This window comes from Actinobacillus capsulatus DSM 19761, assembly GCF_000374285.1.
Lineage (GTDB): Bacteria > Pseudomonadota > Gammaproteobacteria > Enterobacterales > Pasteurellaceae > Actinobacillus > Actinobacillus capsulatus.
Genome location: NZ_KB893934.1, coordinates 1 through 115,343, shown reverse-complemented (window position 1 = coordinate 115,343; position 115,343 = coordinate 1). Strand labels below are relative to the sequence as shown.

The window sequence follows — 115,343 nt, the reverse complement described above, 5'->3', positions numbered from 1 at the left end:
AATAAGCCTTTAAACGGGTCTATATCCACCTCTAATTGGTGGCGGAAGCTGGAAGTGGAAAGCAATACGCCGGCAGCAAATGCCCCCATCGCCGCTGAAAGCCCGCTTACTTCCATTAATAGCGCTGAGCCAAGCACCACGAAAAGTGCTACGGCGGTCATCATTTCTCGGATTTTGGTACGTGCCAGCATTTTAAAGAATGGATTTAGCACCTTGGTGCCGATGATAAATAAGAAAACCATTGCAAACACGGCAATCGCAATTTTTTGCCAAATCGGCGTACTTGCGCTTTCTACTGAATGAATTGGCGAGAGAAAAGCGACAACCGCCAATAACGGTACAATCAACATATCTTCGAATAACAAAATCGATACCATCTTTCGGCCTCGTTCGGAAGTCATCTCACCTCGTTCGCTTAACACTTGCATCACAATCGCCGTGGAGGTCAACACGAAACCTGCCGCACTGACAAATGCCACTTGCCATGAATAACCGAATGCCATCACCAAACCTGTAAGAGCAATCGCCGCACCAACCACTTGAAAACTGCCTAAGCCAAAAATATATTTGCGTAAGCCCCATAAATGCGCCGGTTGCATTTCCAATCCGACTAAAAATAGGAACATTACCACGCCGAGTTCAGCAACGTGCAAAATCGTATACGGGTCGGTAAATAAGCCCAAACCGAACGGACCAATCGCAAGTCCCCCCGCTAAATAGCCTAATACCGAACCTAAACCGATACGCTTAAAAATCGGCACGGCAATAATTGCCGCCCCCAATAAAGCTACCACACTTGTTAATTGACTTGCGCCTTCTGCTGCCATAAAACCTCCAAACTCAGAGAAAAAAAACAAGAATAAAAATAACATAAAATATATAAATGTTTGATAAGAATTGAAAAGTTAAAAAAATTCTAATTTTCAAACTGCTAATAAAGTCATAAAACAAGCGGTCGAATTTGACAAAACTTTTGCAAGTTTTTATCGAAATTCGACCGCTTGTTCTTGGAAGCTTATCGGCGACTACGCCGCTAAATACTCACGTAAAGCGGCGATTGATTGCTGAGCATCAGCTACGCCCAGATCATACATTTGCTGTAATTTGTTAGGATCTTTTTCCAAACGGCTTAACGGAATGGTTTGTGACGGGCGAATCACAAAAATTTGTTGCTTTTGATTAAGCTGAATAATGCGCTCCACCGTTTGATTGTAATCTTGATAACGCTGTTGCCAACGCTCAATTAAGTGGGGGTAACCGCGATAAATCCACTTAAACAATGCCATTAAGCTAGGCTTTTTGCGATATTCCAACGGGCGAGTTAAAACCAGTACAATTTTATCATAGCCTAAATCAAGGCATTTCTGTAACGGAATGCTATCGGCGATCCCGCCGTCTAAATATTTTTTTCCGTTAATTTCAACAAATTGAGACACAAACGGCATCGCTGAAGTAGCACGAAACAACTCCATTTCCTTAAACACGTCTTGCACCTTAAAATATTCCGGTTCACCGGTTTCCACATTGGTTAGCGTAACCCAAAAGTCCATTTGCGATTGGGCAAAAGTAGCTTGATCGAACGGATCATGAATAGTGGGCAATTCATAGAAAGCGAAATCACGATTAATTAGATTACCGGTAGTAAGCCAGCTTTTCAGGCTTAAAAAGCGCTTATCATTCATATATTTTTTATTGTAGCGTAACACTCGCCCACGTTGTTTAGACGACAGATTCACTCCGAATAATGCCCCTGCGGATACGGTAACTGCTCCATCAAATTCAAGTTGTTCATCCAAAAATACATCTAATACGCCGGCAGTGAACATCCCTCGCATCGCACCGCCTTCCAGCACTAATCCTACTTTCATCTGCTTCTCCTCATTCAGACCACTATTATAGGCAAAGATTCCACTCTATCTTGGCGCACCAAACGAAGTAAAATTCCACAAACATCTTATAGATTTAAGTTATTTACTTAATTTTTTCGGATTTGTGAAAATGATCACAGTATTTTTTTCTGAGATTTTGTATGCTTCGCCCAACTACTTTAACCGTAGCTCATCATAATACTTTTATACCAGAGGGTAACTTTATGAAAAAAACCGTATTAAGCACCTTAGTATTAGCGATTGCATTAGGCGCAAGTATTAGCACCGCACAAGCTGAAACACGTATCGGTGTGACCATCTACAAATATGACGATAACTTTATGGCGTTAATGCGTAAAGAAATCGACAAAGAAGCAAACCAATTAAAAGATGTGAAGTTATTAATGAATGACTCGCAAAACACTCAATCCATTCAAAACGACCAAGTAGACGTATTACTGTCTAAAGGCGTAAAAGCGTTAGCGATCAACTTGGTTGACCCTTCAGCGTCAAAAACCATTATTGATAAAGCAAAAAGCGAAGATTTACCAATTGTATTCTTCAATAAAGACCCGGGTGCAAAAGCCGTAGCAAGCTATGATAAAGCTTACTATGTAGGTACTGATCCGAAAGAATCCGGTTTAATCCAAGGTGACTTAATTGCAAAACAATGGAAAGCGAATCCGGCATTAGATTTAAATAAAGACGGTAAAGTGCAATATGCGCTATTAAAAGGCGAACCGGGTCACCCTGATGCGGAAGCACGTACTAAATACGTAGTAGAAGGCTTAGCAGCACAAGGTATCCAAAGCGAACAAATCTTTATGGATGCGGCATTGTGGGATGCAGCACAAGCAAAAGATAAAGTGGACGCTTGGTTATCCAGCGGTAAGGCGAAAGATATTGAAGTGATTATCTCTAATAACGACGGTATGGCGTTAGGCGCATTAGAAGCGACTAAAGCGCACGGTCGTAAATTACCGATCTTTGGTGTGGACGCATTACCTGAAGCATTACAATTGATCAAAAAAGGCGAATTAGCCGGTACGGTACTTAATGATGCTGCCGGTCAAGGCAAAGCGGTTGTGCAATTAGCGGCAAATCTTGCGGAAGGTAAAGCCGCGGGTGAAGGCACCAGCTGGAAAATTGAGGAACGTGTTGTACGTATTCCTTATGTTGGCGTAGATAAAGATAATCTAGATAAATTTTTAAAATAAGTGAAGTTGTTTAGGCACGGGTGGATCACTCGTGCCTATTTTTTAGGGAGTGAGATATGACAAGTGAAGTACTGCTCACAATGACAAATGTTAGTAAATCTTTTCCCGGCGTAAAAGCGTTGGATAAAGCTAACTTAACCGTAAAATCCCATAGCGTACACGCCTTAATGGGCGAAAACGGCGCAGGTAAATCCACCCTGCTCAAATGCTTATTCGGGATTTATGCCAAGGATGAAGGTGAAATTCTATTTTTAGGCAAACCGGTGAATTTTAAAACCTCAAAAGAAGCGCTTGAAAACGGAATTTCGATGGTTCACCAAGAACTGAATCTAGTAAAACAAGTAAGCGTCATGGATAACCTTTGGCTTGGGCGTTATCCGCTAAAAGGGCCGTTTGTCGATCACGATAAAATGTATCGTGATACCAAAGCAATTTTTGATGAATTGGATATTAATGTCGATCCGCGCGATAAAGTAGCGAAATTGTCCGTATCGCAAATGCAGATGATTGAAATCGCTAAGGCCTTCTCGTACAACGCTAAAATTGTGATTATGGATGAGCCGACTTCTTCGCTTTCTGAAAAAGAAGTCGAACATTTATTTAAAATCATTCAGAAATTAAAAGATCGTGGCTGCGGCATTATTTATATTTCGCACAAAATGGATGAAATCTTCAAAATTTGTGACGAAATTACTATCTTGCGTGACGGTAAATGGGTAAACACCGTTGCGATTAAAGATACCTCAATGGAACAAATCGTTTCAATGATGGTAGGTCGTGAACTGACTCAACGTTTCCCGGAAAAAACTAATACACCGAAAGAAACCGTACTCGTGGTAGAACATTTAACCGCCAAAAATCAGCCGTCCATTCAAGATGTTAGCTTTGAATTGCGTAAAGGCGAAGTGTTGGGTATTGCCGGTTTGGTCGGTGCAAAACGTACCGATATTGTCGAAACGATTTTCGGTGTACGTGAAAAATCCGGCGGCAGCATCACTTTAAACGGCAAAGCGGTAAACAATCGTAATGCGTTTGAAGCAATCAATAACGGTTTTGCGCTGGTTACCGAAGAACGCCGTTCAACCGGTATTTATGCAAATTTAAGTATCGAATTTAACTCATTGATTTCAAATATGAAATCTTACTTAAGTAAATTAGGTTTACTCAGCAATAAAAAAATGAAAAGCGATACCCAATGGGTGATTAATGCGATGAATGTTAAAACACCGTCCCATCAAACAAGCATCGGCTCACTTTCCGGCGGTAACCAACAAAAAGTGATTATCGGTCGTTGGTTGTTAACCCAACCAGAAATTTTAATGTTGGACGAACCGACCCGAGGCATTGATATCGGTGCGAAATTTGAGATTTACCAATTGATTCTCAATTTAGCCAATAAAGATAAGGGAATCATTATGATTTCGTCCGAAATGCCGGAGCTATTAGGGGTAACCGACCGAATTTTAGTCATGAGTAACGGGAAAGTTGCAGGCATTGTTGAAACCGCCAAAACCTCTCAAGAAGAAATCTTGCAGCTCGCTGCAAAATATTTATAAAAGCAAGGAGTGATGTATGTCCGCTTTAAAACAGAATCGCACCATGGATTTTTTTAAACAAAATGCGATTTATTTTGTGTTATTAATTTTGTTAATTGTCATTATCGTACAAGACCCAAGTTTCTTAAGTTTACGTAACTTCAGTAATATTTTATCGCAATCTTCCGTGCGTTTAATTATTGCATTAGGGGTTGCCGGTTTAATTGTGACGCAAGGTACCGACTTATCCGCCGGTCGTCAGGTGGGATTGGCAGCGGTAATTACCGCAACCTTAATGCAATCAATGGAAAATATGAACCGAGTGTTCCCCGATTTAGCTGAAATTCCGATTCCGGTTGTGATTATTGCAGTATGTGCTGTCGGTGCGGTTATTGGCTTATTAAACGGCTTTGTTATTGCTTATCTCAACGTAACGCCGTTTATTGCTACCATGGGTACGATGATCATCGTTTACGGTATCAACTCCCTCTATTACGATGCGGTAGGCGGCTCACCGATTGCCGGCTTTAGCGACAGCTTCTCAACCTTTACTCAAGGTTTCTTCCGTTTCGGTGATTTTAAACTCTCTTACATCACGATTTATGCGGTAATCGCTACGTTAATTATGTGGACACTTTGGAATAAAACCCGTTTCGGTAAAAACATTTTTGCAATCGGTGGTAACCCAGAAGCAGCACGTGTTTCAGGGGTAAACGTACCGCTTAACTTAATGGGTATTTATATGTTATCCGGTGTGTTTTATGCGTTTGGAGGTATGTTAGAAGCAGGCCGTATCGGCTCGGCAACCAATAACCTCGGTTTTATGTATGAAATGGATGCGATTGCGGCTTGTGTAGTGGGCGGTGTTTCATTTGCCGGCGGTGTCGGTACGATTATTGGTGTGGTGACCGGGGTAATTATCTTTACCGTGATCAACTACGGTTTAACCTATATCGGTGTAAACCCGTACTGGCAATACATTATTAAAGGCGGCATTATCGTGCTTGCAGTGGCGATTGACTCGCTCAAATACGCGAAGAGAAAATAAAGATTGTCCTTGTCCAAAAGCGGTGCTTTTTGCAAATCGTACCGCTTTTTTCATGCCTAAAGCGGTTAAGCAATGGATACAACAAGCGGTCTATTTTCATCCCAAACTTGCAAAGTTCAGGTGAAAATAGACCGCTTATCAACATATAACGCATTACTCTAAGGTAATTGCGTCTTTGATTTTTTTCAGTGCCGCATTTTCTAATTGGCGTACACGTTCGGCTGAAATACCGTATTTATCTGCCAGATCTTGTAAAGTGGCTTTATCTTCATCCAACCAACGGGTTTTAATAATATCTTGGCTACGTTCATCTAACGTCGCCAGTGCATAAGCCAACTGGGCGGTCGCTTCGCCCGTATGTTCTTCATCTTCCAGTTCATCAGCAAAATTTGAGCTATTGTCTTCAATATACATTGAAGGCGCATAAGCCTCGTCATCATCTTCACCAGTTGACAAATCAAAACCTAAGTCTTGACCGGCCATACGAGACTCCATTTCTCGTACCTCTTCAACCGATACCCCTAAATCCTCCGCCACTTTTTTGATTTCTTCTTCATTAAACCAAGCGAGACGGTTTTTGTTTTTACGCAGATTAAAGAATAACTTACGTTGCGCTTTGGTGGTTGCCACTTTCACAATACGCCAGTTTTTCAATACGTATTCATGAATTTCCGCTTTTACCCAATGCACCGCAAAAGAGACTAAGCGCACACCGACATTCGGGTCAAAACGTTTTACCGCTTTCATCAAGCCAATATTCCCCTCCTGAATTAAATCGGCAAGCGGCAGTCCGTAACCCAAATAACCGCGCGCAATATGAATCACGAAGCGCATATGCGAAAGAATCAGTTGTTTTGCCGCTTCTAAATCTTCGTCATAATAATAACGTTCAGCCAGCTCTTTTTCTTGTTCGGCACTGAGAATAGGATATTGATTTGCCATACGAATATAGCTATCGAGATTCCCTTGCGGAACAGGCATACCACCTTGCACTAAAGCAGGGTGCATCGCCTCACTCGGCTCATTCTCTAGCACTTCTACTTCATCCGGCTCAATAATTTCTGCATCTTCTATCTCGTGTTCGTCAAATTTTCTCATCTTATTTCTCATTGGCTATTCATGACCCGTATATTATAACAGCGTTAGAATGATCCGGTGCGAATTTCTTACGAAAGCATTGGACGACAATAAAAAAGCAGAGTTCCCGACTGAAAAATCCGCTTTTGAGTATATGAATTTATTTAAGCTTTAATGGTTTTTTCTTCGTGTTTCGCTAACACTAAATAACCCACTGCAGAAAACACAGAAAGCGCTGCAATCACTACATAAGACCAGAACCAACCGAAGTTATCCGCTATAATCAGCATAATCCAGTTTGCGCGCATATTACCGATTAGATAGGCAGTGTTCGGATAGTAATTGGCAATCATACTTTGCGATGCCGGCGCTAACGCCCCCTGCACCACGCCGCATAACACCAATAACACCAATAACACCAATAACACCAATAACACCAATAACACCAATAACACCAATAACACCAATAACACCGCAAGCGTAATAAAATCGGAGTTTATTTGTAAAATAGAAAAGTGAAATACTTGAACTACTCCGCAAATTAATTTACCAAGCGGTCGAATTTGCAAAACTTTTTGCAAAATCAACCGCTTTCCATTAGAATTGCAAGACTTTTGGGGCTGATTCTGGATTCGACGGGATTAGCGAAGTCCAAGGTGCACGTCGAGGTGCGGTAGGCCTCGTAAACAAACCGCAAAAAAATAGTCGCAAACGACGAACAATACGCTTTAGCAGCTTAATAACCTGCTCATAGCCTTATCGCCTCAGCTTCCGCTCGTAAGACGAGGGCAACGATAAGTCACCCAAAACGAGATCGTGTGGACGCCGCCGTTTGAGGATCGAAACACTAAATTGAATCAAACTAGCTTATTTCTTGCGTGTCTGTCCGCTGGAGATAAGTGAAACTAAAGACCAGACTAAACGTGTAGTGCTGAAGATGGAGTAATTTCGGACGGGGGTTCAAATCCCCCCAGCTCCACCAAATCATGGTTCTATGAGAACCTGCCGAATACGAAAGAGCCTTGAAATTCAACGTTTCAAGGCTTTTTTATTGCCCTATACGTGCCTATGCGATACTATGGAAACCTAAGATTTTAGGAGTATATTTAGGAGTACGCCTGAAATACTCCTAAAAACCATACTCCTAAAACATAAAAAGGGCTTGATATGGCAAGGGAAACAACGCCACTGAACGACACTCAGATTAGAAAAGCGAAATCTGAAGATAGTCCGCTTAGAGACGGTAAAGGGCTACTATTATTCATCACTGCAAAATCTAAGTTGTGGCGGTTTAGGTATGAACGCCCGATTACTAAAAAGCGAAATGATTTAAGCCTTGGGGCTTATCCTGAAATTAGCCTAGCAAGAGCAAGGGAAATCCGTGAAGAATATCGTGCTTTACTGGCTCAAGGCATAGATCCAGCCGAACACCGCCAACAACAAGAACAGGCAAAGCTAAACGAGCAGAATAACACCTATGAAAATGTTGCGTGGGCGTGGTTCGAATACCGCAAGACCAAGAAAAATTTTTCCGTTGATTATCAGAAAGACGTAGAAAGCCTAATCAGAAGAAATCTTTTGCCTCATTTTGGTCATTTGCCAATCACGGAAATTACAGCACCAATGGCATTAAAGGCATTCAAACCGTATCAAGACGCCGGCACACTAGAAAAACTTAAACGCACTATTCAAAAGCATAACGAAATTATGACCTATGCTTTACACCGTGAAATGATTAGCTTTAATCCTACGGCAAACATTTCAAAAGAGTTTGATAGTCCAACGGTTGAACACTTTAAGACGATCAAGCCCGAAGACTTAGGGGAATTTCTTTACACCTTGAATAACGCCCAAATTCATTTACAGACCCGTTATTTAATTTTGTGGCAATTGCTCACAATGACCCGTCCAAATGAATCCGCTAGTGCTGAATGGTCGGAAATTGATTTAGAGCGTAAGCTATGGATTATCCCCGCTGAAAAAATGAAACGTGGCACAGAACATAAAGTAACGCTATCACGCCAAGCATTAGCCCTACTGCGTGAAATCAAAAAACTAAGTGGCGGTAAGTCCTATTTGTTCCTAAACACGAAAAACCCACAAAAGCATATTAATGCCCAAACCGCCAACGCGGCTATTAAGCGAATGGGCTTTGAAGGGAAGTTAGTGGCTCACGGTATGCGGTCGATTGCTTCCACCTACCTAAATGAGCAGGGCTATGACAGCGATTTAATCGAGGTGGCACTATCGCACCTCAACAATGACCGTATTAAAACAGCTTACGATAGGGGAGAGCGGTTAGAACAACGCTTTAAATTGCTTCAAGCGTGGGCGGATTTTGTTGATGAATGTTCGCAAGGGGCGATTCCACAATATCATTTGAAAATGGTTGCTTAAGAAATAAAAATCAGTCCCTTTTTATGGACTCGCAAAAATCAGGCTGTTCTCAATGCTAAAGCGTTGTCGATAGATGATAGTAAGCTGATAGCCCAATGTAAAAGGTACTCCGGAGGGGGTACCCTTTCCACGGGGTTGGGGGCTCGCGGTTTTCGGCAGATTTTACGATTTTTAGGCATCATCATCATTTAAAAATATTTTCATTGAGCAATAAGCTACTATGATCTAGGAACAAGCCGGCACAAGGCTTTTACCTCATTTTATAAGAAACCTTCCATTCAGCACAAAGGCTTAAAAGATGACGATTGATGTCGAATTAGGTACAAGCCTCATAAATTAGGGCAGCATGGGGGAAATCCCCACGCCGCACACTAAAACAGCTAAACATTAATAACGAAACAAACGAACAGGAATTAAAACCGTTTACCGGCTGAATTATCCGATAGCGGAATCTCGCTATCACCTAATTATTCGCACAAAGGGCAAGACTTCCCCCCGACGAAGGAAGTTAAAAACAGTAGCTGGATAATCTGTTATTTTATCCACCCATCTGATACAATACAGACCAACCGAAGCCGATTTAATCGGTAATCAATTTGAGCAACTAGGAACGGACTAATTACCCGAGCCGAAAAGAAACTACCCCTATTAGTTTCCTGTTGCTCACTCTCTTAATAGGGCAACGTGTGGGGGCGTTTTATGGTTGATATTTACAAAGAATTACAGTCACTAAAAGATGAATTTAACGAAAAATATGTATCTGTTTTTGATTTAATTACACACTTGCAAAATACAAATGAAAATCTAAGCAAAGAAGATGTTATTGATTGGATATTTATAAAATTAAGAAAATTCAATAATTTTCAAGAGTTTTTTTCCTATGATGATTTTAATTGGGTAAATGAAGCTAATAATTTTGTTTTGGAAAATGGCATTCCAGTATATAAAAAAAGAGATGATGGCGTGGTTTGTATTTACGATACAAGTACGCCAAATTTATTTTTTGAATTTTTAATTTACGCAAAGAATACAAAAAGGAGTTTATCCGCTCTTGAATTTGATATGGATGAGTGGGGATTTAAAAAAGCACGAGCCAAAGATTTACTCTTAAATAGACAAATGATTGAAAAAGAAATAGGGGAAAAAATTGGATGTGTTAAAGATGATGGTATATTTGAAAGACTTAATGCTATTCAATTGCAAACTAAGCTTAAACGCGCAGAAGATAAAATAAAAATTCTTGAAGAACAAATCGTTAAACTGCAAGCGGAAGAACAAAACGCAAATAAAGGGGTTTTACATATCAACCAAAATGAGCCGAAAGATAATCAAAACTACTCACCAATCGAAAGAGAAACGCATTTACAAATCATTGCGACACTTAGCTTTGAACTTTCTAAAACCGCTCAAAAATATAAGCGTGGCAATGATAAGATAAACTTTTCTGCAATAGCCAAAATGTTGGAAGAACACTCCGATAGTTTTGAGAATAGAAGAACGGCTGAGGCATACCGAAAGCGTATTGTAGAAGCGGTAAATAGTTTTAACGGGGCGGACTAACCGCCCTTTATTTTTGTCTAAAATCCACCAAATTTAACCGCTTACCAATTCTTAAGGCATAACTTACCAAATTTTTGACAACTTAAAAAACAAGATAAGGCGTTGAAATACAAAGGATTATGCTTGTTTCCCAAATTAACTTACCAAGTTTTTTTGGTAACTTCCCAAATAAAAAAAATCACTTTCATAAAATCCACCTCGTACCGCCAAGACTTACAACGGTTTACGGCAAGTTATTCAACTTTACGAGGAGGATTCTCAATGACTTACCAAGACACAAACATTTCTGAACGCATTATCCGCAAGCCGGAGTACCTATCACGCTTAGGCGTAAGCAAATCTACCCTGACAGACTGGGAAAACCCTAAATCAAAACGTTATCGCCCTGACTGCCCGAAGAAAATCAAATTAGGAGCTAATTCAGTCGGCTATCTCGAAAGCGAAGTAAATGCATTTATTAAGGCGTTAGCAAATAACCGAATTGAAGCGGCATAGGAGGAATATTCAATGGAACTCAAAACCATCAAACATATTCAAGCCGTAAGCGGATTTAGTCGTGCTTTTATCTACAAGCAAATTCAAGCGGGCAAACTTTCCCCGCCTATCAAGATAGGGCGTGCTTCACGTTGGAAATCATCGGACGTAGAACAATGGCTTAATGATTTAATCAACAACGAAAGAGGGCTTAGCACGTTATCGGCAAACAGTACCAAGGCTATTGATAAGTTAGCCGGTAATCAAGTGTAAGGAGCTAACTTATGAACGCTAATATTACACGCAAAGAAAAACTAGGAAGCTATTTATTAACAAGCCGTAACGGTTTTTCTGAACTGGACGGAATGAGGGAATTAGGCATCACCAGCGGTCGAAACGAGCTCAACGAGCTAGAAGCTATTACACAGACTGAATTTATTCGTATTCAAGAACATAACCAAAACGGAGGTACGCATTTTCGCTATTTCTTAGCAGATAAGACACAGGCGGAGAGATTAATCACTTTCCTAAATGGAAAAGCAGTAAGTCGTAACGCAGCGATTCCCTATCCGCCAACGGTGGCGGAATCTGTACTTAATCAGTTAGCAGCACCAACACAGGCGCAATTACAGCACAAAGTACGTAAACCGGTGAAAGGAGTGTAACAGGAGTGATTCAGTATGAAGTGTGAAATAGCCAAGATGAATACGGTATTAATTCAGCACGCATTTGATTACTACGCTGCCGGCAATAAGAACGTATTCACGTTTAAGAGCCTGTACAACGACGAAGAACCCTACCCGCTTGAGGAGCTTATTACTTGCCTTGCTACGCATATTCAGATTTTAGAAGCGGAGCAACAAATACGACAAACCGAGAGCCGGCAGACTTCAATATGGCTATATGCGAAAAGAATTAAGCAATTGGAACTGATTAGAAAGGGAAAAGTGAGATGAAAGGATTAAATGAGCAATTACCGATTGAAGCGGTATTTCCTAAAGTGTTTCGTAAAGAAACCGTTGCAATGACAAACACTCTCAAAGTAGCGGAATACTTCGGAAAGCAGCATAAAAACATTTTGCAACGTCTTGAAAATTTAGAGTGTTCAGAAGAATTTAACCAGCTGAATTTTAAGCCCGTTAAGTACACCGACCAAAAGGGAGAAAGCCGGAAGATGTTCTTAATGACCCAAGACGGCTTTACGCTTTTAGTCATGGGATTTACCGGCAAAAAAGCAATGCAATTTAAAGAGATGTATATCGCCGAATTTAACCGAATGAAAAAGCAACTTGATAGCAAAGACCGCCTAAGAGATACGCAACACTTACTTAATGAAGCGATTGATTTCAAGCAGCAGACTTCTGAAAAAGAAGATCCGCACGCGTACAGCCGCGAAAATACCCTCGTTTATTGTGTAGCGTTGGGCATGAGTAAAAAGAAATGGTTATCACAGAATAGTTATCCGGCAGATGCTGAAATCCGCCAATTTCTCACGCCGGAACAACTTGATTTAATCCATTTACTTGTTACTGAAAACGCCACAATGATTAAGTTAGGTTTGGAGTACACAGTACGTAAAAGTCATTTACAAGCAAGTGCATTACATTACTGGCGCAAACTGGCAGTAGGGAAGAATCAAAATGTTAGCGGTTAAGTTCGGAGGTTAGCGCAATGGGATACGGTCATCAAATCCGGCAAAGGTTCGCTATTGAGTACGCCCACAAGGGCAATGCAACACACGCCTTAAAAGCCGTATTAGGTACAGAACGAGCCGAGCGAATGAAAGCGGTAACGCTACGAGCAAGAGCAAGCGAACTGCTAAATAACTATCGCACCATGGAACTAATCGAGCAAGAAAAGCAAGCAATGGCGGAACGAGGGGAACGGTTGCCAAGATTTAGAAAGCGAACTTATCGCACGGATTTAATGAGTGAATACAGCAAGCGGACACCATCACAACCGACAGTCGTTCTACAAGAAATCAGAGGTTTTAAAACAATATTGAAACAGTTATCACGAGCAACAAAACGAGGACGGAAACGGTAACAAAACGGTAACGATATGGAATAGATGCGGAACACTTTTTCAAAAGTTCCACTAGTAAAAGTTGACTTTATTAGCAAATAAAAACGCCCTCAAAGCGACACTAAGAGGGCGAAAACAAAAATTTAAAAAAGGTATTTAACCGATGAATATTTTACAGTACATCACAACAAATAGCGACACAATCGACAATAATCCGCAAGGTTATTTGGATATGGTTCATTCCGTGCTATCAGCGGAATTTGCAAAAAATGAAGAAAATTTGACCGCTTGTAAAAAGAATTACTTTACAAGTTTAGCGAATAAGGTTTATGCTATTCTCGCTTTCGCAAAATCGGAAGCCGAGCGTCGAAACTCGAATAATAAAACTTTGGCGAACACTAGCACGCCTTTAATTCGTGCTTTTTTTGTTCGTAGCACACGCACACCTAAAGAAAGTGCGTTCCTGAAAACTGAGGAGCGTTCAATTCTTCAATATGAATTAGGTATGTCCAAATTTGGACACTCCCTATTTTTCTCAATGGTAGCGTGTAATGGGAAAGGTTCGCCCTTTGCTGTGTTCCAAAGTTCGCAGTTTTCGACCCCGTTACACGCTATCGCCAGAATCGTCGAAAATTCAGCGGTAGTCTTCAATAATTTAACTTTGGAGCTATCAGCCATGATCTATCTATTCAAAGCCGTAAGCCGTTTAGACTTACGCAACACGTCAAAACCGATTTCATCATTCCCTTGCTATACCGTGCGTATTAAAGCCAATAGCTTAGAACAAGCTAAAGCTAAGGTCTGCCCTTTCTTTGCCGTTAAGGAGGTGGTTTATGCGTAACACAAATAAATTGATAACAGATATTCATGAGCAAACCGATAAAATCGATATGCTACTTGTCTATGCGAGCAGTTTATCAAGTGCGATTAGCATTGATCATTCTGAGTGCCTAAGCGTAGATGAGGAAAGCGAATTTACTTATAGCAGCGATATTGCCGACGGCTTACTTGCGCTTAATGATTACCTTATTGGGCAGATTAAACAGGCAAACCGCCAACGTGATCAACAGATTTATGAATTAATCAAAGCTCACGAAGCACAGACCGAAGCATTGAATGCTTACAAATTGGCGGAATGTGAACGAAAAGCGGTGGAGGTAGCAAAAGATGAATAATCTAGAAACCCTCCATTCAATCAAGCAGCCGTTAGATATGGCGAAGATATTCCTTGAGATTGCTTTAACCGGCAATGGCGCGGTACGACGTGAAAACGGCACGCTGATGAGCAGAGATGAAATACTGGCGGAAGCCTTCCAATACTTAGATGAAGCGCACACTTACTTACAGGAAGTGATCGAAGAGGTGGAGTATGAACAAAATCCGCTTTTATGATGACCAGTTAGCAAAAACGAACGCCTTCAACGATTGGATTATTCTCGCCGGTCAAGACGCACACAAAGCCTATTACCGATGGAATAGTACGATGAGCCGCTCAGAAGCCGGCAAGGGAGAAAGATGGGCGTTAATTCGTGATAGCTTCAAACTAGGCAATGATATGATTCCGTGCTTGTTGGATAGCAAAGATTTAAGTCAATTAGACCGCTTGTTACTGGCGCCGGCAGCACAGCGATTCATTAAAATATTCCAAGTGGGGGAACTCCCCACTTTGGCGAAAGATAAAGACGATTTTCGCACCCGAGTATTGATGAATCTCGCAGAACATTGCCCGAATCTTACCGCCGTAGAATGGCTAGATGAAGGCTTTAATACGGAAAACCTAACCAGCGAATATCAGCGCATTAAGAACGGACAGCACGCTACCGCAGAGCTTTTAGAGCAACGCACACTTAACCCCGAAGATGATACAGCCCCACGTGTAGAAATGCGTAAGCGTGGTGGATTAAAAGGCTTGTACTACATAACTACTCGTATTGTGGACGGTGAGAAAGTCGAAAGCGAAAAATGGTTATCCGATTTTGTCGAGGTCATCGGGCTAGGCAAAGGAGAAAGTGAACATTTCATTATTTTGCAAAAAGAGAAGCAAGAACGACCGCTTGTTATGCCGCTAAAAGATATTGGCGAGCGTGACGGCTGGCAGTATTTGAAACGTAATGATGTGACGGTAACTACTAAGCAAGCATTGCGGGCAGAATTAGCCGATTATTTTCAATTTAAAAGCCGAACCGCCAAGCAGTATTACATTACCGATAAAACCGGCTGGAATGAAGATTTAACCGCTTTTACCTTGCCAAATGGGGAAACCCTAGGACAACCGCAAACCCCGACTATTTTCCGCAATTTAACGCAGAATATCGAAGGGTATAGAGTAAGCGGAACAACAGCGGACTGGGTGGAGAATATTGGGCGTTATTGCGTAGGTAATCCGTCTATGATGTTATCGGTTGGCGTGGCATTAAGTGCGCCATTGCTGAAACCCTTAGAAGCGGACGGCTACGGGGTACACCTCTACGAAGATTCAACATTCGGTAAAACAACCGCTTTAAATATTGCCGCTTCAATTTACGGACACCCAAGAGAAACCCGTACAGCGTGGAATGCGACACCGTTAGCCTTACAGAACGAAGCCTTTAGCCGTAACGGGCTATTTATGCCGTTAGATGAAATCAGCGAAGCCAGTCCGAAAGCCGTCGCACAGACCGCTTACAGCTTGTTTAACGGACAAGGTAAGTTACAAGGTGCGAAAGAAGGTGGGAATCGCAAGTCGATTAAATGGCTAGTAGCGAATCTCTCTACCGGTGAGGAAGGTTTAGAAAGCTATCTCAAGCAACAAGGAATAAAGGTCAATGCCGGTCAATTAGTCCGCTTACTTAATATCCCGATGAAACGAGCGACAGAGTTTCACGGCTTGGCGGACGGTAAAACGCACGCTGATGCGCTCAATGCGAACGTCATGCGCTATTTTGGTGCGGTGGGCGTAGATTGGCTCACTTATCTAGTCCAAGCGGAAAAAAGCGCATTGAGAGCGTTATACGACAAAGTAAAACAATCTCGATTAAAGAGCTTGCCGGATAATTCAGAACCTCAAATTAAGCGGGTGATGGCGGATAGATTCGCCCTCATTGAAACCGCCCTATTATTGGCTAAGGATATCTTACAATGGACGGAACAGGATATATCAAACGCTATCACGGCTAACTTCAATGAATGGGTAAATGCTTATGGCTGGCACTCGAAAAAGCATACCCAAATCATTGAGCAGGTGAACGGTTGGCTATTGGTAAATGCTGATACTCGTTTTGAAGAGTTTCCACCGGACGGCACACAGAAGCCTATCAGCAATAAAGCCGGTTATCGACTGGTAGAAGATGACCGTTATTTTGTCTTCAAAAGCGTATTTGAAGATGAAGCCTTACAAGGGCAAACGAAAGAGGTTGCTTTACCCGTGCTTTTAAAAGCGGGAATTCTTCACAAGGGAGAAGGCAACGGCTACGCATATCTTCAACGAATGCCGCGCAAGATCAACCCAAAGAGAACACGGGCGTATCTTGTCGAGATTCTCAACGAAGACAGCGAAGTATAGCCATGCTATAAAACTACATTCAGACCGCCACTATTGGCGGTTTTTTGTTATCTTTTGTTATGCTTCGTGCTTATAAAATGTACTTTTTATACAGCCTGTATAAATTTATTCTCTCCTTTCTATTAGGAAGCATATTTTTAATAGTCCAATAGTCCCAAATACCCTTTTTAAGGTATGAAACCATTATATATCAATAAGTTAGATGTAAAATTATTGGACTATCATGGGACTAAAATCGCCATTTTGGGACTAAAATACCCCCTTTTGGGACTAAGTGCTTAAGCTAAAAAAATGAAAACACTCAAAAGTATTTAGTCCCAAAACCACCTAAAATAGTCCCAAACGGGAAAAAATAGTCCCAAAAATTTTATTTAACTTATTGAATGTAAAGAGAAAAGTTAGTTTTGGGACTAATTGGACTATTGGACTACGAATTTTTCCTTATATAATAGAGAGGGTGGAAGGTGTGAAAATCTTATACAGTAGTTTTTGGGGTGAAAATTAATTTTATCTTGCTATATCGAACAGCGAGCAACAGAAACCGCCCCTTGAGCTCAATTTTTACAATCGCAAAATTAAACGAGTTTAGGGAACAATACGCGCGCGCGTACTGCTGACAAAATTCTTATATTTCGTATGAATTGACCAATAAAAGAACCTTATACCCAACACCGCCAACATTTAACCAGCCCAATACGTTCTGCGGGTGGGTGTAAGCCGTTGGCTGATACGTAAGGAACTCCTACTGTATGGGGGAAATCCCCACACAGTACACCGACACAGGCAAACATTAATAAGTTGTGGTCATATAACCACAACTAAGCCGTTGCGATGAATCCTAGCTAAAGAACACTAAGAACCTTATCCGAATATAGATAGGGCTTTTTATTACCGGCGAATTATGGCTATTACGACCACGGTTCGTAGTCGTGTACATAAGTACACCACAGCAACAACCCTAGAGAGGTATGCCCACTTTTGGACGCACTCTAAATTTGAGGCTCCCCCCTAATGCTTTTACCGAAACAGTCAAACATTAACCAAAACAGTAAAAGTAGATTCTGCCTCTAGCGGATTGTGTTCATATACTCCTAATAATTGCCTATAAAACAGGATAATTTATAGATGACTTTTGATTTTAGGAGTAGATTTAGGAGTATGATTTAAAAATCAAATGGTAAGAATCTAGTATTTACAATGGTTCAACGTGTACAATTCAGATGACCCCAGCCCACCAAATTTATATACTTTTAATAGGTTATTTGAAATGAAATTCCACCAAAAACTAAATAGAACTGCCAAAACTGCAGTGGCTATTGCACTTAGTAGTTTTGGTGTATTAGATATGTCTTCATTAGATAATGTCACTCAATCTATTGAAAATATAAGACTATTATCCTCTCAAAAAACTAATATTGATTTTGTCTTCTTAAACGTTAAAGAATTATCGAAAGAGATCGAAAATATTAGCCAAGCAATTAATGCTAATTTAGATAAAGTTAATACAAAAGAATTTAATCATTTAGTATTAATCAATCAGGTTATCAATTTTGCATTTTATATGTTGAAAAATGAATATAAGATGCAAATCCTCTCTAACGCTGAATATAAATTAAGTTTTAGATCTTTTTCTAACGCTAAAAATAACTTTGAGAATTCTTTAAAAGAAAATATTAACGGTGTTGATATTGTAACCATAAAAGATATTTCTTTATCTGATATTCAAGTAAATGAATTAATGCAGGCTCTCGCTATAAATAGAGAGAGCTAGAATGTCAGCAATTGTATCTATTCATCCAAACTTACTACGTCTTCCTTATCTTGATAAAATAGTCATCGGTTTAGCTTTATATCATGATACGGGAAAAGACACGCTGGTGGATTTCTGTATTTTAGATATTCTTACTCCCGATGCCCACAAAACAGTAAATACTAGGTTAGCAACATATATTGATATGGCTGAAGATTTTCATTCTCTATCTCAACATGAACTAGATCAATTAACTGCTTATAATGCAAATAACATTGAAATGACTAAAACTATCAAATTAACTCTTCCATAAACAAAGGCACGATATTTTTTCGTGCCTTTGTTTTATATTTTTCTTATACAGATATCTGAGTGTCCTGTGCTATCCGTATGAAATAAAGTGTTACAACTTACTCAAATCCACTAACGCATCACGGGTGATGTCGCTGATTTTTTGGTTGCTGGTAAGGGTCATTGCGACGTGCATTTCTTTCTTGAAGATATCTAACATATTTTCCACACCGGCTTTGCCTGCCACACCGAGAGCGTAAACAAACGCACGTCCTAACATAGTAGCGTCCGCACCTAATGCGAGCATACGTACAATGTCTAAGCCGTTACGAATGCCTGAATCGGCAAGAATTTTAATATCACCTTTCACCGCATCCGCAATCGAAGGTAAGGCTCTTGCGCTGGATAATGCACCGTCTAGCTGACGACCGCCGTGATTTGAAACCACAATACCGTCCGCACCGAAACGTACCGCATCTTTCGCATCTTCCGGATCTAAAATGCCTTTGATCACCATTGGACCGTCCCAGAAATCACGAATCCATTCCAAATCTTTCCACGAAATTGACGGGTCAAAGTTCTCGCCTAACCACACTACGTAATCATCTAAACCCACCGCTTTACCGGTATAAGCCGAAACGTTACCAAGCGTATGCGGTTTACCTTTAATACCGACATCCCATGCCCAGAACGGGTGAGTCACCGCTTGTAATGTACGGCGAATTTCTTTGTAATCACCGCTCATACCCGAATGGCGATCACGATAACGTGCACCCGGCGTCGGCATATCCACGGTAAAGACTAAGGTTGAACAACCAGCCGCTTTGGCACGTTCTAACACGTGTTTCATAAAACCACGGTCTTTTAACACATAAAGTTGGAACCACATTGGGCGTTTAATTGCGGCGGTCACTTCTTCAATCGGGCAAATTGATACGGTCGAAAGCGTGAACGGAATACCTTTATTTTCCGCGGCCTGTGCCGCCTGTACTTCACCACGGCGGGCATACATACCACAAGCGCCTACCGGTGCAAGCACCGCTGGCATTGCAAGCTTTTCACCAAATAATTCAATTTCGGTATCAAGCTTCGACATATCTTTTAACACACGTTGACGTAATGCGAGATCGGCGAGATCAGTCACATTGCGCTCTAGAGTACGCTCTGCAAATGATCCGCCGTCCGCATAATGAAACATAAACGGGGGAACACGGCGACGTGCGGCTTCACGATAGTCATTGGCTGATGAAATAATCATTTTTACCTCTTTATTCTAAATATTATGGAGCTAATTAAAATACGAATAATTAATATTTAGATTCTAGATCAAAAATGTTAGTGAAGATATAACATAATGTGAATTTTTTGTGAAAATGCGTCAGAGATCACACAAATTTTCGAAATATGCTGGAAAGTAGGTAAAACAGAGGGGGAAACAAGCGGTCAATTTTGGCGATTTTTTTGCAAATTGCAAAAGTCACACTAAAAACGACCGCTTATCCGTTAGTTGAGGGTAAGTTTCAGACTTGAGGCAAAGCGTACTTTAAGCTGTGTATAAAGTTCTGGCTCATTGCGTAACGCTTTATTGAAAGAAGGCATCATTTGTTCAAGTTTAGTCTGCCATTCAGGCAACTCATCAACAAAGCAGCGACAAATCACATCTAGCATCGCTTTTACTGAAGTGGATGCACCCGGGGACGCACCAAGCAGCACCGCAAGCGAACCGTCTTGAGCGTGAATCACTTCCGTACCGAAGCGCATATCGTTTTGGCGAATCACCTGCACACACTGACCAGCAACTAACAAATCCCAATCTTCACTTTTCGCATTCGGCATAAACTCACGTAATTCCGCCATGCGCTGTTCTTTGGTTAACATTGCTTGTTTCACCAAATAATTGGCTAGCGGTAAATTTTTAACGCCAGCAATTATCACCGAGCTAAAATTCGCCGGACGAATAGAGGTAATTAAGTCGAAATGGCTGCCTTGTTTTAAAAATTTAGTCGTAAAACCGGCAAAAGGCCCGAACAATAATGTTTGCTTACCATTGATAAAACGGCTATCTAAGTGAGGCACGGACATTGGCGGCGCCCCCACTTTTGCTTTGCCATACACTTTAGCCTGATGTTGGGCAATCACTTGCGGATTGTTACACACCATAAATAAACCACTAACCGGAAAACCGCCGATACTTTTCGCCTCGGCAATACCGGATTTCTGTAACAAATGCAAACTACCGCCACCACAGCCGATAAACACAAATTTACTACGATGTTTACGTAGCTGATTGGAAGCATCAATCACGGAAATTTCCCACTCGTTATTCGGTAAGCGGATTAAATCCGAGACTTGATGATTTAAGTTTAGCTCCGCACCTTGCTCAGTTAAATAAGCGAATAGTTTACGAGTTAACGCACCGAAATTGACATCGGTTCCTCCCGCCATATAACTGGCGGCAACCGGCTGATTAGCAGGGCGATCCGCCATCATCAACGGCATCCATTGTGTCAGTTGTTCCGGCGCTTGGCTAAATTGCATATCGGCAAAAAAATGATGTTGAGTTAATGCTTGATAGCGTTTTTTCAGAAACACGACATCGGCTTCGCCCTGCACGAAACTGATATGTGGAATCGGCTGAATAAACGCCTGCGGTTGCCCGATTTTTCCCGCTTCAACCAAGTAACTCCAAAGCTGTAACGACAACTGGAAATCTTCGAAAATTTTCAATGCACGTTTGGTTTCAATTTCACCGTTCGCTTGCTGTGCGGTGTAATTCAGCTCACATAATGCCGCATGACCGGTGCCTGCATTGTGCCATTCGTTTGAGCTTTCTAAACCTACTGCCGATAATTTTTCAAAGACACTAATGGTCTTGTGAGGTGAAAGTTCTTTTAACAACGTACCTAAGGTTCCGCTCATAATCCCAGCCCCGATTAAGGTGACATCCGAAAATGAGGAAACAGCAAAAGGCGAGTTACTCATAACATTCCCTATTAAATTATTGTTAAATTTTTGTGAAATTATACCGTAAAATAGGTGTCAAAAATGTGAATAAGATCACATTTTTATAAACTCTATGTAGAAATGAGGCAAAATAAAAGCGGTTTCTTTCGTGCAAAGTTTTGCAAAAAAATGACCGCCTATAAAGGGTTCATGCGTTATAGATCGTCAATCAAGCTATTCGCCTTTTTCAGCTGATAACGCAAGTTCAATTGCGCCGGTACTGTAGTCTGCCCCTGTGGGGTGTCCACTTTTGCCGCTGGAATGAAGATTAAGCGAATACTGTCGTCATCAAACACCATAAACCATTTTTGATCGGTTGGTAACAGCTGTCCTAATTTGATATTGCCGGAAATATGAATCGGCTCACCATATTTTTGGCGTAAACCTTGGCTGACACGATCTCGTTCATGCGCCGCCAGCACTAGATTGATTAATTCTAACTTCTGATCGGCAAAACGGATAATAGCTTTTATCGGCTGTTCGGCAAACTTAAACTGATTACAGCGCCAAACATTATTGGCTTCCAGTTCTTCCCACATACTCTGACATAATTTACTCTTACGCACCTCATCAATTGAGCTGCCAAATTTTAGATCTTTATAGCCTTCTGCCGCCAAAGCATTTAAAGAGAATAGGCTGATTAATAACATTAGATATTTTTTCATTAGAATCCTCAGTAAGCGGTCAAATTCGCAAAAAATTTTGCAAAATCAGGCGCTTGTCTATTAGGGCTACACCCTATTTACATTCAAAACTAGTGGCTTTGTTTTCATCTCCACCAATATAAGCCGCAATTTTCGGATATGGGCACAGCGGCATTTCTTTCGCTTTATTTGACATCTCAGGTCCGGCTTTTGCAAGGATAAAATCCGGCGCTTTGCCCTCATCCGTCCATTGCTCTAATGCCGTAAGCGGATCGAAGTTCTCCATTGCCGGTCCCATACCGCAATGGTTCATACCCGGCACCATAAATACCCGAGCAAAACCTTGTACGTCTTGCATATTCGCCTGCAATTGGTTATACCAATCACGTAAATCATGTGCGGAGAATACCGGATCGGACACACCTTCAAAAATGATCATCTTGCCGCCCTTCGCTTGGAAGTAAGATAAATCCGTTTCATCGGCATCATTTACCCCAGCAATTTCAGCCGTTTTGGCGACATCTTTATCGAAATCAAATGTGAGCGTATCAAACGCCGGATTGTGCGGTGTCATAAAATACTGCGCTAAACTTTTCACGCCCATTGTAAAATTGATGGCGTTCGGTTCGGTCGTTTGCGAAGAACCGTGTTTCCACACACGCCAGCCGTTAGTATTAATTCCACTATCATAAGGCCAAGAAGCATATACGTTTTCACCTCGGCTGTTTTTCGCACCGCCAAAAATCGCATTTAATAACGCTACTTTTTGCTCTGCTCGTTCACCTAATTCTACTTTTACCATTTCCGGTTTAAAGTCGCATTGTTCCCAAGCATTAATAATACCGTCAGCTAAGCCATCTTTGGCATCACACTGTTTAAGTACCCCTTTTACCACTACATCCAAATCCGCTTGTGTCAGCGCATTAGCAACTATTTTTTCGCCTTTTTCATTGGTTGGCGCATATTTCAAGAAATGTTGGTTATCCCACGCTTCCGCCACAGCTGCTCTCGATAAACGAAAACCCGGGTTGCCGGCTACCACGCCATCAAACTCTTGCGGATAACGCATTGCCGCTTGCATTGCCTCTCGTCCGCCATTCGAGCAGCCCATGAAGAAGCTCTTACTCGGCTTTGTTTGATACATTTGTTCGATAAGTTGTTTAGCAACCGCTGTTACTTTACCGGTAGAAGCTAGTGCATAGTTAAAACGTGCCAATTGATCTTCCGAAAACGAGGTATCCCGAGAACCGCCGCCATGCCCACTATCGGTACTCACCACCGCATAGCCACGAGACAGCGCCGGTAAAGCATCCGAACCACGCACCGGTGTTTTACCAATCGCAGGAGACACTACACCGTTCGTGCCACCACCGCCTTGAAATAAGAATTTTTTATTCCATTGCTCCGGTAAGCGAAGTTGGAAACCTATCGCATACGGTTTGCCGTTTACCCCTATGCGTTTTTCTATTTCACCGGTAACAATACAATGTGCGCCGGCGGTAACCCGCTTCGCACTTGCACCGTTCATCGCTGCATTCTTATCTTGAGGTAATTCGCCGGCAGGCAACCATTCGGTTTGGATAATCTGCGTATCGTAAATTTTTGCCTCTTTTAATGCGGCACATTGCTGTGCAGCGGAAGAAGGGGTAGGGGTAAGAGTTGTAGCATATGCCATTTGACTTATGCCGATCAGCGCTATCGCACTGGAAATTGCCGTGAGTTTGAGCATAGGTTCACTTCCTTATCATCATGTCATCAAAATAATTACCGTCTAATAATACCGGCCTTTAAAAGCGTTGATTGCCGCCAGCCCGAAGAAAAGACCAAATAAAAAATCACCGAAACCATAGCTGGCAAAAAAACAAAACATCAGCATAGACTGTCCAGCAAGTGCGTCTAATTTTTCGGGCTGGGTCGCTAGCCAATATGCCCAAGCGGCGGCATACAACATTTTTTCTAAACAAAAAATTAATACTAAGTGAGGCGTTAGCCAAAAGCGACGAGCGACCGACCAATAAGCCAAGCCCCATAAAATAATCGCAATTTGACCAAGCCAAGAGAAAACGATCGGATCATTTTCCATTAAGGTAGGATTGGTGAAAAACTGAGTAAAACCTAAAATACCGACAAGGTTATATAACCCTGCCAAAATAAAGCCTTGAATCGCTGACTGTTTACTTAACACTACAACACTCCATAAATAAATCTATTCCACACATCAATATAGGCAGACTAAGGATGTGCAAGTTCGCATTCTAAGACTATTTTGCGAAATTTCATACAATCTATGGTGCATTGTTATACGTATATGTAACAAAAAAGCGGTCCAATTTGCAAAAAATTCGGCAAATCAGACCGCTTGCTGACGGTTAGCGCTGCTGTGAATAGAAATATTCCTTATTAACCAATGCCTGAAGTTGAGGTAACAACTGCACAATCAAACGCAATTGTTGCGTTAGCACCAAGGCTAATCGGTCTTCTCCGGCTTGATGTGCAATTTCAAATTGATTTAACGCCTGATCTATGTCCGCCAATTGTTGTTCAATCTGAATTCTATCTGCTTTTGCATAAGTCATTTCATCTAAAACCTTCACGACTTTTTTACTCTGGCTAAAGAAAATTGCGGAAAAATCAATATGATGATTAAGCTCATGGCTCTCTACCCGATAAGCACCCAATGCGGAAATATAGCCTAACAACGTATAAGTTACCCCCAATAATGTCGGGGCAAAATGCAGCGCGTTTTGATATTTTTGCGGTTCGCTGTGCATATTTGAAATTACCGCACTCAACGCTGAAATATGGTTATGTACGTCTCGGCGTGCCACTCGATAGCCAAGCCGATCGTTATAACCGAATTGCAACTGCGCCAAAATATGACGTAAATATTGTCCGCTTGCTTTTAGCGTATTCTGTAGATTTTGCTGTAAATTTAAATATTTCCAGTCCGGATAAATAAATGAAACCGCCAACCACGCAATTGCCGTACCTAACAGCGTATCGAACAAGCGAGGCAATAAGGCATTTTGTGCGCCCAAGCCCGCCACATCTAGGCTCACAAACACCAACAGCGTAATAAAGAAGGTGGAAGAGCCGTAATTACTTACCCTAAAAAAGTAATACAAACTGCCGGTTAAAGTAATTAGCCCTAATTGTGCTTCCAAACTGGGTGAAAAATACTGGAAACTGTAGCCGACAACCACCCCGAGCATTGTTCCAATCACTCGCTGAATTAAACGTTTTTTAGTGGCGGAATAATTCGGCTGACAAACGAAAATTGCGGTCAGCAAAATCCAATAACCTTTGTTATCTAAGCCGGATAAAAACACCAGTAAACTACAAGCAAATACCACTAACGATAAACGTAACGCATGACGAAATAGCTGTGAAGAAAGCGTACATTGGCTTCGAATCGCCGAAAACATATTGCGTAAACCCGAGACATTTTCCGCCGTTAAGCGGGCGGATTTAGCAAAATCTTTGCGTAAATTATCTACTGATGTCTGTTGCTCAATTTGGCTTAACTGCCCTTCAATATTGCGTAAGTTCTCTGCAATTGATAGCCAACGATGCGCACTATGTAGCCCTCTTGCTTGATGATAATTCAATGAATTTAATAGCCCTTGTAGTGCTTTCTCGCCTCGCACACTGTGCTGATAGCTCTCTCGATGACGCAGCGCTGAAGCAATTCGTTGGCAAGCTATCGCCTGAAGTTCCACCATCCGCTGAAAACGGAACATCAGATCGCTATTGCTGAGTTGTTGGAAAAGTTCATGGTATTGATAATGACTGGAACTCGCTCGCTCTAAAATATCTTGCGCAGTAAAGTAATAGCGCAATAAACGGCGAGTGCGGACATGGCGATGTTGTCCTTGTAAACGATAAAACAGTGAAACACGAGTTTGGTCGAAAGCCGCCATCACTTGCTGATTTGCCTTTGCCAACGCCAATTGCTTAGCCGGCAAATCATCATCGTCCGGATCGAAATATTCCGATTTTGCCTGTAAATAGGCGGCTAACGCATCATACGCTTTCGCTAAGTTTTCCTGCACCAAACGATTCGGAAAACATAAATGCACGACAATACTGACCAGCCCATATAACAGCGCGCCGGCTAAAATCATTAACGGACTGCCGTACCAGCTATCGTCTGCGCTGTAGGTTAGGCAAGTATAAACCGACACAATTAACGTGCCGAAAGCAATCGTACTATAACGCTGCCCAATCGCCCCCAACATCACTAACGCAAAAGTGCTAACCATTGCCACCGGCAAAAACAACCAACCTATGCTAAGCGACCACTGCGCACTTAAAGTGGATAACGAAAAAGCGACCAAGCTCAGCGCTAAATTCTTCACCCTGCCGGTTAAACTACTATCCAAATCCACCAAACCGCCGGCAATTACCCCCAGCACCAACGGCATAGCAAGATGTGACATCTGTAATTGCCACACCACAACCGAAACAAGGTTTATCGCAATAAAGATAGGAAGCGTTTTAATAATGTTTTCCGACAACCAATCGGTTTGAATCTTTTTGAATAGGCTTTTCATAGGCTATAAGCGGTCAAATTTGTGCAAAAGTTTGCAAATTTTAAAGCAAATTCAACCGCTTGCAAAAGAGAATGGCGAGATATTTCTTTGTACTTTACCTAAGCGGTGAAGATTTTAAAAATTTGCGCAAATAATCACGCCTTTTGCATTGACTAACGAAGGATAATGGCTAGAATCAGATAAATTACTCTTAATATAAAGGACCCATCCTAATGAACTTATACAACATCAAACACCCCGAAGAACAAGTGAATTTTGCACAAGGCGTGCGCCAAGGTTTAGGTAAAGATCAGGGTTTATTTTTCCCTGAAGTGTTACCAAAATTTGACGATATTGAGGCGTTACTCGATTTACCTTTAGTTGAGCGCAGTCAAAAAATTCTTACGACGCTGATTGGTGAAGAGCTCCCGCAAGAAACGGTAAATGCTATGGTAAAAAATGCATTTACCTTCCCCGCACCGCTCGCAAAAGTGAATGACGATATTTATGCACTTGAGCTGTTCCACGGACCGACACTGGCGTTTAAAGACTTCGGCGGTCGTTTTATGGCACAAGCGCTTGCAAGCGTGCGTGGTGACGGCAAAATCACCATTTTAACCGCAACCTCAGGTGATACCGGTGCGGCAGTTGCACACGCATTCTACGGTTTAGAAAATATCAATGTGGTGATCCTTTATCCGAAAGGCAAAATCAGCCCGTTACAAGAAAAATTATTCTGTACCTTAGGCGGCAACATTCGTACCGTAGCGATTGAATCAGATTTTGACGCCTGCCAAGCGCTAGTTAAACAAGCGTTTGACGATGCCGAATTACGTCAAGCGATCGGCTTAAACTCAGCAAATTCAATCAATATCAGCCGTTTATTAGCGCAAGTTTGTTATTACTTTGAAGCGGTAGCGCAATTACCGAAAGCAAAACGTGCTGACGTAGTGGTTTCAGTACCAAGTGGCAACTTCGGTAACTTAACCGCAGGTTTAATCGCAAAAACCTTAGGCTTACCAATCAAACGTTTTATCGCTTCAACCAATGCGAATGACACTGTACCTCGTTACTTAAAATCAGGTAAATGGGAACCAAATGCAACGGTTGCAACCCTCTCAAACGCAATGGACGTAAGTCGCCCGAACAACTGGTCTCGTGTGGAAGAATTATTTAAACGCAACGGCTGGACGTTAAGCGATTTAGGTTCGGCTGCATTAAATGACGCAGAAACCGAAGCGGCATTAAAAGCACAATATGCGGAAGGCTACTTATGCGAACCGCACGGTGCGATCGCTTACCAAGCGTTAAAAGATCAGCTTCAAGCAGGCGAAACTGGTATTTTCCTCTGCACCGCTCACCCGGCGAAATTCAAAGAAAGCGTAGAACGTATTCTTAACATCGAATTACCGCTACCAGAAGCATTGGATAAACACAACAAAATGGAACTTTTATCTGACACAATGCCAGCAGATTTCGCAAAATTACGTGAATATTTGTTAGCAGGTAACAACTAATCTAGCTATCAAAACAAAAGCGCTCAGAAATGAGCGCTTTTTTATTCTCCTAAAAACACGATAGCACCCGCACTGACAGTTCTCCTAGGCCGTACTAGGTTAAGCATAACTCAGCTCCTCTGGAGCTGGAGTGAAATCAACACTTAGCTAATCGCTTGATTTCGTCTGTTTTGCAATATAAACACTAAAACGAGTAATAGCGCACAAGTTAATGAGATAATGAATAACGTGCTGAAGAAACCGTTCCATTTGAATTGTTCGATAATCAATGATAACGGTAAACCGGCAATTGCCGCACCAATATAGGCGAATAAACTCACAAAACCGGTTGATGCGCCGGATGCATATTTATGTGAGTTTTCCGCTGCCGCCATCGCAATTAAGAATTGTGGTCCAAAGATAAAAAAGCCCATCAAGAAGAATAAACTCGACATAATGAATTTATCATCACTTGGAATCAACCATAACCCCAAAGCAACCGAAATAATCCCTACCACATAGATAATGTTCATTTGTGTGCGGTTACCTTTAAAGAATTTATCAGAACCCCAGCCTGCAAATAACGCCCCTAAAAAGCCCCCGATTTCAAAGAATGCGATAACCGTATTCGCTTGCAATAAATCATAATGATGGGCCTCGGTTAAATATAAGTTACCCCAGTCATTAATACCGGTTCTAACGATATAAACCAAACCATAAGAAATCGCCAACGCCCAAATGATTGTATTTTTAAATACGTATTGTTTGAGGATTTCCCATGTGGTTAAGCCCAAACCATCACTTTCATGTTTTTGTTCCGCAATATCATTACGCCACTCCCCTACAGTCGGCAGCCCCATTGAAGCCGGTCTGTCTCGCAATAAAACACACAAACCAATCCCGACAACAACCGCAATCACACCGGGAATAATCATTCCGTAACGCCAGCCCCAGGCTAAAGTTGCCGCCCCTGCGAGTAACGGAATCACCGCACCGCCTAAATTATGCGACGTATTCCAAATCGCCCACCACAAACCACGCTCATTACGAGAATACCAAGTGTTTAAAATTTTCGAGCATGGTGGCCAGCCCCAGCCTTGGAAGAACGCATTAATCATCCACAACGTAACGAACATAAAAATGGAAGAACTCATCCCGAAGAAGATATTCACCAAGCCAGTTGCCATTAAGCCTAATCCCATAAAATATCTCGGATTAGAACGATCTCCGATGACACCGGATAAAAACTTAGATACGCCGTAGGTCAAATAAAATACCGTTCCCATCATACCGATATCCGCTTTTTGCAGCCCCAAATCGGTCAACATTGCCGGCATCACAAAATTAAAACCTTTACGGGTAAAATAGAAAACTGCATAACCGACATAACTGACCAACATCAACTGTATCCGCCAATAACGATACGTTTTATCGATCTCCTCTTTTGTTTTTGTCACAGGAAGATCCGGTGCTTCTTTAAACATATTCATTTGATACTCCCAATCAGAAAATTTACTCATCCGACCGGACTATATATGAAAATGCACGCTAAAAAAGTGACCACTATCACATTTTAATAACGTGCGAGAATAGTATTTACAGCCTATTTGATTTCACTAAAGGTTTTCACCAAGAACCACAGCGTGGCTCAACAGGCTCAAAGAGCCTCCTAACTACGTACGGCTCGTGCATGGTTATATGCCCCACTAGAGCTGGAGTAAAAACAACAAGCGGTCAAATTCCCCTAATATTTTGTAAAGTTTTAGGGAAATTTGACCGCTTGTTTTAACATTACACGATAACGCCCGTCTCCCGACAGGTGCTGGTAATTATTTAAGAAAGGAAGCCATCAAGTCTTTTGAAATCGGCATAAGACCTAGCTTTAGCCCCATCGGTTTAAAAACCTGATTAATCGTTTCTATACTATAATTTCCCTTATCATTTTCAATATTAGAAAGTGTTTGCCGAGAAACTTTCGCTAATTTCAGATAATCTTGCTGGTTTATTCCCAATGCTTCCACTCTTAATCGACGCAGCGCTTGTCCTTGGCTAATCTCACCTTTTAAGAGCTGCACTATAATCGTTTCACGGATTAATTGTCGTTCAATGCCATTAATTTTAGGGCGCGTTGGTGAGGAATTTTTATGTTGAATCGTCATACCAGCCCCCAACGTTGTAACTTCTCAGGTAAGTAATCAAAACCAATTGCGGGAAAGTCTAAAATGCTTTTCGGAACACCTCGCTTCGTAAGTCTAGATTTTAAATCTACTAATTGGGTGGCAAGCATTCTTAATTTTCTTAACAATATATCTGGTTCAATAAGGTCAGATAAACCGTCAGCTATTTTATCAAAGCGATATTCTCCGGCGAATTCTTGAGGGTTATCTCCATTTTTAGCCCAAGTGGTCGTTCTGATAATACCTTCCGGATCTGCCCGCATTGGAGCAAAATCATAGATTGGGGATAGCCAAATACGATTATCATCACGTAAAAATGCGCTATTTCTGCCATGATTATCACTATTTCCAAAAGCAATATTCAACAAATCCCGCTTTACCCATTCAATAACAAAATGCTGGTTATCAAAATCATTAGAAAATTGCGAAGCTGAAATAACATTGAGCAAGTTACGAATAGTCTGTTCATGATCAAGATTTCCACCGTATCTTTGCAACATAGAATAAACCGATTCCATAGCATATCGCTCCCATTTTCCATCTTTGAACTTCATATCGAATCTAGGTAGCCATAAAGACGGATAACGTTCCCCCTCTTCTAATTTCATTAGATCAGTATCTATAGTTGAAAACCCTAATGCACGCAGCTCATGATAATAATGATATTCAGCTCTTAAAATATCACAGTCCAACTCTGAATAATTCCCACGAGGATATTTCACTAAATAAGCCGTATCGCAATCTAGACCTAATTGTAAATTATCAATCCAAACTTGTTTATCTTGACGTTTAAGTAATAGCTTTGGGGCTTCTCCCCCAGCCCCAGTCGCTCCGCCTACAATAGCTCCTGTCTGATTTGCATATTCTAAAAAATCACTCTGCCTGTTTTGTACCACATTTAATGGAAAATAACGCTCACTTTGTATTTTGGGCACAGCCTCTTTAACTCGGACATTGCCAATAGGGGATATTGCGCCATTTTTTAACAATAAGTAATTTTGATGAGAAATAGATAAGTGCTTGATATCAAGAGCTTCCAGCCAATAACGCCGACTCGCTCCGGCCGGAATAATATCGGCAAGCGTAGTCATCAGCTTATCAGCATGATCAATAAACACATTTACAGGATAATTAATTGATATGGATCTGGCATTCGCTTGCCCAAAAAAATCGATGGCATAGTCTGTTAAATATTCCATGCTCTTTAATTCATACTGAGCATTGAAATAAAGCTCCGCCATATCTCGCCATAGATTATCAACATAGGTCTGCAATGTTAATTTTTTACTTTTGATTGATATATCACTCATAACCTCACCTTTTTGGCTTGTTTTGTATGATATATTACACAAAATAAACTTATGGAACAAGCTATAATCTAAGATCAACAAACTGCTTTCGGCTACATATAACTAAGTTCTACGGATAGGAAACACAAAAATACAGAGCCACAGCGTGGCTCAACAGGCTCGAAGAGCCTCTTAACCACGTACGGCTCGTACGTGGTTATATGCCCCGCTTGGGCTAGAGTAAAAACAACAAAAATACTATAAATGATAGCGCTCGTCTCCTGACGAGTGCTGATAATTAGCTAGGATAGAAAAGAAAAAGCACCCGCCGGGAGACGGGCACCATCGGGAGTCACATTCCCTAATATTTTGTAAATTTTTAAGGAAATTTAACCGCTTGTTTGCGACAAAAATATCATTTTGATATACTTTGCCCAACATACCTGCTATGCCTATGACTGAGTTTTCTTAGTTACGCACAAATTTGCAGGTTTTTCACTTATATAATACCTTTCAACTTAATAGTCCTTATTATCAGTTCTCTTAAACAATACACATATCAATACAGAAAAACTTCTTACCCGATTTTAGTCGCAATTCAAGTGCTACTTTATACCATCAGCCCAAATTCGACATGGGCAAAGCGCTTGAAGGAACTGTTAGATAGTTATCCGAACATTCAGAAAGAATATATGGGTATTCCACAAAATTGGGAATTAGATAGCTTTTGGGATAAGGCTTTGAGATAAAAAATGAGCCACAGCGTGGCTCAACAGGCTTGAAGAGCCTCCTAACCACGTACGGCTCGTACGCGGTTATATGCTCAGTTTGGGCTGGAGTAAAAACAACAAACGGTTGAATTTGCAAGATTTTTTGCAGATCCAACCGCTTGTTGTTTATAAAACTATCTATTTCGATTTGCAAAACGCTCTATAATTTCCATATCATTCATTTCATCATTCAGATCTTCACTAAAGAAAAAACTTAGATTAGTATCCGCTCTAAAATGAGCATATAAAATAGGACGTAATAATTCCGCCTTATTGCTATTCTCAAGACTTCTAACATTAAGTGAACCATTTTCCTTATGCCCATTTCGTCGTACATCATAACAATAAATAGCATTAGGATTATTTGGCTCAAGTCTACGAACTATTAATTGGTTTTCTAACACATTATTTCTTTGTATTATTTTTTCTTGCGGAATAACATCTGAAAATAGCTCTGCAAACTGAACAAATATATCTCTCCAATGACCTCCATTTTCTGGTTGTATATTGAAAAAGTGACAGAATTGATGCGTATTATGAAAGTGTACTTCATAAAAATCACAATATGCTTCAATGCTATGATTCACATCATTCACATCAATAAACTCTAATTTAGCTTGAGCATATATATTAGGTTTATGTTCATTATCAGCATATAACCGCAGAATTACGATAGTCTGTACATTATTATATTCAAATCTAAAGGCATCAATAACCCAGCCTAACTGATTCATGCTATTTAATAACAATGGTAAATTTTGGAATCTAATTGGCATATAAAACTCCTATAAAAAGGATAATAGTAGAAACTATTACCCTTCTAAATAATTATTACTTCAATGCTACTCTCGCATTTCTAAACAATCTCATCCACGCCCCATCTTCGGTCCAGTCTTCTGGATGCCATGAGTTGCTGACTGCGCGGTAAACACGTTCTGGGTGTGGCATCATGATGGCTACACGTCCGTCTGAGTTTGAGATTGCGGTGATGCCGTTTACCGAGCCGTTCGGGTTAGCCGGGTAAACTTCGGTCGGTTGTAAGTTGTTGTCGATATATTGTGCGATCACAAGTTTTTGTGCGGTTAAGCCGGCAAGTTGTTGTGCCGATTTGAATTCCACTTGACCTTCACCATGTGAAACGGCAATCGGCATGTGTGAACCCGCCATACCTTGGAACCAATGGCTGTTGGTTTCGTTGATTTTCACTAAGCCAACACGTGCTTCAAAGCGTTCCGATTTGTTACGCACGAAACGTGGCCAATTTTCTGTACCCGGGATAATTTCCGCAAGGTTTGAAACCATTTGGCAACCGTTACACACACCTAATGCAAGGGTGTTTGGGTTCGCAAAGAATTGGCTGAACTGTTCACGCAACATTGGGTTGAATAAAATCGATTTCGCCCAACCGCCGCCAGCACCGAGTACGTCACCGTAAGAGAAGCCGCCACATGCTACTAGCGCATTGAAATCTTTAAGATTTCTTCTGCCCGCCATTAAGTCTGACATATGTACGTCAATCGCATTAAAGCCGGCACGGTCGAATGCTGCCGCCATTTCGTAATGACTATTTACGCCCTGCTCACGCAAGATAGCAATAGTCGGCTTCACGCCTTTATTGATAAACGGTGCGGTAATATCTTCGTTAACATCATAGGTTAAAAAAGTCGATAAGCCTTTGTTATTCGGGTCTTTTTTGGTTTCAAATTCTTGATCCGCACATTCCGGATTATCACGTAAACGTTGCATTTGGTGAGTTAATTCCGCCCAAATACCACGTAATTCCGAACGTTTTTCGTTAAGAAGTTTGAGGCTGCCACGGCTAATCACAAAGCGATCGTCTTCGTGTACCGTACCTAAATCTTTGGTTAAGCCCAGTAAATTATGTGCATTTAACACTTCACGCACACGCGCTAAATCCGCATCTTTTACTTGAATAACCGCACCAAGCTCTTCGTTGAACAATACCGCTAAATCATCATCGCCTAACGCTGAAATATCAATTTCTACGCCGCAGTTGCCGGCAAACGCCATTTCCGCAAGAGTAGTAATTAAACCACCGTCCGAACGGTCGTGATAAGCAAGTAATTTGTCTTCCGCCACCAAGGTTTGCATTGCATTAAAGAAGTTTTTGAGGCTCTCTACATTGACTACATCCGCCGGTTTGTCACCGAGTTGTTTGTAAACTTGCGCTAATGCGGTCGCACCCAAACGGTTTTTGCCTTCACCTAAATCGATTAATAATAGGCTTGATAGGCCTTTATCAGTACGTAGCTGTGGTGTAACGGTTTTACGTACGTCTTCCACACGAGTGAATGCCGAAATCACTAATGAAAGCGGTGCAGTTACTGATTTTTGCTCACCATCCTCGATCCATGTAGTACGCATCGACATTGAGTCTTTACCTACCGGAATCGTAATGCCTAACGCTGGGCAAAGCTCTTCACCGACCGCTTTTACCGCTTCATAAAGACCAGCATCTTCACCTTCGTGACCTGCTGCCGACATCCAGTTTGCCGAAAGTTTAATACGTTTTAATTCACCGATATTGGTCGCAGCGATATTGGTGATCGATTCTGCCACCGCAAGGCGTGCAGACGCACCGAAATCTAATAAAGCAACCGGCGCACGTTCGCCCATCGACATAGCTTCGCCGTGGTAGCTGTCTAAACTTGCTGTGGTTACCGCACAGTCTGCCACCGGAATTTGCCACGGACCGACCATCTGATCACGTGCCACCATACCGGTTACCGAACGGTCACCGATAGTGATTAAGAAAGTTTTTTCTGCCACAACCGGTAAACGTAACACACGATGTAGCGCTTCTTTTAATTGGATTTGTTGGCTATCAAACGGTTGATTTTCAACGGTTTTTGACGAAACGTCACGGTGCATTTTCGGTGTTTTACCGAGTAACACATTCATTGGTAAATCAATCGGGTTATTGTCGAAATGATCGTCTTTAAGGGTTAAATGTTTCTCTTCGGTCGCTTCACCGATCACTGCAAACGGCGCACGTTCACGCTCACATAATTCGGTAAATAACGCTAATTTTTCCGGCGCAACCGCTAATACATAACGTTCTTGCGATTCGTTACACCAAATCTCAAGCGGTGACATACCTTTTTCGTCACATAAAATTTTACGTAAATCGAATTTACCACCACGATCGCCATCGTGAACTAATTCCGGCATTGCGTTAGATAAACCGCCCGCACCCACGTCGTGGATAAATAAAATCGGGTTGTCTTCACCTAATTGCCAACAACGGTCGATCACTTCTTGGCAACGGCGTTCCATTTCCGGGTTTTCACGTTGTACCGAAGCAAAGTCCAAATCTTCTTTTGATTTACCGGAAGCCATAGACGAAGCCGCACCACCACCTAAGCCGATGTTCATTGCCGGACCGCCAAGCACGATTAATTTCGCACCTACCGGAATTTCACCTTTTTGTACGTGTTCAGCACGGATATTACCGATACCGCCTGCGAGCATAATCGGCTTGTGGTAACCACGTACTTCTTCGCCGGCAAAGCTGTTTACTTTTTCTTCATAAGTACGGAAATAACCTAATAACGCCGGACGACCGAATTCGTTATTAAATGCCGCGCCGCCCAATGGGCCTTCGATCATAATATCGAGTGCCGAAGCGATACGATTCGGTTTTGAAAGTTGGTTTTCCCACGGCTGTTCAAAGTTTGGAATCACAAGGTTAGAAACCGAGAAGCCGGTTAAACCTGCTTTTGGTTTTGCACCGCGACCGGTTGCACCTTCATCACGAATTTCACCGCCGGAACCGGTTGCTGCGCCCGGGAATGGTGAAATTGCTGTTGGGTGGTTATGGGTTTCCACTTTCATTAAGATATGCGCATCTTCTTGGTGCGCACGGTATTGACCGTCTTGATCCGGGAACCAACGACCGACTTTCGAACCTTCCATTACCGCCGCATTATCTTTATAAGCTGAAAGCACGTAGTCCGGCGTTTTCTCGAAGGTGTTTTTAATCATTTTGAATAATGATTTTTCTTGTTTTTGCCCGTCAATCGTCCAATCCGCATTAAAGATTTTGTGGCGACAGTGTTCTGAGTTCGCCTGTGCGAACATATAAAGTTCGATGTCATTCGGATTACGATTTAAAGCGGTGAAATTTTCGACTAAATAATCAATTTCATCATCCGCTAACGCTAAACCTAAGTTCACATTCGCTTCTTCTAACGCTTTACGACCGCCATTCAAAATATCTACGGTGGTAAATGGCTTCGGCTCCTGTTGAGCAAATAAATTTGCCGCTTGCGCTTCGTTATCCAACACCGTTTCTAACATTCGGTCGTGTAATAAACCTTTTAAGGTTTCAATTTGTGCCGCCGTCGGCTCTGCGCTGAATTCAAAATAGTAAGCTAAACCGCGTTCGATACGATTTACCGCTTGTAAACCGCAGTTGTGCGCAATATCGGTCGCTTTTGAAGACCATGAAGAAATCGTGCCGATACGAGGGGTCACAATTAAGCAAAAACCGGTCGGCTCATGTTCGGTGAGTGTCGGACCGTAATGTAAAAGCTCTTTAATTTCAGCGGTTTGTGTTGCGCTAAGTTCAGCATTTAAATCGACAAAATGCACATATTCCGCATAGACCGATTTTACCGGTAACGCATTTTGTTGGAATTTGGTTTGGAATTGGTTAAGACGAAATTCAGAGAGGGCAGGAGAGCCACGAAAGGTTTGTACAGTCATTGTTGATTCCGTATTTGAAAAATAAAAAAATTCTCTGCCATTATAGCGGATAACGCAAACGTTTGCATTGCAAAGTTTTACTCAAATAACACGAAAATCAGATTTTATTTTCACAGAAATTTTATGAGTGTTCTCTTGAAATTCTTTAGATTAAAAATATAATGCAAATCATTTTTATTATTATAACTATGTTTTTATATGCTAAAGAAATTTTCATTATTGCTCAGTTTGAGCTTTTTTTTATTAGGTTGCGCTCAAAAATCACTTTCAGAACAACAACTACATTCACTTGGCAACATTATCGATTTGAAAACTCAACAATCGCTTTCCCTATCAGAATTACTACAACGCTTACCCACTTACACTTATATATTGATCGGTGAAGAGCATGACCAACCCGTTCACCATCAAATCGAAACTTACTTGGTGCAAAAATTAGCGCAAAAACGACCGCTTGCCGCAGTGATATTAGAAATGCTGTCGGTCGATCAACAAGCAAAAATCAATCAATTGCAACAACAGCAAACAACATTGTTAGCCAAAGAAGTTCCGGCACAAATCGGCTGGAAGCACTGGGATTGGCATCAATATCAAGACTTAATCATTAGCCGTTTGTCTTCAACGATACCGTTAATTGCCGCTAATTTAACTGAAACTGAAGTAAAGACCTTATATGCTGGAGCGCAGCCGTTACGAGGCTCAATTTCTGTTACACCACAAGTACGAATGCAATTGGCGCAACTGATTCAAGCGCATCACTCATTACCACCGAACATCTTAGAAAAAGCGGTTACCGTACAGCAATTTCGTGACCGCCGTATGGCGGAAATGTTAGTAAAAAATACGCAAAATTCGACCGCTTATGCCCTCTTGGTGGCGGGTAATAATCACGTGCGTAAAGACCTAGCCGTCCCGCTCCATTTACAAGACTTTGATCACAAAAATAAAGCAAAAACAATTTCAATAATGCTTAAAAGTCAACGTTCGGAAGCTGAAGCCGTCACGCTACAGCAGGCCGATTACGTTTGGTTTACTGAGTAATTTTTATAACATCTATAATTAAGAGGAATGAATGAGATTAAAGCGTTTAAATCAACTATTGCTCGGTAGTTTAGCCGGTATCTCAAGCCTACCGAGTATGGCGACGGAACAAAATCTGGCACTCGATCCAGTTTACGTATTAGAAAAAAGCCAAACTAATGCGAATTTCAAATCATACGGTAAAGCCGGTGCGGCAAGCAGCCGTGGTGTCGGCGAAAATGCAATGCAGAATCTGGATAGCGTGGTACGCTCGATTGCCGGTGCTTATACACAAATCGATCCCGGTCAAGGCGCGGTAAGCGTGAATATCCGTAATATGACCGGCTTAGGTCGTGTGAATATGATGGTGGACGGCGTACCACAAACACAACTCGGCACATCAGCAAACGGCGGCGGAAAATTCCATGAGGGAAACGGACCGATGAGTCAATTCGGTGCATTAATCGACCAAAACTTTTTGACACGTGTTGACGTTGCGAAAGGGCATTCAGACGGTGCGGCCGGTGTAAACGCATTAATGGGTAGTGCCAATTTTAAAACCCTTGATGCGGAAGACATTTTATTAGAAAACCGTAAAGTCGGTGCATTAACCAAACTGAATATCGGCTCGAACGGTTTAGGGCGCAACGGTATGCTTGCCGTTGCCGCCAAAGACAATGTGTTACAAACCGGCAGTCTCAGCGGTTTATTTGCATTGAGTAAACATAAACTTTCTCAAAGCTATAGCCGTGGTGACGGTTCTCGATCAGAAGAGGCAAGCTACCTTAGCGGATTAGAGCAACAACCACGTTCTTATTTAGCTAAAATTGCCTTTAAGCCGCAACAGAACAGTGAATTAAAAGTTTCTCGCCGTGTTTATCATAACAACATAGCCGGACGAGAAATCGACAGTTACACCAATGCGCTCGAAGCGAAATACGATGCGCATCCGTGGCTGAATTTACACCTACTCGCCTCGGATGCAAAAACAACTCAGGTTTACAACCAAGGCGCAACCTTATGGACATTAGATGATGCGGCAACCTTAAACCGAGCAAGAACATTCGATATTCACAATAACGCAAAATTTGATTTTGGGCATAGCAAATTGGATTTAGCGCTAGGTTTTAACCTATTCAATAACAAATATGTGCGTGACTTGCCGATAAATGAAAATGGTAACAACAGTGGTGCGGTCGCCAATGCGGCTTTTGCTCCGCAAGGCAAGCAGCGAATCAAATCGTTCTACTGGAACAGTGTTCTTGAGGCGGGCATTTTTACCCTTAAAGCCGGCGCAAGCCATTCACACTATCGTTTAAGCGGAGATAAACCGGCATGCGATATTGATGATGCGATCTATTGCGTACCCTCTTGGCATTTACATGTGAAGCGAAAATACAGCTCTGCCGATCCTTCGGTAAATTTATCGGCAAAAGTGACCTCTTGGCTTGAACCATTTATCGAATATGCTGAAACGACCCGCGCGCCGAATGTTCAAGAAATATTCAACACCAGTCGTAATGGCTTAAGCGTTAATCCGTTTCTTCGCCCGGAAAGTGCCAAAACCGCCCAAGTCGGCTTTAACATTACCCAAGACAAACTGTTAAGCGAGAACGATATGTTAGGGCTAAAAGTAGTCTATTTTAACTCACATATTAAAGACTATATTTTCAAAGAATCGTTTTACGGTTGCGGTAATCATTTATGTAATGACTTGAACTTATCGGATGATAATTTACAAGCTCAACTTTATGTGAATGCGCCAAACAAAGTAAAAAGCAAAGGCTGGGAAGTGGAACTCAACTATGATGCAGAGCAATTCTTTACCAATTTCTCCTACACTCGTAGCGCAACCACGCAGCCAACTTCTGTCGGTGCCATTATTCTCGGCGGGTTTGGTACGGAATCTTATACGGTGCAACCGAAAGATCATGCAACCTTAGAACTCGGCACTCGATTACTGGAGAAAAAACTGACGCTCGCCACCACTTTCAAATATACCGGTAAAGCGAATCGAGTTCATATCGAAGGTGTTGATTCGGACGGCAAAATGTTGATTGAAAGACTGCCGAAAATTCCGGTGATCATTGATTTTTACGCAAACTATAAGATCAACCGACACTTGACATTAAAAGCCGGTGTACAAAACTTGATGAACAAAAACTATCTGGATGCGCTTAATTCATATAACTCTTCAACTCAAGAAGATTACGACTATGACACCGGGCTATATAAATTCAGTAATACCGCACGTGGTAGAACCTACACCGCCGGTGCGGAAATTCGTTTCTAAGCGCGGAACAAGCAGGAGAACAACATGAAACTGGCAAAATTTTTGGCTTTTTTAACCGCTTGTATCGGGCTGAATCCGGCGCTGGCACAAGAACGTATCGTTAGCATTGGCGGCGATGTCACTGAAATTATCTACGCATTGGGTGCCGAGCAGACGCTTGTCGGACGAGATAGCACTAGTATCGCACCGCTTGCCGCACAACAACTGCCGGATGTCGGTTATATGCGTCAATTAAACGTGGAAGGGATCTTGGCACTAAAACCGACTAAAGTGATCAGTTCCGATGTGGCTCAGCCTTCCGCCGTCTTTGAACAACTAAAAAGTGCTGGGGTGACGGTCGAACGCGTCCCTTTCGAATATACACCGGAAAGCGTGATGCAAAAAATCCAACGAGTTGGAAAATTAGTTAACAAGCCGCAACAAGCGGTTAAATTAGCCGAAAAGTTTGCAAATGAGCTGAAAGCGGTTTCCACTTCGCCTTTAGATGTCCGTATTTTATTTATCCTAAATCATGCGGGTTCGAATTATATGGCGGCAGGCAAAAATACGGTGGCAGATAGTATTATTCGCTTAATTGGTGCCACGAATGCTATGCAAAATAGCATTCGTTTTTCGCCGATTTCACAAGAAGGTGTCATCGCTGCACGTCCGGATTTATTGGTGCTAACAAAAATGAGCTTAGATAGTTTAGGTTCGATCGATAAAGTATGGTCATTACCCGGTATGGCGCTAACGCCTGCGGCTAAAAAGAAAAATGTTATCGTACTAGATGATTTAGCCGTTCTTGGTTTCACGCTAACGACACCGACCGAATTGTTAAAAATGCGCCAAGCCGCCGAACAGGTGCACCATGACTAAAACAATTTGGTTATTCGGATGCGTCTTTATGCTCTTATTAAGTAGCATAATCGCCGCAAATCTCGGCGCACTCTCGATTACGTGGCATGATTTGTGGCAATTAACTTTTGACGATAGCCAGTGGCAAATTTGGTTAAACATTCGCTTACCTCGCATTTTACTTGCGATCTTAGTCGGTGCCGGACTAGCGATTGCCGGCACGTTATTTCAAGGTTTGTTTCACAACCCAATGGCGGATCCAGCGCTCATCGGTGTGAATAGCGGCGCTTCTTTAGCAGTGGCATTGTTTATCTTACTACCGAATATTCTGCCGGAACAATGGCTATTATACGGCACAATGTTGGTCGCTTTTAGCGGCAGTATGTTAGTTGCTACGTTGATTTATTGGTTAGGTTATCAAGGGCAAGCATCGGTCAATAAGTTGTTGTTGGCAGGGATTGCGGTTAATGCACTCTGTTTTTCTTTAGTCGGTATTTTGACTTATGTGAGCAATGACCAACAATTACGCCAATTCAGTTTATGGACAATGGGCAGCCTTGGACAAGCGCAATGGCAACCGCTCATGGCTGCAAGTTGCGTGATGATTCCGACTGCTTGTTTTGCCTTAACACTCGCCCGCTCACTCAATTTACTGCAGCTCGGCGAGGAAGAGGCGCATTATCTAGGCGTGAATGTCGTACGCTTAAAAAAAGTGTTAGTTTTAAGCGGTGCATTATTAGTCGGTTGTGCGGTAGCGGTAAGTGGTGCTATCGGCTTTATCGGTTTGGTGATTCCACATTTAGTACGTTTTAAATTCGGTGCGGATCATCGTTGGGTTATCCCCGCTTCCGCCGTATGTGGTGCAATCCTATTGTTATGGGCGGATACCTTAGCACGTACTATGGTTGCACCGGCGGAAATTCCGGTGGGAATGCTGACCAGCTTTCTCGGTGCGCCCTACTTTTTATGGTTGGTAATTAAATATAAGGAAGGCAGATGATTTGCAAAAAAACCACAGAATTTGACCGCTTATCCGAGGTATTAAGTGCCAAACAATTGGCTTATCAGATTGACGGACGCATTATTTTACAATCGGTCAACTTGTCGCTGAAAGCTGGTGAAATCAGTGTATTAATCGGTGCGAATGGCGCTGGAAAATCTACGCTGTTACGTCTACTTGCCGGCTATTTACCGTTAACCGAAGGCGAAATTCAGTTCAATCTGCAAAATTTAGCCGATTTTCGACCGCTTGCATTAGCACATCAGCGAGCGGTGATGCAACAACACAGCCAAATTAACTTTCCGTTTTTGGCGGAAGAAGTGATCCGAATGGGCAGCTATCAACACCATATTAGTGAGACGGATATAGCACAAGTCGTGACCGCAACCGAATGCCAATCGTTGCTGAAACAACAGTATCGTTATCTATCCGGTGGCGAACAGCAGCGGGTTCAACTGGCGAGAGCTTTATTACAGCTATGGCAACCCGATATGTGGGGTAAAATTTTGTTCTTAGACGAACCGACTTCCGCTTTTGATTTACACCATCAACAACACTGTTTGCGTTTATTACGCAAGCTCTGTGATGAACGAGGCTTAACGGTTTGCGCCATTCTGCATGATCTTAATCTTGCTGCACTTTACGGTGATCGATTAATGTTATTGGCTGAAAGAACTATTCAGGTGCAAGGCAGCCCGCAAGCGGTTATAAATCAGACTAATATTGCAAAATGGTATCGCTCGGAAGTAGCAATCATCCCTCATTGTATCCATTCAACCCCACAAGTAATGCTATTACGTTAAAAATTGCAATAACTAAATAACATTAAAATTACACATAAACGGAATTTTTTTAAATCTTAAAAAAATTCCGTTTAAGCGGTTTATTTCACAATAAATTAGATTGCAATTTATATTAATTAGGCGGAAAATGATAAACATATTTCTGAAATGCTGTTTCAGAAATGGTGTAAACTCAATTTCACCTTAATTTTCGTTTATAGGATTATTAATATGGGCCTTTTTGAACAAACAAATCCTAATCGTCGTCGTTACGGTTTAGCAGTATTTATCGGTATCATCGCCGGCATTATTTCCGCATTCGTAAAATGGGGTGCAGAACATCCGTTCCCACCACGTAGCCCGGTTGATTTATTCCAAGCAGCATGTCCACAACCTGTTTTAGATGCGTTAAGTTCAGGTTCATTAGCGATGGAAGGTGCATTAGCACAATGTTCACGTGCGGTATTAAACCCTCCGGCAGTTTTCTTACGTGATTACATTGGTATCGATCCTTATAACACAGTGGCATTTACTTTTGCGGATCACCCGTTTAACTCAATTGGTGTAACCCATATGATTTTCTCATTAGTATTCGCAATAGGTTATTGCTTAGTGGCTGAAGTGTTCCCGAAAATTAAATTCTGGCAAGGTATCGGTGCGGGTATCATTGCAAATATCTGTGTACACTACATCACATTCCCAGCGTTAGGTTTAACACCTCCGGTTGCAGAATGGCCTTTATATGAACACATCTCTGAATTAGTCGGTCATATATTCTGGTTCTGGACAATTGAGGTAATTCGTCGTGATTTACGTAACCGTATTACCAAAGAGCCGGATGCGGAAATTCCTTTAGATCAACCGCACCGCTAATCGAAACCTCGTTTCAACCACAAAGCCACCCACCGGGTGGCTTTTTCATAACAAAAAGTTATAAAGAATAGCTTCTTATACTTTCCATTTCCGATGGATTCGATCGAAAATCTTTTTCAGTTTTTAAGCATTTTTGTCTTAACCTCACCTACTACTTACTATGAATTGGTCTTACGTTGTTAATGCGATTCCACGCTTTATTGACGCAGCAATCATTACCCTCCAGCTTTCATTTTGGGGGATTTTACTGTCGTTAGTCTTCGGCTTATTAATCGCAATTGTTACCACTTATCAAGTTAAACCGTTTTACGGATTAGCTCGTGGTTACATCGAATTATCTCGTAATACTCCTCTGCTCATTCAACTCTTCTTTCTTTATTACGGTTTACCGAAAATCGGCATTAAATGGGACGGTTTTACCTGTGGTGTTATTGCGTTAGTTTTTCTTGGCGCAAGTTATATGGCGGAAGCACTACGTGCCGGTTTACTTGCAGTGCCGAAAGGTCAAACCGAAGCGGCAAAAGCGATTGGTCTAAACCGTTTTCAAGTGTTTCACTATGTCATTTTTCCGCAAGCATGGGCGGTATCCATTCCGGCTATTGGTGCAAATGTTCTGTTTTTAATTAAAGAAACCTCGGTGATCAGTGCAGTCGCCGTAGCGGAATTAATGTTTGTTACCAAAGATATTATCGGTATGGATTACAAAACCAATGAAGCGCTGTTCTTGTTATTTGCCAGTTACCTAGTGATTTTATTACCGATTTCACTGCTAGCTCGCCACTTTGAAAATAAAGTACGGAGTGCAAAATATGGGGTTTGATTGGTTATTTGAGGGGCAAAATGCTGCTAGACTCGCTCAAGGTTTATGGCTGACCGCCCAGATTTCGTTTATTTCGGTCGGTTTCTCATTAGCATTCGGTACGTTATTCGGCTTACTTATGCGAGCGAATAATGTTTTTGCACGTGCCGCTTGTCGTTTTTATTTAGAAACCATTCGGATCGTACCGATTTTAGTGTGGCTGTTTGCACTCTACTTTGGGCTATCAACTTGGTTTAACCTGCATATCAGCGGTTTTTGGGTGTGTATTTGGATATTTACCCTATGGGGCATTGCTGAAATGGGTGATTTGGTACGTGGTGCATTAGCCTCAATTGAAAAACACCAAATCGAATCCGCCCGTGCGTTAGGCCTAAATCGTTGGCAGATTTTCCAATATATCGAATTACCGCAAGGTACACGTCGAGTATTACCGGGGGCGATTAATCTGTTTACCCGTATGGTAAAAACCAGCTCGCTCGCTGCCTTAATCGGAGTGATTGAAATGGTTAAAGTCGGACAACAAATCATTGAGAATTCCTTATTGACGAACCCAAACGCCTCCTTTTTTGTCTATGGATTAATCTTTATTTTATATTTTCTGATTTGTTACCCGCTGTCATTGCTTGCAACACGCTTAGAACGCAAATGGGAGAGTTAAATGGCGTTACTTTCTATCCGTAATTTACAGAAAAAATATGGCGAAACGGTCGCAATTCCCAATTTAGATTTGGACTTAGCCAAAGGCGAAGTAGTAGTAATTTTAGGCCCGTCCGGCTGTGGCAAAAGTACCTTACTACGTTGCATAAACGGCTTAGAGGAAAAACAAGGCGGCAGCATTGTGATGCAAGATGTCGGGGAATTCGGCAAAGATTTAAGCTGGGAAGCCTCTCGTCAAAAAGTCGGTATGGTGTTCCAAAGCTATGAATTATTCGCCCATTTAAATGTAATCGAGAATATTTTATTAGGGCCTCTCAAAGCGCAAAAACGCTCACACCAAGAAGTGGAGGCGCAAGCGGATAAATTACTTGCTCGTGTCGGTTTGTTAGATCGCAAAAACGCTTTCCCTCGAGAATTATCCGGTGGACAAAAGCAACGTATTGCGATAGTGCGTGCCTTGTGTATGAATCCGGAAGTGATTTTACTTGATGAAATTACTGCAGCACTCGACCCGGAAATGGTGCGAGAAGTGTTGGATGTCGTACTGGAACTGGCGGAAGAAGGAATGTCGATGCTAATCGTTACCCACGAAATGGGTTTTGCCGAAAAAGTCGCAGATCGAATTATCTTTATGGATAAAGGTGTGATTATCGAACAAGCACCGCCGCATCAATTCTTTAGCCAGCCTCAAACCGAGCGAGCCAAACAGTTCTTAAGCGGTATGGATTATTAATTCGCGATATGCAAGCGGTCAAATTTCGCTAAAATTTTACAAAATACGGCTTTTAGCCGAGCAACGATTTTAAATAGGAGTATTTTATGAAACTGAACACAACATTAAAAACATTACTGGCAACCGCAATTACCGCTTTTGCCTTAACGGCATGTGACAATGGGAATAGCGCACAATCTTCCTCTCAAGATAGTATTGCGCAAATTAAACAAAACGGCGTAATTCGTATCGGTGTATTCGGCGATAAACCACCGTTCGGTTATGTTGATGCAGAAGGGAAAAACCAAGGCTTTGATGTCGAAATTGCCAAAGAAATAGCCAATGATTTACTCGGTAGTCCGGATAAAGTGGAGTTTGTCTTAACTGAAGCGGCAAACCGTGTCGAATATTTAAAATCGAATAAAGTTGATCTGATTTTAGCTAACTTTACTAAAACACCGGAGCGTGCCGAAGTTGTAGATTTCGCTGCACCTTATATGAATGTGGCATTAGGTGTCGTTTCACCGAAAAGTGCATTAATTACCGATCTTAAGCAGTTAGAAGGCAAAACTTTACTAGTAAACAAAGGCACGACCGCTGATGCCTATTTCACCAAGAATCACCCTGAAATCAACCTATTAAAGTTCGACCAAAACACCGAAACCTTCGATGCGCTTAAAGACGGGCGTGGAGTAGCATTAGCGCACGATAACGCATTGGTGTGGGCATGGGCGAAAGAAAACCCGACCTTTGACGTGGCAATCGGCAGTGTCGGTCCTACGGAACAAATCGCCCCTGCGGTACAAAAAGGTAATCAAGCACTATTAGATGTGATCAATAAAGAAATTGCCGAGTTAAAATCAAACGGCAAATTAAAAGCGGCTTATGAGAAAACCTTAGTGCCGGTTTACGGTGATAAACCTGAGTTGCTTGCACAATAATCTATGCTCTTTACAAAAAAGCCCAAAGAAAGCTTCCGTTTCTTCGGGCTTTTTAATCGGCTAAAATTTACTTTGTCAGCCCTAAAGAGTAAACTCTATATTTTGTAAAAGTAGATTTACGAACCGATTAAAACAAATTTAACTATGACAAAATCCCTTATTTTCTCACGTGGAATTTTAAAAATTCCGCACCTTAATACTTTCTTACATGATAGTGAGATTGTTGCTTTTCCTCGTATAGGAACAGTACCGATTGTGGACAATGTCATAGGTTGGGGAATGCGCCCTTCTACCCAAAAAGCTCGAGAATATGCACAAAAACATAGCTTACTTTATATCGCATTAGAGGACGGATTTCTACGTTCGCTTGGTTTAGGTGTAATGGGCTATCCACCATTTTCGATGGTCTATGACGATGTCGGTATTTATTATGACACGACTCGACCGTCTCGTTTAGAAGCACTTATTTTACATTCGCAACTTACACCGGAACAAATGTGTGCTGCTGAGCGAGCAGTTTGTTTAATTCAACGAAATCAGCTCTCCAAATATAATCACAATGCCGATTTCACCGAACAAGTAGATAAATCATCCTCTGTTGTCTTAGTCGTCGATCAAACTTTCGGTGATATGGCGGTTAAATACGGCTGGGCAAATGAAATCCACTTTAAACAGATGCTAGATGCCGCAATTCGAGAAAATCCTAAGGCACGAATTTGGGTTAAAACACATCCGGATGTGATCAGTGGCAAGAAGAAAGGCTATCTAACCGATTTACACTGTTATGGTAATCGTATCCGTTTATTTGCCGAAGACGTTAATCCGCTTTCGCTGCTTAAACAGGTGGCAAAAGTTTATTGTGTAACTTCTCAAATGGGGTTCGAGGCGTTGTTACTCGGTAAAAAAGTCATTACCTTCGGTATTCCGTGGTTTGCCGGCTGGGGAATTACGGACGACAGACATCCGGACATTGATATTTTAAAATTGGAGCAACGCCGCAAAAACCGCTCGTTTATTCAGTTATTTGCTGCGGCTTATTTGCAATATAGTCGTTATATCAACCCAAATAACGGCAAGATCGGTACAATTTTTGACGTAATAGACTACCTCAGCAAAACTAAAGCATTAAATCAACGTCTAAGCGGAAACCTGTATTGCGTAGGCATGTCGTTATGGAAACAAGCGGTCATTAAACCGTTTTTTGATTTACCATTATGTAAATTACATTTCGTACGATCGCTAAAAAAACTCGAAAATCGACCACTTGCTACCGATGCCAAACTGCTGATTTGGAGCCAAGGCAAACCAGAAATTCTCGCTTTTGCCGCCAAACATAATCTACCGTTATTACGCATGGAAGACGGTTTTATTCGTTCGGTCGGTTTAGGTTCAAATCTAGTCGCACCTTTATCACTAGTGATTGATGACCTAGGTATTTATTTTAATGCGCAAACTCCTTCTCGCTTAGAGGAGATTTTGCAACATCAGGAATTTAGCGAGCAAGATTTAGCGCTAGCCAAACAATTACAACAACGCCTAATTCAAGCCAATATCGCTAAATATAATGTAGGAAATACCGGTTTCCGCTTATCGGTTACTGATAAAAAAACAATTTTAGTGCCGGGACAGGTTGAAGATGATGCTTCTATTCGTTTCGGTTCGCCACAACTGCAGCACAATGCCGATTTACTGCAAAAAGTTAGAACGCTGAATCCGGATGCCTATATTATTTATAAACCGCACCCGGACGTGGTCAGCGGCAATCGACAAGGGTTTGTTTCTTACGAGCAAGCGGGCAAATTTGCTGATGAAATTGTAGAAAACGCCAATATCTTAGATTGTATTAATCAAGTAGATGAAGTCCATACAATGACGTCATTAGCCGGATTTGAAGCGCTATTACGCGGGAAAACAGTACATTGTTACGGCTTACCGTTTTACTCTAACTGGGGATTAACACAAGACCACATCCCTTTGGCAAGACGTACTCGACAATTACGCCTTGAAGAATTAATTGCCGCGGTATTAGTTTATTACCCGCAATATGTCGATCCTGAAAAACGTGTCATGATTGATGCCAACCAAGCAATCGAAATTCTTCAGCAACAAAAACAAAAATTAGCCAACAGTGGAATTAAACGTCCTTGGCTTGCAAAACAATTCGGTAAGTTAAAACAGCTTTACCGAGCATTAAAATATTAAAATAAAATTCTCAAAGAGTATTTAACGATGATCAGCCATTATTTAGATGATTTGATTGAGCAATCAAATCAGATTTTGCTACTGCAAGGCCCGATAGGCTCTTTCTTCACCCAATTATCGGAATGGTTACAAGCTCAAAATCGTACTGTATTTAAAATTAACTTAAACGCTGGAGATGAATTTTTTTATCCGAATAGCATTGTCAATACCTTTGCTTATCGTGATACGTTAGAAAATTTTCATCAATATTTAATGGATTTTTGCCAAACGCATAATATTGATAGTATGGTGTGTTTTGGCGATAACCGTAAATATCACAAACTGGCGAAAACAGTTTGTAAGCATTTAAATATTACATTTTGGGCTTTTGAAGAAGGCTATTTCCGCCCCGATTACGTCACATTTGAAAAGACCGGGGTAAACGCTTATTCACCCATTCCAAAGCATACGGACTATTTCAAACAGTTTGAACAATTGCCAGATCCAAGCAAAGCACAAAGTGTAGCGAAAGGTTTTTGGCCAATGGCAAAATTAGCAGTCCTGTATTATGTATCCGCTTATTATCGCCGCCACCAATATCCGGAGTACCGTCATCATCGCCTATTGAATGTATGGTATTACGTAAAATTATGGATGGTTTCAGGGATTAAACGGCTGCACTATTATATGCACGATCGCAGTTTTTCTAAGCGTGTTGAGCAAGGTGAATTCGGTGATTTTTTCATTCTACCATTACAGGTTTATGATGATAGCCAGATTCTGATTCATAGCGATTACTCTAATATAGAAGCGTTCTTACGTGAAGTGTTATTATCTTTCGCCACAAAAGCACCGAGGTACTTACGTTTAATCGTAAAACATCACCCGATGGATCGTGGCTTTATTGATTACGGAAAAGTGATTGATGAATATATGGAACAATATCCCAATCTGAAAAAACGCATTTACTATATTCACGATGTACCGATGCCGGTTTTCTTACGCCACGGTAAAGGAATGGTTACGCTAAATAGTACCAGCGGTATTTCGGCATTATTACACAATATGCCGGTAAAAACATTAGGTCGAGCCAATTATGATTTTGCAGGACTCACTTATCAAGGCAGCTTAGATGACTTTTGGACAAATCCGGAAAAGCCTGATGAAGGGTTATTTAATGCTTACCGAAAATTCCATTTACACAAAACGCATATTAACGGTAGCTTCTATAACAAAGTGATTTTGCGTTATCCATATAACCAGAAGTAACGAACAAGCGGTTATTTTTCGAGATTTTTTTACAAATAAAAAAGACTGCGTAATTTGTTTTACGCAGTCTTTTTTGATCATACGAAAAGTTAAAAAACCACTTCTAAACGCACAAAGGTATTAATAAAATGGTTACGGTCTTTGTCTTTATCGTTATAAAAACTGATTTCCGGTTGAATAAATATCCAATTACGGAAAATGGATTGACGATAGTTAATAAACGGTCCGTAAGTATTGAATTTGGAGTGTTCTTTATCAAAACGTCCCCCCATAAAAATGCCGTAACTTAAATGTTTAAGCGGTGCAAAGTTATGCTGACGATACAAACTATTGCCCCAACCGGTTTCTTCATCCACATCATGCGTATATTGTAGGAAAGTATGATTCATAATGAAGGTACTTTCACTATCAATATAACGATTTTCTAAATTGGTACGCAGGTAATGTTTACTGTTGGTACCATAACGATAAATTTGTTCTAAACGAGTACCAAAATTATCGGTAATATTCCAAGTTTTGCTTAAACGCAAACGCCCGAAAATATCACCGCCCGAACGTAAACCGCCGTCCAAATCACTTTCAATGCCTAAACGCTTAATCTCATTTGACCAACGTAAACCGATAGAGGCATTATCGTTACGTGCTTGGCGGCTGTCATAATTACGATCACGCGGTAAATTACGGTAATTTTGTCCGACATGATTTTTATCGCGCGCTTGGTTTTCCAAATCTTCATCACCGAATACCACGCTGACGTGTTTTTTCAATACCGGTAATCTGATTTTGCCTCGTACACGAGGTTTATAAGAAAAACGATCATGCTTATTCCATTGATTGTCTAACATCACACGTAAACTTGCCGATGCCGGTTTACTTGGATCCGTTTCACCCAACCAATCATTAATGCCGTTTGACCAATCATGTAATTTAGTACGAATCGAACTACGTTGTTGATCCGCCCAAGTGTTCTTTGCATCATTGGTTTCATTCGCAACGGCGGAAACTGCAAATGTTGTAAGTAATGCGATATAGGTAAGTTTAAAATATTTCATGTGAGCTATCTTTCTCAAGGAATTTGCCCGTATCATAATCCAAATGCGTAAGTAATTCAAAAAATACATTTTGTTTTAATTATAGCCGATTATCCACTTAACTCATTAAGCTTATAGTTTATGAATATATTTCATGCTTGTTAATAAAATGTTTCATTTTGATTCATAACAAATATGAGATAGATTACCTCTATCAATTAGCAATGAAGCTTAATACAGAGGTAATAATGAGCAATCCATTTCACTACACTATTAAAACACTGAGATTTGATGAAGACTATGCACCCGCTCAAAGCACACGTTTAACAACAAATTTTGCTAACCTTGCTCGAGGAGAAAATCGTAAGAAAAATTTACACAATACCTTACGTATGATTAATAACCGTTTTAATGACTTCGCTCATTGGGATAATCCGAAAAATGATCGTTATGCGGTTGAGGTTGAAATTGTGTCTGCGGATATTGTGATAGAAGGGCAAGAGGAGCATTTCCCTGCGATTGAAATGCTAAAAACCTACATTGTGGATAAGCACACAAATCAACGCATTGATGGCACTGTTGGCAATAGTTTCTCATCTTATGTACGCGATTATGATTTTAGTGTCTGGTTGATCAACCATAATAAAAACCAAGAAAAATTTAGTGTGCCAGCTAATTATGGTGAGTTGCACGGTAAATTGTTCAAATTATTAGTCGATTCAGAAGCTTATCAACAAATTTCGGCTAAAGCTCCTGTATTCTGCTTAAGCGTGGCGAGTACCCGTACTTATACGCAAACCACTAACCACCACCCTATTTTAGGTACGGAATATACTCAAAATACTTATTCATTAACAGATGATTACTTTGCAAAAATGGGGATGAAAGTTCGTTACTTTATGCCACCCAAATCGGTTGCCCCGTATGCATTTTATTTTACCGGCGATTTGTTGAACGATTACTCTAATTTAGAGTTAATCGGCTTGATCAGCACAATGGAAACCTTCCAAAAAATCTATCGTCCAGAAATTTACAATGCTAACTCGGTTGCAGGACAAGTATATCAACCAAGTTTAACCTACCAAGATTATTCATTGACCACCATTGAATATGACCGTGAAGAACGTACGCAATTAGCAATTAAACAAGGCGAATTTACCAATGAACGCTTTATCAAACCGTATCGTGAATTACTAGCGAATTGGGCAAAAACAGAAGTAATTTAATAAGTTAAAGAGAATTTTATGGAAACATTATTACCAACCTCAACCGCTGGCAGCTTGCCGAAGCCTTCTTGGATCGCCGAACCAGAAAAATTATGGTCAGAATGGAAATTAACCGGCGATGATTTACTGCAAGCAAAACGTGATGCGTTACTTGTCTCATTACAGGAACAAATTCAAGCGGGCATTGATATTGTGAGTGATGGTGAGCAAACTCGCCAACATTTTGTGACGACTTTTATTGAACATTTAGAGGGGGTGGATTTTACCAAACGTGAAATTGTACGAATCCGTAACCGCTATGATGCCAGCGTACCAAGCGTAGTCGGTGCAGTACACCGTCCCAAACCAGTTTTTGTTGAAGATGCTAAATTTTTACGCGCTCATACCGATCGCCCTATTAAATGGGCATTACCGGGTCCAATGACGATGATTGATACTCTATATGATGGACATTACAAGAGCCGTGAGAAATTAGCATGGGAATTTGCCACGATTCTTAATCAAGAAGCAAAAGAATTAGAAGCAGCCGGTGTAGATATTATTCAGTTTGATGAACCGGCATTTAATGTATTTTTTGATGAAGTAAACGATTGGGGTGTTGCGGCATTAGAGCATGCCATCGAAGGCTTAAAATGCGAAACAGCGGTACACATTTGCTATGGTTACGGTATTAAAGCCAATACCGATTGGAAAAAAACATTAGGTTCGGAATGGCGTCAATATGAAGAAAGCTTCCCTAAACTACAAAAATCAAACATCGATATTATTTCTTTAGAGTGCCAAAACTCTCGTGTACCGATGGATTTAATCGAGTTGGTACGTGGTAAAAAAGTGATGGTAGGCGCAATTGATGTTGCTACTAACGAGATTGAAACGCCAGAACAAGTGGCGGATACTTTAAGAAAAGCTTTACAGTTCGTTGATGCCGATAAGCTTTACCCTAGCACCAACTGTGGTATGACACCGTTATCTCGCCAAGTTGCCCGTGGCAAATTGCAAGCCTTAAGCGCGGGGGCTGAGATTGTTCGTCAAGAAATTCTGGCTACAAAATAAGGCATAAATAAAAATCCTCGTGCTTGAATATATTCACGAGGATTTTAATCTTTGAACAAGCGTTATTCATAGCAAAAAATTTCCATAAATCGACCGCTTGTATGCCTTAACGCAACACTAAATATTATGCCCAATATTTATCAATTTCAGCACGAATCGCTTCGGCGGTTTGTTTACCTTTTTCACCGACTAAAGCGCGACCGGCAATAAAGGCCTTCGCATTTTTAATTTCTTTAAATAAATGAATTTCTTCCGGTACGATACCACCGGTAATCGATAATTCTAAGCCGAGTGCAGAAAGTTGTTTCATCAGCTCAACGTCTTCCGCCGTCCAACCCTTACCTGCTAATTCCGCATCGCGAGAACGGTGGTAAATCGCTTGTTTTACGCCTAATTCAACCCATTCTTTCGCATCTTTTTCTACTGTCCAGTTGCCGTAAATTTCGATTTGGATTTCTTTCTTCACTTTTAATTCCGGATGTGCCGCATTGAAATCATCCGCTACTTTCTTACATGCCGCTTTAGTTGCCGGATGTGCTGCTGCTGAAACCGTTAACCAGTCTGCGCCCGCTTCAAATGCCATTTTCGCTAAAATCGCTCCACCGTCCGTGGTTTTTAAGTCACATACGATAATATGGTTCGGGTGTAACGCACGTAAAGTTGAAACCGCTTTCATCCCTTCTGCACAGGCAAGAATCGTACCGCACTCAATAATTTCTACTACACTTTCCGCTTGTTTTGCATCTGCAACCGCTTTTTCTAAACTTAATGAATCTAATGCAATTTGAAGTAATGGTTTTGACATATTTTGTTCCTTTTACAAATTTTTAAATGGTACTTTATTCCACTCTCCTGCTGGCGGGAGAGAGACCGCTTGTTGAAGTGTTCAGCAAAACAAGCAGAGAGAGGAAATTTCTAGCCAGCTAACGCCTGATCAATCACAGCATAAACATCTTCTTTAGTTTGGCAACGTAAGATTTTGGCTAAATCTACGCCGGTATCACTGTCCGGATCGTCCAATACTTGAGTAATTTCCATTAGACCTTCCATATGTTTATCCGAATCACTGCCAGCTAAGGTGACAAATACCGAAATAGGCTCATCTTCGCCATCAAAATAAACCGGCTCTTTTAAGGTCACTAAGGCAAACGAGGTTTTAATAACACCTTCTTCCGGACGAGAATGCGGCATCGCAAGACCCGGTGCAAGAATGATATATGGCCCCATTTTTTCAATATTTTCAATAATACTGGTGTAATAACGAGGTTCAATCGCACCTGATTTTTCTAAAACATCCGTGCCTAATTTTATCGCTGCTTTCCAATCTGCCGCGCTTTGATTTAAAAGGATTGAGTTATTTTCGATAAGCGATTCTTTTAACATAGCTTTACTTCCTTTAAGTGGATAGGTTTAAATCAAGGTGACCACCACCCTTTTTGGAAGGTGGTCTTGAGGAACATTTTTCATCTCCCTACGTGCCAACTTGGTGACCACCTCCCTTTTTGGAAGGTGGTCTTGAGGGTTATTGATATTTTTTGATAAGAGCCAATAGCTCTTCACCAAAGGTATTTGGATTTAACATATTTTGTACGCCTAATACCGAGATATGATCATTCGCCACAATCTCATTTTGTAAGTGTTTAGAACATACGATGATATCTACCGAACCGACTTTACCTTTATGGTCGGTTACCGCACATGAATCCATCACATTTGGAATACTGCGTTTATCAAGGTATTGTTTAATTTTCATTTTCATCATCATTGATGAACCTTGACCAGAACCACATACCGCTAAGATACGCACCGCTTTTGTATCACCTTCCGCATTGCTTTCTCTCGTTTGAGCCGGTTCAGCTTCTTGTTCCACCGATTCACCGAAACCGTATAATTGGTCAACGGTTTTACCTTCTGCTTTCGCTCTTACTTCGTCAGCACGTAATTGTTTGCCCGCAAATGCCATATATACAAATGCTAACACGACACATACGAAAGTTGCGCCGGTCGGGCTAAAGAACATACCTTGGATAATCGGTGGAAATAATAACGCCCAGTCCGCCATACCCATCCAGCCATTAAAGCCTGCACCGCCTTCTGTGCTGGTAATTAAGCTTACTACCCACGCAGAACCAAGTACTTCAATAATACCCATCACGAAACAGATTTTCATCACTGCTTTCCAACCACCGAAATGGTTTGCGAATACACCGATTGTTGCGTTAGAGAAGAACATAGGGATAAAGCCCGGAATAATTAATACCGCAGCTGAAGCGTCACCGCCACCGAATTGTTGATAAGCGATTAATCCCCCCACCGCAACAAACTGACCGATAGCACCCCACATGAAACCGAATACCACCGCATTTGGCGAGAATGCATAAGTTGCCGCACAGTCAATTGCTAATACTGCATTTGGAATTAAACGTTCAGAAATCCCTTTAAATGATTCAGATAATTCCGCCACGAACATACGCACACCAAGCACGATAACTTGGATTGCTACCGCAAATTTTAAGCCGGTTTCAAAGATATAAATTGTCCAGTGCGTTTTACCTGCCATTTGTTGTAGGTTATCTAAACCGAATGACATCAGGATAATGCCGAAGAACACCGTCATCACGATCGCTGTTGCAGAGATACTGTCATGGAAAATATGTAACCATTTAGGTAAGTTGAGTTTATCAACCGTTTCTTCTTTTTTACCTAATTTCGGTGCGACTTTTGCCGCTAACCAAGATGCGAATTGTTGTTGGTGACCGATAGAGAAACCCGCACCACCGGTAATTTGTTGGGTTGCTTGGTACATCATATTAGAGAAGATACCCCAATAGAGCGCCATAATGATTGCGGTATATACAACCACTTCCCACGGTTTTGAGCCGAGTACCCAGAACACTACCGCAACTAAGCCTGCTTGTTGGAACATAATATGACCGGTAAGCATAATAGTACGAATACCGGTAAAGTGTCTGAATAATACAAGTAGGATATTAAGAAATAAGGCTAAAATTACTGCATAACCCACATACGCATAAGCGTCACCCATGGTGCTCATTGTAGCTTGCCAACTTGTATATGGGTCAATCACCGCACCTTTAAGGTTATGGTATTTAGATAAACCTTCGATAACCGGTTTAAAGTTTTGCACAAGCGTACCTGAACCGACTTGTACCAACATAAAACCAACGATCGTTTTAATGGTACCTTTAAGAATGGTGGTTGAATCTTTTTTTAGGAAAATGTAACCGATACAAGCGACAAGACCGAGTAACAATGGCGCTTTCGAAAGTATCTGGTCATTGATTGCCATAAAGATACTCATTACTGTATCCATAGTGAGCCTCTCTTTTATATGTTGAGTAAGAATGATGAGATTTGGAAGATCTCGTTATTTTTAGATTGGTTAAGTTAAAGATTAAAATATATAGGCATATCTATACCTACAGAACAAATGATAAACAGTTATTGCACCTCAAAAAAGATTATTTTTGATTATTTGTGAACAAGATCACACTTTATTTTTCATTTTTCTGACTTTTGTGCTCACTTGTTAAAAACATGTATAATTTATTTCCTTTCCCAACAACCATAAAACAATATAACCTATTGATTTTATTAGGAATCAATTGTTTGTTAAAAATAGCCCTATCCTATAAACAAAATAAAAATAATTTGCATCCATGCAAAAAACACAAAAAAATTAGAGGTAGATCACATTTTTGACAAAAAGCGTTTTACAAAAAAATATGATTACTTATGATTGTAAGTGATTAATTTTTTCATCTCTTCCTTTTACACAAACTAGGAGTTTACTATGGCGAACGTTAATGAAATCACACGTGAAAGTTGGATTCTTTCTACCTTCCCTGAATGGGGGACTTGGCTAAACGAAGAAATTGAAGAAGAAGTGGTACCGGAAGGTAACTTCGCAATGTGGTGGCTAGGTTGCGTAGGCGTGTGGATTAAAACACCTGCAGGTGCAAACATTTGTATGGACTTATGGTGTAGTCGTGGTAAGTCTACTAAAAAAGTAAAAGATATGGTGCGTGGTCACCAAATGGCGAATATGGCGGGTGTGCGTAAATTACAGCCGAATCTACGTGCGCAACCTATGGTATTAGACCCGTTTGCAATTAACGAAGTGGATTTTATTCTTGCGTCTCACTATCACAGCGACCATATTGATGTAAACGTTGCAGCAGCTATCGTAAACAATCCTAAGTTAAATCATGTGAAATTTGTTGGTCCATGGCACTGCGGTGAATTATGGAAAAAATGGGGCGTGCCAGAAGATCGTATCATCGTAGTAAAACCGGGTGATGTCGTAAAAATTAAAGACGTAGAAATTCACGCATTAGATTCTTTCGACCGTACTTGTTTAGTGACCTTACCGGTGGAAGGTGCGGAAGAACGTGGCGGCGAATTAAAAGGTTTATGCCCGTCTGACGAAGAAATGGGTCGCAAAGCGGTAAACTACGTTTTCAAAACACCGGGCGGTAATATCTATCACGGTGCAGACTCACACTACTCAATCCAATTTGCGAAACACGGTAAAGAATTCGATATTGACGTAGCGTTAAATAACTATGGTGAAAACCCGGTGGGTATCGCAGATAAAATGACCTCTATCGACTTACTCCGTATGGCGGAATGTTTACGTGCGAAAGTCATTATTCCGGTACACCACGACATTTGGACAAACTTTATGGCAAGTACGCAAGAAATCATTGATTTATGGCGTATGCGTAAAGATCGCTTACAATACAAATTCCATCCATTTATTTGGGAAGTTGGTGGCAAATATGTTTATCCGCGCGATAAAGACTTAATTGAGTACCACCACCCACGTGGCTTTGATGATTGCTTTGAGCAAGAACCAAATATTCAATTTAAATCTATGCTTTAATTGAAGTAAAGCCACTCTTAATTCGAATTAGGAGTGGCTTCTTTAGTAATTGTTCATGATTTAAAACGTGATAAGAATGAAAAGGAAAATAGTCATGAATGAAAGTTTTAGACATAAGAAATTATTAGCCATGTTAGAAGCAAGACAAATGCTTTCTACCTTGGAAATTATGAATCTTTTAAATATTTCGCCGGCAACCGCCAGACGAGATATTAATAAATTAAGCGAACAGAAAAAATTACGCAAGGTGCGTAACGGTGCGGAAGCAATCGACACACAGCATTCGTTAGAAAAAGATAAACCAATTAATAATTTTGAAGAAAAACGTCGCATTGCCGAAGCAGCAAGCAAGTTATGCCGAGAAGGTGACAGCGTTCTTCTTACATGTGGCTCGACCATGCAATTGCTCGGGCAAGCGTTATGCGGACAAAAATTGCAAATTATTACCAATTTTCTACCGCTTGCGAATTATCTGATCGAGCACCAACACGAAGACATCGTGATCATGGGCGGACAATACAATAAAAATAAAAAAATCACCCTATCGCTCAATCAACAAAATGAATTTACTTATGCGGCAAATATTATGTTTACCAGCGGCAAAGGCTTTACCCATGAAGGTTTATTTAAAACCGATATGATTATCGCTAATTCCGAAGCGCAAATGTCATCAAAGGCGAATAAATACGTAGTCTTGCTGGATAGCACTAAACTCGGCACGGAAATCGGTATGCTGTTTAGAGAGATTAGTCAGGTCGATTTACTGATCACCGGTAAAGAAGCTGACCCGAAAATCATTCAAGCGATTCGCGATAAAGGACTAGAAGTAATCCTTGCATAGTAACATTTAGAAAAACCATCAAAACAAGCGGTTAAATTTACCTGATTTTTTACCAAAAGCATCATTCAAACCAGGGGATGAATATGAGAAAACATAAACTCGGTATCTATGAAAAAGCATTGCCAAAACATATTTCTTGGCAAGACAGGCTTTCTATTGCTAAAGCATGCGGTTTTGATTTTGTGGAAATGTCTGTTGATGAAACGGATGAACGCCTAGCTCGCTTAGATTGGACAAAAGAACAACGTATAGAATTAGTCAAAGCGATCATCAATACCGGTGTAACAATTCCGTCAATGTGTTTATCCGGTCACCGCCGTTTTCCGTTCGGATCTCGTGACGAAGCTACACGTCAAAAAGCCTATGAAATCATGGAAAAAGCAATCCAACTTGCGGTGGATTTAGGTATTCGTACCATTCAATTAGCCGGTTACGACGTGTATTACGAAGAACAAGATGAAGGCACGATTGAACGTTTCCAACAAGGCTTAGAATGGGCAACCGAGCTGGCGGCAAGTAACCAAGTTACTCTCGCAGTCGAGATTATGGATACCAAGTTTATGAGTTCGATTAAACGTTGGAAAAAATGGGACAAAATTATCAAATCGCCATGGTTTACCGTCTATCCGGATATCGGTAATGTTTCGGCTTGGAATGATGATATTGAAGTGGAATTTGCCTTAGGCATCGATAAAATCTCGGCGATTCATTTAAAAGACACGTATAAAGTGACCGAAACGTGTAAAGGGCAATTCCGTGACGTGCCGTTCGGTGACGGCTGTGTTGACTTTAAAGGCTTCTTTGAAATTCTCGCCAAATTAAATTATCGCGGTGCGTTCTTGATTGAAATGTGGACGGAAAAAGCGGAAGAGCCAATTGCAGAAATTATTAATGCTCGCCGTTGGATTGAACAAAAAATGAAAGAGGGTGGTTTCCAATGTTAACAGAATTATCTCCAAAATTACTGGCAATGCGTGATCGCGTATTTAAAGCAAATCTTGAATTACCAAAATACAAATTAGTCACTTTCACTTGGGGCAATGTGAGTGAAATCGACCGTGAAACCGGTTACGTTGCAATTAAACCTTCCGGTGTGGAATATGAAACAATGAAGCCGGAAGATATCGTGTTTGTCGATTTGCAAGGTAACAAAGTATTCGGCGATAAAAAACCTTCGTCTGATACCGCAACCCATTTAGAGTTTTATCGCCAATTCCCGAATATCGGCGGTGTAGTGCATACTCATTCACGCCATGCAACCGCATGGGCTCAAGCCGGTGAAGATATTCTTGCTTTAGGTACAACACAAGGCGACTATTTCTATGGTTCCGTACCTTGTACACGTCGTATGACACCGGAAGAAATTGCTGGCGAGTACGAATTAGAAACCGGTAAAGTGGTGGTGGAAACCTTCCGTAAACGTGGTATTAATCCGGATATGGTACCGGGCGTATTAGTCCACTCACACGGGCCTTTCACTTGGGGTAAGGATGCGCATGATGCGGTACATAATTCCGTCGTGTTAGAAGAAGTGGCGTATATGAACTTCGTTAGCCACCAAATTCGTCCGAACATCGGTTCAATGCAACAAGAATTACTTGATAAACATTACCTACGCAAACACGGTGCGAATGCGTATTACGGTCAATAAGCTTTTTTGACATTGTGTGTGTTTAAGCGGTCAAATTTGCAGAATTTTTTGCAAATTTGACCGCTTTTTTATCAGCTATTTCTGAATTAAATAGCGTAAAGTCGATCCATCTTGCTCCACGCTTAATAAGGTATAACCGTGATTTTTAACATCTACGGGAATATTATTAATCGACTGAGCACAATCACTTAACACCTCCAACACTTCGCCTGATTTTAACGTTGGCATCGTTTCTAAAGTTGCAATCGCCGGATAGGGACAAGGTTCACCGAGCATATCCAAAGTGTAATCCGGTATAATTTCCGAAGGGTGTTTATCTTGTTGTTGAATTACTGTAAAAGCCATAATGTTTTCCTTATTTCTTAATCACGACAAGCGTTATGCCGTTGTATCACGCTGAGTTGCTGCCAAGCGAGCTTTTGCTTTGCGAATAAAGCGTTTTTCCCACCAAACCACAAACACTAAACAAGCAATCATTAAGCCGTAATTGAGTAATAACCCCGAGATAGGTCCAAATGATTTCAATAAATTGATTTTTTCATAATCTAACGCCAATACCGGTGCGAGACTATCCCACCAATATGCCAGTAGGGTTGAGCCGGCGACATTACCGACGCCCACCCACATAAAATGAACTTGTCCTTCCATCGCTCGATACATCCAGCCGGTTTCACAACCGCCAGCAACGACAATACCGAATCCAAATAACAAGCCACCGATCACTGCGTTTGGCCCCGCCCACATAATTTTCGGACTCGCACCAAGCTGAATATAACTAAATACACAAATCGTACTAATCAACATGCCATAGATAATCGCCTTACCTATATAAGCACGGCCGGTTGCCCACAAGTCACGAAAGGCGGAAGTAAAACAAATTTGCGCCCGCTCAATTAACAAACCGAAGCCTAAACCGAATAACATTGCAAAACCTAATTTGATTGAACTTTGCATCACATAGAAAGAAGTAATCAACCAAATGGCAAAGATCAACATACCGAATCTAAAACGGCGTTTAGCTTGCTGGGGATCAGCCTGCTCTACTTTGCCCGCGCCTTTTTTGAGTTTCAACGGCGGACGAAATATCGGCAGTAAGGTAAATTTTACCCCTGCATAAGAGCCGATAGCAGTGGTTAATGTGAAAAACCAGGCATGTAATGAAAACTGAGGAATACCGGTAAATAACGAAGCTAAATTACAACCCATGGCTAAACGTGCCCCAAAGCCGGCTAATGCGCCGCCGATTAACGCTTGCGCAATACGAATCCGATTTTGCGGCATCCGAATCTTGATATTGTTTGCCCATAACGCAGCGGTAATACAGCCGGCAAACATCCCCAGAATCATCAACCCGTCAATGCGGCTGAAGATCGTACCGTCTAAACCAATTATTTTGTAATAGCCCCAGTCTGAGACATTTACCCCCATAGACTCTAGAATTTCTCCGCCCCAACGAGTGAACTCTCCCGTCACTGCCCAATATGTGCCGGTTAACCCGAAATAATAAGCAGAGAGAATGCCCGCAGCAATGACCGCCGCAGTCGGGTTCCAAAATCTAATCAGATAATCTTGTTTGAATTGTTGCCAAATTTCTAACATAAAATTTCCTAAGCAAAATATGAAGAAAGGCAAGCAGGTATAACGATGAATAAATAGAATTGCGCCTAAAGCGACGATTGGATTTGCTCATTTCCTATACACAAAACTTGCGATATAAATAAATGATGTCAAAAGACGTATAAATTCTAATCTTTTTAATTCCATTGTCAATTTAGGCGTAAAAAAGCCCCGAGCTTATTTTACTCGGGGCTTGGTTTTCATATAGCAAGCGGTCAAATTCCGCCGCTTTTTTGCAAATTACAAGATATCTAATAACTCCACTTCGAAAATTAAGGTTGCAAACGGAGGAATTGATGCGCCTGCGCCACGTTCACCGTATGCTAACTCTTGTGGAATAGTTAAACGCCATTTTGAACCGACTGTCATTAATTGTAACGCTTCAGTCCAACCTTTGATTACCCCCCCCACTGAGAATTCCGCCGGTGTACCACGTTTTACAGAGCTGTCGAATACCGTACCGTCAATTAAAGAACCAGTGTAATGTACACGGACTGTGCTATCTGCTGTTGGTTTTGCACCTGAGCCTTCAGTTAATACTTCATACTGTAAACCAGACTCAGTCACCACAACGCCTCTTGCTTTCTTGTTTTCTTCTAAGAATGCTTTGTTGTCCGCTTCAATGGCTTTAAACGCTTCCGCTTGCGCTGCTTCTGCACGAGCGCCTAATTCTTGTAACGCTTTCGTCACTTCGTTAAGATCAATCACCGGTGGATTTTGATTTAACACATCGTTGATACCTCGTGCAACCGCTTCGGCATCCACTTCCATACCGCTACCTAATAATTGTTGACCGATTTGTAAACCGATACCGTAGCCACCTTTTGCTTCTGTGCTTTCTAAAGTAACTGCGTTGAAATCTAATGCCATTTATTGTTTCCTTTTTTGTTAAAAATATAAAGACATTTAATGTTATGAGGTAATTTTTGAAAATACAAGCCTGATAACAAAGAAAGCGGTCAAATTTGGCAAATTTTTTGCTAAATCCAACCGCTTGATTCGTATTGAGTTTAAATTAAAAACTTAAGTACGGTGCAACTTTTTGAATGGTTGCTTCACCAATACCAGAAATGTTTGACAATTCCGCTGCATTTTTGATTTTGCCAACCTTGTTACGGTAATCAATAATTGCTTGTGCTTTCGCTTCGCCAATGCCGCTTAATGTTTGTAATACTTTCACATCCGCTGTATTCACATTTACTTTTGCCGATGCAGGCACTTTTGTGACTGCCGATTTTATTGCCGCCACTTTTTCAGCAGTACTTGCTTTCACTGCCGTTGTTTTCTCTGCTGCTTGCGCTTTCACTTTTTCTTTAGCATTTGTTTTCACCTCATCCAATGCATTCGCTTTAGACGTCTTTAACGCTTCTTTTGCGTTGGTTACTTTATCTGTCGCAGCTGCTTTTACTTTCTCTAAGTTTTCTTTTGTCGCAGCCACTTGCGTTTTAGCTGTTGCTAAAGTTTCTTTTGCGGTCGGCGCTTTATTTGCTACCAAATTTTTTGCATTAGTTAACGCCGAGGTCTCTGAGTTTTTAGCTTGCCTCATTTGATTGGTTACAGTACTTTTAGCGCTATCTTCTACAGAGGTTAACGGATTTGTCGTCTCTGCGAATGAAGTTGCAGAAACAGCCATTGTCACGCCTAAAACGAAAAGAGTTTTTAATGATTTCATAATTTGCTTCCTATAAATGTTACGAATATACAAATGGGGAAAGTCGAGAAGCCGGCTCAACCTAAACTGAACACTAAGACTGAATGCAAAAATATTAGTTCAAGTTTATTCGCCGGCTGAATGAATATTGTACAGCATTTTATGTAAAATTTTGTTCTAATAATGACCTTTTCACCTATCATTAAGATAAGCAATAAAATGAGAGTGACAGGATAAAAATAATGAATATAAATAACGAATTATCGCAAGCAATTTTAGCTACCGTGCAGCAAGAAGTTGTGCCTGCATTAGGTTGTACCGAACCCGTTTCTTTAGCCTTAGCAGCAGCCGTTGCTCGCCAATATTTAGGAGCATTACCGGAACATATCAAAGCTAAAGTTTCGCCTAACTTGATGAAAAACGGAATGGGCGTGACCGTACCCGGTACGGGTACTGTTGGTTTAACAATGGCGGCAGCCATTGGCGCAATTGGTGGCGATCCGAACGGTGGTTTAGAAGTATTAAAACAAATTACCACTGAGCAAGTTGCACTCGCTAAACAGATGATTAGCGAGCATAAAATTGAAGTCAGCATTTCCGATACCGATCATATCCTCTATTCCGAAGCAACTTTGTTTAATGCGGATCAGCAAGTAAAAGTACGCATCGCCGCTCACCATACCAATGTGATTTATATTGAGAAAAACGGCAAATTACTGTTTTCCAAACCTTGTGCTGTGGAAAACGAAAATGCAGAGAATGTCTTTGCAAACCTGACCGCAAAAGATATTTATGATTTTTCCTTAAATATAGCGCTAGAAAAGATTCGCTTTATTCAGCAAGCAGCGATTTTAAATAGCGCGCTTTCACAGGAAGGATTGAGTCAAGATTACGGTTTACATATCGGACGTACCTTGCAAAAACAAATCGGCAAAGGATTAATTAGTGATGACTTGTTAAATCGCATCGTGATTGAAACCACTGCTGCCAGCGATGCACGCATGGGCGGCGCAAATTTACCAGCGATGAGTAATTCTGGTTCGGGTAATCAAGGTATTACTGCAACAATGCCGGTTGTAGTGGTTGCTCGTCATTTAGCAGCAAGCGAAGAACAGCTGATTCGTGCGTTATTTCTTTCACATTTAATGGCGATTTATATTCATAGCAAATTACCGAAACTCTCTGCGTTATGTGCAGTAACCACGGCAGCAATGGGCAGTTGTGCCGGTGTAGCGTGGTTGTTGACTGGTAAATTTGAAACGATCAGTATGGCAATCAGCAGTATGATTGGCGATATCAGTGGCATTATTTGTGACGGTGCGGCAAATAGCTGTGCGATGAAGGTATCAACGAGTGTGAGTTCCAGTTATAAATCAATTTTAATGGCGTTGGATGATACCCAAGTGACCGGCAACGAAGGGATTGTTGAACATCAAATTGACCGTTCGATCAACAACCTTTGTGCGATCGCTTCTCGTAGTATGCAATATACTGATCGTCAAGTAATCGAAATAATGGTGAGTAAACCTAAAACGCTCTAAACATCTTCTCATAAAATCATAGCGCTAATCTTATTACATTAGCGCTATACTCTTAACGTCGAACTCCATAATCAAAATTACAAATTATATACAATTTCATATTAACTTTTGATACTTATGGAAAAAGTGATTCATAATTGAGCAATTGTAAATTTTTAAATATAATCTATAGACTCTTTTTTGATCGATGCAGGGTACTCGAAACGGGTGCTTAGAATTATCAATAAAATTGTCTCATCTTCATTTTCAATGGCTTTTTTAGGAGCGCTTAGTGGTCAGCTGCTTATTCATACGGATGGGCACAAGCTTATTTCTACGGATTTTCATGGTGATATGCAGATGTCGGCGCAGGTAACGTAGCTCGCAGTTTAGGCTATGTGTTATATATTACTTTAATAATAAATCGTCATATCGGTAACATAAATATTCATACGGCAATCAACTTGTACAAAGTCACGAAAATTATGTGATGATTTTCATCTATGCTTACTTCGTGCTATTTGCCTTCCTGGTCGGCTACTTACGTCCACATTTTAAAACCCGTTTTGATATACTCAAAGTAGATCACAATATGTACTAGCCAAATATAACAAGACCTTTATCTTGTCGAAAGAACTTAGAATTGATAACGATGATTTTTATCTCTATGAATTAGTGCCTAACCACCAATTAGATCATGTTCAAATGGCTTGTATTAATTACCCGTTTTAAGCCGTAAAAAAACGGTTAGATTCTGCAAAAATATTGCAAAATTTAACCGCTTGTTTAATACATTACGTTAGTTCTTCATTGATTGAACCGGAGCAGGAATACGCCCGCCACGATTCACAAACACTTCGCATGAGCCTTCTTTAACCGGCATAATCGGTGCATAACCGAGTAAGCCGCCGAATTCTACACTTTCACCTACATCTTTACCGGTGACCGGAATAATGCGAACCGCCGTGGTTTTGCTGTTGATCATACCGATTGCCGCTTCATCAGCGATAATACCCGAAATGGTATGTGCTGGCGTTTTACCCGGTACGGCGATCATATCTAAACCGACCGAACAAACGGCTGTCATCGCTTCCAGTTTATCTAGGGTTAAAATACCGCTTTCTGCAGCTGCAACCATCCCTTCGTCTTCCGAAACCGGAATAAATGCGCCACTTAAGCCCCCCACAGAACTGGACGCCATCATACCGCCTTTTTTCACCGCATCATTTAATAATGCTAAAGCAGCTGTCGTGCCATGTGTGCCACACACGCTTAAACCCATTGCTTCTAAAATACGTGCGACGGAATCACCGATTGCTGGTGTCGGTGCGAGTGATAAATCTAAAATACCGAACGGAATACTCAGCATTTTTGACGCTTCTTGACCAATTAATTCACCGACACGAGTAATTTTAAACGCTGTTTTCTTCACCACTTCCGCCACTTCGGTCAGTGTGGTTGCATTTGAATTTTCTAACGCTTCTTTCACCACGCCAGGGCCGGAAACCCCAATGTTAATAATCGCATCCGCTTCGCCCGAGCCATGGAATGCACCCGCCATAAACGGATTATCTTCCACCGCATTACAGAACACCACGATTTTGGCGCAACCAAAACCTTCCGGCGTAATATCAGCGGTACGTTTAATCGTTTCACCGGCAAGTTTTACCGCATCCATATTAATACCGGCTCGGGTTGAGCCGATATTAATTGAGCTACATACGATATTGGTAGTTTTCATCGCTTCCGGAATTGAGCGGATCAATACTTCATCGGAGGGTGACATACCTTTTTGTACTAATGCGGAAAAACCGCCGATAAAAGATATACCGATAGCTTTTGCCGCACGGTCAAGAGTTTGTGCGATAGAAACATAAGAATCCGCTTTAGTTGCCGCAGCAATTTGTGCGATAGGGGTGACAGAAATACGTTGATTAACGATAGGTACGCCGTATTTGGCAGATAGGATTTTGGCAGTTTCGACTAAGTCTTTGCCGATGGTGGTAATTTTTTGATAAATATTTTGGTTTAATTGGTCGATATCGGCGCTGATACAATCGTGTAAATCTATACCGATCGTAATGGTTCGCACATCAAAGTTTTGGTCGGCGACCATTTTTATCGTTTCAATAATTTCGCTGGATTGAATACTCATTTCGCCACTCCCTTAAATACGGTGCATAGCTTTGAAAATTTCTTCGTTTTGGATACGAATATCTAATGCAAGTTTTTTACTTTCTTGCGTAAAAAACTCCGCTAATTGTGGGAATGACTTTTCACATTTTGTTGTATCCACCAGAATCACCATCGTGAAAAAGTCATCCATTAATTGTTGGCTGATATTCACGATATTGATTTGATTTTCCGCTAAGATCTTCGATACATCGTACACGATACCTACACGGTCTTTACCAATAACAGTAATCACTGAATTGCTCATTGTTGCTTCCTCGAGTTTGCATATTATTAAATAGGAAGAATGAGTATAGCGCTGTTTCAATTATTTGACTAGATATTGCGCAAACGTTTGCGCAAAAAAAGGAAAAAACCACGGAATAAATCCGTGGTCACCTTTTAGACTAAATCGAATAATAAGAACTCAACATCGCTATCGGTTTGAATCGTGAGTAATTGTTCGGCACGAATACCTAACGCATCACTGGTTTCAAGCAATGTACCGTTTACGCTTAATTGACCTTTTACCACTTGTAGCCAATATGAACGGTTGCTATCCAATTCAATTCGCGCATTTTTATTGGCTGTATATTGATAACGCCATAATTTCATATCTTGATAAATCTTAAATGAACCTTGTTCGGCAGTCGGCGATAAAATTAACGTACCACCCTCACGATCGGCAAATTTATCTTGATTATAACGAGGCGTTACGTCTTTTTGATTCGGAATAATCCAAATTTGATAAAGATGTAGCGTTTCCTCTAAATCCGGGTTCATTTCCGAATGAAAAATGCCCGTACCTGCCGACATAATTTGGAATTCGCCCGCTTTCACTTCCGTTTGGTTGCCCATACTGTCTTTGTGGGCAACACGTCCGTTTAATACATAAGTGAGAATTTCCATATTATCGTGCGGATGCATACCGAAACCGCGAGCCGGTGCGATAAAGTCTTCGTTAATCACACGCAAATGTGAAAAATGGATATGTTTCGGATCATAATAGTTGGCAAAAGAGAATGTGTGATAACTTTCTAACCAATCGAATGAACCGTCACCTCGTTCATTTGCTTTTCTTACTTGTAACATTTTAAATTCCTTATACTTTGCAAATTTTTGCGGCAATTTAACCGCTTGTTAATAGTGCGCATTGTAATACCGCCCTTATGAGTAAATAAATATATGTATTATTGAATAACTATTTACTTTTGGTTGATAATATTCTTATTGCAAATGAATATCACAATTATTAATTGCCAATAACTATCATATAATCAGATTCGATTAGTTTTAACTATTGAAACCAATCACACTTATCAGTGATAACAATTAGACAACATCACGACTTTTACTCATAATTTGCCCAGTTAAATGATGAAAAAGAAAACAATAGGAGTATAAATTATGACAAATAAAACGATTACCTTCCCAGTCTTAAAATTAAACACTCAAACACAAGAATTAAGCGCAGATATCAATAAAAATGCTACTCACACTGTTCCCGGCTTAACTGTTTCTACCGGTCATTTAATTGCTGATGCGCTACAAATGCGCTTACAAGGTTTAAATGAATTATCAATGATCTTAAAACATGCACACTGGAACGTTGTCGGCCCAAATTTTGTTGCGGTACACGAAATGTTAGACAGCCAAGTGGATGAAGTGCGTGATTTTGTTGATGAAATTGCAGAACGTATGGGCGGCATTAGGCGTTGCGCCGAATGGCTTATCAGGCAATTTAGTTGCAACACGTCAAACGCCTGAATATCCGTTAGGTCGTGCTACAGCGCAAGACCACTTAAAAATGATTGATTTATATTACTCGCACAATATCGAAGCACACCGTGTGGTACTTGAACATAACGGCCATCTAGATCCAATTAGCGAAGATTTATTAGTCGCACAAACTCGTGCATTGGAAAAATTACAATGGTTTATCCGCGCACACTTAGATAACGGCAGTGGTAATATCTAGTTAAAAATTGAACAAATCCCTCTAAGTAAGCGGCTAGTTGTTGCAATATGCAAACAATTAGCCACTTTTTATGACCTACCTCTCATTCTGAAATTAAGCCAATTTACATCTCCAATTTTTTAGAGTATGGTATTTCTTAGTATTTTAGTAAGGTATTAATATGCTGACTAAAATCAATATCAACACAACTTAACTAACATGGAGCTTCAATATGGCTGAACAAATCGTGCCTTCAAATGATGCAATTCTAAAAGCAGTACAAGATACTCTCGTGATTTCAACCACCGATTTACAAGGTGTGATTACCTATGCGAACGATTTATTTTGCAAACTTACCGGTTTTTCACGTGAGGAATTAATCGGTCAACCGCATAACATCGTACGCCATCCGGCAGTCGCAAAAGAAGTTTATAAAGAGATGTGGGATACCATTCAAGCAGGAAAAATCTGGACAGGTATTGTGCCGAACTGCGGAAAAGGCGGCGTTGTTTATGTGGTAGATACGACAGTTCAACCGATGTTTGATGAAGCGGGTAATATTACCGGCTATATTAGCGTGCGTCGCGTGATTAACGACTTAATGGATAATTTCGAAGCTGTTGAGTTATCAAAAGAAATTTACGACGAATTCTACGATAAATAATTTGCTTAAGCGTACGCAATCTCTCCTGCGTACGCTTTTTAGTTCAGGGGAATATTTAATGCAATCTATTTCTCATGTCCATATTGCTTACGGTTCAGAATCAGGTAATGCAGAACAACTCGCTCAGCAGCTTGCACAACAACCCTTTCTACAACCATATCAGCCAACTATCGCAACACTAAACGAGACCGAACTCACTCACTTAGAGCCACAGAGCCTGTTATTAATCATTACCAGTTCGTTTGGTGACGGTGAACCGCCAGAGAATGCGGAAGATTTCATTGAAAATTTCCTTGCAAATTCGACCGCTTATCAAGGGCGTTACGCCATTTTTGGTTTAGGTGATGTCAGTTATGATAAGTTTTGCGGTTATAGTCGCAAACTCGACCAATTCTTTCAAACGCAACAATTACCCGCATTGATTGAACGAGTGGATGCCGATCTAAACTATCAGGAAATTTTTAAACACTGGCTCCCGTTACTTGAGCAAGCGCTGAATAAACCGGAGGCTGCGCCACTAACACACGAACTCTCCGTGAAAGTGTATGATGAAAACCAAACCTATGCGGCACAAGTATTAGAGATTCAGCGATTAGCGCAGTCCGAACCGGCGGTTTATCACCTACGCTTATCGCTTGAAAATAGCGGCATTTTTTACCAAGCCGGCGATTTAATTTATGTGCAAGTTCAACAGCCGGATGATTTACTCAATATGTTCGTCCAATGGTTTGGCGATGACAATGCGGCACAGCAATTACGCCATAAAGAATTGCGCCTATTAACTAAAAACGTATTAAGAGATCTAGCAAAAATTTGTTCGAATCATGCGTTAAAAGAGTTACTTAAAATTGCCAATAAAAAAACGCTTGAACAATATCTTTACGGACATGATTTACTCGATGTGTTGCGTGATTTTGACCCACAAAAAACCATCTCCCTTGCTGATCTGCAAGCTATTTTGCCGAATCTTACCGCTCGCGCCTACTCTATTAGCTCTTGCGGTAAAACGCATCCGGAATATGTCGACTTATGTATTCGCCAAGTACAATACCAGCTTGCTGACCGCCAATATTACGGCACGGCAAGCTGTCATTTGGCACAATTACAAGCAGGTGATTTTGTACAAATTTTTGCAAAAGCAAATCCTCACTTCCACTTGCCGGAAAATGATAAACCGATTGTGATGATTGGCTCTGGCACCGGCATTGCGCCTTATATCGGCTTCTTACAAAATCTTGCAGCACAAACATCCGCTCGACAAACGTATCTGTTCTTCGGCGAACGGTATGCAGAGAAAGATTTTCTATACCAAACCGAATTGGAAAACTATCTGAAAGCCGGCACGCTGACCCAGCTTTTCACCGCATTTTCTCGTGATCAAGCGGAAAAATGCTATGTACAAGACGCATTGGCACAACAAGCCGCATTAATTTGGCAATTAATCGAGCAAGGCGCTTATTTCTACGTATGCGGCAGCAAAACGATGAGTAAAGCGATTGATGAAACATTATTGAATGTTGCGGCACAGGTTGGAAATCAGCCGTATGTCGATGCGTTCAATAATATTGTTGCACAGCTTGTGGCGGACAAGCGTTTGTTCCGAGACGTGTACTAACCGGTAAAATAAACAAGCGGTCAAATTTGCAAAAAATCTTACAAATTGAACCGCTTGTTATATTTGCCCGCAAAGCATCCGCTATGGAATATCATACCCTTGTGAGGCGAAATAAACATTGATCCACTCCTCTTCGGTAAACGTAATATCTAATGCGCGGACCGCACTTTCAACTCGGGCAATTTGTCCGGAGCCAATAATCAGCATAATCTTCGCCGGGCGTGCTAAAAGCCAAGCGTAACTCAACACATCCAATCGTTGTTCGCCGTATTTTTCACCAATTGCACGCAACGTTTCTGCTACACGTAAACGTCTCTGATCTTGATTAAATATTTGACCACCAGCAAGTGGTGACCAAGCCATTGGACGAATCCGTTTTTCCAATAAGAAATCTAGCGAACCCTCATCAAACAGCGCTAATTGTAATGGAGAAATTTCAATTTGATTGGTCACTAAAGGTAGGGAAAGATAAGATTGCAACATTGAAAATTTAGCAGCTCCTATCTACTCTTGTTCAAATAACAGTCAGTGTACACCCGCTCATTTATTTACTCTATGCTTCTTGATATATCAATTTAGATAAAAAAATACCTTTAGCGCATTGCAAATCGCTAAAGGTATTTATGTCTCTCTAAGTATTACAGCAATAATGCCGAACCCCATTTAATAATATCGAAGAAAAATTTATTGTCATTCGTTGCAATACTATCACCGCTTTTCGCATCGGTTTTAACTTCTTCAACCATTCCGCTCTTATACTGACCCTTGACCACAGCTAAGTCATCTTTTGCTTGTGCGCGTAGCGTTTTACACTGTTTATTACTCATCTTATCTACATCGGCCGGCGAATTTTTAAATTTCTTAAATTGATATTGTGCATAGCCCATAGACTTCTCATCGCCTTGCACGATCTTCACGTATTGTTCGCCAATCACTTCTTCCAACGGATAGAAGAAAACATACTGTGAATGAATATAGGCATCTTCTTTAGAAAAATGCGCTTGCTGAATGCGTGTTAGATTCGGATAAATACACTGAGAAGCTTGTTCACTTAACGCTACCCAACGTTGTGCATCCTGATCCGATAATACATAATCGGCATTCGCAAATTCACCCGGAAATGCTTCTTGTTGTACCGATTCACCTGAGAATGAACAGCCTACGGTCAACACTGTCATTCCGACTAACATAATTTTTTTTAACATGGTTAACCTTGAATTAATCTAAATAAAGATGGCTGATTGTAGCATTTAGCAATAAATGCGCAAATAAGCGGTCAAATTTACCTATTTTTTACATATTTAACACAAAGCCCTCTACAAAGAGAGGGCTTTATCTATATGGCACTATTATTTAACTAATTCGCCTTTCGCCTGTAAATCTGCATGATATGAAGAACGAACAAACGGGCCGCAAGCAGCGTGTTCGAAACCCATTTTTTCTGCTTCGCTACGGAACATATCAAACTCTTCCGGCGGTACGTAACGTTCTACTTTTAAGTGATGACGACTCGGTTGTAAATATTGACCGATAGTCAACATCGTTACGCCATGATCACGTAAATCTTGCATTACTTCTAAAATTTCTTCGTTGGTTTCGCCAAGACCTACCATTAAACCTGATTTTGTCGGAATATCCGGGAATTCTTGTTTGAAGATTTTAAGTAGCTCAAGCGACCATTTGTAGTCTGCGCCCGGACGCACTTCACGGTATAAACGTGGCACGTTCTCAAGGTTGTGGTTAAACACATCTGGCGGATTTTGTTTTAAAATGGCAACCGCTTGTTCTACACGCCCACGGAAGTCCGGTACTAAAATCTCTACTTTACATTCCGGATTTAGCGCTTTGATTTCACGTACGGTTGCCGCAAAATGCGCCGCACCGCGATCAGCTAAGTCATCACGGTCAACCGAAGTAATTACCACATATTTTAGCTTCATATCTTGGACGGTTTCCGCCACTTTACGCGGCTCTTCCGGATCTAACGGTAACGGTTTACCGTGTGCAACATCACAGAACGGACAACGACGAGTACAGATGGCGCCCATAATCATAAAAGTTGCCGTACCGTGGTTAAAACATTCGTGCAAGTTTGGGCAAGACGCTTCTTCACACACAGAATGTAAGCCATGACGGCGCATACCGTGCTTGATACTATCAATTTTTGCCGAAGCCGCCGGTAATTTAATTTTCATCCAACTTGGTTTTGGTAATAACTCTTGGTCAGGGTCAATATTACGCACTTGGATTACAGAAGTTTTGGCTGCGTCGCGATATTTAACGCCACGCTCCATTTTAAATGCTTCCATTTTTGTAGGCTTAGTGCCTGTAGCAGTTGTCATTAAGTTCTATCCTTTTCTATGCAATTTAAAGGGCGGAGATAAACCCCGCCCCTACACAGATCTTACAATTCTGATAATCTTTTTATTAACGGGCAAATGCCTTACGAACATTATTTGTTAACAATTTGTTGATTATTATACCCTAAAATGTTGCAAAAGTGAGCTACTAATTTAGGGGAAACGAAATCACATTGCGCTTCTGCTTCCGCAATATAATCTTTCAATTGTGCCATTTCCAATCCGGCATAGCCGCACGGATTAATATTTCTAAACGGCGTTAAATCCATATTCACATTAAATGCCAAGCCATGAAACGAGCGACCTTGGCGAATGCGTAACCCTAACGAACAAATTTTCTTACCGTCAATATACACGCCCGGTGCATCCGGTTTTGGATAACCTTCAATCCCATAATCCGCTAATGTTTTAACCACACATTGTTCTAAAGCAGTAACAAGATCTCGTACCGATACCTCTTTGCCCTGTGCTTTTAAACGCTTGATATCAATCAGCACATACATAATCTGCTGCCCTTCGCCGTGGTAAGTAATTTGTCCGCCACGATCAGTTTGCACTACGGGGATATTAGTTGGGTTTAACAGATGTTCCGGTTTACCGGCAGAACCTTGGGTAAATACAGCCGGATGCTGAACGAACCAGATTTCATCCGCGGTATTTTCATCACGAGTATCGGTGAAATCTTGCATTTTGTGCCAGATTTCTTCATACGGCTGCACGCCAAGTTGGCGAATGATGAGTTGATTCATTAGATTATCTCCGTCTGGGAAAAAGGTTCTTATAAAACCATTCTCACGCCGGCGATTTTAGCAAGCTCGGTATAAAGTGTTTCAACTTGATCAATATGCTCCGCTACAATATCAATTGAAACGGAATTATAAGTCCCTTTTGAGCTACGTTGCTGACGTGGGTTATAATCACCTTTTGCGTGAATTTGCGTTACCGCCACTACATCATTCACTAAATCTTCACGATGCGTCCCCACTACTTTAAACGTAAATGAGCATGGGAATTCTAATAAATCTTTTAATTTTGCTTGGGGTAAATCTTGTAGGTTTACTGTTCTTGATTGTGTCATATTTATATCCTTTTCTCTCTTTTGCTATTAAGATCAAGCGGTATGATTTTGCAAATTTTTTGCGAAATCATACCGCTTGTTAATTTATCGCCTGAATATGGGGGCGATTTTGAATATTACAAGTTAACAGAAATTAGTCGAATAAACTCTTAACCGTTAATACGACCCAGTCCCATGCTTTGCCGAAAATGCCTGCTTCAGGCACATCTTGTAGTACTTGTAAATCACTGCTTGCAACGTCTTTACCGTCTAATTGATAAATCACTTTACCGATTACCTGACCTTTAACTAAAGGTGCTTCAAGGTTCTTACGTTCAAGTTCATAACGTGCTTTTAAGTCTGAAGCTCTACCTTTTGGTACAGTTACAAAACTGTCTTGAATTGAACCTAACTGTACTTTATCTGCTTCGCCATAATAAACGTTTTGTTCGGAAACCGCTTGACCTGCCGGTAATGATTTAATCGTTTCAAAGTTTGCAAAGCCCCATTGTAACAACTTTTTGCTTTCAACTTCACGGCCTTTATAGGTTCCTACACCCATTACTACCGAAATCAAACGGGTATTGCTGTTGGTTGCCGACGCGACTAAGTTATAGCCCGCTTGGCTAGTATGACCGGTTTTCATACCGTCCACATTCATCGTTTTGTCCCACAATAAACCGTTACGGTTTGGCTGTGGTTTTTTAATGTTGTATTTAAATTCTTTTTCTGCGTAAATCTTATATTCTTCCGGCTGATCACGAATAATATGCGCACCGAGAATTGCCATATCACGTGCTGAAGAATATTGGTTTGGCTCATCTAAGCCGTGTACAGTTGTAAAGTGGGTATTTTTAAGACCAAACTGCTGTGCAAATTTATTCATTTGGTCGATAAAGGCTTGCTGTGAACCTGAAGTATGTTCTGCTAATGCCACCGCAGCATCATTACCTGACACAATAATCAAACCACGCATTAAATCTTCAACAGATACTTGCGTATTTAAATCTAAAAACATTAATGATGAGCCGGGGAATTTTTGTGCCCAAGAATTCTCAGTCACCGTCACCATATCACTGTTTTTCACTTTACCTTGTTTAAGCGCGTCACCTACCACATAACTTGTCATCATTTTAGTTAACGATGCCGGATATTGGCGCTGATCAGGATTTAAACTTGTTAAAACATTGCCTGAGTTATAATCCATTAAGATATAACTTTGCGCATTTAATTGCGGTGCCGAAATACCGAAATCCACATTTGCGTCAGCAACGGCAAATTGGGAAAAAACTAAAGCACAAAGACCTACTGATTTAAATAATGTTTTTTTCATATAAAAGCATCCAATCCTTCAGGAAATGACAGGTTATATAACGTAAGCAAGGGTTTGTTGATTACTCAACAAACCCTAATGCAAGAAAAGCTAAACGATTAACCTTCTTCTCTTACTACTTGAGTATTTTTCTTGTTTTTATTTAGCACTGCTAATTTGACGTGAGCCGTTCCGCTATTGTGCATTCCTAATTGGCGAGCAGCCGCTTTAGATAAATCCACTATGCGAGCGTGTGCATAAGGCCCTCGATCATTTACTCGTACCACAACTGAACGTCCGTTACGCATATTGGTCACTTCTACTAAAGTGCCAAACGGCAACGTTTTGTGTGCTGCGGTCATCGCTGAATTGCTAAATCTTTCGCCGTTTGCAGTACGGCGGCCGTTAAATTTATCTGCATAGTAGCTTGCGATGCCAGACTGATAATGGCTACGTGCAGTATTTTTATGTAATTCTTTAAGCGTTCTGCTTTTAACTAGTGCGATTTTATTCGCTCTCGCTTTTGCCACTAAAGCGGCGTGCTTTACTGATTTTTGTGCAGTTTTAGCAATTAAATACTTCTTTACTGCGCTAGGTTTTGCGTGTTTGGTTGCTGCAACAGAATTCAATGATCCGAATGTTAAGAATCCAGCTAACAACAGGGTTACCATTTTACTTAATCGCATAAGTTTTCCTCATTTAGATATCGTACTGTGTAACGATGTGTTTTGCCCACAAAACAGGATTATCTTGTGGTGGCTGTTTATCTTTCTTTTGATAGATAACTGCTCTTGTATGTGCTTTTTGATACCGCAAAAAAGCAAAGGTTCAGACTTTATAAATCAGTCTGTAAAGTCTGACTAAAGTTTACTGTAAGGATTATTTGTGTACGCACGCTTACGATGAACATAAGCGGACATCATTAATCCAAACGCAGCCATTAGGGTCACATAGGAGGTTCCCCCATAGCTAAACAGTGGTAAGGGTACACCAACTACCGGTAAAATACCACTCACCATACCAATGTTTACAAAAACATAAACGAAGAATAGTAGTGATGTACCGCCTGAAATCAAGCGTCCGAAAGCGCCGTCCGACTTAGCGCCGATAACCAATCCTCTAGCAATAATAAACAAATAAATCGCTAATAAGATCAATATACCAATCATGCCGTGTTCTTCGCCCAACACGGCAAAAATAAAGTCCGTATGCGGTTCTGGTAAGAATTCCAACTGCGATTGAGTTCCTTCCATCCAGCCTTTACCGTTAATCCCGCCCGAACCAATCGCAATTTTCGACTGAATAATATGATAACCGGCACCAAGTGGGTCTTTTTCTGGGTCAATTAAAGTCATTACACGAGTTTTCTGATAATCACGCATCAAAAAGAACCACATAATCGGAATAAAACCGGCTAAAAAAAATACACCTGCACTAATTAATTTCCAACTTAATCCGGCTAAAAAAAGCACGAAAATACCGGCGGCACACACTAAAATCGAAGTACCTAAGTCCGGCTGTGCCGCCACTAATAAGGTTGGCACGCTAATTATACCCAATGCAATAAAGGTATCTTTTAAACTTGGCGGTAAAGCACGTTTTGCCAAATAAGTCGCCACCATCAACGGTACGGAAAGCTTAGCGATTTCTGACGGTTGGAAACGTACAAAACCCAAATTCAGCCAACGTTGCGCCCCTTTACTGCTCTCACCGACCAAATCCACCAAGATCAGCATCACAATACAGACTACGTAGAGGTAAGGAGAGACCCGTTCATAAAAACGAGGCGGAATCATTGCCATAAAAAACATGACACCCAAACCAAGCGTAACCTGAATCACTCGGTTAGAGAACATTCGTTCACTTCCGCCACTGGCACTATATAACACTAACAGTCCGTAACTGGTGATAGATAACAGACCTAGCAATAACCATAAGTCGAGAGAAAAAATTTTCCAGAAAAGTTTTTTAAAGCTATTATTCATTGTGAGTATTTCCTTGCTCACTTATAAGCGGTTGAATTTGCTCAATATTTTGCGAAGGTTGTTCCGATGTTCCGATTGGTTCTTTTAGCGTTTTGCTTAATGCAAAATCCATCACTTGGCGTGCCACCGGTGCAGCATTTGAACCACCACCGCCCGCATTTTCTAAAATAATCACCACCGAAACTTTCGGCTCTTCATACGGTGCATAACTAATAAACCACGCATGGTCGTGTAGTTCTTTTTTCAACGCATTCTTATTGTATTTACCGCCGTTTAAGTTAAATACCTGCGCCGTACCACTTTTACCCGCTGCACGATAGAACGAACCGCCTGCTTTACGTCCAGTGCCGTTTGCCGCATTAATTACGTTGTACATTCCGAATTTCGCCACTTGCCAGAAACGCTCCGGCACGCCTTTAATATCTTCATACTTCAGCGGATCTTTGTACAGTTCAACTTTATCGCTGCTGATCACTTCCATCATCAAATGGGGCGTATTAACACGTCCGTTATTAATTAAGATCGCTTGTGCTTTTGCCACTTGTAACGGCGTTGCAATCCAGTAACCTTGCCCGATACCGACCGGAATGGTATCACCTTGTACCCAAGGTTTTTTATGACGGCGTTGTTTCCACTCACGATTCGGATATACGCCAACGGACTCTTCAAAAATATCAATTCCCGTTTTCTGTCCGAAGCCGAACTTACGCATCCATTCAGACATTTTGTCGATACCGGTATCATACGCAAGTTGATAGAAGAACGTATCGGAAGACTCAGCAATCGCTTTATTCACATTGGTTGAACCGTGACCGCCTTTCTTCCAATCTCGATAACGCTGTGTTGTGCCAGGTAATACCCAAAATCCTGGGTCATAAATCGCACCATAAGGCGTAATTTTCTCTTCTGCCAATCCCATTACCGCATAAAACGGTTTTACCGTAGAAGCAGGGGGATAAGTCCCTTGCGTAGCACGACTATATAGCGGACGAGCGGGGTCTTCCAATAAGCGTTTATAATCCGCACCCGAGACACCACCGACAAACAAATTGTTATCATAACTTGGGTTAGTTACCATTGCCAATACGCTACTGTCACGAGGATCAAGCACTACAACCGAGCCTTTTTGGTTGCCCAACAAATTCTGAATATATTGTTGTAGCTCAACATCAATGGTTAAGCGAATGCTACTACCCGCCACACCCGGTTGATCACGCAATTTACGAATCACTTTGCCTCGGTTATTGATTTCTACCTCTTCAAAGCCGGTTTGTCCGTGTAATTGGTCTTCGTAATATTTTTCGATGCCCAATTTACCCATATCGTGCGAGCCGGCATAATTACCAAACTTACCCTCTTCCTCGAGCTTTTTCTTATCTTTTTCGTTGATTTTCGCCACATAACCGAGAATATGGGTTAAAGTTTCGCCGTAAGGATAATTACGTTTGTAATATGCCTGTACGTCTAGGCTTGGGAAACGATATTGGTTTACCGCAAAACGTGCCATTTGTTCTTCGTTTAAATTGCCCTTTAATAAAATCGGCATATAACGAGAGGTACGTTTTTTCTCTTTGCGGAACGCTTCCACATCTTCATCGGTTAGTCCAATCACATCACGCAATTCAACTAATGTTTCTTCTAAGTTTTCCGTTTTTTCAGGAATGATATAAAGCCCAAAATAGGTAATATTTTCGGCTAATACTTTACCGTTGCGGTCGTAAATTAAACCACGGGTAGGCGGGACCGGGAGCAATTTGATACGGTTGCCATTGGAACGCGTTTGGTAATCGTCATAATTCACAATCTGTAAATGATACAAATTGGTTAATAACACGCCCGTAAGTGCCAATACCCCTAGAAAGGCGACCAATGCACGACGGGCAAATAGATTGCTCTCCGCTTGCCCATCTCGTACTTTTTCACGAGGTTTTGGATTAGTTAATTTTCCGAGTTTACCAAACATTGTTTATCTCATTTTGTTCTTGAGTGAACGGAACAAGCGGTCAAAATTTTAGAACTTTTTATCATGTCTATTTAAGTTCAAGCTATTCTCGATGATAAGGGTGATTTGTTGTCAGTGACCACGCACGATATAAACTTTCCGCTACGATCACTCGTACCATTGGGTGCGGTAAGGTTAGAGGTGAAAGCGACCAACTTTGTTCCGCTGCTGCTTTACATTCCGGTGAAAGTCCTTCCGGACCGCCGATCAACAAACATACGTCTCGTCCGTCATTTTTCCATGCTTCCAATTGGCTCGCCAATTGTTCTGTTGTCCAAGGTTTGCCCGGAATATCCAACGTCACAACTTTGCCTTTACCGGCAGCCGCTAACATCGCTTTGCCTTCTTGCTCTAAAATGCGTTTAATATCCGCATTTTTACCACGTTTACCGGCAGGAATCTCAATCAGTTCAAACGGCATATCCTTTGGGAAACGGCGTTGGTATTCTTCGAAACCAACCTTCACCCAATCCGGCATTTTTTGCCCCACCGCAATTAATTGTATTTTCATTGTGCTACAACAAAAATGACGGTTATGCCCAAAGTTTTTCTAATTGATACATTTCACGGGCATCCGCTTGTAGTAAATGCACAATCGCTTGACCGAAGTCGACCACGATCCAATCCGCTACCGCTTTACCTTCTTCACCAAACACTTCAAAGCCCGCTTGTTTTGCTTCTGCGCTTAAACGATCAGCGGTTGAAGCCACGTGACGCACCGAAGTACCGGTTGCGATAATCATAGTATCGGTAATACTCGATTTACCACGCACATTAATCGCTAAAATATCTTGCGCTTTTAAATCATCTAAAGTTTTTGTTAAAAATTCGACTAAATTTTGTTCCACGTTCAGTTCTCTTTTAAATTTACTAAAATACAAGTGTTGAATTTTAGCACAAATTCGTTGCAATATAACAAATAGACAAAAGTAAAGCGGTCGTATTTGTAAATTTTTTTACCAATACGACCACTTGTATTAAACCGGCTTAAAACTGTGCCATTTGTTCTAATAATTGAGGAGATTTGTCCACCATACGTAGTAAAAGTACCGCTTGTGGATTCGGCTTGGTTTTACCTTGTTCCCACCCTTGATAAGCCCGCACGGAGGTATGCAATTTATGCGCAAAAACCGCTTGCGACAGATTTAATTTTTCTCGAATCAATTGAACTTCGGACGGACTAAAGCCTACCGGTTCAGGCTTTTCTAATACCGTGGTTCGCAAGGTGATTTTGCCTTGGAGATGTTTTTCATAAACATCAAGCCCTTCCATTAAATCAATTAAATAATCGTCCCATTTTATCGGTCCTATACATTTTCACTCCATACGAGCCGTATGGAACTAACTTACCCGAGCCACGCTGTAGCTCTCTCCCTTTAAGCCATTAATTTCTTTAAACGATATAACTCATCCAACGCTTGGCGTGGAGTAAGTTCATCTGGATCGATGCTCATTAATGCTTTTTCCACGTCACTTTGTTGTACAACAAGCGGTTGAATTTGCGGGGATTCTTGCAAATCCGCACTGAATAAGAGATCGCCTTGCGGGTTATCGTGCGCTTCTTTGGTTTGTAATGAGATTTCTTCCAAATGCACTAAACGCTGTTTCGCTAGTTGAATAACCTGTTTCGGTACACCGGCAAGTGCCGCTACCGCCAAACCGTAACTTTTACTTGCTGCACCTTCTTGTACGCTGTGCATAAACACAATGGAATCTTGATGTTCTCGAGCATCTAAATGCACATTCGCCACACCTTTTAACTGACTCGGTAAACTGGTCAGCTCAAAATAATGGGTAGCAAATAAGGTGAGCGATTGGGTTTTCTTGGCTAACCATTCGGCACACGCCCACGCTAGCGATAAACCGTCATAAGTTGAAGTTCCACGCCCGATTTCATCGATCAGCACTAAGCTGTTTTCGGTTGCCTGATGTAGAATATTCGCCATTTCGGTCATTTCCACCATAAAAGTCGAACGGCCAGAGGCTAAATCATCACTTGCGCCGATACGGGTAAAAATGCGGTCTAACGCACCGATTTCAGCACTATCCGCCGGTACAAAACTGCCGATATATGCCATTAAGCTGATCAATGCGATTTGGCGCATATAGGTACTTTTACCGCCCATATTCGGACCGGTGACCACCAATAAATGACGTTGTGCGTTTAAGAATACTGGATTGGCAATAAACGGATCTTTCAACACTTGTTCCACCACCGGATGGCGACCGCCTTTGATATTCACACCTCGTTGTAAGCTGAACGTCGGACGCACATAGTTCAAACTTTCCGCTCGTTCTGCAAGATTGGTCAGAACGTCTAATTCGGATAATGCCATCGACGCCAACTGCAATTCGCCCAAACGCGGCATAAGTAAATCGAACAACTCATCATAAAGTTGTTTCTCCAATGCCAATGACGCACCTTTTGCTTTCAGCACCTTATCTTCATAGGTTTTCAGTTCGGGAATAATATAGCGCTCGGCATTTTTCAAAGTTTGACGGCGAACATAATGCATCGGGGCTTTATGCGCTTGCCCTTGGCTAATTTGAATATAGTAGCCGTGTACCGCATTAAAGCCAATTTTAAGCGTATCAATACCGGTTGCTTCTCTTTCTCGAATTTCGAGATTTTCCAAATATTGCGTTGCACCGGCAGAAAGCTCTCGCCATTCGTCCAACTTCGCATTGTAACCTTCTGCAATCACACCGCCGTCACGAATTAATTGTGGAGGCGTTTCAATAATCGCACGTTCAAGCAGTGCGTGTAATTCACTGAAATCGCCTATTTGTGCCACAAGTGCATCAAGAGAAGCGGTCAAATTTTTCGCATTTTTTGCAATATCAGGCAATTGTGCCAAGGCAGTACGCAAACGGGTTAAATCACGAGGGCGAGCCGAGCGTAATGCAACACGAGCAAGGATTCGCTCCATATCACCGACATTTTGTAGTAACGGCTGAAGCAGTTCGATACATTGCTCTTGTTGTAAAGTGTTAATTACATCTTGACGCTTTTTCAACTTTTCTAGGTCACGAATCGGTTGATGAATCCAGCGTTTCAGCAAACGACTACCCATTGGCGTAACACACTTATCTAAAACTGCCGCTAAAGTATTTTCCGTTCCACCAGCTAAATTTTGGGTGAGTTCTAAGTTACGGCGAGTTGCCGCATCCAGCAAAATGGTATCGCTATTTTGTGCCAGATGAATACAGTTGATATGCGGTAAGGCGGTACGTTGTGTTTCTTGTGCATAGTGTAAAACACAACCCGCCGCACATAATGCCACCACGGCTTTTTCCACCCCAAAACCGGCTAAACTTTGTGTACCGAATTGGCGATTTAATAAATTAATCGCCGTGACTAACTCAAACTCCCACACCGGACGGCGACGTAAACCTTTATAATTATTTAAAATTTCAGCGGCAGAAAAATCTTCCGCATATAAAATTTCCGCCGGTTGTAAGCGTTGTAATTCGGCAGCGAGTGCTTCCTTATTTGGTAATTCGGTAATTAAAAAACGCCCGGAAGTCATATCCAAAGTTGCAATCGCAAACACGCCTTTTTCTTCATAAATCGCTGCGACTAAATTGTCCTGACGTTCCGGTAATAATGCTTCATCACTCACGGTACCGGGGGTAACAATGCGCACAACTTTACGTTCAACCGGCCCTTTACTGGCTGCCGGATCGCCTATCTGCTCACAAATCGCAACTGACTCACCCAATGCGACTAATTTGGCTAAATAGCTTTCCACCGCATGATAAGGCACGCCCGCCATCGGAATCGGCTCGCCTGCCGAAGCACCGCGCTTGGTCAAAGAAATATCTAACAACGCCGCAGCTTTTTTTGCATCGTCATAAAATAATTCGTAAAAATCGCCCATACGATAGAACAACAAAATATCGGGATTTTGCGCTTTAAGTTGCAAATATTGCGCCATCATTGGAGTGTGTTTAGAAAGATCTTGAGTCATAAGTTCGCAATTTAGTTAATCAAAATTGGGGATTAGTGTAACAGATTGAAGAAATGGAAAAAACAGTGGGACATAAAAGGAATGAGTAAGGGAATGATAAGAAGAATAAAATAAGCGGTTTAAATTTACAAAATTTTTGCTAATTTAGACCGCTTGTTAGCAGGGTTAATCCGCACGGATTTGATGTAAGAAACGCTTAGTGCGTTCGTGTTGCGGATTCTGGAAAAGTTGTGCCGGTGAGCCTTGTTCAACAATTTCACCGCCGTCCATCACGACCACTACATCCGCTACATCTAATGCGAATTTGATTTCGTGCGTGACCACTACCATTGTCCAGCCTTCTAGCGCCAACTCTTTCATGGTATTCAATACATCTTGCACTAATTCCGGATCAAGTGCCGAAGTCGGTTCGTCAAATAACATTAGTTCCGGTTGAATCGCTAACGCACGTGCAATGCCGACCCGCTGCTGCTGACCACCAGAGAGCTGGAACGGGTAAAGCTGTGCTTTATCGGATAAACCAACTTTTACCAATAATTTCTCAGCTTCCGCTTTGGCTTGTTCCGGCTTTTTGCCTTGCACAAATACCGGACCTTCCATCACATTTTCTAATGCTGTTTTGTGTGGAAATAAGTTGTAATTTTGGAACACCATACCCGATTTACGACGTAAGGCAAGAATCTGTTTTTTGATATTTTTTGCTGAAAAATCTATGCTTAATGGCTCTGAGCCGTCAAACGTGATTGTGCCTTGCTCCGGCATTTCCAGCGCATTTAAACAGCGTAAAAACGTAGTTTTACCGGAACCGGAAGGTCCGAGAATCACCACCACTTGACCTTTTTTAATTTCTAAATCAATGCCTCGTAAAATCGTGTTGTCGCCAAAGGTTTTATGAATATTACTAATTTTTATCATCTTGTTTTCCGTGGTTAACCATTATTTCGCCACAAAGCGGTTAAAGCGGCGTTCGAGTTTTGCTTGAATCAAGAAAAGCACCCAGCAGAAACACCAGTAAATAAAACCCGCCTCAATATATACCGGTAAGAAGTCGTAAGACATATTCGCCATTTGTTGTGCGACACGGAACATTTCCGTTACTGTCACCACAGAAGCCAACGAAGTATCTTTAAACAAACCGATAAAGGTATTACTTAACGGTGGCACTGCAACTCGAATTGCTTGCGGCACAATAATACGGCGAAAGGTTTGCATATAGGTCATACCGATTGTATAACCGGCTTCCCATTGCCCTTTCGGCACGGAAGAAATCGCCGCACGCACGGTTTCCGAACCGTATGCGCCGATATTCAATGAGAAACCGATAATCGCCGCCGGAATCGGATCAATATACACACCGATCGCCGGCAAACCGTAAAACACCACCGAGATTTGCACCAACATCGGCGTGCCTCGGATAATCGAGATATACACTTTCACAATCGCAAGTGCAATGCGGTGTAGCATACCATTTACCGGTGTCACTCGAATTAACGCAACACCGACCGCAATCGCCATACCGATAATAAAAGAAGCAATCGCCAGCGGAATGGAAACCAACACCGCCGCTTCAACCATCGGGAAGAAAGCATCCATCACCAGTTTCACACGTGCCTCGTCCATAAATGGAATTTGCAGTAATAAATTTTCTAACACAAACTATCCTAATAAAAATTGATTTAATGAAATTCTAAGGGATATAGATAGAAATGTATACGTCTAGACGTCTAAATAATTTAAAAAGAAAAACAAGCGGTCTAAATTTGCTAAAAATTTGCAGATTTAGACCGCTTGCTTCAAAGCGTCTGAACGTATTGAGTTATTTCACACTAATATCTCGGCCAAAGAATTGCTCGCCGAGCTTTTTCAACGTGCCGTCTTTTTGTAACTCAACAATTGCCGCACTAATTTTGTTTAACGCTTCTTGGTTACCTTTGTTCGCTACTAAACCGGCGCCCACTTTTTCAGGTGATTCCCAAACAATTTTTAAACCTGATTTCGGGTTTTTCTTCAAATAATCCAATAACGCAAGATTATCGTTGAAAGTTGAATCCGCACGTTTTTGTTGAATGAGTAATAAGCCTTGCGCCATACCGTCAATCGGCACAATGTTCGCACCGTTATCACGCGCTAATTCGCCGTAGTTTGAGCTTAACGTTTGAGCGGCTTTCATCCCTTTAACATCCGATGCTTGCTTGATTTTTTCTTCGTCATTACGCACCACTAATGCCGCACCTGACCAGCTATACGCTTCCGATTTATCAAAAGTAGCTTGGCGTTCCGGTGTGGTTAAACCTACTTGGTTTGCCACTAAATCGAAACGATCCGCTTTTAAACCGGCTAACATTGCGTCCCATTGCGTTTCTTTAAATTCAACTTTAACACCTAACTTTTCAGCAACCGCACGCGTTACTTCCACATCATAACCGGTTAATTTACCGCTTGCATCATGATAAGTGAACGGCGCATAAGTCCCTTCAGTACCGACAGTAATCGTCCCTTTGGCATTAATTCTTTCAAGTAATGTTTCTTTAGCAAACGAAGTTGCTGATGTTGCAAGAGCGATAGCTGAAACCGTAATCACTGATAATTTTTTTAACATAGTAGGAACCCTCTTAATTAGAGAAAATCAATAGATAAAATGTATGAAGTTGTGTTTTTTCGAATTATTAGAGAAATTTATGCAAGCTTCAAATAACTAAATGGAATAACACTTAGCTAAATGTTGTAAGGATGTTAATTTGAACGAATTGGAGATAAAACAAGCGGTCGAATTTTCGCAAAATTTTGCAAAAAATAACCGCTTGTAATCAAGACTAGACGAGATATGCGCCGCAACAATGTTTGAATTTTTTAGCAGAGCCACATATACAATTTTGCTTTTGCGAAGGCAGCTGCACCGTTGGATCAACAAAATACCAACGTTTGTCTGCTTGCACGAATAACGATACTTCGTGATGCGCCTCTACGCCGTTTTCGGTGTTAAATAACGCTTTAAATTCTACTAAACTGTGAATTTTACTGATATTCGGCTTGTGAGAGAGAATTTCTAATCCCGCCCATTTGGTACTTTCACCCCACGCTTTCATCGCTGCCTGATCCAAAAATTTCTGCTGGCTAGGGACGGTAGTCTCCACAATATAATCAATATTCACCAAAGTATAAGCCGCATAGCGTGAACGCATTAACTGCTCTGCCGTTGCCGGATAAGCTTGCTTGAGATGAAACGGCTGACAACATTGCGCATAATGCTTACCCGACTGACACGGACAAGCGGTTAAATTTTTTGACATTTTTGCATTCCTCTTTTTACGCACGATATTGTAACGATGAAACAAATGAAATACAGCAAAAATCCCATCACCATAAAAAGAAAAGAGCACAATTAATCATGTGCTCTTCCGTTTATAATTAGTGTAATTCCGCCCGAGTTGGAATTGAACTTTGTGCGCCCATACGAGTGACTGAAATCGAAGAGGCTTTGTGGGCGAACATCACAGCATCTCGCATAGACTTGCCTTCTAATAAAGCCACCGCCAATGCGCCGTTAAAGGTATCGCCGGCGGCGGTTGTGTCCACAGGTGTCACTTTAAAACCGGCAATGATTTCGCCGTTACCGTTTTCACTTAAAAACGCCCCTTTCTCCCCCAAAGTAATTAACACGGTTTGAATACCTTTTTGATGGAATACATTCGCTGCTTGTTGGGCGGTTTGTTCATCGACCACTTGAACGCCTGTCAGTAAGACGGTTTCGGTTTCATTTGGGGTTATCATATCGATATTCGCCAAAATGTCGTCCGAAAGAGGGTGTGCCGGCGCCGGATTTAAAATCACTTGGGTGTGATGAGCTTTCGCAATTTTTAGCGCTTTTTCGACCGCTTGTAACGGCGTTTCGAGCTGAATCAATAGGCAATCTGCGTTTTCAATCGTAGTTTGATGCTGTGCCACCACGCTTTCATCTAGCTTTTCATTCGCGCCGGCGGAAATCACAATGCTGTTCTCGCCTGAGTCCGCCACTTGAATCATGGCAATGCCAGTCATTTGATCAGCCACTTCAACAATGTGTTCGGGATTAATGCCGTCCTGCACAAACGCTTGTTTCATTGCTCGCCCAATATCATCAGCCCCAATACAAGCGATAAAATCCACTTCAACTAATGATGTATCTCGCACACGAGCCGCAGCTACCGCTTGATTCGCCCCTTTGCCGCCATAAGCGATATGATAATCACCGCCTTTCAGCGTTTCGCCCGCTTTCGGGAAATAAGGAACTCGAATAACATGATCCGCATTTACGCTGCCCAACACACAAAGTTTTTTCATAATTACCTCAAACCGACCTCAAACAAACCTAGCGATGCCGGAACAGTCAAAATAACGATTCCGGAGCCAAAATTACTGACTAATTACTTTTAACGGCACTGGAATTTTCGCTTCAACTTTTTCGCCTTTAAGCAATTTATCCGCTGTTTCCACGCCTAGCTCACCGATTTTATCCGGTTGTTGTGCGATGGTTGCCGCAAGTTTTCCGCCTTTTACCGCTTTCACCGCATCATCCGTACCGTCAAAGCCGACGACGATAATATCTTTACCCGCCGCTTTAATCGCACGTAATGCGCCTAACGCCATTTCATCATTTTGTGCAAATACCGCTTTTGCCGCACCGTGGCTTGCCAGTAAGTTTTCGGTTACGTTTAAACCTTTGGTACGGTCAAAATCCGCCGGTTGGCTAGCTAATACTTCAAATTGGTTTGCCGCTACCGCTTGTTTAAAGCCTTCACCACGCTCACGTGCCGCTGATGTGCCAGCAATCCCTTCTAATTGGATAACCTTAGCGTTTTTACCGACTTTCTCCGCAATAAAATCGCCCGCCATTTTACCGCCGGCAACATTATCCGAAGCGATGTGGCTCGCCACTTCGCCTTTATTCGCACCACGGTCTAAAGTAATGACGGGAATATTTTTCTTATTCGCAATCGCCACCGCATTACCGACTGCTTCCGAATCCGTCGGGTTAATCAGTAATACTTTCGCACCACGCACCGTGAGATCTTCCACATTCGCTAATTCTTTTGCTGGGTCATTTTGGGAATCTAACACCACTAATTTGTAACCAAGGTCTTTGGCTTTTTTCTCTGCCCCTTCTTTTAAGGTAACGAAGAACGGGTTATCCAGCGTAGAAACCGCTAACGCCAATGTGTCTTGCGCCATTGCTTTTGCACCGAATGCCAAACCTAATGCAAGCGCTAAAGAAGTTAATTTTTTCATAGGAATCTCCTTTTGAGAGTAGGTTACGCTTTTTTACGGCCAAGGAAGTTATCCAAAATAACCGCTGCTAAAATTACTAACGCTTTTGCGACAAGCTGATAGTAAGAGTCAATATCTAATAAATTCAACGCATTGCTGAGGAAGCCGATAATTAACGCACCGATTAATGTACCGATAATACGGCCTTTACCGCCCATTAAACTAGTTCCGCCAACCACAACCGCCGCAATCGCATCGAGTTCATACCCGGTACCGGCGGTCGGTTGTGCCGAACCTAAACGAGAGGTAACAATTAAACCTGCTAGTGCTGCTAACACGCCGCTGACTGCAAACACAAATAGTTTGATTTTATTCACGTTGATACCGGAAAGTGCGGTTGCCGATTCATTACCGCCAAGCGCATAAATATAACGACCGATACGGGTTTGAGTCAGAATAAACCAACCGATCGCAAATAAGATAAACATTAACCAAACCGGCACCGGTACACCGAATAATTCACCAGTACCAATCTCGGCAAAATAATCGGCATTGTCGGAAAAACCGGTAGAAATCGGGCGACCTTCCATATAAATCATGGTGACACCACGTAATAACAACATAGTGATTAACGTTGCCATAAACGCCTGTACTTTACCGAAGGCAACTAACGCACCGTTTAACAAGCCGATTGCCGCACCAAATAACAATACAGCCGGTACAACTAAATAAATCGAGAGATCTAAACCGATTAAGGTTGCCGCTACCGCTCCGGTTAGTGCTAAAACCGAACCGACCGAAAGGTCAATCCCGGCAATTAAAATCACAAACGTCATACCGATCGCAATAATCGCATTCACTGACGTTTGGCGTAGGATATTCAGTAAGTTATCGACACTAAAAAAATTCGGATTTAAAAATGACACCACTGCAATTAATGCGAGTAATGCAATGATAGAACGTTGTTCTATCAGGAATTTTTTTAGATTAAATGCTTTGTTCATATTGATTCCTTTTGCAAAATTCTTGCTAAATTTGACCGCTTGTAAAAGCGCCTAACTTATTTGCCGATTGCTGCTGCTAATAATTTTTCTTGAGTAGCTTCTGTACGAGAAAACTCGCCACGAATGGCGCCTTCTCGCATTACAATAATGCGATCGGACATCCCTAATACTTCCGACATATCGCTTGAGACTAAAATAATGCTCAAACCTTCGGCTTTGAATTTATTAATCAGTTGATAGATTTCTTTTTTCGCCCCTACATCCACACCTCGGGTCGGTTCATCTAAAATCAACACGTTCGGGCGAGTCATTAAGCCTTTGGCAATCGCCACTTTTTGCTGATTACCACCGGATAATTCGCCGATAATCTTATCCGGACTTGGGGTTTTGATATTAAACAGATCGATAAAATCCACCACGGTCATATTTTCTTTTTCGTGGTTAATACGTCCCCAATTCGATAAATATTCCAAAGCGGTCAGCGACATATTTTCTTTGACCGACATACCTAAAATTAAGCCGTCACCTTTACGGTCTTCCGAAATATAGACAATGCCGTTATTTAAGCCGTCTTGACTGGAGCGGTTATCAATCACTTTTCCGTCTAATCGCACTTCGCCGGCGGTTTGCGGTAATGCACCGTACAACACTTTCATTAATTCGGTACGACCTGCGCCCATCAAACCGGAAACACCTAAAATTTCGCCTTTATGTAATTCAAACGAAACGTTATTCACACCGCTACCGGATAAATTTTTAACCGATAAACAAACCTCGCCGATCGGATTATCAATATGCGGATATTGATCTTCTAACTTACGCCCAACCATCATCTCAATTAAACGATCTTCGGTTAAATCCGCCACTGTACTTTCACCGATAAATTGACCGTCACGCAGTACAGTCACATCATCACAAATTTGGAAGATTTCTTTTAAACGGTGAGAAATATAAACAATACCTCGTCCTTCCGCTTTCAGTTCTCGAATCACGCTGAATAACGCTTCAGTTTCGGCATCGGTCAGCGCATCGGTCGGCTCGTCCATCACAATCACCTGTGATTCAAAACTCAAAGCCTTGGCGATTTCCACCATTTGTAATTCGCCGATCGATAATTCGTTTGCTGCTTGGCGACTGGAATGTTTTACCCCGAGACGCGCCAACAAGCGGTCGGATTCCTCATACATTTTGCGCCAGTCAATACCGCCCCAAGCGTTAGTAAATTCACGCCCGAGGAAAATATTTTCCGCAATCGACAAGTTACCCAAAATATTGAGTTCTTGATGAATAATACTTAAACCGGCTTCTTGCGAGGCTTTTGGATTGGCAAAGCAGACCGCTTTACCAAGGTATTCAATCGTACCGGCATCACGCTGATAAATACCGGTCAGAATTTTCATCAGGGTTGATTTGCCCGCACCATTCTCGCCCATTAGCGCCATTGCTCTACCGGCATACACATTCAAACAGGCATTTTTTAACGCTTGCACACCAGGAAAGGCTTTATCAATCCCACTGATTTTCAACAAGGTTTTCATAGTTTCCTCGCTCTAGAACGGTACGCCTGAATAAAGAATCACATTCGCATACGGCGAACATTCACCGGTACGCACCACCGCTTTCGCTTGATTACTACGTTGCTTAAATTCACTGTGCGCCACGTATTCCACCTCAATTCTACGCCCTTGCTCTTGCTCAAGTTCATCAATAATTTCAATTAACTGCTGTTCAATGCTCGGGTTAAATTGTTTAATTTCTTCCGCCAATAAAATACGTTCGACAAAGAGTTCAGTTAGCACCACTTCCAAGGTAGATAAAAAACTTGGTACACCTTTAGTAAGGGCTAAATCAACACATTGTTGTTCAGAAGGAATCGGTAAGCCAGCGTCACAAATGGTTAAGCCGTCCGTATGCCCTAGGCTGGCAATCACACCGGAAAGTTGTGCATTTAATACCGCTGTTTTTTTCATATTTCCTCCTTTTTGGTTACTTTTTATTTTATCGAAACGTTTCGATGAGTAAAAAAATAAAAAAAATTACGTAAAAAAGCAAACGCTTCTTGTCGGATTTGAGAGGTCTATCACAAATTTTTTAAAAAGAACGGCGAACGACAAGTTCGGGGGTAAGTTCGATTTCTTGATAGGCTTTATCCGGCTGATGAATACGGGCAATCAATTGTTCCACCGCATTTTTTGCCAAACGAGCTTTGGGTTGATGAATCGTAGAAAGCGGTGGAGCGAGATATTGTGCTAATTCGATATTATCGTAACCGATCACCGCAATATCTTGCGGAATACGCAAACCGGCTTGCCAAGCGGCTTGATATACGCCGATTGCAATGCTATCGCTCATCGCAAAAATCGCTTGAGGGCGAGCGTTTAGCGCCAATAATCGACTTGCACATTCCAAACCGGCTTGATAATCAAAATGACCTTCAACAATCCATTCCGGATAAATTTGCAAATTTGCCTCCAAAATCGCCCGCTTGTAGCCATGTAAGCGGTTGAGAGTATGTGATTTTGATTGTTCACCGGTAATCACCGCAATCTCGCTATAGCCGGCATCAATTAACGCTTTTGTCGCAAGATAACCACCTAATTCTGAATTTTCATGCACTTTGTCCGCATTTAGCGCCTGTTGCCACCAGTCAATCACCACCATCGGTAATTGAATATTCGCCATCACGCTTTCGTCTAAATCTTGCGGCTCGGAACACATCAATAATAAACCGTCCACTTGTTTGCGTAACAAGCGAGCTAAATGTTGTTCTAAATTGGTACTGTTACCGTCAGTATTCACCAAAATTAAATGATAGTTATGTTGTTCGCAATAACGCTCAACATGACGCACCACTTCCGCAAAAAACGGGTTGCTGCTGGTGGTTACCAACATACCGATCGTGTTGGTTTCTTTTACTTTCAGGCTGCGAGCCACCAATGAAGGCGTGTAATTGAGTTCCGCCACCACTTTTTCGATCCGCTGACGAATTTCATCACTGACAAAACGTGAGTTATTGATCACATGGGAGACGGTGGAAGTGGAAACGCCCGCAATACGAGCTATATCTTTCATTGTTGCCATAAAATTGCCTTCATAGGTGCTTACAATAGGGTTTTGCAAAATTTTGCTAAAATCTTACCGCTTGTTATTTTGCAAATAAAACATAAAATCATACTTTCCGTTAAAATAGCGACATACTTCACAAAATTTCACATTATGATCAAACATAAACGCCCGACTTTACAAGATATTGCCGAACATTTAGGCATTACCAAAATGACCATCAGTCGCTATTTACGTAATCCGGCTTCGGTGGCAGAAGAGACCGGTAAACGAATTGCCGTTGCGATTGAACAGTTCGGTTATATCCCGAATCGAGCACCAGATATTCTGTCCAATGCCAAAAGTAAAGCGATCGGCGTGTTGCTGCCGTCTTTAACCAATCAGGTATTTGCCGATGTGTTAAAAGGGATTGAAAGCGTAACCGATGCAGCAGGGTATCAAACCATGCTCGCCCACTATGGTTATAGCGAGCAAAAAGAAGAACAACGTATTGAATCGCTCCTTTCTTATCATGTGGACGGATTGATCTTATCGGAAAATCACCACAGTGAGCGTACGCTCAAAATATTAAGCGTAGCGAAAATTCCGGTGATTGAAATAATGGATACCAGTGAACAAGGGCTACAACAAGCAGTCGGTTTTGACAATATTTTTGCAGCTCAAGCCATGGTTGAAACCATGATCAAACGCGGTTGTCGCCAAGTCGTTTATTTTTCGGCAAGAATGGATAAACGTACCCGTTTAAAAATGCGTGGTTACGAACTAGCCATGCAAAAGCATAAACTAACGCCTTACACTATTGCTACGGAAGAATCATCATCTTTTACTTTGGGGGCAAGACAACTGCATATTGCGCTGGAAAAATACCCGAATATCGACGGTATTTTCTGTACCAATGACGATTTAGCCATCGGTGCATTGTTCGAATGCCGACGCCTAGGTATCAAAGTGCCACAACAAATTGCGATAGCCGGTTTTCATGGACATGATGTTGGTCAATCGATTACCCCTCAATTGGCGAGTGTAATTACCCCTCGATTTGAAATCGGCAAAGTTGCCGCCCAGCAATTACTAAATCGAATTAATCACCAAACGCCACAAGATGAAGTTATCAATCTTGGCTATAAAATTCATATAGGTGAAACGATTTAAGCGATAAAAAAGCGGTCACATTTCGCAAAAAATTTGCAGAAAATGACTGCTTGTTCTACCCAACATTCCGTTCTCTTTATCACTGTGCTTGAATTGCCTGTACGCACAATTGCACTACATTTTCAAAACTGCCGCTGATATCAATCGAAATGACATCCGGTTCGTCCGCTTGCGGAATTTCTAACGTATCAAACTGGCTTTTCAGCATTTCGGTTTTCATAAAATGCCCTTTACGCTTTTTCATTCGCTCTAAAATAAGCTCAAATGAACCGTGTAAATGAATAAATTTCACCTTTTGATTGCCTTGGCGAATTTGATCACGGTATTTCTTTTTCAACGCTGAACAAACAATAATTCCGATTTCATTTTTTTGTTCTAAGCTAAATGCGGCATCATTAATCCGTTCCAACCATGGGAAACGATCTTCGTCATTTAACGGCTGCCCTTGAGCCATTTTGAGGATATTCACTCTCGGGTGTAGATCATCACCGTCAATCAATTTAATGCCTAAACGACGAGCCACTTCACTGCCTATAGTGGTTTTACCGGTGCTCGATACCCCCATTAAAATAAAACTTTGACCAGATTTCATTTGAGCTTCCTCCTATTTCCTTCCAACATAACAGATTTTTTTACTTAATGTTACAGGTAACATTTGATTTTGTGATATATATCTCAAATTTAAAATTAATTCTAACAATCTATTTACATCGCAAACGATTAAATTTATGTTACCAGTAACAATTTAATACTTCTATTCGAGGTTCTTATGTTAATTTTTATTATGGCAATAGCTATCATCGCGCTATTGGTATTGATCATAAAATTCAAAGTACATGCGTTTGTCGCATTACTGATTGTCAGTTTATTAACTGCACTGGCTGCCGGTATTCCGGTAGATAAAATTCTGCCGACTTTACTGAGCGGCTTCGGCAATACATTGGCATCAGTCGCCTTATTAGTCGGTTTAGGGGCGATGATTGGGCGCTTATTGGAAATTACCGGCGGGGCAAAAGTATTAGCCGATACGCTAATCAATAAATTCGGCGAAAAAAAAGCACCATTCGCATTAGGTGTGGCAGCATTACTCTTCGGTTTCCCGATTTTCTTCGATGCCGGTCTGGTAGTGATGTTACCGATTGTATTTAGCGTAGCAAAACAATTCGGCGGTTCGGTATTACGTTATGCTTTTCCGGTTGCTGGTGCGTTTGCGGTAATGCACGCTTTTCTACCTCCACATCCGGGTCCAGTCGCTTCGGGTGATTTACTTGGGGTAAATATGGGATTGATGGTGATTGTCGGTTTAATCTGTGCGATTCCTACTTGGTATATCGGTACTTACCTATTTAGTATGTTTATCAGTAAACATATTCACGTAGAATTACCGAAAGCATTTTTAAATGCGACGGCAATTAGTGAAACCTCGGTACAAACACCACCGTCATTCGGTCGAGTGTTATTTATCTTAGTATTACCGATCTTCTTAATTTTATTTGATACCGGCTTAAATACGTTAAGTGTGGCTAAAGTGATTGACGGTTCCGAACTTTGGGTACAAAGCTTACGTTTAATCGGTAAAACACCGGTGGCATTATTAATCACTTTATTACTGGCGATTATGTTATTACGTGGTGAGCGTAGTTACGAACAAATTGAAAGTCTATGTAACAATGCGTTAGGTCCGATTTGCTCAATTATTTTAGTAACCGGTGCGGGCGGTATGTTCGGTGGCGTATTACGTGCCAGCGGTATCGGCGATGTATTATCTTCAATGCTTTCGGATACCGGTATGCCGATTATTGTGGCGGCATTTATTATTGCGGTAGCGATGCGAGTCGCACAAGGTTCGGCAACCGTTGCATTAACTACGGCTGCAGCATTAATCGCGCCGAGTGTTGCCGCATCAACCGATTTAAGCCAATTTGACCTTTGCTTTATTGTGATTGCGATTGCTTCCGGTGCGACAGTACTTTCTCACGTGAATGACTCCGGTTTCTGGTTAATGAGCCGTTTCTTAGAAATGGATACAAAAACCACTTTAAAAACGTGGACGACATTAGAGACCTCAATTGGTGTAGTCGGATTTATCATTGCATTAATCGGCAGTATTTTACTTTAATAAATAACAAGCCCCTTGTTACTAACAAAGGGCTTTTTTATAAAAAACTGATCTAGATCTCATATTTGCCATTATCTGTTTGCAAAAAAGCAAACGTTTTCATATTCTCACCACACCGCTAAAGCGGTTTAGCAAATTAATAAATGAACACAAACACAGAGGTGAAAAATGGTGCATTTGATCATCGCCGCTCATGGCAAATTAGCCCTAGAGTTGGTCAATTCCGCACAAATGGTATATGGAGAAACGGATAATATTCATCCGGTTATCTTTGTGCCGGGAGAAGGTCAAGATACGCTAGTCGAAAAATATGAAGCGATTATTGCGACGCTTCAGCCTACCGATAGCGTCCTGTTCTTGGTCGATTTATTTGGCGGTAGCCCGTACAATGCGGCAGCTAGAATTGTCGCAAAACGTCCGCAAGACGATATCGTAACCGGTACAAACCTACCAATGCTACTTGAAGTTATGGATGCTTCAGCCGATGCAAAAACAGCAACCGAACTTGCTGCAACGGCAAAAGAAGTCGGACACTTAAGCGTTAAAACCTTCCATACCCCACAACCAACATATTCAGTTCCATCAGAGGAAGCCTCTTACGAAGAATCCTCATATCTTCCTGCCAATTTCGATCCGAACGGACGTATGAATATTTCATTAATGCGTATCGACAGCCGGTTAATTCACGGTCAAGTGATGACGTCTTGGGCGAAAACGGTGAAATGTGAAGCAATTTTTGCGATCAGTGATGAAGTGGCAAATGACGATATTCGTCGTGAATTATTGCTACAAATCGTACCGGAACACTTAAAAGGCTATGTGATTACGGTCGATAAAGCGATCAAAGTCTGGCATAACCCTAAATACGCCGGTAAAAACATTATTTGGTTGGTAACCAACCCGTCAGATATCGTTCGCTTAATTGAAGGCGGCGTAAATATTAAAAATGTCAATGTCGGCGGTATGACTTTCCGTGAAGGTGACAAACTTATCTCTCAAGCGGTGGCGATTAACCAAATCGATTTAGCCGCATTCTACAAACTCCTCGAGTTAGGCGTAGATATGTCGTTACAACAAGTGGCGGCAAACAAAAAAGAACCGCTTGATAAAGCGCGTCTTGATGCAATCAAATTCTAATTAAGGATTTTATTATGACTAGTATTGAAATTATTTTAGTAACCTTAGTAGCTGCAATCTGCGGTATGGGTTCCGTACTTGATGAACGTCAAACCCACCGCCCACTTGTGGCTTGTACCTTAATCGGCTGGGTGTTAGGCGATTTACAAACTGGTATTATCGTTGGCGGTACACTAGAAATGTTAGCCTTAGGCTGGATGAACGTGGGTGCAGCAATGGCGCCGGATGCAGCATTAGCGTCTGTGATTGCGGCAATCTTAGTAATCAAAGGAGGTCAAGATAAAGGCACAGCAATCGCAATCGCTATTCCGGTAGCGGCAGCAGGTCAGGTATTAACCATTTTCGTGCGTACCCTAACCATCTTCTTACAACATAAAGCGGATAAATTTGCAGAACAAGCAAACTTCCGTGGCATTGAGTTCTGTCACTTTGCCGGTCTTTCTTTACAAGCGTTACGTGTTGCGATTCCAACCTTCTTCGTAGCGCTGGTAGCCGGTACCGATGCGGTAACCGAAGCGTTAAATGCGATTCCTGAAGTGGTAACCCGTGGCTTACAAATCGCAGGTGGCTTTATCGTGGTGGTAGGTTATGCGATGGTTATCAATATGATGCGTGCCGGTGCGTTAATGCCGTTCTTCTTTATGGGCTTTATAATTGCATCATTCTCAAACTACAACTTAGTCGGTCTTGGTTTCTTAGGTGCGTGTTTAGCAATGCTTTACATCCAATTAAACCCACAATTCAACCAATCGGTAAATGCACCTCGCACCACTAAAAAATTAGCGGATAACGAGTTAGAAGGTCTATAAGGAGCAAATTATGTCAGAGAAAAAACAACTTACCAGTGCAGATATTCGTGCGACTTATTGGCGTTCAACTTTCCTATTAGGGTCATTTAACTTTGAACGTATGCAATCAATGGGCTTCTGCGTATCAATGATCCCAACGATTAAACGTCTTTACAGCCGTAAAGAAGACCAAGCGGCAGCATTAAAACGCCACTTAGAGTTCTTCAATACCCAACCTTGGGTCGGTTCTGCGATTATGGGTGTAACCGCAGCGATGGAACAAGAACGTGCTAACGGTGCGGCAATTGACGATGCGGCGATTAGCGGGGTGAAAGTCGGTTTAATGGGGCCGCTTGCCGGTGTCGGCGACCCAATTTTCTGGGGAACCTTACGTCCGGTATTAGCCGCACTTGGTGCCGGTTTAGCGATTAGCGGTAGCATCCTTGGTCCACTATTGTTCTTTATCGGCATTAACCTTTGCCGTGCGCTTACCCGTTGGTACGGCTTTAAATACGGCTATCAAAAAGGGACGGAAATCGTTTCGGATATGGGTGGCGGTCGCCTGCAAAAAGTAACCCAAGGTGCTTCTATTCTCGGTTTATTTGTGATGGGTTCCTTGGTGTCGAAGTGGACCAGTATCAATATACCTTTTGAGCTTTCTCGTTATAAAAATGCAATGGGTGAAGAAGTGGTTACCACCGTGCAAAGCGTACTTAACGACTTATTACCGGGCTTAGCGGCATTATTGCTGACCTTCTTATGTATGTGGTTATTGCGTAAGAAAGTAAATGCGATGTACATTATCTTTGCACTATTTGGTGTGGGTATTTTAGGTTATCGATTAGGCATTTTAGCTTAATTCATTCTATAAAAGCGTTTACCCCCTCTTTATCCAAGAGGGGGTATTTTTTATAATACAAGCAGTCAAATTTACAGGAAATTTTGCAATGGATTTAAAAAAAGCTCTCAAAGCCCCCGAACAACCTTACATTAAAAACAGCTCAATGCTGATTACCGCATTATTTATTATCGCCGGTGTTTTATATTACCCGACAGATGGTTACGGCTCAGTGATTGCACTTGCACTGGCGATTATTGTGATGTTTGGTCAGAAAATGTTGATTAGCCAAACCCGTAAATATTTTGCTGAGATATATGCGGCCAAACAACAATATGAACAAACCCAAAACAAAGATTATTTAGAATTTATCCGCTTGCGCGGTACCCAAATGTTAAATGACAACAAAGTGCTTTCCGAGCAAGCAAAACGCGAAATAGATGTATTACTCAATTTCGTCAAACAAAATAGCGAATAATTAATAAGCAGTCGTATTCTTGCAATGTTTTACAAAAATATGATCGCTTACTCTTTATGAAAATAGCTTATCTAATACTAATGCAATGCCATCATCATTATTTGATGCTGTCACATAACTTGCCGCCGCTTTAATCTCATCCGGCGCGTTAGCCATTGCCACGCTGAAACCAACATATTGCAACATATCAAGATCATTAAAATTATCGCCAAAGGCAACAATATGTTCAGTTGCGATCCCTAAACGTTTTTGCATAAAACGGATCGCTGCCGATTTTGTTGCATTACGGTTCATAATTTCTAAATATTCCGCCTTAGAACGATGAATGGAAAGTTGTGGAAAAAGGAATTTCAATAACGTTTCTAATCGCAAAATTTCATCCGCCTCCCCCATAACCAAGATCTTGTGTACATTGGTAAGTTTTTCGGCTTTTTTAACCGCTTGTAAGCCGGTAATTTCGCCTTCTTGCTTGGTCCAATAATTATCAACATCATTACTAAACCATAAGGTATTCGCATAATAATTAATAGATAAATACTGAAAAGGCTGCAATTGTTGTTCCAATTGTATGAGCTCCAATTCATCTATCGACACGCTATAAAGAGGGGTTAGATCATGATCTAAAATTAATGCACCACTATAACATATAATAGGCTGATTCGCTTGAATCTGTTGAGAATAAGGAGTGATAGCTAGAGGTGGGCGAGCGGAGACAAGAATAAAGGGAATGTTCTGTTGAGCGATACGCTGAATGGCAGCTGCCGTTTTCGGTGTTATTTGATGTTGGTTATTGAGCAACGTGCCGTCAATATCGCTAAAAACGGCTTGATAGTGAGTCGTTTGCATTATCTTCACTCCATTTTTATTTATTAAATAGGATGCTTACTATACGCCTTTTAAATAGATTTTTACATCAATAATTTATTTTTTCACTTGTGGATAACGTTATATTTTCCTCTTTAAAACTTGAGATTTATTCTAGAATAACTTTAAAAGTTTACCTCCCTGTGGATAACTAAACCTTTTATCCACAATTAAGATCATAATAACATTCAAGATCTTTACACAAAAAGATCTTCTGTAACTTTATGATTCCATTATTAAAAATAGACTTATCCTCAAACATTTAAAGCACTAATAATTATAACGATAAAGATCTCTATACATAGATCTATGTTACTATTAGCGATCTGCAGATCCAAGCTTAAGATCACGTTTCAGACCCAAAAATTTGCATTTTCCAGATCGATGTGTTTTAAGGTAGAATAACGAACTTTTATTTAAGTAAAACCGAATATAAAACAGCGAAGGCAAAGAATATGATTTATCGTGAAATTTACGATGTTATTGTGGTTGGTGGAGGCCACGCTGGGACTGAAGCGGCTCTCGCACCAGCCCGTATGGGATTAAAAACCCTGCTTTTAACACATAATGTAGATACTTTAGGACAAATGTCTTGTAACCCGGCTATTGGTGGTATCGGTAAAGGACATTTAGTAAAAGAGATCGATGCTATGGGCGGTTTAATGGCAATTGCGACCGACCAAGCAGGGATCCAATTTCGTACTTTAAATAGTTCTAAAGGACCAGCTGTACGCGCCACTCGTGCGCAAGCAGACCGAGTGCTTTACCGCCAAGCGGTGCGTACCGCACTAGAAAATCAACCGAATTTAGATATTTTCCAACAAGAAGTGGTTGATATTTTAGTCGAAAATAACCGTGCGGTGGGTGCAGTCACTAAAATGGGGCTAATCTTTAAAGCACGTTCTGTGGTATTAACCGCTGGTACTTTCCTTGCCGGTAAAATTCATATCGGTTTAGACAACTATGCCGGTGGTCGAGCAGGTGATCCTGCAGCAACAATGCTTGCAGATCGTTTACGTGATCTGAACTTACGTGTTGATCGCCTTAAAACAGGTACGCCACCGCGTTTAGACGCTCGTACGATCAATTTTGATGTATTGCCGAAACAGCATGGTGATGCGGAATTACCAGTAATGTCATTTATGGGTTCGGTCGATCTCCATCCGCGTCAAATTCCATGTTATATCACACATACCAACGAACAAACGCATGACTTGATCCGAAATAGTCTAGATCGTAGCCCGATGTATACTGGTATTATTGAAGGGATCGGTCCGCGCTACTGTCCATCGATCGAAGATAAAGTGATGCGTTTTAGTGATCGCAATAGTCACCAAATTTATCTTGAGCCTGAAGGTTTAAGCACAATTGAAGTTTACCCGAACGGGATTTCAACTAGCTTACCGTTTGACGTACAGATGGGGATTGTAAATTCGATGAAGGGTTTAGAAAACACACGCATTATTAAACCGGGTTATGCTATTGAATACGATTATTTCGACCCACGTGATCTAAAACCGACGTTAGAAACTAAGGCGATTGAAGGTTTATTCTTTGCCGGTCAGATTAACGGTACGACTGGTTATGAAGAAGCGGCTGCACAAGGTTTGTTAGCTGGTATTAATGCAGCATTACAGGTTCAGGGCAAAGAAGCGTGGTTCCCTACACGTGATCTTGCTTATACCGGTGTATTGGTTGATGACCTTTGTACGCTTGGCACAAAAGAACCGTATCGTGTATTTACCTCGCGTGCGGAATATCGTTTATTGCTACGTGAAGATAACGCTGATATTCGTTTAACATCTATTGCATACGAGTTAGGTTTGATTGATAACGCACGTTGGGCGAGATTCAACCAGAAAATGGAAAATATCGAACGTGAACGTGAACGTTTAAAACAAATTTGGATTCATCCACAATCAGAACACTTAACAGCAGTAAACGAATTAGTAAGCAGTCCGCTTACCCGTGAAGCAAGCGGCGAAGATTTATTACGTCGCCCGGAAGTGACTTATGACAAACTCACACAAGTTGCTGCATTTGCTCCAGCTTTAGACGATAAACAAGCCACTGAACAAGTTGAAATTTCGATTAAATACCAAGGTTATATCGAACATCAGCAAAATGAGATTGAACGTCATAAACGTCATGAAAATACCTTAATTCCGGCTGAATTTGATTATGACAAAGTTGAGAGTCTGTCAAACGAAGTGCGTGCGAAGCTTATGCAACATCGTCCGGTTTCAATTGGACAAGCAAGTCGTATTTCAGGTATTACGCCAGCAGCCATTTCAATTCTTCTCGTGAATTTGAAAAAGCAAGGTATGCTTAAACGCGGCGAGCTATAAGGAAATTTGCAAAATGAAAGCAAAATTAGACCGCTTGCTCACACAAGCAAATATTCAGTTAACCGAGCAGCAAAAAGATCAGCTTGTAGGGTTTGTGCGCTTGTTAGATAAATGGAACAAAGTCTATAATCTGACTTCGGTGCGTAATCCAGATGAAATGTTAGTGAAACATATTTTAGATAGTCTGGTAGTTAGTGAGCATTTACAGGGTGAAAAATTTATTGATGTAGGCACAGGACCAGGTTTGCCGGGTATTCCGCTGGCGATAGTGAATCCTGATAAGCGATTTTTTGTATTGGATAGCCTTGGTAAACGTATTACCTTCATCAAAAACGCCCTCAGAGAGCTGGGAATTGCCAATGTAACTCCAATCCTGAATCGAGTGGAAGAATACACTGAAAATGAATTTGACGGTGTTTTAAGCCGTGCATTTGCTTCGCTCAATGATATGGTAAATTGGTGTTACCATTTGCCGAATGCGAACGGGAAATTCTATGCGCTAAAAGGTGTGTATAATGAAGTAGAAGTGCAAGCGGTCGAAAAAGCGGTAAAACTTGCCAATGTGATTAAATTGAACGTGCCTGAATTAGTCGGCGAACGTCATTTAGTGGTGTTAGAAAAAACAGAATAATCGGCACGGGCTGATGATACAAGCGGTTAAATTTCCTGATTTTTTGCAATAGGCAAAGTGTTAGGAAAATTTAACCGCTTTTTTATTTTGTTTTGATTAGATCAAAGAAAAATAAATTGTTGAGAGAATTAATCAACTATCATGACTTGAAATTTGAACGTATTTAAATAACAATTATTCTTATTTTACTCAATAAGGAAATTTTATGTTCAACAAAAGTTATCTTGCCATTTTTGTGGCGACGTTATGTGCCAATGTTTCTGCGGAACAACAGAGTACGCAACTGGGTGAAGTTTCGGTTGTGGCACAAGCAGATAAATCCTCTTCGCAGGTGATCACTCAACAACAAATTCAGCGACAACAAGCGGGTGATATTAAAGATCTTTTTGCAAATAGCTTGGATGTAAGCGTGTCGGATTTGCAAAGTAGCCGTTCGGGTAACCAAGGGGTGAATGTGCGTGGATTGCAGGATAACCGAGTTGAAACAACGATTGATGGTATTGAGTTGCCAGAAGCGCAAGAAGCCAAACATTTTATTTCTTATGGCATGGAATTTGGGCGTGGGGATTATGTAGAACCGACCGCGTTACGCAGTGCAACGGTGGATTATGTTGGTTCTGAACGTGCATTATCAAGTAGCGTGAATTTCAATACGCTGACGCCACAAGATGTTCTGAAAGGTCGTGTGAGTGGTGGATTTGTTGGAACAGGCTATGACAGTAAAGATAATTCAGGCTATTTAACGGCGGCAGGCGCAGTGGCAGTCGCAGGCTATCAAGGCATGGTGATGTCCACGGTGCGTAGTGGTGATGAAACAGAAAATCAAGGCACAGTAGGCGGCACGGGAGATTCTCGTACTAAAGCAAACCCTGCAGATAGCAAAAATGTGTACGTATTAACAAAGCACGCTTATCAGATTAACGATCGTCATCAACTTAAATTTGATTTTGAAAGCCAATCTAAAAAAACAGAAACCGATTTATTATCCAAAGATGGCACGCGTATTGATGCTCGTACGGGAACACAAACTTCAGGCAATAGCACAGACAGTGTAAAACGTCACCGTTTTTCTCTTGGCCATGAATACCATGCTCAAGAAGGCGCCGTTCAAAAAGCAACTACTCATGTGTATTTCCAAAATGCGCGTACGCATAATGATCGCTTGCGCCAATCAGCTAGCAATTACCGTCATGAAACTTCTGAAAGTAAAACCAAAAGTTGGGGCTTTACCAGTGATTTAATCAGTGTGATTGAGTCAGCTATTCCACAGGTTTTGCGTTATGGCGCGAGTTATAGCCGTACTGATTTAGATAATTATCTCTATTTAGACCGTCCTGCGTATGGAGCTGTGGCAAATAAAAAACCGACAGCCAATGCGACGCAAGATAAAGCGACGTTATATGTTGAAGATCAAATTGCGCTGGGCGATGTGGTCATTACGCCACATTTGGGCGTGGCACATTATCGTGTGAATCCATCAATGGAGGGACATTATAGCCAAGCTGGCTCACGAGATGTTGCGGTAAGCAAGCAGCATGAAACAAAATTTATCCCTAAATTAGGTTTAGAATGGAAAATTGCGGCGCAATTTGAACCCTTCTTTCAATATTCGCGAGGGGTAAGAACACCGTCTTCACAACAATTAACTTCTTCATTTGGCGAAACCGTGCAATATTATATACCTGGTCGTGGTATGCAAACGGTTGAAATTGCTGTGGTGGGGAATCCAAATCTGAAGTCAGAGACAGCGAATAACTTTGAGCTTGGCTTCAAAGGTCAAACAGAAACCTTACAATACCGTGTGGCAGGTTATTACAATCGTTATAAAAACTTTATTGATTGGCGTGATTTAACCAGCCAAATGTCAGGTTACACGCAGTTTTTACAATACCAAAATAGCGATAAAGCGAAAATTTATGGGCTAACCGCGCAAGCAAAATGGCATTTCTATGAAGATTTCTATTCAACGGCGGGGATTGCTTATGCACGTGGTTCCGCGAAAAATGATGGTGTAAAAACACCGATTAATAGTATTCAGCCATTGAAAGCACAATTAGGCTTGGGCTATGAAGGCGAATTCTATGGCGCAGATGTGCGTTGGACTTATACGCGTGGTAAAGCGGATAAAGATATTAATGGTTCAATGTACAACCCAACGGGCGGTTATAGTTTGGTTGATCTTGGTTTTTATTGGAAACCGGTTAAATCATTAACACTAACGGCGAATATCAACAATCTGTTTGATAAAAAATATTGGAACTGGAACGATATTTCTTATCTTGCCTTGTTAAAAGGTGAGGCGACTACGGCTGGCAGTCCACCGATTGGTATTGATGCCGCCAATGCCGATCGTTATACTGCCCCAGGGCGTCATTTTAACCTCGGTGTGCGTTATGAATTCTAATTAACGATAATCCCATAAGTGAAAACTTATGGGATTTTTCTTTTGAATTAAATGAGCGTAAATGTTTCGTGGCTTAAAAACGGGTTAGCCAGTTGTGCCAAATTATAAAAAGCTGTTGGGTTGCGCTAAAAGTCTTTTTACTTTTGCTTACTAAATTAACAATTAGTAATGTTTTTTAACATTTTTGTAAAAGACAACGCTTTTTATACCGCTTTTGTTTTGAAAGTCAGCGTTTGTGGAGTATAATTCTAAACGTATTTTTCATTGATTTTACAGTGGGCTATCATTAGCCTAGTGTGGTTAAATTTAATCAGAATGAGGCAAAAATGTCTGCTGTAATCAATAAAGCAAAACAACATTATCGTAAGGCATTAACCATTGAATTTGGCGTTATTTTCGTCGCTGCTATCGTGCTGGCGGTGCTGAATGTAAATCAAGGTCTCGCCTTTTTGGGCGGGAGTTTGGCTAGCTTTTTACCGCATGTATTGTTTGTCTATTGGATTTTCTTTAAAGAATCTGCAAAAAATCAGTCAAAAATGACCGCTTTCTATCGCGGGGAAGGGCTGAAATGGCTGGCAACAATCATGCTGATCGTTGCCAGCTTGAAGTTCATTCCTGAACTTCATCTGGTACTTTTTTTTGTAGGCTATTTTGTGGCGTTGTTGCTCAATAACGTCATTCCGTTTGTGTTAAGCAAGCGCTCTTACTAAATTTTAATTCTAAAAGGATAGATTATGGCTGGAACGACTGCAGAATATATTAGCCACCACTTGAGCTTTTTAAGTTCGGGTGAAGGCTTTTGGGCTGTGCATTTAGATACACTCTTCTTCTCTTTATTAGCGGGTGTGATTTTCCTTTTCGTATTCTCTCGTGTGGCTAAAACGGCAACATCAGGAGTACCAGGGAAATTACAATGCTTTGTCGAAATTGTGATTGAGTGGGTTGATGGGCTTGTGAAAGACAATTTCCATGGTCCTCGCAACATGATTGCACCACTGGCATTAACGATTTTCTGCTGGGTGTTTATCATGAATGCGATCGACTTAGTACCGGTTGATTTCCTTCCTCAACTCACAAATTTATTTGGTATTCATTACCTTCGTGCAGTACCAACTGCGGATATTAGCGCAACACTGGGTATGTCTATCTGCGTATTTTTCTTAATTTTATTCTATACCGTGAAATCTAAAGGCTTTGGCGGCTTAGTGAAAGAATATACTTTACACCCATTTAATCACTGGGCATTCATTCCAGTAAACTTCATTCTTGAAACGGTGACATTACTTGCAAAACCAATTTCATTGGCATTCCGTTTGTTCGGTAATATGTATGCAGGTGAGTTAATTTTCATTCTAATTGCCGTGATGTATATGGCTGATAACTTTGCGCTTCAAGCGCTAGGTATTCCATTACATTTAGTCTGGGCGATTTTCCATATTTTGGTTATTACGCTTCAAGCATTCATCTTTATGATGTTAACGATTGTTTACTTAAGTATTGCTTATAACAAAGCAGATCACTAAGGCGTTTTGCGCATTACAAGCGGTCAAAAACAGTAAACATTTTGCAAATGTATTTGAGTGGATGCACTTAGTGCATCCTTACAATCCCGTTTATTTTCAATTGAAAGTAAACACATTTTTTAGACTAACCGCCTTCGGGCATTATTCCTTAACTTAATGGAGAACATTATGGAATCTGTAATCACAGCAACAATTATTGGTGCATCAATTTTATTAGCTTTCGCTGCACTTGGTACAGCTATTGGCTTTGCGATCTTAGGTGGTAAATTCTTAGAATCATCTGCTCGTCAACCTGAATTAGCAAGTAGCTTACAAACTAAAATGTTCATCGTGGCAGGTCTTTTAGATGCTATCGCAATGATCGCTGTAGGTATTTCTTTACTTTTCATCTTCGCGAACCCGTTCATTGATTTATTGAAATAAGTCGGGTCTCTCTTTTCCGTTATTCTTTGAATAACTTAACCGACTTTTAGGAGGGCGTTGTGAATTTAAATGCAACACTAATTGGTCAACTTATTGCATTCGCACTGTTCGTTGCGTTTTGTATGAAATATGTTTGGCCACCGCTTATTAAAGCGATCGAAGAGCGCCAAGCGAATATCGCTAACGCTTTAGCATCAGCTGAAAAAGCGAGACAAGAACAAGCAGATTCTAAAGCTGCAGCGGATCAAGAAATCCTCAAAGCGAAAGAAGAAGCACAGAAAATTATTGATTTAGCAACCAAACGTCGTAATGAAATTTTAGAATCTGTACAAGCAGAAGCTGAAATCGAACGTCAACGTATTATTGAACAAGGTCGCGCAGAAGTAGAAAGCGAGCGTAAACGTGTTCAAGAAGAACTTCGTCAAAAAGTGGCTGCCTTGGCTCTTGCCGGCGCAGAGAAGATTGTTGGTCGTTCTGTTGATCAAGCAGCGAACAATGACATTATTGATAAGCTAGTTGCAGAACTATAACAAGGTGGGGCAGATGTCAGAATTAAGTACAGTAGCTCGCCCCTACGCTAAAGCAGCTTTTGATTTTGCTTTAGAGCAAGGTCAGTTGGATAAATGGCAAGAAATGTTACAGTTTTCAGCATTAGTTGCTGAGAATGAACAGGTGGCGGATTATATTAATTCGTCTCTTGCAAGCGGTCAGATTTCGGAAACTTTTCTCCAAATTTGTAGCGACCAGCTGGACCAATATGGGCAAAATTTTATTCGTGTAATGGCTGAGAACAAACGTCTTGTTGTGTTACTTGCGGTACTTAATGAATTTATTGAGTTACGTGCGCAACATGAAGCGGTAAAAGATATTATCGTTGTTTCGGCAAGCGAATTAAGTCAAGCACAAATCGATAAAATCGCAAGCGCGATGGAAAAACGCTTAAATCAAAAAGTACGTTTAACTGTTCAATTAGATAACTCTCTCATTGCTGGCATTATTATTAAGTATGATGATGTTGTCATTGATGGCAGTAGCCGTGGTCAGTTAAATCGCTTAAGCCAAGCGTTGAGCTTGTAAGAGGAATAAAAAATGCAACTAAATTCAACTGAAATTAGTGAATTGATTAAAAAGCGTATTGCCCAGTTTGATGTGGTGAGCGAAGCTCAAAGCACTGGGACAATCGTTTCAGTAAGTGATGGTATTATTCGTATCCATGGCCTTGCTGATGTAATGCAAGGTGAAATGATCGAATTACCTGGCAATCGTTATGCTATTGCTCTAAACCTAGAACGTGATTCTGTAGGTGCGGTAGTAATGGGACCTTATGCTGACTTAGCTGAAGGTATGACGGTAAAATGTACCGGTCGTATTTTAGAAGTGCCGGTAGGTCGTGGCTTATTAGGTCGTGTAGTAAATACACTTGGCCAACCGATCGATGGTAAAGGTGAAATCGATAATGATGGTTTCTCTCCTGTCGAAGTGATCGCTCCGGGGGTTATCGATCGTCAATCGGTAGATCAACCAGTACAAACCGGTTATAAAGCGGTTGACTCAATGGTTCCAATCGGTCGTGGTCAACGTGAGTTAATCATCGGTGATCGTCAGACAGGTAAAACAGCATTAGCAATCGATGCGATCATTGCACAGAAAGATTCAGGTATTAAATGTATCTATGTCGCAATCGGTCAAAAAGCATCTACTATCGCTAACGTAGTACGTAAATTAGAAGAGCATGGCGCATTAGCAAATACAATCGTTGTTGTAGCATCAGCTTCTGAATCTGCGGCACTACAATATCTTGCACCATACTCTGGTTGTGCAATGGGCGAATATTTCCGTGATCGCGGTGAAGATGCGTTAATTGTTTACGATGATTTATCTAAACAAGCGGTTGCTTATCGTCAAATTTCATTATTATTACGCCGTCCGCCAGGTCGTGAAGCTTTCCCAGGTGACGTATTCTACCTACACTCTCGTTTATTAGAGCGTGCTGCACGTGTAAGTGCGGATTATGTAGAGCGTTTCACTAACGGTGCGGTAAAAGGTCAAACCGGTTCATTAACGGCATTACCTATTATCGAAACACAAGCAGGTGACGTATCTGCGTTCGTTCCTACAAACGTAATTTCAATTACTGACGGTCAGATCTTCTTAGAATCAAGCCTATTTAACTCAGGTATCCGTCCAGCGGTAAACCCGGGTATTTCGGTATCTCGTGTAGGTTCTGCAGCGCAAACTAAAGTAATTAAGAAATTATCTGGCGGTATTCGTACCGCATTAGCTCAGTATCGTGAATTAGCGGCGTTTGCTCAGTTTGCTTCAGACTTAGATGATGCGACACGTAAGCAACTTTCTCACGGTCAGAAAGTAACAGAATTACTTAAACAAAAACAATTTGCGCCAATGCCAGTAAGTGAACAAGCATTAATTCTTTTTGCGGCTGAATTTGGTTATTTAGATGATGTAGAACTTGAGCGTATCGGTTCATTCGAATCTGCTTTACTTGCTTACGCAAATAGTAACCACACTGGTTTTATGAAGGATTTAGCAAAATCTGGCGATTATAACGATTCAATCAAGGATCAATTAAAAGCTATCGTAGAAGACTTCAAAAAGAACGGTGCGTGGTAATCACGACTAGCGGAGAAAGATTATGGCAGGTGCTAAAGAGATAAGAACCAAAATTGCGAGTGTGAAAAATACCCAAAAAATCACCAAAGCAATGGAAATGGTTGCTACCTCTAAAATGCGTAAAACGCAAGAGCGTATGGCTGCCGGTCGTCCTTATTCGGAAACAATCCGTAAGGTGATTAGCCATATTGCTAAAGGAAGCATTGGTTATAAGCACCCGTTTTTAACTGAACGAGATATTAAAAAAGTTGGTTACTTTGTCGTATCAACCGATCGTGGCTTATGTGGCGGTCTTAATATCAATTTATTCAAAGCGACTTTGAATGAATTTAAAACGTGGAAAGATAAAAACGTTAGTGTTGAGCTTGGCTTAGTAGGTTCAAAAGGCGTGAGCTTTTACCAAAGTCTCGGTTTAAATGTGAGATCTCAGGTAACGGGCTTAGGTGATAATCCTGAAATGGAACGTATTGTCGGTGCGGTTAATGAAATGATTAACGCTTATCGCAATGGTGAAGTGGATGCGGTTTATATCGCTTATAACCGTTTTGAAAATACGATGTCGCAAAAACCTGTTATTGCACAATTACTTCCATTACCTAAACTAGAAGATGATGAATTAGAAACTAAAGGTTCATGGGATTATATCTATGAACCAAGTCCACAAGTTTTATTGGACAGTTTACTTGTTCGTTATTTAGAAACTCAGGTATATCAAGCAGTTGTCGATAACCTTGCTTCTGAACAAGCCGCTCGAATGGTAGCGATGAAAGCCGCAACAGATAATGCGGGTACATTAATTGATGAATTACAATTAGTGTATAACAAAGCTCGCCAAGCAAGCATTACAAATGAATTAAACGAAATTGTTGCGGGTGCCGCGGCAATTTAATGGAGAATAGGTAATGGCAACAGGAAAAATTGTACAGATTATCGGTGCGGTAATCGACGTTGAATTCCCGCAAGATGCAGTACCAAAAGTATATGATGCCTTAAAAGTTGAATCAGGTTTAACCCTTGAAGTTCAACAACAATTAGGTGGTGGACTTGTGCGTTGTATCGCATTAGGTACATCAGACGGTTTAAAACGTGGCTTAAAAGTTGAAAATACGGGTAACCCGATTCAAGTACCGGTTGGTACTAAGACTCTTGGTCGTATTATGAATGTATTAGGTGAACCGATCGATGAAAAAGGTCCTATCGGCGAAGATGCTCGTTGGGATATTCACCGTGCAGCACCAAGCTACGAAGAACAATCAAACAGCACGGAATTACTTGAAACCGGTATCAAAGTTATTGACTTAATTTGTCCATTTGCGAAAGGTGGTAAAGTTGGTTTATTCGGTGGTGCGGGCGTAGGTAAAACCGTTAATATGATGGAATTAATCCGTAATATCGCGATCGAACACTCAGGTTACTCAGTATTCGCAGGTGTTGGTGAGCGTACGCGTGAAGGTAATGACTTCTATCACGAAATGACGGATTCTAACGTATTAGACAAAGTATCACTTGTTTACGGTCAGATGAATGAGCCACCAGGTAACCGTCTTCGTGTTGCTTTAACAGGCTTAACTATGGCAGAAAAATTCCGTGATGAAGGTCGTGATGTATTATTCTTCGTAGATAATATTTACCGTTATACCTTAGCTGGTACAGAGGTATCTGCATTATTAGGTCGTATGCCATCTGCGGTAGGTTATCAGCCGACACTTGCAGAAGAAATGGGTGTATTACAAGAACGTATTACTTCAACTAAAACAGGTTCTATTACCTCTGTTCAAGCGGTTTATGTTCCTGCGGATGACTTAACGGATCCATCTCCGGCAACAACTTTCGCACACTTAGACTCAACAGTGGTATTAAGCCGTAATATCGCATCTCTTGGTATTTACCCAGCGGTTGACCCATTAGATTCAACTTCTCGTCAATTAGATCCATTAGTTGTTGGTGAAGAACACTATAATGTAGCACGTGGCGTACAAGGTACATTACAACGCTATAAAGAGTTAAAAGATATCATCGCTATTTTAGGTATGGATGAATTATCTGAAGACGATAAATTAGTGGTTGCTCGTGCACGTAAGATCGAACGTTTCTTATCACAACCATTCTTCGTTGCGGAAGTATTTACTGGTTCTCCGGGTAAATATGTATCATTAAAAGATACAATCCGTGGCTTCAAAGGTATCTTAGAAGGTGAATTCGACCATATTCCAGAACAAGCGTTCTATATGGCGGGTTCTATTGACGAAGTAGTGGAAAGAGCGAGCAAGATGTAATTGTTCCCTAACCTCAATTAGGAACTAAAGGAGAACAACATGGCATCTCAATTTGAGCTTAGTATCGTAAGTGCTGAAAAAGAAATCTTTAATGGCGATGTAATTAGCGTTCGTGTAACGGGTATTGATGGTGAGTTAGGAGTATATGCAGGACATACACCTTTATTAACCTCGATTAAACCTGGTATGGTTAAATACACACTTGAAGGTGGTAAAGAAGAGTTTATCTATGTGTCTGGCGGCTTTTTAGAAGTTCAGCCAACTATTGTGACTGTTCTTGCTGATATTGCGATTCGCGGTGAAGAGTTGGATCAACAACGAATCCTTGCTGCAAAACGTAAAGCAGAAGATACATTAAGCAAATCAAATAATGCAGAGCTTTCTGCAAAACTATCTCGTGAAATTGCTAAATTACGAGTTTATGAAATTGTAAATTCGAAATTAGCAAATAGACGTTAATCAAAAAACCTCAGTGAAAACACTGAGGTTTTTCTTTTTCTACTTCTTAATATTCCTCTATTTTATATTTTGTTAAGCTATTCTTATATATCTTTGTTAAGCTATTCTTATATATCGTTGCAGTGAAATATTCTTAGAATTAAAAGAAAGAATTAAGTTTTATTCGATTATTGTTAATAATTTATTCGTTTTGTTCTAAAAATTAGCAAGCGGTAGATTTTTCTAAACTTTTTGCAAAAAAGTACTTGCAAGGATTTCATATTTCTCTATAATGCACGCCACACAACGACGCACTGTTGTGAGAAATTAGATTTAATGCAGTGCGTCGTTGTTTTTTGTTCTTTAACAATTTATCAGACAATCTGTGTGGGCACTTGTTGATTGACTTAATTAAAAAATATTTTTGATTTTGAAGTCTTAATAGGTGCTTAAACTAGAAATTCATTTTTACTTTAGAAGTAGAATGTAAACTTAGCTAAGCAGTTTATTGAGCGATTAAACTTTTTGAATTGAAGAGTTTGATCATGGCTCAGATTGAACGCTGGCGGCAGGCTTAACACATG

106 protein-coding genes, 1 other RNA gene and 3 pseudogenes (1 of these 110 running past the window's edge) are annotated in these 115,343 nt (G+C 41.2%); 59 read left to right on the top strand and 51 right to left on the bottom strand.

The window, feature by feature from the left end; genetic code table 11:
- Nucleotides 1-827, bottom strand: partial view of a monovalent cation:proton antiporter-2 (CPA2) family protein gene (locus C228_RS0104780; RefSeq protein ID WP_018651550.1) — the start only. 982 nt of this gene lie to the left of the window's left edge; only the first 827 of its 1,809 coding nucleotides appear in the window; it begins with the start codon at nt 825-827; its stop codon lies beyond the left edge, outside the window.
- A gap of 198 nt (nt 828-1,025) precedes the next feature.
- Nucleotides 1,026-1,868, bottom strand: coding sequence for a patatin-like phospholipase family protein (locus C228_RS0104775; RefSeq protein WP_018651549.1), 843 nt, complete (start codon nt 1,866-1,868; stop codon nt 1,026-1,028).
- Between the two features lie 224 nt (nt 1,869-2,092).
- Between C228_RS0104775 and mglB the strand changes: the two genes are divergently transcribed.
- The 3 genes from mglB to mglC are packed head-to-tail and all read left to right on the top strand — an operon-like array spanning nt 2,093 to nt 5,668.
- Nucleotides 2,093-3,085, top strand: coding sequence for a galactose/glucose ABC transporter substrate-binding protein MglB (gene mglB / locus C228_RS0104770; RefSeq protein ID WP_018651548.1), 993 nt, complete (start codon nt 2,093-2,095; stop codon nt 3,083-3,085).
- Nucleotides 3,086-3,141: 56 nt separating this feature from the next.
- On the top strand, nt 3,142-4,641 hold the full coding sequence (mglA, locus tag C228_RS0104765; RefSeq protein ID WP_018651547.1) for a galactose/methyl galactoside ABC transporter ATP-binding protein MglA: 1,500 nt from the start codon (nt 3,142-3,144) through the stop codon (nt 4,639-4,641).
- Between the two features lie 16 nt (nt 4,642-4,657).
- Nucleotides 4,658-5,668, top strand: a complete 1,011-nt coding sequence (mglC, locus tag C228_RS0104760; protein ID WP_018651546.1) for a galactose/methyl galactoside ABC transporter permease MglC — start codon at nt 4,658-4,660, stop codon at nt 5,666-5,668.
- 153 nt (nt 5,669-5,821) lie between these two features.
- On the opposite strand, the gene rpoH is transcribed toward mglC, so the two are convergent.
- Nucleotides 5,822-6,766, bottom strand: coding sequence for an RNA polymerase sigma factor RpoH (gene rpoH / locus C228_RS0104755; RefSeq protein WP_018651545.1), 945 nt, complete (start codon nt 6,764-6,766; stop codon nt 5,822-5,824).
- Between the two features lie 143 nt (nt 6,767-6,909).
- On the bottom strand, nt 6,910-7,326 hold the full coding sequence (locus tag C228_RS14775) for a hypothetical protein (RefSeq protein WP_245552747.1): 417 nt from the start codon (nt 7,324-7,326) through the stop codon (nt 6,910-6,912).
- 35 nt (nt 7,327-7,361) lie between these two features.
- Between C228_RS14775 and ssrA the strand changes: the two genes are divergently transcribed.
- The 14 genes from ssrA (at nt 7,362) to C228_RS0104680 (ending at nt 18,805) form a co-directional block, all read left to right on the top strand.
- Nucleotides 7,362-7,727: a transfer-messenger RNA gene (gene ssrA / locus C228_RS14060) on the top strand.
- Nucleotides 7,728-7,912: 185 nt separating this feature from the next.
- Nucleotides 7,913-9,142, top strand: coding sequence for an integrase arm-type DNA-binding domain-containing protein (locus C228_RS0104745; RefSeq protein WP_018651543.1), 1,230 nt, complete (start codon nt 7,913-7,915; stop codon nt 9,140-9,142).
- Nucleotides 9,143-9,841: 699 nt separating this feature from the next.
- Nucleotides 9,842-10,702 (top strand): hypothetical protein, encoded by an 861-nt coding sequence (locus C228_RS0104740; RefSeq protein ID WP_018651542.1) that lies wholly within the window; start codon nt 9,842-9,844, stop codon nt 10,700-10,702.
- A gap of 261 nt (nt 10,703-10,963) precedes the next feature.
- Nucleotides 10,964-11,197, top strand: a complete 234-nt coding sequence (locus C228_RS0104735) for a helix-turn-helix transcriptional regulator (protein WP_018651541.1) — start codon at nt 10,964-10,966, stop codon at nt 11,195-11,197.
- A 12-nt stretch (nt 11,198-11,209) separates the two neighbouring features.
- Nucleotides 11,210-11,449, top strand: a complete 240-nt coding sequence (locus C228_RS0104730) for a helix-turn-helix transcriptional regulator (RefSeq protein WP_005612729.1) — start codon at nt 11,210-11,212, stop codon at nt 11,447-11,449.
- Between the two features lie 11 nt (nt 11,450-11,460).
- Entirely contained in the window at nt 11,461-11,841 is a 381-nt protein-coding gene (locus tag C228_RS0104725) for a hypothetical protein (RefSeq protein WP_018651540.1), read from the top strand.
- A 287-nt stretch (nt 11,842-12,128) separates the two neighbouring features.
- Nucleotides 12,129-12,830 (top strand): Rha family transcriptional regulator, encoded by a 702-nt coding sequence (locus C228_RS0104715; protein ID WP_018651538.1) that lies wholly within the window; start codon nt 12,129-12,131, stop codon nt 12,828-12,830.
- 17 nt (nt 12,831-12,847) lie between these two features.
- Complete coding sequence (locus tag C228_RS0104710; protein WP_018651537.1) at nt 12,848-13,222, top strand: hypothetical protein; 375 nt, start codon at nt 12,848-12,850, stop codon at nt 13,220-13,222.
- A gap of 142 nt (nt 13,223-13,364) precedes the next feature.
- A complete protein-coding gene (locus C228_RS0104705) occupies nt 13,365-14,042 on the top strand; it encodes an ash family protein (protein ID WP_018651536.1) in 678 nt (225 codons plus the stop codon).
- Nucleotides 14,035-14,376, top strand: a complete 342-nt coding sequence (locus C228_RS0104700; RefSeq protein ID WP_018651535.1) for a hypothetical protein — start codon at nt 14,035-14,037, stop codon at nt 14,374-14,376. The genes C228_RS0104705 and C228_RS0104700 overlap by 8 nt, the downstream gene beginning before the upstream one ends.
- On the top strand, nt 14,369-14,593 hold the full coding sequence (locus C228_RS0104695) for a hypothetical protein (protein WP_018651534.1): 225 nt from the start codon (nt 14,369-14,371) through the stop codon (nt 14,591-14,593). The genes C228_RS0104700 and C228_RS0104695 overlap by 8 nt, the downstream gene beginning before the upstream one ends.
- Nucleotides 14,571-16,742: a DUF927 domain-containing protein gene (locus tag C228_RS0104690; RefSeq protein WP_018651533.1), complete on the top strand. Its 2,172-nt coding sequence runs from the start codon at nt 14,571-14,573 to the stop codon at nt 16,740-16,742. Before C228_RS0104695 ends, C228_RS0104690 begins: the two co-directional genes overlap by 23 nt.
- A gap of 1,267 nt (nt 16,743-18,009) precedes the next feature.
- Nucleotides 18,010-18,513, top strand: a complete 504-nt coding sequence (locus C228_RS0104685; RefSeq protein WP_018651532.1) for a hypothetical protein — start codon at nt 18,010-18,012, stop codon at nt 18,511-18,513.
- 1 nt (nt 18,514) lies between these two features.
- Nucleotides 18,515-18,805, top strand: a complete 291-nt coding sequence (locus C228_RS0104680) for a hypothetical protein (RefSeq protein WP_018651531.1) — start codon at nt 18,515-18,517, stop codon at nt 18,803-18,805.
- 90 nt (nt 18,806-18,895) lie between these two features.
- On the opposite strand, the gene lldD is transcribed toward C228_RS0104680, so the two are convergent.
- From lldD to yccS, 6 genes are all read right to left on the bottom strand, one after another.
- The gene (gene lldD / locus C228_RS0104675) at nt 18,896-20,041 is read right to left on the bottom strand and encodes an FMN-dependent L-lactate dehydrogenase LldD (RefSeq protein ID WP_018651530.1); all 1,146 of its coding nucleotides are present in this window, start codon (nt 20,039-20,041) and stop codon (nt 18,896-18,898) included.
- A 245-nt stretch (nt 20,042-20,286) separates the two neighbouring features.
- Nucleotides 20,287-21,765: a malate dehydrogenase (quinone) gene (gene mqo / locus C228_RS0104670; protein ID WP_018651529.1), complete on the bottom strand. Its 1,479-nt coding sequence runs from the start codon at nt 21,763-21,765 to the stop codon at nt 20,287-20,289.
- 176 nt (nt 21,766-21,941) lie between these two features.
- On the bottom strand, nt 21,942-22,451 hold the full coding sequence (locus C228_RS0104665; protein ID WP_018651528.1) for a hypothetical protein: 510 nt from the start codon (nt 22,449-22,451) through the stop codon (nt 21,942-21,944).
- Nucleotides 22,452-22,524: 73 nt separating this feature from the next.
- The gene (locus C228_RS0104660; protein ID WP_018651527.1) at nt 22,525-24,159 is read right to left on the bottom strand and encodes a tannase/feruloyl esterase family alpha/beta hydrolase; all 1,635 of its coding nucleotides are present in this window, start codon (nt 24,157-24,159) and stop codon (nt 22,525-22,527) included.
- Between the two features lie 42 nt (nt 24,160-24,201).
- Nucleotides 24,202-24,615, bottom strand: a complete 414-nt coding sequence (locus C228_RS0104655; RefSeq protein ID WP_005621446.1) for a hypothetical protein — start codon at nt 24,613-24,615, stop codon at nt 24,202-24,204.
- A gap of 184 nt (nt 24,616-24,799) precedes the next feature.
- Nucleotides 24,800-26,983 carry a YccS family putative transporter gene (yccS, locus tag C228_RS0104650; protein ID WP_018651526.1) on the bottom strand — a complete coding sequence of 728 codons (2,184 nt, stop codon included), beginning with the start codon at nt 26,981-26,983 and terminating at the stop codon, nt 24,800-24,802.
- A 212-nt stretch (nt 26,984-27,195) separates the two neighbouring features.
- On the opposite strand from yccS, the gene thrC reads away from it, so the two are divergent.
- Complete coding sequence (gene thrC / locus C228_RS0104645) at nt 27,196-28,479, top strand: threonine synthase (RefSeq protein ID WP_018651525.1); 1,284 nt, start codon at nt 27,196-27,198, stop codon at nt 28,477-28,479.
- 143 nt (nt 28,480-28,622) lie between these two features.
- On the opposite strand, the gene uhpC is transcribed toward thrC, so the two are convergent.
- The 5 genes from uhpC to purL form a co-directional block, all read right to left on the bottom strand.
- A complete protein-coding gene (gene uhpC, locus C228_RS0104640) occupies nt 28,623-29,948 on the bottom strand; it encodes an MFS transporter family glucose-6-phosphate receptor UhpC (RefSeq protein WP_018651524.1) in 1,326 nt (441 codons plus the stop codon).
- A 339-nt stretch (nt 29,949-30,287) separates the two neighbouring features.
- Entirely contained in the window at nt 30,288-30,617 is a 330-nt protein-coding gene (locus C228_RS0104635; RefSeq protein WP_018651523.1) for a helix-turn-helix domain-containing protein, read from the bottom strand.
- Nucleotides 30,614-31,945, bottom strand: coding sequence for a type II toxin-antitoxin system HipA family toxin (locus tag C228_RS0104630; RefSeq protein WP_018651522.1), 1,332 nt, complete (start codon nt 31,943-31,945; stop codon nt 30,614-30,616). Before C228_RS0104630 ends, C228_RS0104635 begins: the two co-directional genes overlap by 4 nt.
- 883 nt (nt 31,946-32,828) lie before the next feature.
- Nucleotides 32,829-33,470 (bottom strand): DUF6037 family protein, encoded by a 642-nt coding sequence (locus C228_RS0104625; protein ID WP_018651521.1) that lies wholly within the window; start codon nt 33,468-33,470, stop codon nt 32,829-32,831.
- 55 nt (nt 33,471-33,525) lie between these two features.
- A complete protein-coding gene (purL, locus tag C228_RS0104620) occupies nt 33,526-37,422 on the bottom strand; it encodes a phosphoribosylformylglycinamidine synthase (RefSeq protein ID WP_018651520.1) in 3,897 nt (1,298 codons plus the stop codon).
- Between the two features lie 198 nt (nt 37,423-37,620).
- On the opposite strand from purL, the gene C228_RS0104615 reads away from it, so the two are divergent.
- From C228_RS0104615 to C228_RS0104560, 12 genes are all read left to right on the top strand, one after another.
- Nucleotides 37,621-38,463 (top strand): ChaN family lipoprotein, encoded by an 843-nt coding sequence (locus C228_RS0104615; protein ID WP_018651519.1) that lies wholly within the window; start codon nt 37,621-37,623, stop codon nt 38,461-38,463.
- 31 nt (nt 38,464-38,494) lie between these two features.
- The gene (locus C228_RS14050) at nt 38,495-40,735 is read left to right on the top strand and encodes a TonB-dependent receptor domain-containing protein (protein WP_018651518.1); all 2,241 of its coding nucleotides are present in this window, start codon (nt 38,495-38,497) and stop codon (nt 40,733-40,735) included.
- 24 nt (nt 40,736-40,759) lie between these two features.
- Entirely contained in the window at nt 40,760-41,593 is an 834-nt protein-coding gene (locus C228_RS0104605) for a heme/hemin ABC transporter substrate-binding protein (RefSeq protein WP_018651517.1), read from the top strand.
- Nucleotides 41,586-42,572 carry an iron chelate uptake ABC transporter family permease subunit gene (locus C228_RS0104600; protein ID WP_018651516.1) on the top strand — a complete coding sequence of 329 codons (987 nt, stop codon included), beginning with the start codon at nt 41,586-41,588 and terminating at the stop codon, nt 42,570-42,572. The genes C228_RS0104605 and C228_RS0104600 overlap by 8 nt, the downstream gene beginning before the upstream one ends.
- Nucleotides 42,569-43,375 carry a heme ABC transporter ATP-binding protein gene (locus C228_RS0104595; protein ID WP_018651515.1) on the top strand — a complete coding sequence of 269 codons (807 nt, stop codon included), beginning with the start codon at nt 42,569-42,571 and terminating at the stop codon, nt 43,373-43,375. Before C228_RS0104600 ends, C228_RS0104595 begins: the two co-directional genes overlap by 4 nt.
- Before the next feature lie 210 nt (nt 43,376-43,585).
- Entirely contained in the window at nt 43,586-44,227 is a 642-nt protein-coding gene (locus C228_RS0104590; protein WP_018651514.1) for a YagU family protein, read from the top strand.
- Between the two features lie 160 nt (nt 44,228-44,387).
- Entirely contained in the window at nt 44,388-45,047 is a 660-nt protein-coding gene (locus tag C228_RS0104585; protein WP_018651513.1) for an amino acid ABC transporter permease, read from the top strand.
- Complete coding sequence (locus C228_RS0104580; RefSeq protein ID WP_018651512.1) at nt 45,037-45,705, top strand: amino acid ABC transporter permease; 669 nt, start codon at nt 45,037-45,039, stop codon at nt 45,703-45,705. The genes C228_RS0104585 and C228_RS0104580 overlap by 11 nt, the downstream gene beginning before the upstream one ends.
- Nucleotides 45,706-46,437 carry an amino acid ABC transporter ATP-binding protein gene (locus tag C228_RS0104575; RefSeq protein WP_018651511.1) on the top strand — a complete coding sequence of 244 codons (732 nt, stop codon included), beginning with the start codon at nt 45,706-45,708 and terminating at the stop codon, nt 46,435-46,437.
- Between the two features lie 86 nt (nt 46,438-46,523).
- A complete protein-coding gene (locus C228_RS0104570) occupies nt 46,524-47,357 on the top strand; it encodes a cysteine ABC transporter substrate-binding protein (protein ID WP_018651510.1) in 834 nt (277 codons plus the stop codon).
- A gap of 144 nt (nt 47,358-47,501) precedes the next feature.
- On the top strand, nt 47,502-49,559 hold the full coding sequence (locus C228_RS0104565; protein WP_026313190.1) for a capsular polysaccharide biosynthesis protein: 2,058 nt from the start codon (nt 47,502-47,504) through the stop codon (nt 49,557-49,559).
- A gap of 27 nt (nt 49,560-49,586) precedes the next feature.
- Nucleotides 49,587-50,807 (top strand): capsule biosynthesis protein, encoded by a 1,221-nt coding sequence (locus C228_RS0104560; protein WP_018651508.1) that lies wholly within the window; start codon nt 49,587-49,589, stop codon nt 50,805-50,807.
- A gap of 89 nt (nt 50,808-50,896) precedes the next feature.
- Here the strand turns inward: C228_RS0104560 and C228_RS0104555 are convergent, their stop codons facing one another.
- The gene (locus C228_RS0104555) at nt 50,897-51,859 is read right to left on the bottom strand and encodes a hypothetical protein (RefSeq protein WP_018651507.1); all 963 of its coding nucleotides are present in this window, start codon (nt 51,857-51,859) and stop codon (nt 50,897-50,899) included.
- A 227-nt stretch (nt 51,860-52,086) separates the two neighbouring features.
- Here C228_RS0104555 and C228_RS0104550 point away from each other — a divergent pair, with 227 nt between their 5' ends.
- Entirely contained in the window at nt 52,087-53,064 is a 978-nt protein-coding gene (locus C228_RS0104550) for a putative oxygenase MesX (RefSeq protein ID WP_018651506.1), read from the top strand.
- Nucleotides 53,065-53,082: 18 nt separating this feature from the next.
- Complete coding sequence (locus C228_RS0104545; protein WP_018651505.1) at nt 53,083-54,117, top strand: methionine synthase; 1,035 nt, start codon at nt 53,083-53,085, stop codon at nt 54,115-54,117.
- A 124-nt stretch (nt 54,118-54,241) separates the two neighbouring features.
- Here C228_RS0104545 and C228_RS0104540 read toward each other — a convergent pair whose 3' ends face one another.
- From C228_RS0104540 to C228_RS0104530, 3 genes are all read right to left on the bottom strand, one after another.
- A complete protein-coding gene (locus C228_RS0104540; protein WP_018651504.1) occupies nt 54,242-54,922 on the bottom strand; it encodes a 3-keto-L-gulonate-6-phosphate decarboxylase UlaD in 681 nt (226 codons plus the stop codon).
- A gap of 110 nt (nt 54,923-55,032) precedes the next feature.
- Complete coding sequence (locus C228_RS0104535) at nt 55,033-55,500, bottom strand: PTS sugar transporter subunit IIA (protein WP_018651503.1); 468 nt, start codon at nt 55,498-55,500, stop codon at nt 55,033-55,035.
- A 139-nt stretch (nt 55,501-55,639) separates the two neighbouring features.
- Nucleotides 55,640-57,451, bottom strand: a complete 1,812-nt coding sequence (locus tag C228_RS0104530) for a PTS ascorbate-specific subunit IIBC (protein ID WP_026313189.1) — start codon at nt 57,449-57,451, stop codon at nt 55,640-55,642.
- A gap of 480 nt (nt 57,452-57,931) precedes the next feature.
- Between C228_RS0104530 and ulaG the strand changes: the two genes are divergently transcribed.
- From ulaG to C228_RS0104510, 4 genes are all read left to right on the top strand, one after another.
- Nucleotides 57,932-59,023, top strand: coding sequence for an L-ascorbate 6-phosphate lactonase (gene ulaG / locus C228_RS0104525; RefSeq protein ID WP_018651501.1), 1,092 nt, complete (start codon nt 57,932-57,934; stop codon nt 59,021-59,023).
- A 94-nt stretch (nt 59,024-59,117) separates the two neighbouring features.
- The gene (gene ulaR, locus C228_RS0104520; RefSeq protein ID WP_018651500.1) at nt 59,118-59,864 is read left to right on the top strand and encodes an HTH-type transcriptional regulator UlaR; all 747 of its coding nucleotides are present in this window, start codon (nt 59,118-59,120) and stop codon (nt 59,862-59,864) included.
- 83 nt (nt 59,865-59,947) lie between these two features.
- A complete protein-coding gene (locus C228_RS0104515; protein ID WP_018651499.1) occupies nt 59,948-60,808 on the top strand; it encodes an L-ribulose-5-phosphate 3-epimerase in 861 nt (286 codons plus the stop codon).
- Complete coding sequence (locus tag C228_RS0104510) at nt 60,802-61,515, top strand: L-ribulose-5-phosphate 4-epimerase (protein WP_005609131.1); 714 nt, start codon at nt 60,802-60,804, stop codon at nt 61,513-61,515. The genes C228_RS0104515 and C228_RS0104510 overlap by 7 nt, the downstream gene beginning before the upstream one ends.
- Before the next feature lie 75 nt (nt 61,516-61,590).
- Here C228_RS0104510 and yedF read toward each other — a convergent pair whose 3' ends face one another.
- The 4 genes from yedF to C228_RS0104490 form a co-directional block, all read right to left on the bottom strand.
- Nucleotides 61,591-61,860: a sulfurtransferase-like selenium metabolism protein YedF gene (yedF, locus tag C228_RS0104505; RefSeq protein WP_018651498.1), complete on the bottom strand. Its 270-nt coding sequence runs from the start codon at nt 61,858-61,860 to the stop codon at nt 61,591-61,593.
- 33 nt (nt 61,861-61,893) lie between these two features.
- Nucleotides 61,894-63,114: a selenium metabolism membrane protein YedE/FdhT gene (gene yedE, locus C228_RS0104500; RefSeq protein ID WP_018651497.1), complete on the bottom strand. Its 1,221-nt coding sequence runs from the start codon at nt 63,112-63,114 to the stop codon at nt 61,894-61,896.
- 258 nt (nt 63,115-63,372) lie between these two features.
- On the bottom strand, nt 63,373-64,002 hold the full coding sequence (gene bamJ, locus C228_RS0104495) for a BamJ family beta-barrel-assembly machinery protein (protein ID WP_018651496.1): 630 nt from the start codon (nt 64,000-64,002) through the stop codon (nt 63,373-63,375).
- Between the two features lie 145 nt (nt 64,003-64,147).
- Nucleotides 64,148-64,804 (bottom strand): helix-hairpin-helix domain-containing protein, encoded by a 657-nt coding sequence (locus C228_RS0104490; protein ID WP_018651495.1) that lies wholly within the window; start codon nt 64,802-64,804, stop codon nt 64,148-64,150.
- A 221-nt stretch (nt 64,805-65,025) separates the two neighbouring features.
- Here C228_RS0104490 and C228_RS0104485 point away from each other — a divergent pair, with 221 nt between their 5' ends.
- Both C228_RS0104485 and C228_RS14770 read left to right on the top strand, forming a co-directional pair.
- The gene (locus tag C228_RS0104485; protein WP_018651494.1) at nt 65,026-66,324 is read left to right on the top strand and encodes an L-cysteine desulfidase family protein; all 1,299 of its coding nucleotides are present in this window, start codon (nt 65,026-65,028) and stop codon (nt 66,322-66,324) included.
- Between the two features lie 207 nt (nt 66,325-66,531).
- Nucleotides 66,532-67,035, top strand: a pseudogene (locus tag C228_RS14770) (hypothetical protein).
- A 67-nt stretch (nt 67,036-67,102) separates the two neighbouring features.
- Here the strand turns inward: C228_RS14770 and C228_RS0104480 are convergent.
- The 3 genes from C228_RS0104480 to C228_RS0104470 form a co-directional block, all read right to left on the bottom strand.
- Entirely contained in the window at nt 67,103-68,458 is a 1,356-nt protein-coding gene (locus C228_RS0104480) for a PFL family protein (protein ID WP_018651493.1), read from the bottom strand.
- Nucleotides 68,459-68,470: 12 nt separating this feature from the next.
- Complete coding sequence (locus C228_RS0104475; RefSeq protein ID WP_015674133.1) at nt 68,471-68,743, bottom strand: ACT domain-containing protein; 273 nt, start codon at nt 68,741-68,743, stop codon at nt 68,471-68,473.
- Between the two features lie 134 nt (nt 68,744-68,877).
- Nucleotides 68,878-69,567, bottom strand: a complete 690-nt coding sequence (locus tag C228_RS0104470; RefSeq protein ID WP_018651492.1) for a pirin family protein — start codon at nt 69,565-69,567, stop codon at nt 68,878-68,880.
- A 315-nt stretch (nt 69,568-69,882) separates the two neighbouring features.
- On the opposite strand from C228_RS0104470, the pseudogene C228_RS13295 reads away from it, so the two are divergent.
- The 3 genes and pseudogenes from C228_RS13295 to C228_RS0104455 all read left to right on the top strand — a co-directional run bounded on the left by C228_RS13295 (nt 69,883) and on the right by C228_RS0104455 (nt 72,711).
- Nucleotides 69,883-70,453 (top strand): annotated as a pseudogene (locus tag C228_RS13295) (Dps family protein).
- Between the two features lie 211 nt (nt 70,454-70,664).
- Complete coding sequence (locus C228_RS0104460) at nt 70,665-71,096, top strand: PAS domain-containing protein (protein WP_015674136.1); 432 nt, start codon at nt 70,665-70,667, stop codon at nt 71,094-71,096.
- A gap of 58 nt (nt 71,097-71,154) precedes the next feature.
- A complete protein-coding gene (locus C228_RS0104455; protein ID WP_018651491.1) occupies nt 71,155-72,711 on the top strand; it encodes a diflavin oxidoreductase in 1,557 nt (518 codons plus the stop codon).
- A gap of 81 nt (nt 72,712-72,792) precedes the next feature.
- Here the strand turns inward: C228_RS0104455 and C228_RS13290 are convergent.
- From C228_RS13290 to C228_RS0104340, 23 genes and pseudogenes are all read right to left on the bottom strand, one after another.
- Nucleotides 72,793-73,206 (bottom strand): annotated as a pseudogene (locus tag C228_RS13290) (aldo/keto reductase); the annotation flags it as partial.
- Nucleotides 73,207-73,349: 143 nt separating this feature from the next.
- Nucleotides 73,350-73,916 carry a DUF5358 domain-containing protein gene (locus C228_RS0104445; protein WP_018651489.1) on the bottom strand — a complete coding sequence of 189 codons (567 nt, stop codon included), beginning with the start codon at nt 73,914-73,916 and terminating at the stop codon, nt 73,350-73,352.
- A gap of 144 nt (nt 73,917-74,060) precedes the next feature.
- Complete coding sequence (gene lipA, locus C228_RS0104440) at nt 74,061-75,053, bottom strand: lipoyl synthase (protein WP_018651488.1); 993 nt, start codon at nt 75,051-75,053, stop codon at nt 74,061-74,063.
- 110 nt (nt 75,054-75,163) lie between these two features.
- On the bottom strand, nt 75,164-75,820 hold the full coding sequence (lipB, locus tag C228_RS0104435) for a lipoyl(octanoyl) transferase LipB (RefSeq protein ID WP_018651487.1): 657 nt from the start codon (nt 75,818-75,820) through the stop codon (nt 75,164-75,166).
- Between the two features lie 29 nt (nt 75,821-75,849).
- Nucleotides 75,850-76,149 (bottom strand): DUF493 family protein YbeD, encoded by a 300-nt coding sequence (gene ybeD / locus C228_RS0104430; protein ID WP_018651486.1) that lies wholly within the window; start codon nt 76,147-76,149, stop codon nt 75,850-75,852.
- Between the two features lie 133 nt (nt 76,150-76,282).
- Entirely contained in the window at nt 76,283-77,461 is a 1,179-nt protein-coding gene (locus C228_RS0104425) for a D-alanyl-D-alanine carboxypeptidase family protein (RefSeq protein WP_018651485.1), read from the bottom strand.
- Between the two features lie 98 nt (nt 77,462-77,559).
- Complete coding sequence (locus tag C228_RS0104420; RefSeq protein ID WP_018651484.1) at nt 77,560-78,126, bottom strand: septal ring lytic transglycosylase RlpA family protein; 567 nt, start codon at nt 78,124-78,126, stop codon at nt 77,560-77,562.
- Nucleotides 78,127-78,300: 174 nt separating this feature from the next.
- Nucleotides 78,301-79,425: a rod shape-determining protein RodA gene (gene rodA / locus C228_RS0104415; protein ID WP_018651483.1), complete on the bottom strand. Its 1,125-nt coding sequence runs from the start codon at nt 79,423-79,425 to the stop codon at nt 78,301-78,303.
- Complete coding sequence (gene mrdA, locus C228_RS0104410; RefSeq protein ID WP_018651482.1) at nt 79,418-81,388, bottom strand: penicillin-binding protein 2; 1,971 nt, start codon at nt 81,386-81,388, stop codon at nt 79,418-79,420. Before mrdA ends, rodA begins: the two co-directional genes overlap by 8 nt.
- Before the next feature lie 82 nt (nt 81,389-81,470).
- Nucleotides 81,471-81,938, bottom strand: a complete 468-nt coding sequence (gene rlmH, locus C228_RS0104405) for a 23S rRNA (pseudouridine(1915)-N(3))-methyltransferase RlmH (protein ID WP_005598965.1) — start codon at nt 81,936-81,938, stop codon at nt 81,471-81,473.
- A gap of 22 nt (nt 81,939-81,960) precedes the next feature.
- Nucleotides 81,961-82,275 carry a ribosome silencing factor gene (gene rsfS, locus C228_RS0104400; protein WP_018651481.1) on the bottom strand — a complete coding sequence of 105 codons (315 nt, stop codon included), beginning with the start codon at nt 82,273-82,275 and terminating at the stop codon, nt 81,961-81,963.
- Nucleotides 82,276-82,414: 139 nt separating this feature from the next.
- Nucleotides 82,415-82,699, bottom strand: a complete 285-nt coding sequence (locus C228_RS0104395) for a helix-turn-helix domain-containing protein (protein ID WP_018651480.1) — start codon at nt 82,697-82,699, stop codon at nt 82,415-82,417.
- Nucleotides 82,700-82,803: 104 nt separating this feature from the next.
- Nucleotides 82,804-85,398: a DNA mismatch repair protein MutS gene (mutS, locus tag C228_RS0104390; RefSeq protein WP_018651479.1), complete on the bottom strand. Its 2,595-nt coding sequence runs from the start codon at nt 85,396-85,398 to the stop codon at nt 82,804-82,806.
- A gap of 165 nt (nt 85,399-85,563) precedes the next feature.
- A complete protein-coding gene (locus C228_RS0104385) occupies nt 85,564-86,313 on the bottom strand; it encodes an amino acid ABC transporter ATP-binding protein (RefSeq protein ID WP_018651478.1) in 750 nt (249 codons plus the stop codon).
- 21 nt (nt 86,314-86,334) lie between these two features.
- The gene (locus C228_RS0104380; protein ID WP_018651477.1) at nt 86,335-87,051 is read right to left on the bottom strand and encodes an amino acid ABC transporter permease; all 717 of its coding nucleotides are present in this window, start codon (nt 87,049-87,051) and stop codon (nt 86,335-86,337) included.
- A 163-nt stretch (nt 87,052-87,214) separates the two neighbouring features.
- A complete protein-coding gene (locus C228_RS0104375) occupies nt 87,215-87,997 on the bottom strand; it encodes an amino acid ABC transporter substrate-binding protein (RefSeq protein WP_018651476.1) in 783 nt (260 codons plus the stop codon).
- 214 nt (nt 87,998-88,211) lie between these two features.
- Nucleotides 88,212-88,688: a YchJ family protein gene (locus C228_RS0104370; protein ID WP_018651475.1), complete on the bottom strand. Its 477-nt coding sequence runs from the start codon at nt 88,686-88,688 to the stop codon at nt 88,212-88,214.
- A 118-nt stretch (nt 88,689-88,806) separates the two neighbouring features.
- Nucleotides 88,807-89,718 carry a ribokinase gene (gene rbsK, locus C228_RS0104365; RefSeq protein WP_018651474.1) on the bottom strand — a complete coding sequence of 304 codons (912 nt, stop codon included), beginning with the start codon at nt 89,716-89,718 and terminating at the stop codon, nt 88,807-88,809.
- 72 nt (nt 89,719-89,790) lie between these two features.
- Complete coding sequence (gene rbsB / locus C228_RS0104360; protein ID WP_018651473.1) at nt 89,791-90,663, bottom strand: ribose ABC transporter substrate-binding protein RbsB; 873 nt, start codon at nt 90,661-90,663, stop codon at nt 89,791-89,793.
- 23 nt (nt 90,664-90,686) lie between these two features.
- The gene (gene rbsC / locus C228_RS0104355) at nt 90,687-91,646 is read right to left on the bottom strand and encodes a ribose ABC transporter permease (protein WP_018651472.1); all 960 of its coding nucleotides are present in this window, start codon (nt 91,644-91,646) and stop codon (nt 90,687-90,689) included.
- A gap of 56 nt (nt 91,647-91,702) precedes the next feature.
- Nucleotides 91,703-93,184, bottom strand: a complete 1,482-nt coding sequence (gene rbsA, locus C228_RS0104350; RefSeq protein WP_018651471.1) for a ribose ABC transporter ATP-binding protein RbsA — start codon at nt 93,182-93,184, stop codon at nt 91,703-91,705.
- 12 nt (nt 93,185-93,196) lie between these two features.
- Nucleotides 93,197-93,616, bottom strand: a complete 420-nt coding sequence (gene rbsD, locus C228_RS0104345; RefSeq protein WP_018651470.1) for a D-ribose pyranase — start codon at nt 93,614-93,616, stop codon at nt 93,197-93,199.
- A 121-nt stretch (nt 93,617-93,737) separates the two neighbouring features.
- Nucleotides 93,738-94,727 (bottom strand): substrate-binding domain-containing protein, encoded by a 990-nt coding sequence (locus tag C228_RS0104340; protein WP_018651469.1) that lies wholly within the window; start codon nt 94,725-94,727, stop codon nt 93,738-93,740.
- Nucleotides 94,728-94,862: 135 nt separating this feature from the next.
- Here C228_RS0104340 and gntR point away from each other — a divergent pair, with 135 nt between their 5' ends.
- Nucleotides 94,863-95,861, top strand: a complete 999-nt coding sequence (gene gntR / locus C228_RS0104335) for a gluconate operon transcriptional repressor GntR (protein ID WP_018651468.1) — start codon at nt 94,863-94,865, stop codon at nt 95,859-95,861.
- Between the two features lie 79 nt (nt 95,862-95,940).
- On the opposite strand, the gene C228_RS0104330 is transcribed toward gntR, so the two are convergent.
- A complete protein-coding gene (locus C228_RS0104330; RefSeq protein WP_018651467.1) occupies nt 95,941-96,453 on the bottom strand; it encodes a gluconokinase in 513 nt (170 codons plus the stop codon).
- 177 nt (nt 96,454-96,630) lie between these two features.
- On the opposite strand from C228_RS0104330, the gene C228_RS0104325 reads away from it, so the two are divergent.
- The 5 genes from C228_RS0104325 to C228_RS0104305 all read left to right on the top strand — a co-directional run bounded on the left by C228_RS0104325 (nt 96,631) and on the right by C228_RS0104305 (nt 101,221).
- Nucleotides 96,631-97,980 (top strand): GntP family permease, encoded by a 1,350-nt coding sequence (locus tag C228_RS0104325; protein ID WP_018651466.1) that lies wholly within the window; start codon nt 96,631-96,633, stop codon nt 97,978-97,980.
- Nucleotides 97,981-98,148: 168 nt separating this feature from the next.
- Nucleotides 98,149-99,117 (top strand): mannose/fructose/sorbose PTS transporter subunit IIA, encoded by a 969-nt coding sequence (locus C228_RS0104320; RefSeq protein WP_018651465.1) that lies wholly within the window; start codon nt 98,149-98,151, stop codon nt 99,115-99,117.
- 14 nt (nt 99,118-99,131) lie between these two features.
- Complete coding sequence (locus C228_RS0104315; protein ID WP_018651464.1) at nt 99,132-99,926, top strand: PTS mannose/fructose/sorbose transporter subunit IIC; 795 nt, start codon at nt 99,132-99,134, stop codon at nt 99,924-99,926.
- A 10-nt stretch (nt 99,927-99,936) separates the two neighbouring features.
- Nucleotides 99,937-100,764 carry a PTS mannose transporter subunit IID gene (gene manZ, locus C228_RS0104310; RefSeq protein WP_018651463.1) on the top strand — a complete coding sequence of 276 codons (828 nt, stop codon included), beginning with the start codon at nt 99,937-99,939 and terminating at the stop codon, nt 100,762-100,764.
- 88 nt (nt 100,765-100,852) lie between these two features.
- Entirely contained in the window at nt 100,853-101,221 is a 369-nt protein-coding gene (locus tag C228_RS0104305) for a hypothetical protein (protein WP_018651462.1), read from the top strand.
- A 54-nt stretch (nt 101,222-101,275) separates the two neighbouring features.
- Here the strand turns inward: C228_RS0104305 and C228_RS0104300 are convergent, their stop codons facing one another.
- A complete protein-coding gene (locus C228_RS0104300; protein WP_018651461.1) occupies nt 101,276-102,067 on the bottom strand; it encodes a Cof-type HAD-IIB family hydrolase in 792 nt (263 codons plus the stop codon).
- Between the two features lie 473 nt (nt 102,068-102,540).
- On the opposite strand from C228_RS0104300, the gene mnmG reads away from it, so the two are divergent.
- From mnmG to C228_RS0104240, 12 genes are all read left to right on the top strand, one after another.
- Nucleotides 102,541-104,433 (top strand): tRNA uridine-5-carboxymethylaminomethyl(34) synthesis enzyme MnmG, encoded by a 1,893-nt coding sequence (gene mnmG, locus C228_RS0104295; protein WP_018651460.1) that lies wholly within the window; start codon nt 102,541-102,543, stop codon nt 104,431-104,433.
- 13 nt (nt 104,434-104,446) lie between these two features.
- On the top strand, nt 104,447-105,064 hold the full coding sequence (gene rsmG / locus C228_RS0104290) for a 16S rRNA (guanine(527)-N(7))-methyltransferase RsmG (RefSeq protein ID WP_018651459.1): 618 nt from the start codon (nt 104,447-104,449) through the stop codon (nt 105,062-105,064).
- Nucleotides 105,065-105,269: 205 nt separating this feature from the next.
- Complete coding sequence (locus C228_RS0104285; protein WP_018651458.1) at nt 105,270-107,468, top strand: TonB-dependent receptor domain-containing protein; 2,199 nt, start codon at nt 105,270-105,272, stop codon at nt 107,466-107,468.
- A 326-nt stretch (nt 107,469-107,794) separates the two neighbouring features.
- Entirely contained in the window at nt 107,795-108,178 is a 384-nt protein-coding gene (locus C228_RS0104280; protein WP_018651457.1) for an ATP synthase subunit I, read from the top strand.
- A gap of 24 nt (nt 108,179-108,202) precedes the next feature.
- Nucleotides 108,203-108,991 carry a F0F1 ATP synthase subunit A gene (atpB, locus tag C228_RS0104275; RefSeq protein ID WP_018651456.1) on the top strand — a complete coding sequence of 263 codons (789 nt, stop codon included), beginning with the start codon at nt 108,203-108,205 and terminating at the stop codon, nt 108,989-108,991.
- 168 nt (nt 108,992-109,159) lie between these two features.
- The gene (gene atpE / locus C228_RS0104270) at nt 109,160-109,414 is read left to right on the top strand and encodes a F0F1 ATP synthase subunit C (RefSeq protein ID WP_005599073.1); all 255 of its coding nucleotides are present in this window, start codon (nt 109,160-109,162) and stop codon (nt 109,412-109,414) included.
- 59 nt (nt 109,415-109,473) lie between these two features.
- Nucleotides 109,474-109,944, top strand: coding sequence for a F0F1 ATP synthase subunit B (gene atpF / locus C228_RS0104265; protein ID WP_018651455.1), 471 nt, complete (start codon nt 109,474-109,476; stop codon nt 109,942-109,944).
- Between the two features lie 13 nt (nt 109,945-109,957).
- The gene (gene atpH / locus C228_RS0104260; protein ID WP_018651454.1) at nt 109,958-110,491 is read left to right on the top strand and encodes a F0F1 ATP synthase subunit delta; all 534 of its coding nucleotides are present in this window, start codon (nt 109,958-109,960) and stop codon (nt 110,489-110,491) included.
- A gap of 12 nt (nt 110,492-110,503) precedes the next feature.
- Complete coding sequence (gene atpA / locus C228_RS0104255; RefSeq protein ID WP_018651453.1) at nt 110,504-112,045, top strand: F0F1 ATP synthase subunit alpha; 1,542 nt, start codon at nt 110,504-110,506, stop codon at nt 112,043-112,045.
- Nucleotides 112,046-112,067: 22 nt separating this feature from the next.
- A complete protein-coding gene (gene atpG, locus C228_RS0104250) occupies nt 112,068-112,934 on the top strand; it encodes a F0F1 ATP synthase subunit gamma (RefSeq protein ID WP_018651452.1) in 867 nt (288 codons plus the stop codon).
- A gap of 13 nt (nt 112,935-112,947) precedes the next feature.
- Nucleotides 112,948-114,321, top strand: coding sequence for a F0F1 ATP synthase subunit beta (gene atpD, locus C228_RS0104245; RefSeq protein WP_018651451.1), 1,374 nt, complete (start codon nt 112,948-112,950; stop codon nt 114,319-114,321).
- Nucleotides 114,322-114,360: 39 nt separating this feature from the next.
- Nucleotides 114,361-114,780, top strand: a complete 420-nt coding sequence (locus C228_RS0104240; protein WP_018651450.1) for a F0F1 ATP synthase subunit epsilon — start codon at nt 114,361-114,363, stop codon at nt 114,778-114,780.
- Nucleotides 114,781-115,343 lie beyond the last annotated feature (563 nt).

Bases quoted from the DNA above. Each gene is read 5' to 3' on its own strand.
- yedE (WP_018651497.1), bottom strand. From the start codon at position 63,114: ATGTTAGAAATTTGGCAACAATTCAAACAAGATTATCTGATTAGATTT.
- C228_RS0104745 (WP_018651543.1), top strand. From the start codon at position 7,913: ATGGCAAGGGAAACAACGCCACTGAACGACACTCAGATTAGAAAAGCG.
- gntR (WP_018651468.1), top strand. From the start codon at position 94,863: ATGATCAAACATAAACGCCCGACTTTACAAGATATTGCCGAACATTTA.
- C228_RS0104510 (WP_005609131.1), top strand. From the start codon at position 60,802: ATGTTAACAGAATTATCTCCAAAATTACTGGCAATGCGTGATCGCGTA.
- C228_RS0104460 (WP_015674136.1), top strand. From the start codon at position 70,665: ATGGCTGAACAAATCGTGCCTTCAAATGATGCAATTCTAAAAGCAGTA.
- atpB (WP_018651456.1), top strand. From the start codon at position 108,203: ATGGCTGGAACGACTGCAGAATATATTAGCCACCACTTGAGCTTTTTA.
- C228_RS0104315 (WP_018651464.1), top strand. From the start codon at position 99,132: ATGACTAGTATTGAAATTATTTTAGTAACCTTAGTAGCTGCAATCTGC.
- lldD (WP_018651530.1), bottom strand. From the start codon at position 20,041: ATGATTATTTCATCAGCCAATGACTATCGTGAAGCCGCACGTCGCCGT.
- C228_RS14050 (WP_018651518.1), top strand. From the start codon at position 38,495: ATGAGATTAAAGCGTTTAAATCAACTATTGCTCGGTAGTTTAGCCGGT.
- C228_RS0104680 (WP_018651531.1), top strand. From the start codon at position 18,515: ATGTCAGCAATTGTATCTATTCATCCAAACTTACTACGTCTTCCTTAT.
- manZ (WP_018651463.1), top strand. From the start codon at position 99,937: ATGTCAGAGAAAAAACAACTTACCAGTGCAGATATTCGTGCGACTTAT.
- C228_RS0104615 (WP_018651519.1), top strand. From the start codon at position 37,621: ATGCTAAAGAAATTTTCATTATTGCTCAGTTTGAGCTTTTTTTTATTA.
- rlmH (WP_005598965.1), bottom strand. From the start codon at position 81,938: ATGAAAATACAATTAATTGCGGTGGGGCAAAAAATGCCGGATTGGGTG.
- C228_RS0104605 (WP_018651517.1), top strand. From the start codon at position 40,760: ATGAAACTGGCAAAATTTTTGGCTTTTTTAACCGCTTGTATCGGGCTG.
- C228_RS0104690 (WP_018651533.1), top strand. From the start codon at position 14,571: ATGAACAAAATCCGCTTTTATGATGACCAGTTAGCAAAAACGAACGCC.
- C228_RS0104375 (WP_018651476.1), bottom strand. From the start codon at position 87,997: ATGTTAAAAAAATTATCAGTGATTACGGTTTCAGCTATCGCTCTTGCA.
- C228_RS0104560 (WP_018651508.1), top strand. From the start codon at position 49,587: ATGATCAGCCATTATTTAGATGATTTGATTGAGCAATCAAATCAGATT.
- lipA (WP_018651488.1), bottom strand. From the start codon at position 75,053: ATGACAACTGCTACAGGCACTAAGCCTACAAAAATGGAAGCATTTAAA.
- ulaG (WP_018651501.1), top strand. From the start codon at position 57,932: ATGGCGAACGTTAATGAAATCACACGTGAAAGTTGGATTCTTTCTACC.
- atpH (WP_018651454.1), top strand. From the start codon at position 109,958: ATGTCAGAATTAAGTACAGTAGCTCGCCCCTACGCTAAAGCAGCTTTT.
- bamJ (WP_018651496.1), bottom strand. From the start codon at position 64,002: ATGGCATTAGATTTCAACGCAGTTACTTTAGAAAGCACAGAAGCAAAA.
- atpA (WP_018651453.1), top strand. From the start codon at position 110,504: ATGCAACTAAATTCAACTGAAATTAGTGAATTGATTAAAAAGCGTATT.
- C228_RS0104630 (WP_018651522.1), bottom strand. From the start codon at position 31,945: ATGAGTGATATATCAATCAAAAGTAAAAAATTAACATTGCAGACCTAT.
- rbsK (WP_018651474.1), bottom strand. From the start codon at position 89,718: ATGAAAAAACTTTGTGTGTTGGGCAGCGTAAATGCGGATCATGTTATT.
- C228_RS0104515 (WP_018651499.1), top strand. From the start codon at position 59,948: ATGAGAAAACATAAACTCGGTATCTATGAAAAAGCATTGCCAAAACAT.
- C228_RS0104775 (WP_018651549.1), bottom strand. From the start codon at position 1,868: ATGAAAGTAGGATTAGTGCTGGAAGGCGGTGCGATGCGAGGGATGTTC.
- rbsA (WP_018651471.1), bottom strand. From the start codon at position 93,184: ATGAAAACCTTGTTGAAAATCAGTGGGATTGATAAAGCCTTTCCTGGT.
- C228_RS0104600 (WP_018651516.1), top strand. From the start codon at position 41,586: ATGACTAAAACAATTTGGTTATTCGGATGCGTCTTTATGCTCTTATTA.
- C228_RS0104700 (WP_018651535.1), top strand. From the start codon at position 14,035: ATGCGTAACACAAATAAATTGATAACAGATATTCATGAGCAAACCGAT.
- C228_RS0104330 (WP_018651467.1), bottom strand. From the start codon at position 96,453: ATGAAATCTGGTCAAAGTTTTATTTTAATGGGGGTATCGAGCACCGGT.
- C228_RS0104325 (WP_018651466.1), top strand. From the start codon at position 96,631: ATGTTAATTTTTATTATGGCAATAGCTATCATCGCGCTATTGGTATTG.
- C228_RS0104475 (WP_015674133.1), bottom strand. From the start codon at position 68,743: ATGAGCAATTCAGTGATTACTGTTATTGGTAAAGACCGTGTAGGTATC.
- C228_RS0104385 (WP_018651478.1), bottom strand. From the start codon at position 86,313: ATGATAAAAATTAGTAATATTCATAAAACCTTTGGCGACAACACGATT.
- lipB (WP_018651487.1), bottom strand. From the start codon at position 75,820: ATGAATCAACTCATCATTCGCCAACTTGGCGTGCAGCCGTATGAAGAA.
- C228_RS0104585 (WP_018651513.1), top strand. From the start codon at position 44,388: ATGAATTGGTCTTACGTTGTTAATGCGATTCCACGCTTTATTGACGCA.
- C228_RS0104715 (WP_018651538.1), top strand. From the start codon at position 12,129: ATGAAAGGATTAAATGAGCAATTACCGATTGAAGCGGTATTTCCTAAA.
- atpD (WP_018651451.1), top strand. From the start codon at position 112,948: ATGGCAACAGGAAAAATTGTACAGATTATCGGTGCGGTAATCGACGTT.
- atpG (WP_018651452.1), top strand. From the start codon at position 112,068: ATGGCAGGTGCTAAAGAGATAAGAACCAAAATTGCGAGTGTGAAAAAT.
- C228_RS0104370 (WP_018651475.1), bottom strand. From the start codon at position 88,688: ATGTCAAAAAATTTAACCGCTTGTCCGTGTCAGTCGGGTAAGCATTAT.
- rbsD (WP_018651470.1), bottom strand. From the start codon at position 93,616: ATGAAAAAAACAGCGGTATTAAATGCACAACTTTCCGGTGTGATTGCC.
- uhpC (WP_018651524.1), bottom strand. From the start codon at position 29,948: ATGAATATGTTTAAAGAAGCACCGGATCTTCCTGTGACAAAAACAAAA.
- C228_RS0104280 (WP_018651457.1), top strand. From the start codon at position 107,795: ATGTCTGCTGTAATCAATAAAGCAAAACAACATTATCGTAAGGCATTA.
- C228_RS0104540 (WP_018651504.1), bottom strand. From the start codon at position 54,922: ATGTCAAAACCATTACTTCAAATTGCATTAGATTCATTAAGTTTAGAA.
- C228_RS0104285 (WP_018651458.1), top strand. From the start codon at position 105,270: ATGTTCAACAAAAGTTATCTTGCCATTTTTGTGGCGACGTTATGTGCC.
- C228_RS0104575 (WP_018651511.1), top strand. From the start codon at position 45,706: ATGGCGTTACTTTCTATCCGTAATTTACAGAAAAAATATGGCGAAACG.
- C228_RS0104340 (WP_018651469.1), bottom strand. From the start codon at position 94,727: ATGGCAACAATGAAAGATATAGCTCGTATTGCGGGCGTTTCCACTTCC.
- C228_RS0104490 (WP_018651495.1), bottom strand. From the start codon at position 64,804: ATGAAATCATTAAAAACTCTTTTCGTTTTAGGCGTGACAATGGCTGTT.
- C228_RS0104590 (WP_018651514.1), top strand. From the start codon at position 43,586: ATGGGCCTTTTTGAACAAACAAATCCTAATCGTCGTCGTTACGGTTTA.
- C228_RS0104395 (WP_018651480.1), bottom strand. From the start codon at position 82,699: ATGGAAGGGCTTGATGTTTATGAAAAACATCTCCAAGGCAAAATCACC.
- C228_RS0104695 (WP_018651534.1), top strand. From the start codon at position 14,369: ATGAATAATCTAGAAACCCTCCATTCAATCAAGCAGCCGTTAGATATG.
- C228_RS0104530 (WP_026313189.1), bottom strand. From the start codon at position 57,451: ATGGATACAGTAATGAGTATCTTTATGGCAATCAATGACCAGATACTT.
- C228_RS0104705 (WP_018651536.1), top strand. From the start codon at position 13,365: ATGAATATTTTACAGTACATCACAACAAATAGCGACACAATCGACAAT.
- C228_RS0104595 (WP_018651515.1), top strand. From the start codon at position 42,569: ATGATTTGCAAAAAAACCACAGAATTTGACCGCTTATCCGAGGTATTA.
- rbsB (WP_018651473.1), bottom strand. From the start codon at position 90,663: ATGAAAAAATTAACTTCTTTAGCGCTTGCATTAGGTTTGGCATTCGGT.
- C228_RS0104240 (WP_018651450.1), top strand. From the start codon at position 114,361: ATGGCATCTCAATTTGAGCTTAGTATCGTAAGTGCTGAAAAAGAAATC.
- C228_RS0104485 (WP_018651494.1), top strand. From the start codon at position 65,026: ATGAATATAAATAACGAATTATCGCAAGCAATTTTAGCTACCGTGCAG.
- C228_RS0104735 (WP_018651541.1), top strand. From the start codon at position 10,964: ATGACTTACCAAGACACAAACATTTCTGAACGCATTATCCGCAAGCCG.
- C228_RS0104420 (WP_018651484.1), bottom strand. From the start codon at position 78,126: ATGCGATTAAGTAAAATGGTAACCCTGTTGTTAGCTGGATTCTTAACA.
- C228_RS0104445 (WP_018651489.1), bottom strand. From the start codon at position 73,916: ATGTTAAAAAAAATTATGTTAGTCGGAATGACAGTGTTGACCGTAGGC.
- C228_RS0104535 (WP_018651503.1), bottom strand. From the start codon at position 55,500: ATGTTAAAAGAATCGCTTATCGAAAATAACTCAATCCTTTTAAATCAA.
- C228_RS0104305 (WP_018651462.1), top strand. From the start codon at position 100,853: ATGGATTTAAAAAAAGCTCTCAAAGCCCCCGAACAACCTTACATTAAA.
- mglA (WP_018651547.1), top strand. From the start codon at position 3,142: ATGACAAGTGAAGTACTGCTCACAATGACAAATGTTAGTAAATCTTTT.
- thrC (WP_018651525.1), top strand. From the start codon at position 27,196: ATGAACTTATACAACATCAAACACCCCGAAGAACAAGTGAATTTTGCA.
- ybeD (WP_018651486.1), bottom strand. From the start codon at position 76,149: ATGACACAATCAAGAACAGTAAACCTACAAGATTTACCCCAAGCAAAA.
- C228_RS0104740 (WP_018651542.1), top strand. From the start codon at position 9,842: ATGGTTGATATTTACAAAGAATTACAGTCACTAAAAGATGAATTTAAC.
- rpoH (WP_018651545.1), bottom strand. From the start codon at position 6,766: ATGAGAAAATTTGACGAACACGAGATAGAAGATGCAGAAATTATTGAG.
- C228_RS0104555 (WP_018651507.1), bottom strand. From the start codon at position 51,859: ATGAAATATTTTAAACTTACCTATATCGCATTACTTACAACATTTGCA.
- C228_RS0104625 (WP_018651521.1), bottom strand. From the start codon at position 33,470: ATGCCAATTAGATTCCAAAATTTACCATTGTTATTAAATAGCATGAAT.
- C228_RS0104710 (WP_018651537.1), top strand. From the start codon at position 12,848: ATGGGATACGGTCATCAAATCCGGCAAAGGTTCGCTATTGAGTACGCC.
- C228_RS0104300 (WP_018651461.1), bottom strand. From the start codon at position 102,067: ATGCAAACGACTCACTATCAAGCCGTTTTTAGCGATATTGACGGCACG.
- rsmG (WP_018651459.1), top strand. From the start codon at position 104,447: ATGAAAGCAAAATTAGACCGCTTGCTCACACAAGCAAATATTCAGTTA.
- rbsC (WP_018651472.1), bottom strand. From the start codon at position 91,646: ATGAACAAAGCATTTAATCTAAAAAAATTCCTGATAGAACAACGTTCT.
- C228_RS0104480 (WP_018651493.1), bottom strand. From the start codon at position 68,458: ATGAGTATTCAATCCAGCGAAATTATTGAAACGATAAAAATGGTCGCC.
- mnmG (WP_018651460.1), top strand. From the start codon at position 102,541: ATGATTTATCGTGAAATTTACGATGTTATTGTGGTTGGTGGAGGCCAC.
- yccS (WP_018651526.1), bottom strand. From the start codon at position 26,983: ATGAAAAGCCTATTCAAAAAGATTCAAACCGATTGGTTGTCGGAAAAC.
- C228_RS0104570 (WP_018651510.1), top strand. From the start codon at position 46,524: ATGAAACTGAACACAACATTAAAAACATTACTGGCAACCGCAATTACC.
- C228_RS0104725 (WP_018651540.1), top strand. From the start codon at position 11,461: ATGAACGCTAATATTACACGCAAAGAAAAACTAGGAAGCTATTTATTA.
- C228_RS0104665 (WP_018651528.1), bottom strand. From the start codon at position 22,451: ATGAAAAAATATCTAATGTTATTAATCAGCCTATTCTCTTTAAATGCT.
- C228_RS0104730 (WP_005612729.1), top strand. From the start codon at position 11,210: ATGGAACTCAAAACCATCAAACATATTCAAGCCGTAAGCGGATTTAGT.
- ulaR (WP_018651500.1), top strand. From the start codon at position 59,118: ATGAATGAAAGTTTTAGACATAAGAAATTATTAGCCATGTTAGAAGCA.
- C228_RS0104685 (WP_018651532.1), top strand. From the start codon at position 18,010: ATGAAATTCCACCAAAAACTAAATAGAACTGCCAAAACTGCAGTGGCT.
- C228_RS0104635 (WP_018651523.1), bottom strand. From the start codon at position 30,617: ATGACGATTCAACATAAAAATTCCTCACCAACGCGCCCTAAAATTAAT.
- purL (WP_018651520.1), bottom strand. From the start codon at position 37,422: ATGACTGTACAAACCTTTCGTGGCTCTCCTGCCCTCTCTGAATTTCGT.
- mglC (WP_018651546.1), top strand. From the start codon at position 4,658: ATGTCCGCTTTAAAACAGAATCGCACCATGGATTTTTTTAAACAAAAT.
- C228_RS0104425 (WP_018651485.1), bottom strand. From the start codon at position 77,461: ATGAAAAAAACATTATTTAAATCAGTAGGTCTTTGTGCTTTAGTTTTT.
- atpE (WP_005599073.1), top strand. From the start codon at position 109,160: ATGGAATCTGTAATCACAGCAACAATTATTGGTGCATCAATTTTATTA.
- rodA (WP_018651483.1), bottom strand. From the start codon at position 79,425: ATGAATAATAGCTTTAAAAAACTTTTCTGGAAAATTTTTTCTCTCGAC.
- C228_RS0104565 (WP_026313190.1), top strand. From the start codon at position 47,502: ATGACAAAATCCCTTATTTTCTCACGTGGAATTTTAAAAATTCCGCAC.
- yedF (WP_018651498.1), bottom strand. From the start codon at position 61,860: ATGGCTTTTACAGTAATTCAACAACAAGATAAACACCCTTCGGAAATT.
- C228_RS0104580 (WP_018651512.1), top strand. From the start codon at position 45,037: ATGGGGTTTGATTGGTTATTTGAGGGGCAAAATGCTGCTAGACTCGCT.
- mrdA (WP_018651482.1), bottom strand. From the start codon at position 81,388: ATGTTTGGTAAACTCGGAAAATTAACTAATCCAAAACCTCGTGAAAAA.
- mglB (WP_018651548.1), top strand. From the start codon at position 2,093: ATGAAAAAAACCGTATTAAGCACCTTAGTATTAGCGATTGCATTAGGC.
- C228_RS0104550 (WP_018651506.1), top strand. From the start codon at position 52,087: ATGAGCAATCCATTTCACTACACTATTAAAACACTGAGATTTGATGAA.
- C228_RS0104320 (WP_018651465.1), top strand. From the start codon at position 98,149: ATGGTGCATTTGATCATCGCCGCTCATGGCAAATTAGCCCTAGAGTTG.
- C228_RS0104455 (WP_018651491.1), top strand. From the start codon at position 71,155: ATGCAATCTATTTCTCATGTCCATATTGCTTACGGTTCAGAATCAGGT.
- C228_RS0104545 (WP_018651505.1), top strand. From the start codon at position 53,083: ATGGAAACATTATTACCAACCTCAACCGCTGGCAGCTTGCCGAAGCCT.
- C228_RS0104660 (WP_018651527.1), bottom strand. From the start codon at position 24,159: ATGCTCAAACTCACGGCAATTTCCAGTGCGATAGCGCTGATCGGCATA.
- C228_RS0104470 (WP_018651492.1), bottom strand. From the start codon at position 69,567: ATGTTACAAGTAAGAAAAGCAAATGAACGAGGTGACGGTTCATTCGAT.
- mutS (WP_018651479.1), bottom strand. From the start codon at position 85,398: ATGACTCAAGATCTTTCTAAACACACTCCAATGATGGCGCAATATTTG.
- mqo (WP_018651529.1), bottom strand. From the start codon at position 21,765: ATGAGTAACTCGCCTTTTGCTGTTTCCTCATTTTCGGATGTCACCTTA.